Below are 111,317 nucleotides of genomic sequence, written 5' to 3'. Positions count from 1 at the left end.
GCGTCCAGCAGACGGCAGTAGGCCTTGGCCACCTCGGTGAACTTCTGCCCGGAGAACGAGTTCACCGTGAACATCAGCCCGCTGACCTCCTGGGGCAGCCGGCCGAGGTCGACGACGATCACCTCGTCGTCGCCGCCGCCCTCGCCGGTGAGGTTGTCGCCGGAGTGCTTGATCGCGCCGTTGAGGATGGAGAGCTTGCCGAAGTAGCAGCTGTCGATGTGGTTGCGCTGCGGGCCGTAGGCGATGACGGAGGCGTCCAGGTCGATGTCCTTGCCGCGGAACGCGGGCTCCCAGCCGAGGCCCATCTTGACCTGCGTGAGCAGCGGGCGGCCGCCCTTGACGAGGGAGACCGTCTGGTTCTTCTGGAGGCTGACGCGCCCCTTGTCCAGGTTGATCTTCCCGGTGCCGGGCGCCGGCGGGGGCGGGGCCTGCGGCATCGGCGGGGCGGCGGGGACCGCGGGGGCGGCGGGCGTCGTGGCGGGCGCCGGCGGCGCCTGTGCGGCGGCCGGGGCCGCCGGTTCCTCCACCGTCACGCCGAAGTCGGTCGCGATGCCGGCCAGGCCGTCGGCGTATCCCTGACCGACGGCGCGGGCCTTCCAGGCGCCGTTGCGCAGGTAGATCTCGACGACGACCAGCGCCGTCTCCGTGCCCAGCCGCGGGGGAGTGAAGGTGGCGAGGACGCCGCCGTCGTCCGCGCTGCGGATCGTGGCCGTCGGTTCGATGCCCTGGAACGTCTGCCCCGCGGCGTCGGGGCTCGCGGTGACCACGATCTTCTCGATGCCGGGCGGGACGGCGGCGGTGTCGACGACGATGGCGTCGGGGGAGGTGCCGCCGCCCGAGCGGTAGGTCACCCCCGGGCCTGCGGGCTGGTTGTAGAAGATGAAGTCGTCGTCGGAGCGCACCTTGCCGTCGGCGGTGAGCAGCAGGCCCGAAACGTCGAGCCGCACCGGGGCGGCGACGTCCACCGCCACGCGCGCGGTGGGGAGAGGGATGTTCGAGCCGGGGGTCATAGCTGTCATATCCCGTGAACGACCGAGGCCACTTTGCCGTTCCCTTACCTGAGCACTCCTCCCGCGGACGCCCCCGAGGTGCCCCCGAAACGCCCCCGGTGCGTCCGCCGGCGGCCTCGCGCTCTCGCCGTCAGTACGGCCAGATCGGCGGGTCGCTGACGAAGTGGCCGCCGAGATATGCGTGCGCGATGTTCTCCGGGTCCAGCTCGCCCTGTTCGGCGATCAGTTTCTCGGCGTACGGCTCGGAGTCGTCCTGCGGCTCGTAGCCGAGCGCCCGCGCGGTGCCGAGGTCCCACCACAGCCGGGTGTTGGCCGAGGATCCGTGTACGACGGTGTGGCCGACGTTCTCGGCGGTCAGGGCCGCGTGGAAGAGGCGGGCGCCGTCGGCCGGGCTCATCCACACCGAGAGCATGCGCACGCTCGTCGGTTCGGCGAAGCAGGAGCCGATGCGCACCGACACGCTCTCCAGGCCGTGCTTGTCCCAGTAGAGCTGGGCGAGGTCCTCGCCGAAGGACTTGGACAGGCCGTAGAAGGTGTCCGGGCGGTGCGGGGTGTCGACGGGGATCAGGGGGTCGTCGCCCCGGGGGCGCGGGGTGAAGCCGACCGCGTGGTTGGAGGAGGCGAAGACGATCCGCTGCACGCCTTCCTCGCGGGCGGCCTCGTACAGGTGGTACGTGCCTTCGATGTTCGCCTTGAGGATCTTCTCGAAGGGGGCTTCCAGCGAGATGCCCGCGAGGTGGATGATCGCGTCGACGCCTCGTACGGCCTCGCGGACCGCGTCCTTGTCGGCCAGGTCGGCGACGATCGACCCGGGCTCGCCGTCGACCGGGCGCAGGTCGAGCAGGCGCAGTCGGTAGCCGTAGGCGGGCAGCAGGTCCCGCATCAGGGTGCCGAGGCCGCCGGCGGCGCCGGTGAGCAGGACGGTGCGGGGAGCGGGCATCCTCGGGTCTCCTTGGCGTCTGCGGGCCTCATCTATGGACGAGATTCACATGCGTGGACACGCTAGGGATCTCTCGCGCTTGGCGTCAAGTGTGCCGCGGACCAGGCGGTTGAGCCTTTCGCGGGGGAGTGCCGGGCTTGACCCGGCAGGAAAGGGCTTCATAGGCTGAGCGTGTTCAGAAATGTGGACATCGGTCAGAGGAACGCACGTGTCGTCCCAGGGAGTGCCGTGACGCCAGCCCCGCTCGCCGCCCGTCTCCGCGCCGCCGGCGGACCGCTGTTCTTCCCCGTCACCGCGTACGGCCCCGACGGCTCGCTCGACCTCGACGTCTACCGTGCGCACGTCCGCCAGGGCGTCGAGGCCGGCGCCGCCGCCGTTTTCGCGTGCTGCGGGACCGGGGAGTTCCACGCGCTGACGCCGGAGGAGTTCGAGGCCGCGGTGCGGGCGGCCGTCGACGAGACCGCCGGCCGGGTCCCCGTCGTCGCGGGCACCGGCTACGGGACCGCGCTCGCCGCGCACTACGCCCGCCGGGCGCGGGCGGCCGGCGCGGACGGCCTGCTGGCGCTGCCGCCCTACCTCGTCGTCGCGGCCCAGGAGGGCCTGCTGCGCCACTATCGCGAGCTGGCGGCGGCGACCGACCTGCCGGTGATCGTCTACCAGCGCGACAACGCCGTCTTCACCCCGCGGACGGTCGTCGAACTCGCCCGCACCGAGGGCGTCGTCGGCCTCAAGGACGGCCTCGGCGACCTCGGCCTCATGCAGCGGATCATCAGCGCCGTGCGCACCGAGGCGCCCGGCGACTTCCTCTACTTCAACGGGCTGCCGACCGCGGAGCAGACCCAGCTCGCCTACCGCTCCCTGGGCGTCGACCTCTACTCCTCGGCCGTGTTCTGCTTCGCGCCCGAGATCGCCGTGGCCTTCCACCGGGCGCTCGCCGACGGCGACGACAGCACCGTCCGCCGGCTGCTCGACGGGTTCTACCGGCCCTTCGTCGAACTGCGCGCCCAGGCCCACGGGTACGCCGTCTCCCTGGTCAAGGCCGGAGTGCGGCTGCGCGGCCTCGAGGTCGGGGAGGTCCGCCCGCCGCTGCACGAGCCGGGCGAGGACCACGTCGAACAGCTCGCCCAGGTGATCGAGCGCGGCTACGCGCTGCTGGAGGAGGAGACCGAGTGAAGGCGTCGACGTTCGTCTATCCCTGGGACGTCATCGGCGACCCCGGGGCGCCCGGCCGGATCGCCGGGCTCGGCGTGGCACAGGTGACCCTCGCCTCCGCCTACCACTCCACCCGCGCCCTCACCCCGCGCCACCCCCGGCACCGCGTCGTCACCGCCGAGCACGCGGCCGTGCTGTATCCGCCCGGCGACCGCTGGACGGGCCGCGCCCTGCGCCCGTACCCGGCCGGCGACTGGGCTCCCGGCGACGCCTTCGGAGAGGCCGCCCGGGCGCTCGCGGACGCCGGCCTCGACGTCCACGCCTGGGTGGTGCTGGCGCACAACTCCCGGCTGGGCGCCGAGCATCCGGACACCTCGGTCGTCAACGCCTACGGCGACCGTTACCCCTGGGCGCCCTGCATCGCCCAGCCCGACACGCGCGCGTTCCTTGTCGACCTCGCCGCCGAGGCGGCCGTGCGCCCCGGCGCGAACGGCGTCGAACTGGAGTCCCTCGGCTGGTACGGCCTCCAGCATCTGCACGCCCACGACAAGACCGGCGGCGTCGGGCTCGGGGACGCCGGCCAGTACCTGATGGCGCTGTGCTTCTGCCCCTTCTGCCGGGCCGGTTACGCCGAACAGGGGCTGGACGCCGACGCGCTGGCCGCCGTCGTACGGGACGCGCTGGAGCCGGTGTGGCGCGGCGAGGCGGACGACGCGCAGGACTGGGCGGGCGTCGAGAAGCTGCTCGGCGAGGAGACGGCGGCCGCCACGCGCGCGTGGCGCGACGACAGGGCCCGCACCCTCCAGGAGGCGGCGGTGAGCGCGGTGCGGGCGGCCGCGCCCGACGGCTTCCAGGTCCTGCTGCACGCCGACCCCGTGACCCATCACGTCGGCGCCAACCCGGGCGTCGACCCGGCGCACATCCTGTCCGTGGCGGACGGCGTGGTGGTGCCCTGTGCGGGCGGGCCCGGCCTGCTGACGCCGTTCGCCGGGCACCGCCGTCAGGGCACGGTCCTCGCCGCCAACCTCGCGGTCGTCTCCGGCATGGGCGGCAGTCCGGGCACGCTCGCGGCCGACGCGGCGCGGGCGGAGGAGTTCGGGGCGACGGAGATCCGGCTGTATCACGCGGGACTCGCGTCGGACGGGGACCTGGCGTCCGTTCGGGCGGCGCTGGCGGCCCGCTGAGCGCCGCCGCGGAACAGCGGCACCACGGTCGCCAGCCGCACCAGCCCGAGCGCGACCAGCAGCGGCTGGTACGGCAGCAGTTCCACCAGGGCGGCCCCCAGCGCGAGGCCGATCGCGTTCGGTGCGTACATCAGGGTGCCGGCCGTGGCGGCGACCCGGCCCAGCAGCGCGTCGGGGGTCTCCCGCTGGACGGCCGTCAGCGCGGCGATCAGCACGCACGGCAGCCCCGCCCCGATCGCCGCCGCGCAGCCCAGGGCCACCGCGTCCGACGGCACCGCCCGCACCGCGACCGCGACAGCCGTCAGGGCGATCCCGCACGCGGCGAACCGGCGTTCCCCGAACCGCCGCAGCGCGGGCCCCGACAGCAGGCCCACCGCCGCCGACCCGGCCCCCTGCACGGCGTAGAGCGCGCCGGCGTACGCGGGCGGGCGCCCGAGCCCCTCGACCACGGCGTACAGCAGCGCGCCGTTGAGGCCCGCGCACAGCATCGTCGTGCCGCCCGCCACCACCAGGGGGCGCAGCAGCGGGTGCCCCCACAGGAAGCGGACGCCCTCGGCCGTCCCGCCCCGCAGGCCGCGCCCGCCCGTCCGCGGGGGCCCCTCGGGGACCCGCACGCACGCGTAGAGCCCGGCCGCGCACACGAAACTGGCCGCGTCGAGCAGGGCCACGGCGGGACCGCCGTATGCCGCGTAGATCCCCGCACCCGCCAGCGGGGCCACCAGCTTCATGCCCTCCGTCGTCGTGGTGCGCAGCCCGTTGAAGTGGCCGAGCAGCCCCGCGGGGACGACGGCGGCGACGAGCGCGGACTCGGCCGCGTCGGCCACGACGGCGGCGGCCCCGTACCCGAGCAGCACCGCGAACAGCAGCCACAGCCGTCCGGGGACGCCGGCGACGAGGAGCACCGGCAGCACGGCCGCCGGGCCCAGGTTCGCGGCGAGGAGCAGCGGCCGCCGGCGGACCCGGTCGACGAGGGTGCCGAGCAGCGGGCCGGCCAGGGTCGGCGCCCAGAGGGCCAGCACGGACAGGGCCGCCAGTCCGTTCGAACCGGTGAGGTCCTTGACCCACACGCCGGCCGCCAGCCACAGCGCGGAGGTGCCGAAGCCGGACACCACAGAAGCCGTCAGAAAGATCGCCGCGCCGCGGTCCCGCAGGACGCCCACCACGGACCAGTTCTTCGTCATGCCTGGTCATCGTGGGCCTAAGGCGTCCGGCGGCGCATCGGGCAGGTGCCCTATCCGCGGCCTGTCCGTGGCCTGCCCGGGGCCTGTCCGCGGCCCGCCCCGGGAGCCCCGGGACGGGCCGTCGACCGCGGCGGCCGGGAAACGCGCGCCGAGCCCGATGAGTTCTCGCGGCGCGGCCGGTCCACCCCGTATGACCGACACCGCCATCACCTTCGACCTCGGCCCGCAGGCCGCCGTCGTGGCACGCCTCGCCGAGGCGGTCCGCGACGACCGGCTCGACGACGGGACGCCCTGCCCCGGCTTCGCCGTCCGGAACCTGCTGGGACACCTGGCCGGCCTCGCCGTGGCCTTCCGCGACGCCGCCCGCAAGGACCTCGGCCCCACCACCGACACCCCGCCGGACGCCGCCGTGCCCGATGTGGGCCCCGGCTGGCGCGAAGAACTGGCCAAGGCGCTCGACGCCCTCGCCGAGGCCTGGCGCGACCCGGCCGCCTGGACCGGCATGACCCGGGCCGGCGGCGTGGACCTGCCCGGCGCGGTCGCGGCCGCCGTCGCCGCCGACGAACTGGTGATCCACGGCTGGGACCTGGCCCGGGCCACCGGCCAGGCCTACGAGCCCGACCCCGCGGCGCTCGCGGCGGCGCACGCCTTCCTCGCCGGCGCGGTCGACCCCGCCACCGGGAGCGGGGTCTTCGGACCCGTCGTCCCCGTCCCGGCCGAAGCACCCCTGCTCGACCGGGCGCTGGGACTCAGCGGACGCGATCGGGGAGGGCCGGGCCGGGCGTAGACGCGGACATCAGGTTGCCGTAGACGGACGTAGTCGTGGGGCGTCGGGCGAGGGCGAAACGTACGCTCGCGACCATGCCCCTCAGCCTCACCGTCCTCGGCACCGCCTCTCCGCACCCGGCTCCGGGCCGCCCCTGCTCCGGCTACCTGCTGCGCGGAGCGGGGGCGGAGGTATGGGTGGACGCCGGGCCGGGCACGTTCGCCGAGTTGCAGCGGCACACGGATCCCGAGCGGCTCACAGCGATCTGGATCTCCCATCTGCACGCCGACCACAGCGCCGATCTCCTCGCCGCCGCCTACGCGTTCGCCTTCGGCGGGATGACCCCGCCGGCCCCGATCCCGGTGTACGCGCCGCTCGACTGCGCCCGGCGCGTCGCGGGCTTCCTCGGCCGGTCGGACGTGCGGTTCCTCAGCGACGTCCTCGACTTCCGGGCCCTGTTCGACGGGCACACCGTGCGGCACTGGAACCTGCGGCTCACCTCGCGCGCGATGGCCCACGGCACCGAGGCGTACGGACTGCGCGTCGAGTGCCAGGGGAGCGTCCTCGCGTACTCCGGGGACACCGGCCCGTGCGGGGCGCTCACCGAACTCGCCGGCGGCGCGGACCTGTTCCTGTGCGAGGCGGACATCGACGGTCATCGCGAAGGCGAACAGGACGAGCAGGTCCATCTCACGCCGGAGGACGCCGGGGACGCGGCCCGCAAGGCGGGGGTGCGCGAGCTGTACATCACCCATGTCGGACCCACGCTCACCCGCAAGGCGGCGACCGACCGGGCGGCCGTCGCGTTCGGCGGACCGGCCCGTACCGCGCGTGAGGGCGAGACCATCCCGCTCTAGGACGCGAAACACGCCCCGGCTCCTTCCCTTCCGACACTTCCTTGTCAGAAGCATTGACGAAACACAGAGGCGCTTCTACCTTCAACGCGTCGTACTTCGTACGTCATATATGAGACGCGATACGCGAGATCAGATACGCGACACCGAGAGGCGCGCATGACCTCTGTGCCCACGCCGATCCCGTCCCGCACGCAGTACGTGCTGGAGGAGATCAAACGCCGCATCCTCACCGGGCGTCTGACGCCTGGTCAGGCCCTGGTCGAAACCGAGCTCGCCGCACAGTTCGGGGTCTCCAAGACCCCGGTGCGCGAGGCCCTCAAGACCCTGGCCGGCACCGGACTGGTCGTCATGAGCCAGTACAAGGGCGTCACGGTGCGCATGGTCGACGCGGACATGGCGCGCGAGGTGTACGACGTCCGTCTGCTCCTCGAACCCGAGGCGCTCAGGCGGGCCGTGCACCGGGGCGCCTCCCTGGACGCCGCGCGCTCCGCGCTGACCATGGCGGACGAGGCGGCCGACACCGCTGAACGGTCTCTCGCCAACCGGGAGTTCCACCGCGCCCTGTATCTGCCGTGCGGGAATCCGCTGCTCGGCCGGATGCTCGACGAGGTCCGCGACCAGGCAGCCCTGGTCTCCGCCGTCGCCTGGGCCGCCTCGCCCTCCTGGGAGCGGGAGGCAGGCGAGCACCGCGAGATCCTCCGGCTCGCCCTGGCCGGCGACGCCGACGGCGCGGCCCGCGCCCTGCACGCCCACATCGCCTCCTTCGTGCACCGGGCGTTCCCCGAGACCGCCGGGACGGACCGGTCACCCGAACAGGAAGGCCGGGAATGAGCAGCGTGGCGTTCGAGACGCAGCGTGCGGCCCTCGCCGACGTGGTGGCCATCCCGGTGACCCCGTTCGCCGAGGACGGCTCCGTCGACCGGGATGCCCACCGGGCCCTGGTGCGCAGACTGCTCGACGGCGGGATCACCACCCTCACCCCGAACGGCAACACCGGTGAGTTCTACGCCCTCGCCCCCGAGGAGCGCCGGCTGGTCCTCGAGCTGACCGCGGACGAGGCGGGCGGACGGGCGGTGATCCTGGCCGGCGTCGGCCACGACGTGCCGACCGCCGTGGCCACCGCCCGGCACGCCCGGGAACTGGGCGCGCAGATGGTGATGGTCCACCAGCCGGTCCACCCCTACGTCTCGCAGAGCGGCTGGGTCGACTACCACCGGGAGATCGCGCAGGCGGTGCCGGAGCTGGGCGTCGTCCCCTACATCCGCAACGCGCAGCTGCACGGCGAACGCCTCGCCGAGCTCGCCGACTCCTGCCCGAACGTCATCGGCGTCAAGTACGCCGTACCGGACGCCTCACGGTTCGCCGCGTTCGCGCGGGACGCCGGCCTCGAACGGTTCGTCTGGGTCGCCGGGCTCGCCGAGCCGTACGCGCCCTCCTACTTCTCCGCCGGCGCCACCGGTTTCACCTCCGGGCTGGTGAACGTCGTCCCGGCCGTCTCGCTGAACATGATCGAGGCCCTCCGCTCGGGCGACTACCCGGCCGCGATGAAGGTGTGGGAGCAGATCAGACGTTTCGAGGAACTGCGGGCCGCCAACGGCTCCGCCGACAACGTCACCGTCGTCAAGGAGGCCCTCGCCTCCCTCGGCCTGTGCCGCCGCGAGGTCCGTCCGCCGAGCAGGCGGCTGCCCGAGGGCGAGCGCGCCGAGGTGGCCGCCATCGCCGCCGGATGGTCCATATGAGGGCGCCCGAGGAACTGCGCAGCCACCAGTGGTACGGGACCGGCGGTCTGCGGTCCTTCAGCCACCGGGCCCGCACCCGCCAGCTCGGCTACCTCCCCGAGGAGCACCTCGGCAAGCCGGTCATCGCGATCCTCAACACCTGGTCCGACATCAACCCCTGCCATGTGCACCTGCGCGACCGCGCGCAGGCCGTGAAGCGCGGGGTGTGGCAGGCGGGCGGCTTCCCCCTGGAGTTCCCGGTCTCCACCCTCTCCGAGACCTTCCAGAAGCCGACCCCGATGCTCTACCGCAACCTGCTCGCGATGGAGACCGAGGAGCTGCTGCGGTCCTACCCGGTGGACGGGGCGGTGCTGATGGGCGGCTGCGACAAGTCCACGCCCGCGCTGCTCATGGGGGCGGCCTCGGTCGACCTGCCGACCGCGTTCGTGCCGGCGGGCCCCATGCTCCCGGGACACTGGCGCAACGAGGTCCTCGGCTCCGGCACCGACATGTGGAAGTACTGGGACGACATGCGGGCCGGCCTCATCGGCGACTGCGAGATGGCCGAACTGGAGAGCGGCCTGGCGCGCTCGCCCGGCCACTGCATGACGATGGGCACGGCGTCCACGCTGACCGCCGCGGCCGAGGCGCTGGGCGTCACGGTGCCGGGCGCGTCGAGCATCCCGGCCGTGGACTCCGGGCACGACCGGATGGCGGCCATGACCGGCCTGCGCATCGTCGAACTGGTCCACAGGGACCGCCGGTTGAGTCACATCCTCACCGCGGAGGCCTTCGAGGACGCGGTGACGACCGTCCTCGGTCTCGGCGGTTCCACCAACGCCGTCATCCATCTCATCGCGATGGCAGGCCGCGCGGGCGTCCGGCTCACCCTCGACGACTTCGACCGCATCGCCCGCACGGTGCCGGTGCTCGCCGACGTGCGCCCCGGCGGCCGGAAGTACCTCATGGAGGACTTCCACTTCGCCGGCGGCCTGCCCGGATTCCTCTCCCGCATCACCGACCTGCTGCACCTGGACCGGCCGACGGTCTCCCACGACACCCTGCGCGAGCAGCTGGCCGGCGCGAAGGTGCACGACGACGACGTCATCCGGCTCCGGCACGACCCGGTCGCCGCCGAGGGCGGGGTCGCCGTGCTGCGCGGCAACCTCTGTCCGGACGGCGCGGTCATCAAGCACATCGCCGCCGAGGAGCACCTGCTCAAGCACACGGGGCCGGCCGTCGTCTTCGACGACTACCGGACGATGCAGCGGACGATCGACGACCCCTCCCTCGGCATCACCGCCGACAGCGTGCTGGTGCTGCGCAACTCCGGACCCAAGGGCGGCCCCGGCATGCCCGAGTACGGCATGCTGCCCATCCCCGACCACCTGCTGAAGCAGGGCGTGCGGGACATGGTGCGGATCTCCGACGCCCGGATGAGCGGCACCAGTTACGGGGCGTGCGTGCTGCACGTCGCGCCCGAGTCGTACGTCGGCGGTCCGCTGGCCCTGGTGCGCAGCGGGGACCCGATCACCCTCGACGTCGAGGCGCGCACCCTTCATCTCCATGTGGACGACGCGGAGCTGGAGCGGCGCAGGGCGGACTGGACGCCGCCGCCCGCCCGTGACGAGCGCGGATACGGAGCGCTCTACAACGAGCAGATCACGCAGGCCGACACCGGCTGCGACTTCGAGTTCCTCGCCCGTCCGGGCCGGGTCGCCGACCCGTACGCGGGCTGAACCACCGCACCACGGATCACGCATCACGGCTCACCGCACCACGGATCACGCACCACGGATCACCGCACCACGCGAGAACAGCAGGACGGCGCACACGTCTGCACAGGGAGAAAGCGCTTCCCGGAGCGTCGCGCCTCGCGCCTCGCGCTCTGCACGTCACACGCGCACATCGCACTTCGTACGTCGCACCTCGCACCTCGCACTTTGTACGTCGCACGACGTACGCACGACGCACCGAGAACGGAGAACAGTGATGGCCCAAGCCGCAGCCGTGGCGAAACGGCCCGCGCCGCCCCGGCGGCGCCGTGCCTCCGCCACGCCCCGCAGGCTGCCGTACCTGCTGATCGCGCCGGCGGCGCTGCTGATGCTGGGCTTCATCGCCTACCCGGTCGTCAGCGTCTTCTACTACAGCCTGCAGAACTACAACCCCACCAAACCGTGGCGCAACGGCTTCGCGGGCTTCGACAACTTCGTCCACGCCTTCACCGACGACCCGCAGTTCTGGGACACGCTGACCTTCAGCGCCCAGTGGGTGTTCGTCGAGGTCGGGCTGCAGCTGCTGTTCGGTCTGGCACTGGCGCTGATCGTCAACCAGACCTTCGTGGGACGCTCGCTCGGCCGCGCGCTGGTCTTCTCCCCGTGGGCCGTCTCCGGCGTGCTGACCTCCGCGATCTGGGTTCTCCTCTACAACTCCCAGACGGGCATCACCCGTTACCTGGCCGACATGGGCGTCGGCGAGTACGGCACCAGCTGGCTCTCGGACACCTCCACCGTCTTCCCGGCGGCGATCGTCGCCGACCTGTGGCGCGGCGTCCCGTTCTTCGCGATCCTCATCCTCGCCGACCTGCAGTCCGTGTCGAAGGACCTGTACGAGGCCGCCGAGGTCGACGGCGCGAGCCGGATCAAGCAGTTCTGGCACATCACCCTGCCCCACCTGAAGGACGCCATCGTCCTGTCCACGCTGCTGCGCGCGGTGTGGGAGTTCAACAACGTCGACCTGCTCTACACGCTCACCGGCGGCGGCCCGGCGGGGGAGACCACGACCCTTCCGCTCTACATCGCCAACACCAGCGTCGACGCCCACAACTTCGGCTATGCGTCCGCGCTCACCACGGTCGCGTTCGTGATCCTGCTCTTCTGCTCGATGGTCTATCTGCGGCTCAGCAAGTTCGGAGGAGGCGACAAGTGATCACCAAGGAGGCCCCCGAGGTCGTGCCCGCCCCCGCGCGCGAGCCCGCCGCACCCGACCACAGCCCGGCCCGGCGCAAGCGTGCCTGGGACGAGGCCCCCCGCTGGCAGATCTACGTCCCGCTGGGGATCTACCTCGTCTTCACCCTGGTCCCCTTCTACTGGATCCTGCTCTTCGCGCTCCGCCCGGCCGGGTCCACCTCGCTGGTGCCCTGGCCGATGACCTTCGACCACTTCGAGAAGGTCTGGAACGAGCGTGACTTCGCCGTCTACTTCCAGAACAGCGTGCTCACCGGTGTGGCGACCCTGCTGCTCACCACCGGCGTCGCCCTGGCCGGCGGCTACGCCCTCGCCCGCTTCGACTTCAAGATCAAACGCGGCTTCATGCTCGCCCTGCTGTGCACCCAGTTCGTGCCCGGTGCGCTGCTGCTCGTCCCGCTCTTCCAGATCTTCGCCGAGCTGAAGATGATCAACTCCCTGGGCAGCGTCATCATCGCCGAGACGGTCTTCCAGCTGCCCCTGTCGATCATCCTGATCAGCGGCTTCATCCGGAACGTGCCGTACTCCCTGGAGGAGGCGGCCTGGGTCGACGGCTGCAACCGGCTCACCGCCTTCCGGATCGTCGTCCTGCCCCTGCTGCGGCCCGGACTGATCGCCGTCGGCTCCTTCGCCTTCGTGCACGCCTGGAACCACTTCCTGTTCGCCCTGATGTTCCTCTCCGACCAGACCAAGCAGACGATCCCCGTCGGCCTCAACACCCTGATGAGCGCGGACAGCGTCGACCTGGGCGCGCTGGCCGCGGGCGGCATCATCGCCGCCGTCCCCGTGGTGATCGTCTTCGCCTTCATCCAGAAGTGGCTGATCACCGGGTTCAGCGCAGGGGCGGTGAAGGGATGAGGACGCGTCAGGCCGCCGCGACCGCAGTGGCGCGGGGGACACTCCGTGCCCCCGCGCGGACCGGGGCACGGGACGGCTCCCGCCCCCCGGACGGCCCGCGCGCGGACCTCCTCGCCGTCCACGGCGCGCACGACGGCGCAGGCGAGCGCCACCTCGCGGCGGACGCCGGCCGGACGCCTACCCTGCACGGAAAGATCGACAGCGCCGCGACAGCCGACCGTACGGCGGCACGCGGCGCGGGCGCAGGGAGGATTCCATGAGCACCGCTGTACCGATCGTCCTGGCGGGCGCGCGCGGCCACGGCCGCTGGCACCTGGACAACATCCGCAGGCTCCAGGACAAGGGCATCGTCCGCCTCGCCGGTGTCTGCGAACTGACCCCGCTGAGCCCGGCCGAGATCCCCGAGGGCCTCGGCGCGCCCGAGCAGTCCGCGGACTTCGGCGCGCTGCTCGACGCCACCGGAGCCCGGATCGCCGTGGTCTGCACCCCGATCCAGACCCACGCCGACCTCGCGCTGACCGCGGCCCGCAAGGGTGTGCACCTGCTCCTGGAGAAGCCGCCGGCGCCGTCGTACGCGGAGTTCCGCCGGATGGCCGACGGGATCGCCGAGGCCGGCGTGGTCTGCCAGGTCGGCTTCCAGTCGCTGGGCTCGCACGCCGTGCCCGCGATCCGCGACCTGATCCGCGACGGTGTGATCGGTGAGCTCGTGGGGGTCGGCGGCGCCGGCGCCTGGGCCCGCGCCGAGTCCTACTACCGGCGCGCCCCCTGGGCGGGCAGGCGACGGCTGAACGGCGTGGACGTCGTCGACGGGGCTCTCACCAACCCCCTCGCGCACGCCGTCGCCACCGCCCTCGCGCTGGCCGGAGCCACCCGCGCCGAGGACGTCGCCGGCATCGAGACCGAGCTGGCGCACGCCAACGCCATCGAGTCCGACGACACCTCCTGCGTCCGCGTCACCACGGTGGACGGCCTGCGGATCGTCGTCGCGGCCACGCTGTGCGCCGAGGACCCCGACGACCCGTACGTGGTCGTCCACGGCAGCCGCGGCCGGATCACGTACTGGTACAAGCAGGACCGCGTTCTGCTCCAGCGGGCCGGCCACGGCCCCGAGGAGTTCGAGTACGGCAGCACGGACCTGCTGGAGAACCTGGTCGAGCATCTCGCCGACGGGACGCGACTGCTGGTCCCGCCGGCCGTCACCGAGTCGTTCATGCGGGTCGTCGAGGCGATCCGGGTCGCGCCCGACCCGGTGCAGCTGCCCGACGACGCCTGGCGTCGGCTGCCCGACGAGGACCGACGGGTCGTCCCCGGCGTCGACGGCCTCGTCGCGGCCGCCGCAGACACCCTCGCCCTCTACTCCGAACTGGGCGCCCCCTGGGCGTTCACGACCGAGCATCCGAAAGAGGTGAGCCCCTGATGACCGCACAGGCACCCGACGCGCCGGTCGTCCTGCGTGTCGCCGGCCGCCCGGTCGGCCGTTACGTCACGCGGCCCGAGCTGCCCGCCCGGCTCTCCCCGCGCCCCTATCTGCACCCCGTCAGCACCCTGGCCGGCGCGACGGTCACCGAGCTCAGCCCCGCCGACCACCTCCACCACCTCGGCGTCGGTGTAGCCGTACCCGACGTCGAGGGGCACAACTTCTGGGGCGGCCGCACCTATGTCCGCGACCGGGGCCCGACCGAGCTGGACGACCACGGCGCGCAGCGGCACGGGTCCTTCCAGCTGCGCGATCCCGACGGCTTCGTGGAGGAGCTGCGCTGGGTGGCGTCGGGCCGGGAGCTGCTGCGCGAGCGCCGCACGGTCGCGGCGACCGAACTGACCGCCTCCGCCTGGGCGCTGGACTTCACCTTCTCCCTCACCAACGTCTTCGGCGCCCCGCTGTCCATCGGCAGTCCGGCGACGAACGGGCGCCCCGGCGCGGCCTACGGCGGCTTCTTCTGGCGGGCCCGCAAGGAGGACCGGGCGCCCGACGTCTTCACTGCGGGCGCGCGGGGCGAGGCGGCCGTGCACGGCGCCCGCGCCGACTGGCTCGCCCTGGCCGGCGACGGCTGGACGCTCGTCTTCGCGGGCGCCACCGACGCCACCCGGCGCGACCCGTGGTTCGTCCGCACCGCCGAGTATCCGGGTGTGGGCTCCTCGCTGGCCTTCGCCGAACGGCTGCCCGTCCCGCCCGGGGGGACGGTCGTACGCCGGATCGTGACCGTCGTCGCCGACGGCCGTCCGGGCCGGGACGAGGCCGCGGCCCTGGTCCGCAAGGCGGTCAGCCAGTGACGGGGGAGCGGCACGAGACGTACACGAACCCGGTCCTGAACGCCGACTGGTCCGACCCGGACGTCGTGCGCGTCGGCGACGACTTCTACCTCACCGCCTCCAGCTTCGGCCGCTCTCCCGGACTGCCGTTGCTGCACTCGCGGGACCTGGTCGGCTGGCGGCTGGTGGGTCACGCCCTGGAACGCCTGGAGCCGGTGGGCGAGTTCAGGACGCCGCGGCACGACTGCGGGGTGTGGGCGCCCTCGTTACGGCATCACGACGACCGCTTCTGGATCTTCTGGGGTGACCCCGACCGGGGGGTGTTCCAGGTCAACGCGCCCGACGTCCGCGGGCCCTGGACCCGTCCGCACCTCGTCAAGGCGGGCAGGGGCCTGATCGACCCGTGCCCCCTGTGGGACGACGAGAGCGGTGAGGCGTATCTGGTGCACGCCTGGGCGAAGTCCCGCGCGGGTGTCAAGAACCGGCTCACCGGCCACCGCATGCACCCCGACGGGACGTCCCTCCTCGACGAGGGCAAGGTGATCGTCGACGGCGACGGCATCCCCGGCTGGTTCACCCTCGAAGGCCCGAAGCTCTACCGGCACGACGGCTGGTTCTGGATCCTCGCCCCGGCCGGCGGGGTGGAGACCGGCTGGCAGGGCGCTCTGCGGTCCCGGGACTTCTTCGGCCCGTACGAGGAGCGGATCGTCCTCGAACAGAAGGACACCGAGGTCAACGGTCCGCACCAGGGCGGCTGGGTGCGCACGGCGTCCGGCGAGGACTGGTTCCTGCACTTCCAGCAGCGCGGCGCGTACGGCCGGGTCGTGCACCTCCAGCCGATGCGGTGGGACCGGGACGGCTGGCCGGTGATCGGCGACGAGGGCGCCCCCGTCCTGACGCACCGGCGGCCCGGCCTGCCCGCGCAGCCGCCCGCCGAGCCCGCCGCGGACGACGACTTCCCCGGCGGGCGCTTCGGCCGCCAGTGGTCGTGGACGGCCAACCCCGAGGACGGCTGGGCCACCCGGCACTCGGCCGACGGACTGCGTCTGACCTGCGTGCGGACACCGGACGCGCACGATCTGCGCACCCTGGCGAACGTCCTCACCCAGCGGCTGCCCGGCGTCCCGTCCGCCGTCGAGGTGGAGCTGCGGCTGCACAGCGAGGAACCGGGAGCGCGCGCCGGACTGGCGGTCCTCGGCGACGCGTTCGGCTGGATCGGGCTCCAGCGGGACGACGACGGCACGGTCCGGCTCGTCCACCGGTTCGCCGAGCCGGTCGCCGAGCGGGAGCGGGACGCGTCCCGGCCCCGGCTCGCCCCTGACGGGCGGGCACGGCTGCGGATCGAGATCGGCGCGGGCGCGCGATGCCGTTTCGCGTACGACGTCGGCGACGGCCCGTGTCCTTCCGGTCCCGTCTTCGCCGCTGCCCCCTGGCGCTGGGTCGGCGCTCTGCTCGGCCTCTTCGCCGCCGCGCCGGCCGGCTCCGGGCATGCCGGCGCCGCCGTGTTCAGCGAGTTCCGCATCAGACCGCTCTGACCCCGTTCCGCTCTGACCCACTTCCGCTGTGAGCCTGTTGGGAGCCGCAATGACGCACTTCCCTAGCAAGCGCTTGCCACGACCGGCGGCGGTCCAGGCCGCCTTCGCCGCCGCACCGAGGACCGCCGTCGCACCGGGGACCGCCCCTGAGCCCGGGACCGCCGCCGCAGAAGGCCGCGCGGACCGGGGACGCGGTCCTGCTCGGGTTCTCGTGCCGGCAGGACACGTCGACGACCCACGGCTCGAGCGGACGACGCCCGGCCAGATGTGCGAGCTGGACGCGTCGCCGAGGACCGCCACGAGCGGGTTCTCGTGGCGGGACGCCCGGTTCGCGGAGTACCGCAACCACGGGCCGAGGGCGACTGTCACCGCCGACCGCCCCCAGCTGGGCGACGCCGACGCGAAGGCGTACACCGTCACGGCCTGCCTCGAGGGCGCGGACGGCTGGGCGCCGCACCGCCGCACCACCCACTGACCCCCCACAACTTCATATCTCCGCAGGGATCCAGAGAAGAAGAGAGCCGACCACATGACAAGCAGCATCCGCAGAAGCAGGCGCGCCGCCCTGGCCCTCGCCGTCGCAACCGTGCTCGCGCTGACCGCCACCGCCTGCGGCGACGACGGCAGCGGCGCGGCGGGGGACAAGGGAGGCGACGGCTCCGGCAAGGGGGAGATCACCTTCTGGGACAACAACGGCGGTGTCCGCACCGACGTCTGGAAGGAGATCATCGCCGACTTCGAGAAGGCGAACCCGGACATCAAGGTCAAGTACGTCGGTGTGCCGGCCGACAGCGTCCAGTCCAAGTACGACACCGCCATCCAGGGCGGCGGACTGCCCGACGTCGGAGGGGTGGGCGCCGCGATGCTCGCCGAGGTCGCGGCGCAGGGCGCCCTCGAACCGCTCGACAGCCGGCTCGAGGAGAGCGGCCTCGGCGGCAAGCTCAACGCGAAGTTCCTGGACAGCGTCAAGGCCGCCGGCATCGACGGCAAGACGTACTCCGTGCCGACCTCCGCCAACAACGGCACCCTCTGGTACCGCACGGACCTCTTCCAGAAGGCGGGCCTGGACGCGCCGACCACCTGGTCGAAGTTCTACGAGGCCGCCGACAAGCTGACCGACAAGGACAAGAACGCCTTCGGCTACACCATCCGCGGCGGTTCCGGCTCGATCTCCCCGGCCCTCGACGCGGCCTACGGACAGAGCGGCATCACCGAGTTCTGGAGCGGCGACAAGACCACGGTCAACGATCCGAAGAACGTGGCCGCGCTGGAGAAGTACGTCGGTCTGTACAAGAAGGACACCCCGGCCGCCGACGTCAACAACGACTTCACCAAGATGGTCGCCCAGTGGGACTCCGGCACCATCGGCATGCTGAGCCACAACCTGGGCTCGTACAAGGACCACCAGAAGGCGCTGGCCGGCAAGTTCAAGGGCGTGCCCGCTCCGACGATGGACAACGGCAACCGGGTGCAGGTCTCCAACCCGGTGGACGGGCTCGGCCTGTTCAAGTCGAGCAAGAACAAGACCGCCGCCTGGAAGTTCATCGAGTTCGCCGCCTCGCACGCCTCCAACAGCAAGTGGAACAAGTCGGCGGGCTCGATCCCGGCGAACCTGGAGGCCGCGCAGGACAGCTGGGTCCAGGAGTCCGAGCCGACGAAGCTGGCCGCCGAGGCGCTGACGGGCACCACCACGAAGATCGTGCAGCTGCCCTACTACCTGCCCGACTGGAACACCATCTCGAAGGCCGACAACGAGCCGAACTTCCAGAAGGTGCTGCTCGGCAAGATGACCGCGAAGCAGTTCCTGGACACGCTCGCCGACCAGCTGAACACCGCCCAGGCCGACTGGAAGAAGAACCACAAGTAACCGCCAGGGCGATTGTCGTCACGGGGGACTGCCGGCCCGTCCCGGCAGGCCGCGCGGTTCCCCCGTGCTTCCCACGCGAAAGGTGCACGTAGGTGTCGCTCACCCGCAGACAGGTCACCGCCGCGGCGCTCGCCGCCGTTCCGCTCGGCGCCACGGCCGCCGGTCCCGCCCACGCCGGCGCCCGCCGGCCCCGCACGCTCTACATCGCCGGCGACTCCACCGCCGCCCAGAAGTACTCCGACGCAGCACCCGAGACCGGGTGGGGCATGGCACTGCCCTTCTTCCTGCACTCCGGCCTGCCCGTCGCCAACCACGCGGTGAACGGCCGCAGTTCCAAGAGCTTCATCGACGAGGGCAGGCTCGACGCCGTCCTCGCCGCGATCCGGCCGGGTGACCTGCTGCTCGTCCAGTTCGCGCACAACGACGAGAAGACGACCGACCCCACCCGCTACACCGAGCCCTGGACGACGTACCAGGAGTGCCTGCGGCACTACCTCGCCGGCGCCCGGGCGAAGGGGGCCCGCCCGGTCCTCGCCACGCCCGTGGAGCGGCGCCGGTTCGACGCCGCGGGCAAGGCCCAGCCGACGCACGGGGAGTACCCCGCCGCCATGCGCGCCCTCGCCGCGCGGGAACGGGTCGCGCTGCTCGACGTCCAGGCGCTGTCGCTGGCGCTCTGGCAGCAGCTGGGCGTCGAGGAGACGAAGACGTACTTCAACTGGACCGCGACCGAGCAGGACAACACGCATTTCAATCCGCCCGGGGCGATCGCCGTGGCGCGGCTCGTCGTACGGGAGCTGCTGCGCACGCGGGTTCTGGCCCCGCGCGACGTGGTCCGGCTGAACGAGCGGATCCCCCCGTCCTGGATCACCTGGCCCGACCCGCTGACGTAGCACCACCCGCCGGCGTGGCCCGATTCGCCGGCCCGACCCGTCGGCGCGGGCCGTCCCGCCGCCGCAACAGAAGGAGACCCGCACAGTGCGTACACAGAGATGTCATGGACGTGTCATTGCTGTCCTGGGGGGCTGCACCGCGCTGGTGCTGTCCGTGACCGGCACGGCGTCCGCCCAGGGCCAGCACCACACCCGCGCCCGGCAGGCCGCCCCCGACCTCGGCCGGCAGGTGCTGCCCGCGAACGACGGCTGGGCCTCGTCCGGCACCGGCACGACGGGCGGCTCGGCCGCCGACGCCGCCCACGTCCACACCGTCACCACCTGGGCCGAGTTCAAGGCCGCCCTCGCCGCCGGGGGCGACACGCCGAAGATCATCAAGGTGAAGGGCGTCATCGACGCCGTCGCCGAGGGGTGCGACGCCTTCGCCGCGCCCGGATACGACTTCGCCGCCTACCTCGCGAAGTACTCGCCCGAGGCCTGGGGACTGGACACCGACCTCGCAGCCGAGCCCGACGGAAGTCCCGAGGGGCTGCGGCGGGTGTCCGCCGCCAACCAGGACAAGGCCATCAAGGTGAACGTCCCCTCCAACACGACCATCGTCGGCATCGGCCGGGGCGCCGGGTTCAAGGGCGTCAGCCTGCAGATCAGGGCCGTCGACAACGTGATCCTGCGCAACCTGTCCCTGGAGTCGCCCATCGACTGCTTCCCCCAGTGGGACCCGACCGACGGGGCCAAGGGCAACTGGAACTCCGAGTACGACACCGCCGTGGTCTACGGCGCCACGCACGTCTGGCTCGACCACAACACGTTCACCGACGGCGCCCACCCGGACAGCGCCGCCCCGACCTACTTCGGCATGCTCTACCAGCAGCACGACGGCGAACTCGACATCGTGCGCGGCGCCGACTACGTCACGGCCTCCTGGAACGTCTTCAGCGACCACGACAAGACGATCCTCATCGGCAACAGCGACAGCGAGTCCACCGCCGCCGGCGACCGGGGGCACCTGCGGACGACGTTCCACCACAACCTGTTCGCGAACCTGGTCGAGCGCGCGCCCCGCGTCCGCTTCGGGCAGGTCGACTCCTACAACAACCACTTCGTCGCGAACGGCGACTACTCCTACAGCTTCGGCATCGGCAAGGAGTCCAGGCTCGTCGCCGAGCACAACGCGTTCACCCTGCCGCAGGGGGTCGGCGCGGCCAAGGTGCTCAAGCGGTGGAACGTCTCGCCGCTGACCGCCGCTGACAACTACGTCAACGGCGTGAAGACCGACCTGATCGCCGTCCACAACGCCCAGATCCCCGCCGAGACCCTCGAGTCCGGCGCCGGCTGGACGCCCACCCTGCGCACCAGGGTCGACCCGGCGAAGGCCGTCCCCCGCATCGTCGACTGCGGCGCGGGCGCGGGACGCCTCGGCTGACCTCGTACGACCCGTCAGACGGCCGGGGCGGCGGCGCCCTTCGTCGCCCCGGCCGCATCGGCAGACCTCCCGCAGAGCCTCCCGCTGAGCCCTCCCCGCAGAGCCGCACCGTCAAGGAGCACCCGCATGCACCCCGTTTCGAGAAGACGGTTCCTCGCCGTGAGCGCCGCGAGCGCGGGAACGGCCGCCGCCCTGGCACTGGGCGCCCCGTCCGCGCAGGCCGCCCCGGCCGCCCGCGCCTCGGCGGGCGGCCGCCGCCCGTTCGGCCGCCACGGCTCCCCGGCCGCCCGCCGCACCCCGCAGACCCTCTACGTCGACCCCTTCGGCCGGGGCGACTTCACGGCCGTGCGGGACGCCGTCACCGCCGCCGCGGGCAGCGGCTGGACCCTCGTCCTCGCACCCGGCGTCTACCGGGAGACCGTGGTCCTCGATCCCACCCGTACCGAGGCCACCTGGATCGGCGCCGGTGAGGACCCCCGGGACGTCGTGATCGTCTACGACAACGCGGCCGGCACCCCCAAGCCCGGCGGCGGCACCTACGGCACCACCGGCTCGGCCACCGTCACCCTGCAGGCCGCCGGCTTCACCGCCCACCGGATCACCTTCGCCAACGACTGGCTGCGCGCCGAGCACCCCGGCATCACCGGCACCCAGGCCGTCGCCGTCAAGGTCCAGGGCGACCGGTCCGCCTTCCACCACTGCCGCTTCCTCGGGCACCAGGACACCCTGTACACCGACTCGATGTCCCTGACCGCCTTCGCCCGGCAGTACTTCGCGCACTGCTACGTCGAAGGAGACGTCGACTTCGTCTTCGGCCGCGCCACCGCCGTCCACGAGCGGTGCCACTTCCGCACCCTGAACCGCACCGACCTGGCCGGCGCGCCCTACGGCTTCGTCTTCGCCCCCTCCACGGCGGGCGCCAACCCGCTCGGCCAGCTGGTCAGCCGCAGCCGGATCAGCAGCGAGGCTCCCGACGCCTTCTACAAACTGGCCCGCCCCTGGGTGCCCAGCTCCGACACCACCGCCCGCCCCATGCTCACCGTCCGCGACACCCGGATGGACGCCGGCATCGACGCGCCCGCGCCCTACACGAACATGTCGGCCGCCTTCCCCTGGCAGAGCCAGCGGTTCGCCGAGTACCGCAACACCGGGCCGGGGGCACGGATCACCGTCCCCGAGAACCGCCCGCAGCTCACCCGCGACCAGGCCCGGTCCGCGACCCGTGAGGCCTACCTCGGCGACTGGGAGCCCTGGAAGGGTGAGTGCTGAGATGCTGCCCCGCCGCACGCTCCTCGCCGCCGCCACCGGCGCCGCCCTGCTCGCCGGGGCGCCCGCCGCCCACGCGCACTCCCGCCGCGTCCTGCACGTCCGCCCCGGCGACAGCGTCCAGGCGGCCGTGGACGCCGTCTCCGGCCCCGGCTGGACGATCGTCGTCCACCCGGGAACGTACCGGGAGGTCGTCGCCGTCCCGGCGGACAAGGCGGAGCTGACCCTGCGCGGCGCCGGCCGCGACCCGCGGTCCGCCGTCATCGTGTTCGACAACGCCAACGGCACGCCCAGGCCGGACGGTTCGGGCACCTACGGCACCGCGGGCTCCGCCACCTTCACCTCCGCCGCGCCCGGCCTCATCGTGCGCGACCTCACCCTCGCCAACGACTGGCTGCGCGCCGACCACCCGGAGACCACCGGCACCCAGGCCGTCGCCGCCTATGTCACCGGCGACCGCTCGCACTTCGAGAACGTCCGGTTCCTCGCCCACCAGGACACCCTCTTCGCGGACACCACCGCGCTCGACGCCTTCGACCGGCAGTACTACCGCCACTGCCACATCGAGGGCGACGTCGACTTCGTCTTCGGGCGGGCCCGGGCCGTCTTCGACGCCTGCCGCTTCCACACCCTGCGGCGGGACGTGTCCTTCACCCCCAAGGGCATGGTCTTCGCCCCCGCCACCGCGCGGGCCGACCCCTACGGCTTCCTCGCCGTGCGCGGCCGGATCACGTCCGCAGCGGAGGACGCCGCGTACAAGATCGCCCGGCCCTGGGTGCCGTCCTACGAGACGACCGCCTGGCCCTCGCTGGTCGTCCGGGACACCTGGATCGGCCCCGGCATCGACGCGGTGACGCCCTACGTCAACATGCGCGAGGCCTACCCCTGGCAGACCATGCGCTTCCGCGAGTACGCCAACTCCGGTCCGGGAGCGGTGGCCTCGGTGCCGGAGAACCGGCCGCAGCTGACCCCGGCGGAGGCCGCCCTGCACACCCCGCGGACGTACCTGGGCGACTGGAGGCCCTACGGGCGGCGGTGACCCCGGCGGCGACGCGCCGGCGGGCCGGGTACCGCGAGCGTCGGGGCGCTTGACCCGTTTTTTGCCCGGCGGGGCTCGCGCTCACCCGCGTGACGCGCGTAGAAAGCGTGTCATGCATAAGCCACAGCGCATCGCGGCCATCGCCGCGGCCTGCGCCGTCGCCGGCGCCGCCCTCTTCGGCGCCGGCGCGGCCACGGCCGGCCAGTCCACGGCCAACTCCACGCACGAGCCCTACAACATCGGGCTCCTGGTGAAGGACATCGACACCTACTACGGCACCGCCCCGGACGCGAACGGCGTGTACCAGGCTTCGCCTGCCAGCCCGTACGCCAAGGACCTCGCGAGCATCGACAAGGCCGCGCGGAAGTACATCGACCAGGCCGCCCGCAAGGCATTCAGGAAGGGCGAGAAGCCCGCGGTCGTCTTCGACGTCGACGACACCCTGCTGCTCAGCCTCGACTACGAGAAGCGGTACAACTACACGTACAACTCCGCCACTTGGGCGGCGTACGTGAACAAGGCCGACCGCCCGGCGGTCTTCGGCAGCCCCGAACTGGTGCGGTACGCCGAGAAGAAGGGCGTCGAGGTCTTCTACAACTCGGGCCTCTCCGAGGCCCAGCGCGCCGCCGCGGTCGAGAACCTGAAGAAGGTCGGCGCCGACGTCAACCTCGACACCGCGCACATGTTCCTCAAGAACGCCGCCGCCCCGCCGTCCTACCTGAGCGCCTGCGCCACCCCGGGCGCCTGGACCTGCACGACGGTCCAGTACAAGTCGGGCACCCGCAAGCACATCGAGGACGACCTCGGGTACGAGATCATCGCCAACTTCGGCGATCAGTACTCCGACCTCGACGGCGGCTACGCCGACCGCAGGTACAAGCTGCCGAACCCGACGTACTTCGTCGGCTGACGTCCTGTGCGGGGGCGGGACCGTCCCGCCCCCGCACGGCCTGCTCAGTCCTTCTCGTCGTCGTGGGAGGCGAAGTCGCCGCCCACGACGCTCTGCCGGCCGCCGTCCGAGCGGCCGGACATCGCGTAGGCGTCGGCCTTCGCGTCACGGCCGCCGCGGTCGTGGTTGTACTGCCCGGCGAACACCCACTCGCCCTTGGGGACGGTACGGCCCGGTTTGAGCACCCAGGTGTAGACGAGGAAGCCGTCGTGTTCGGCCGAGGTGAACTCGAAGTCGCCCTCGGGCAGCGAGCGCCAGGCGCCCGTCGACGAGACCCCGCCGGTCTGCGCGACCTTCAGCTGCACGGTGAGCGCGGTGAGCGCCTCGGACGTCTTCAGCGTGACGTTGCTCTGCGCCCAGAAGTCGTTGCTGTGCAGGTCGAGCGAGCCGTCCGACCACAGCGGGCCCTCCGCCTCGTCGGTCGTGGCCGGCAGCAGGGAGGCCGCGGGCGCGGAGGGCTTGGCCGCGGGGCTCTTCGGCGGGGAGACGCCCGGCCCGGCCGGCGTCCTGCCGCCGCCCGGGGTCCGAGTCGGCCGGGGAGAGACCGGAGGGCGGCTGGTGGCGCCCGGCGACTCGACCGGCGGCGAGGAGACGGAGACGGCCGGCTGCGCCGGGGCGCCGCCCTTCACCGCGGACGCCACCGCGTAACCGCCGACCGCGAGCAGGCCCGCGACCGCGGCCGTCGCGCCCACGATCCGCGCCCAGCTCCACAACGGCGGGCGGGTCGCCCGATGGGCGGAGCGGACCTGCGCCTGCCCCTGCCCGGCCATCCCACGCTCGACCCGGGCCAGGATGCGCGCCCGGTCGGGCTCGTGCGCCTCGGCCGCCGCGTGCAGCCGGGTGCGCAGTTCGCCGTGCACGTCCCGCTGCGTCGTCATCGGTCCCTCCCTGCGGCCTGACGGTCGCGTGCCATCGCAGGCACCCTCACCGGAGCCCCTTTGCCGCCCAGCAGCTTCTGCAGCTCGGCCATCCCCTTGGACGTCTGGCTCTTCACCGTACCCACGGAGACGCCCAGTGCGAGCGCGGTGTCCTTCTCCGACAGATCGAAGGCGTGCCGCAGCACCACGCAGGCGCGTTTGCGGAACGGCAGTCTACGCAGCGCCGACTGCACGTCCACGACGCCGGCGACGTCGGGATTCTCTGTCTTCTCCTCGCGCTGCGACCAGAACAGCGCGATCCTGCGGCGCTCGCGGACTGCGCTGCGGATGCGGGTGCGGGCGAGGTTGGCGACCACCCCGCGCGCGTAGGCGACCGGATGGTCCGCGGCGCGCACCCGGTGCCAGCGGTTCCACAGAGCGAGCAGCGCGTCCGCCGCCAGGTCGTCGGCGGCGTCCGCCTCGCCGGTCAGCAGGCAGGCCAGGCGGGACAGTTCGGCGTAGTGGCGGTCGAAGAAGGCGTGGAACTCCACGGAGGCGGCGTCGTCGACGACTGTGCCCACGGGTTACCTCTTCTCGGTGCGACCGGTGCTGTGCGTGCCATGTGAATGACATGGGAATGTCCCGGGGAGGCGGTCGGGACGAGATCGGGAAGCGTAGCAGTGCGCGATCACCCCGTCCGGTCGGGGGTTCGAACACCGCATGGCAGGCCGAACGTGTCCGGAACCCGATTCCGTAACACGGCGAAAACCTGAAGAGGGTTCAACGGGGGAACAATCCAGCCAGCATCCGCACCGAGATCGTTCCGGCCCCGAGGAGTGGCAGCCATGTCCGAGACGCAGCAGAAGGCCGACCGGCCCACCCGTGAGAGACCGGCGGTGAACAGCGTCGACCGGTTCTTCCGGATCTCCGAACGAGGGTCCACGTTCAGCCGGGAGATACGCGGCGGGACCGCCACGTTCTTCACGATGGCCTACATACTTGTCCTGAATCCCATCATCCTGGGCAGCGCCGAGGACAAGTTCGGACACCGCCTCGACAGCGTCCAACTCACCACCGCCACCGCCCTGGTGGCCGCGGTGATGACCATCGTCATGGGCGTCGGCGGCAACCTTCCCCTCGCGCTCGCCGCGGGGCTCGGCCTGAACGCGGTCGTCGCCTTCCAGATCGCCCCGCTGATGAGCTGGGACGACGCGATGGGCCTCATCGTTCTCGAAGGCCTGCTGATCTGCGTGCTGGTGGCGACCGGACTGCGTGAGGCCGTCATGCACGCCATCCCGCAACCGCTCAAGCAGGCGATCAGCGTCGGCATCGGCCTGTTCATCGCCTTCATCGGCTTCGTCGACGCCGGCTTCGTCAGCCGCATCCCCGACGCCGCGCACACCTCCGTCCCCGTCCAGCTCGGCGGCACCGGCACGCTGGGCGGCTGGCCCGTCCTCGTCTTCTGCCTCGGCGTGCTGCTGACCGTGGGGCTGCTCGCCCGCAAGGTCAAGGGCGCGATCCTGATCAGCATCGTGGCGATGACGCTGCTCGCGATCGTCATCGACTCGCTCGCCGACATCAAGTCCTGGGGACTGACCACGCCCGCGTGGCCGGACGACGTCGTCGGCGCCCCGGACTTCGGGCTGATCGGTCACTTCAGCCTGTTCGGCGCGTTCGGTCGGACCGGTGCCGTCACCGTCGTCCTGCTGGTCTTCACGCTGCTGCTGTCCGACTTCTTCGACACCATGGGCACGGTCGTCGGCATCAGCGCCGAGGCCGGACTGCTGAACGACAAGGGCGAGGTGCCCAACCTGGGCCGCGTGCTGCTCATCGACGGCGCGGCGGCGGTCGCGGGCGGCGCGGCCTCGTCGTCCTCCGCGACCTCCTACATCGAGTCGGCGGCCGGCGTGGGCGAGGGGGCGCGCACCGGGTTCTCCAACCTCGTCACCGGCGCGCTCTTCGCCCTCGCGCTGTTCCTGACGCCGGTCCTCACCATCGTCCCGCTCCAGGCGGCCGCCCCGGCCCTCGTCGCCGTCGGCTTCCTGATGATGACCCAGGTCAAGAGCATCGACTGGGACAGGTACGAGATCGCGATCCCGGCCTTCCTGACCATCGCCGTGATGCCCTTCACCTACTCGATCACCAACGGCATCGGCGCCGGCTTCGTCGCGTACGTCGTGATCAAGACCGTGCTCGGCAAGGCGAAGGAGGTGCACTGGCTGCTCTGGGGCGCCTCGGCGCTGTTCCTGGTGTACTTCGCGATCGACCCGATCGAGCAGGTCCTCGGCGTCAAGTGAGGTGAGCGGACGCGGCGGTGACGGGGGCGGCCGCTCTGCGGGCCGCCCCGTCACCGCGGGCTACTTCCGCAGCGCCGCCTGCATCATGGCCTTCGCGACGGGCGCGGCCAGGCCGTTGCCGCTGACCTCGGAGCGCGCCGCGTCCGACTGCTCGACCACGACGGCCACGGCGACCTGCTCGCCGGACGAGTCGGACTTCCCGTACGAGGTGAACCAGGCGTACGGGGCCTTGCTGTTGTTCTCGCCGTTCTGGGCGGTGCCCGTCTTGCCGCCGACGGTGACGCCGTCGATGAGCGCGTTGGTTCCGGTGCCCTTCTCGACGACCGTCTGCATCGCCGACCGCAGCTGGGCGGCGGTCGAGGCACTGACCACCTGGGTGGTGGTCGCCGTGTCGTCGTAGTCCTGGAGGACGTCGCCGCCGCCGTTCGTGATCTGCTCGACCATGTGCGGCGAGACCAGCTTGCCGCCGTCGGCCAGGGCCGCCGACACCATCGCCATCTGCAGCGGGGTCGCCGTCACGTCGAACTGGCCGATGCCGGTCAGCGCGGTCGAGGAGGCGTCCATGCCGGACGGGTACACGCTTGCGTAGGCCCGCACCGGCACGTCCTGGCTGTCGTCGTCGAAGCCGAACCTGTCGGCCATCGCCTTCAGCTTGTCCTGACCGAGCTGGACGGCCATGTGCGCGAACACGTTGTTGCAGGAGTACTGCAGCGCCACCCGGATCGAGGCGTCCTCGCAGGGCGCCGACCTGTTCTCGTTCGCCAGGTCCGTCCGTGTGCCCGGCAGGGTGTACGGGTCGGCGCTGTCGGTCTTCTCGTCCACGGACGTGTACAGCCCGTCCTCCAGCGCGGCGGCCGCCACCACCAGCTTGAACGTCGAGCCGGGCGCCAGGGGCTGCCGCAGCGCCCGGTTGACGAGGGGCTTGTCGGGGTCCGCGGTCAGCTTCTTCCAGGCCGTGCCGGCGGTGTCGGCGTCGGTCAGCGACGAGGGGTCGTACGACGGCGTCGAGACGACCGCGAGGATCCGGCCCGTCGACGGGTCGATCGCGACGGCCGCGCCCTTCTTGCCGCCGAGCGCGTCGTACCCCGCCTTCTGCACCGCCGGGTCGATCGTGGTGAGCACGTCGCCCGGCTCCGCCCGCTGGTTGGTGACCGTGTCCAGGACCGTCTTCAGCCGGGGGTCGGTGCCGTTCAGCAGGTCCGCGTACACGCCCTCCAGCTGCGTCGGGGCGTAGCTCTGCGAGGCGTAGCCGGTCACCGCCGCGTACAGCTCGCCGTTCGTGTACGTGCGCTTGTATCTGAGGTCGCTGTCCGAGGTGACGGCCGAGCCGGTGATCGCCTTCCCGGCCACGATGATGTTCCCGAGCGGCTCCGCGTACGTCTGGATCGCGTTGCGCCGGTTGTGCGTGTCGTCCGCGAGCGCCCGGCCCTCGTAGAACTGCACCCAGGTCGCCCGCAGCAGCAGGGCGAACACCAGCAGCAGCGCGAAGACCGAGGCGCGTCTGATCGTCTTGTTCATGGCGATGGGAAGACGAACGGGACGGGGGGCGGCGTTCCCTCCTTCCCGGTTTCTCATCGCCTGTTCATCTGCGCCCGGCTCAGTTCTCCAGCCGCAGGACGATCTCCTCGATCTCCGCCTTCCGCGCGGGGGCGTACCCGGTGGCGCGGGCGGTGGGCACGAAACCGCACTTGACGAGGACCCGGAGGGAACCGGCGTTGTCGGCCGCCGCCCGAGCGAACAGCGGGCGCTCGGGGACCTCGGCGAGCAGGGCCGTCAGCGCTTCCGTGGCGATGCCCCGGCCCCAGTACGCACGGTCCACCCAGTACGTCACCTCGCGCTCGCCCGGCTCCCCGTACACGGCCGCGCTGCCGACCACGTCCCCGTCCACCAGGATCGTGCGCACCACGGCGGACGAGGCGCGGATCCTGCTCCAGCGGTCGTCGAAGGCGTCCCGGTCGGCCGGGTCCTCCGGGGTGAACGCGGCCATCACGAGGGACTCGGGGTCGTTCGTCTGCCGGAAGAACACCGGCAGATCGCTGTCGTGGACGCGGCGCAGAGCGATCGGCATACCGCAGAGCGTAGGGCCTGTCCGCCATGGGCGCGGAGCGCCGGGCGGCGCCTTCGCGCCCCGGCCTCAGAGCCGCCGGGTGGCCAGGGTCAGCCGGTCGCGGGCGTCGAACAGGGCGTCCTTCACCAGCTGCTCGTGCGCCGGCGTGAGCCGCGCCACCGGCACCGAGCAGCTGATCGCGTCCCGGGCCGGCGTGCGGTAGGGGATCGCCACGCCGAAGCAGCGCAGGCCGAGCGTGTTCTCCTCGCGGTCCACCGCGAAGCCCTGCTCGCGAACCTGGTGCAGCTCCTCGATGAGCTTCTCTCGGTCCGTGATCGTGTGCTCGGTGAGCGCCGGGAGCGTCTCCGGGAGCAGCTTGCGGACCTGCTCGTCGGTGTAGGTGCTCAGCAGCGCCTTGCCGAGCGAGGTGGAGTGCGCGGGCAGCCGGCGGCCGACGCGGGTGAACGGGCGCAGGTAGTGCTGCGACTGGCGGGTGGCGAGGTAGACGACGTTCGTGCCGTCCAGCCGGGCCAGGTGGATGGTCTCGGTGGTGTCGTCCGAGAGTCGGTCCAGGGTCGGCCGGGCGGACGCGACCACCTCGTCGCCGTCGATGTACGAGGTGCCCACGAGCAGTGCCCGCACGCCGATGCCGTACCGCGTGCCCGTCGCGTCCGTCTCCACCCAGCCCAGCTCCACGAGCGTGCGCAGCAGCATGTACAGACTCGACTTGGGATATCCGACGGCCTCCTGGACCGATGCGAGGGAGTGCATCCCGGGGCGACCGGCGAAGTATTCCAGCAGCTCAACCGTCCTTACCGCGGACTTGACCTGCGCTCCGCCCCCCGTCTCGACAGCCGACATCGCCCTTGACCCCTTCGTTCGACGGGAAATACGCTCCGACAGCATATTCATCATCAGAGACAGCGTTCAGCATATCGAACGCCCCTGGTGGGTGAGCCCGTACCAACGTGGAGGGACCCTCGGTGGCAGCAGCACCAGTCTGGAGTGTCGACCCCCGAACCGGGAAGCAGCGTGAACAGGTTGCGGTGGAGGCCACAGCCCAGGAGGTCGACGCCGTCGTCCGTGCCGCCCACGACACGCGCGGCTCGCTCGCGGACCGTAGCGTCCGCGCGGCCTTCCTGCGCTCCGCCGCCGACCGTCTCCAGGCCGCCAGGGACACCCTCGTCGAGGTGGCCGACGCCGAGACCGCGCTCGGTCCGGTCCGGCTGACCGGCGAGCTCGCCCGCACCTGCTACCAGCTGCGCGCGTTCGCCGGCATCGTCGACGAGGGCGCCTTCCTCGACGTCGTCGTCGACCACCCCGACGACACCGCCACCCCGCCCGTCCCCGACCTGCGCCGCTACAAGGTGCCGCTCGGCGTGGTGGCCGTGTACGCGGCGTCGAACTTCCCCTTCGCCTTCTCCGTCGTCGGCGGCGACACGGCCAGCGCGCTGGCAGCCGGCAACCCGGTGGTCGTCAAGGCCCACCCCGACCACCCGGGGCTGTCCGAGCTGGTCGCCAAGGTGGTGCGCACGGCCGCCGCCGAGCACGGCATCCCGGCGGACGTGCTCGGCCTCGTGCACGGCTTCGACGCCGGTCTCGAGCTGATCGGGCACCCGTCGGTCGCCGCCGCCGGCTTCACCGGCTCGATCCGGGGCGGCCGGGCCCTGTTCGACGCGGCGGCCGCCCGGCCGACGCCGATCCCCTTCCACGGCGAGCTGGGGTCGCTGAACCCCGTCGTGGTGACCGAGGCGGCCGCCGCCGAGCGCGCCGAGGCCATCGGGACCGGTCTGGCCGGGTCCATGACGCTGGGCGTCGGCCAGTTCTGCGTCAAGCCCGGCCTGGTCCTGGTGCCGTCCGGCGCGGCAGGCGACGGGCTGCTCAAGTCCCTGACCGACGCCGTGAGCGACACCGAGGCGGGCGTGCTGCTCGACCACCGGATGCGGGACAACTTCGTCGCGGGGGTCGCCGAGCGCGCCGGGCTGCCCGACGTGGAGTCGCCGGTCACGCCGGGCGCGGGCGGGGAGCACACCGTCAGCGCGGGGTTCCTCACCGTGCCCGCCGCCCGGCTCACCGCCGACGGCGCGCACGACCTGCTGCTCGAGGAGTGCTTCGGGCCGGTCACCGTGGTCGCCCGCTACGAGGACGACGACGAGGTCAGGGCCGTGCTGTCGCGTCTGCCGGGCAACCTCACGGCGACCGTCCAGCTGTCCGAGGGCGAGGCGGCCGGCGAGGGCCGCGGCGGGGAGATCCTCGCCGAGCTGACACCGCTCGCCGGGCGCGTGCTGGTGAACGGCTGGCCGACCGGCGTCGCCGTCGCGCCGGCGCAGCACCACGGAGGGCCCTACCCGGCCACCACGTCCACCTCCACCTCGGTGGGCGGCACGGCGATCGAACGGTGGCTGCGGCCGGTCGTCTACCAGAACACCCCTGCCGCGCTGCTGCCCGTGGAGCTGCGCGACGAGAACGAGCTGGGCCTTCCGCGCCGGTTCAACGGGCGTCTGGAGCGATAGCGCGTGGCGCCCCGCGGGGACGTCCGATAATCAGACCATGGACTTCTCGCTCCCCGAACTGCCCTTTCCCCTCCGTACCTACGGACCCGACGGGCACTGGTTCCACGAGGACGGGGTGCTCACCGGGTGGGCCGGAGCGCGGCAGGACCGGTTCGTGACGCCCACCGGGGAGGCGTTGGACCCCGCGGCGGACGCCCCCCGGCTGCTGGGGGCCCCGGAGGGCGACTTCCAGCTGATCGCACGGGTCACCGTGGGATTCACCGGGGCCTTCGACGCGGGGGCGCTGTACGTCCAGGTCGGCGAGCGGGACTGGGCCAAGCTCTGCCTGGAGTACTCCCCGGACGTGGCGACCGTCTGCACGGTGGTCACCCGGGGGCACTCCGACGACGCCAACGCCTTCACCGTGGAAGGGAGTTCGGTCTGGCTGCGGGTGAGCCGGACCGGCCGGGCCTTCGCCTTCCACGCCTCCCGGGACGGCCGCCGCTGGACCTTCGTCCGCCTGTTCACCCTGGGCGACGAGGAGCGGACCGGCGCGGCCCTGGTCGGCTTCATGACGCAGGCGCCGATCGGGGAGGGATGCGTGGTGACGTACGACCACCTCGCGTTCCGGCACGAGTGGCCGAAGGATCTCAGGGACGGCAGCTGACCGGCACGGAACCGGCGGGACGGCCCGCACGTCCTCCCGGGCATGATCGGAGATCGCGTCACCGCTGACCGGGTGATCCGTGCGGCCGTGCCCGCCGAGACGGAGGCGGTCGCCGCCCTGCACGCGCGCGCCCGGGCGACGTACTACCCCGACGGCGTACCCCAGGACGGCACGGACTGGCTCGCGAACTGGCGCACGGCCGTCGAGCGGCGGGACGGGCGCGTGCTCTGCGTCCTGGAGCAGGGGCGGATCGTCGCCCTGGCCTCGTTCCGCACGCCGCAGGACGCGCCCGCGGGCACGGTGCGGCTGTTCCAGTTCCATGTCGACCCCGGCCACTGGCGTGCGGGGATCGGCACGGCCCTGCACGCGGCCTGCGTCGAGCGGTGGCGGGCGGACGGCCTGAGCGCGGCCGTGCTCGACGTGCACGTCGACAACCGGCGGGCGCAGGCCTTCTACGCACGGCAGGGCTGGGTCCCGGACCCGGAGCGCCCGCCCGCGGAGGGGGATCACCACCTGTGGCTCGCCTACCGGGTGCCCGACGGCTCCTGATCGGCTGCTGCCGACCGGCCGGGGAATGAAGCCGGCTGCTTGAACGTTCATTCACCTGGCGGAGGGAAGCTCCGTGGCAGCCGCACGACCTGGAGAGAGCCGAGACATGCGCGTCGAGATCTGGAGCGACATCGCCTGCCCGTGGTGCTATGTGGGCAAGGCCCGCTTCGAGAAGGCGCTCAAGGCCTTCCCGCACCGCGACCAGGTCGAGGTGATCCACCGTTCCTTCGAGCTGGACCCGGGCCGCGCCAAGGACGACGTCCAGCCGGTGCTCGCCATGCTCGGCAAGAAGTACGGGATGAGCCAGGCCCAGGCGCAGGCGGGCGAGGAGAACCTGGGCGCCCAGGCCGCCGCCGAGGGCCTCGCCTACCGCACCCGGGACCGCGACCACGGCAACACCTTCGACATGCACCGTCTCCTGCACTTCGCCAAGGAGCAGGGACGCCAGGACGAGCTGATCCAGATCCTCTACCGGGCGAACTTCGCCGAGGAGCGGTCCGTCTTCACCGAGGGCGACGAGCGCCTCGTGGAGCTGGCGGTCGAGGCCGGTCTGGACGCCGAGGCCGCTCGCGCCGTCCTCGCCGACCGGGCCGCGTACGCCGACGAGGTCCGCGCCGACGAGCGCGAGGCCGCCGAGCTCGGCGCGAACGGCGTGCCGTTCTTCGTCCTCGACCGTGCCTACGGCGTCTCCGGCGCCCAGCCCGCGGAGGTCTTCGCCCAGGCCCTGACCCGGGCGTGGGAGAGCCGCTCCCCGCTGAAGCTGATCGAGGACGACGGTGCGCAGGCCTGCGGACCGGACGGCTGCGAGGTCCCCCAGCGGTGAAACCGCAGGTCAACGCCTATCCATAAGCGTTCCTTAGCGGCATCGCGTAAAAATCGGCGATGGACGGGGAGGTCCGTGGGGCCCAGAGTGGACCCATGGAGACCTTCGAGAGCCTCGTCGGCGCCGAGTTCACACCGAAGACCACCTACCTGAACACCGCGAGCAACGGCCTGCTGCCCGCCCGCACCGTCGCCGCCGTGCACGCGGCGGCGCTGCTGCGGGCCGAGGGAAGGCCGCTGAGCCCGCTGTTCGAGGACGTGCAGGCGTGCCGGGCCGCGTTCGCCCGGCTGGCCGGCGTGCCCGTCACCCGGGTGGCTCTGGGCGCCTCGGTCGCCGCGCACACCGGAGTGATCGCCGCCTCGCTCCCCGCGGGGGCGGAGGTGCTCACCGCCGAGGGCGACTTCACCTCCGTGCTGAATGCGTTCCACGTCCGCGGCGACCTCAAGGTCCGCGCCGTGCCGCTGGAGCGGATCGCCGAGTCCGTCCGCCCCGGCACGGCGCTGGTCGCCGTCAGCGCCGCCCAGTCCGCCGACGGACGGATCGCCGACCTGACCGCCCTGCGGGAGGCGGCCCTGGCGCACGGGGCGCGCACCTACGTCGACTTCTCACAGGCCGCGGGCTGGCTGCCGACGGACGCCGACGCCCACGACTTCTCCGCCGCGGTCTCCTTCAAGTGGCTGCTCGGCCCGCACGGCGCGGCCTTCCTCGTGGTCCCGGAGGACTTCGGCGGCCTGTCGCCGATCCTCGCGGGCTGGGTGGCCGGCGAGCAGCCCTGGGACAGCTGTTACGGCCCGGTGGCCGAACTCGCCCGTTCCGCGCGGCGGTTCGACCTGACGCCCGCCCTGTCCACCTACGCCGGGCTGCGCCGTTCCCTCGAACTGCTGGAGGAAATCGGCGTGGCCGCGATCGGCGCCCACAACCGCTCCCTCGCCGACCGCTTCCGCGCCGGACTGGCCGCCCTCGGCCGCGAGCCCGTTCCCGCGCCCGGGTCAGCGATCGTCTCCGTGCCCGGACTCGGCCACCGTCAGCCCGAGCTGGCCGCCGCCGGCATCCAGGTCTCGGACCGGGCCGGCCACCTGCGCACCGCCTTCCACCTGTACAACACACCCGCCGACGTCGACCGTCTGCTGGACGTCCTGTCGGACTGACGCCCGGCGGACGGCAGCCCGACGGGCCCAGGACTCCCTCACCCCGGTCGGGCGGGTGTCCCGGGCCGCGTCGGGCTGCCGTCCGCCGGCGGACGCTCCGGCGCTCACGTCACGGGCGTGAAGTCCCGGGCTCCGATGAAGTCCGGCCGGCGGATCGGCGCCGCGAACGGCTCCACGGCCGTGTTCTCCACACTGTTGAACACGATGAACACGTTGCTGCGCGGGAAGGGCGTGATGTTGTCGCCGGACCCGTGCATGGCGTTGCAGTCGAACCAGGTCGCCGAACCCGCCTTGCCCGTGAACAACTTGATGCCGTAGTCGCCGGCCATCGCGGTGAGCGCCTCGTCCGAGGGCGTGCCCGCGTCCTGCATCTGCAGCGACTTCTTGTAGTTGTCCTTCGGTGTCGCCCCGGCGCAGCCGAGGAACGTGCGGTGCGAACCCGGCATGATCATCAGGCCGCCGTTGGTGTCGAAGTTCTCGGTCAGCGCGATCGAGACGGACACCGTCCGCATGTTCGGCAGGCCGTCCTCGGCGTGCCAGGTCTCGAAGTCGGAGTGCCAGTAGAAGCCCCCGGCCCCGAAGCCCGGCTTGACGTTGATCCGCGACTGGTGGACGTACACGTCCGACCCCAGGATCTGCCGGGCCCGCCCGACGACCCGCTCGTCACGGACCAGCGCGGCGAAGACCTGGCTGAGCCTGTGCACCTCGAAGACGGACCGGATCTCCTGCGAACGCGGCTCGACGATCGACCGCTCGTCCGCCCGGACCTCCGGGTCGGCGACGAGGCGCTCGAGCTCCCGCCGGTACACGGCGACCTCGTCGTCGCCGATCAGCTGGTCGACGGCGAGGAAGCCGTCGCGCTCGTAGGCGTGCAGATCGGCGGCCGGGATGGGGCCGGGGGCGTCGGGGGAGCCCCAGACGACGGGGTCCCGACGGGGGACGGACACCTCGGCGGCGCCACGGGTGGGGTAGAGATCGGTGAGCGTGGTCACGATGCCTGCACCTCCTCGGGCTCGGTCAGCAGGGGGTAGACGCCGTTCTCGTCGTGGTCCTCCCGTCCGGTCACCGGCGGATTGAACACGCAGAGGCAGCGGAAGTCCTCCTTGACGCGCAGCGTGTGCCGCTCGTGCCCGTCGAGGAGGTACATGGTCCCGGGCGTGACGGTGTGCGTCAGCCCGCTCTCGTGGTCGGTCAGCTCGGCCTGGCCCTCGACGCAGACCACGGCCTCGATGTGGTTCGCGTAGTGCATCGACGTCTCGGTGCCCGCGTACAGAATCGTTTCGTGCAGCGAGAATCCGACCCGTTCCCGGGCCAGGACGATGCGCTTGCTCTCCCAGGTGCCGGACGCCGCCCGCACATGCCGGTCGGTGCCCTCGATGTCCTTGAACGAACGGACGATCACGGTGTCGCGATGCCTCCTAGATAGGTGACGGATGGCCGGCCGCGGCAGCGGCCGGTGCGCGGGCCGGGGCGCGCCCGGCCCGCGCGGGAGCCTCAGACGGTCTCCCGCACGGCCCGGGCGACGATGCTCAGGCCCTCGTCCAGCTCCTCCGGGGTGATGGTCAGCGCGGGCAGCAGCTTGACGACCTCGCTCTCCGGGCCGGACGTCTCGATCAGCAGCCCGAGTTCGAAGGCGCGCTGCGCGACGCGGCCGGCCCGCGCCTTCTCGTGGAACTCCAGGCCCCACACCAGACCGCGGCCCCGGTACTCCTTGACGTCGGCGAGGTTCTCCTCGGTGATGGAGATCAGCCCCTGCTCGACCTGCTCGCCGCGCGTCCGGGTCTGCTTCTCCATGGCCGACCCGTCGGCCCAGTACGTCTCGAGCGCGGCGGTGGCGGTGACGAAGGCGGGGTTGTTGCCGCGGAAGGTGCCGTTGTGCTCGCCCGGCTCCCACACGTCGAGCTCGGGCCTGAACAGGCAGAGCGACATGGGCAGTCCGTAGCCGCTGATGGACTTGGACACGGTGACGATGTCCGGGACGATGCCGGCCTCCTCGAAGGAGAAGAAGGCCCCGGTGCGCCCGCACCCCATCTGGATGTCGTCGACGATCAGCAGCATGTCCTGCCGCTCGCACAGCTCCTTGAGCGCCCGCAGCCACTCGGGACGCGCGGCGTTGATGCCGCCCTCGCCCTGCACGGTCTCGACGATCACGGCGGCGGGCTTGTTGAGGCCGGAGCCCTGGTCCTCGAGCAGCCGCTCGAACCAGAGGAAGTCCGGTACCTGACCGTCGAAGTAGTTGTCGAACGGCATGGGCGTTCCGTGCACCAGCGGGACGCCGGCGCCGGCCCGCTTGAAGGCGTTGCCGGTGACGGCCAGCGACCCGAGGGACATCCCGTGGAAGGCGTTGGTGAAGGACACGATGGCCTCGCGCCCCTTCACCTTGCGCGCCAGCTTCAGCGCGGACTCCACGGCGTTGGTGCCGGTCGGGCCCGGGAACATGACCTTGTAGGGCAGGTCGCGCGGGCGCAGCACCAGGTCCTGGAAGGTCTGCAGGAACGTCCGCTTGGCGACGGTCGACATGTCGAGCCCGTGCGTGACGCCGTCCCGCATCAGGTAGTCGATCAGCGCCCGTTTCAGCACGGGGTTGTTGTGGCCGTAGTTGAGCGATCCGGCGCCGGCGAAGAAGTCCAGGTACCGATGGCCGTCCTCGTCGTACATACGGCTGCCCTGCGCGCGGTCGAAGACGACGGGCCAGCCGCGGCAGTAGCTGCGCACCTCGGACTCGAGGGTCTCGAAGACGCTGAGGTCGGGCTGGGTGAGGGTCACGGCGAAAACACTCCTCGGTGTGGGGTCGGCAGGAGAGCGGTGCGGGGCGTGGGGGGACGTGGGAGCGGTACGGGTGTGCGGGGAGGCGGGGGGAGCGTGGGCGGATCAGAAGGAGAGCGGGCCGATCCGGTACAGCACCTCGGGGTCGTGCGGGCCGTCGGGGAACAGCCCGGAGCCGAAGAGCACTTCGCGGGTGACGCCCGCCCCGTGCCGCTCGGCGTACGAGGCGAACAGCCGCTCGGAGGCGGTGTTGCCCGGAGTGACGGTCGTCTCGACGGCGGTGAGCGGGCGCTCCGCGGCGATCCGCGCGGTCAGTCCGTCGAGCAGCGCGGCGGCGAGTCCGCGGCCTCGGTGTGCGGAGTCGACGGCCACCTGCCAGACCAGCAGGGTGTGCGGGTCCTCCGGCCGTACGTAGCCGGTGACGAACCCGACCGGCTCGCCGTTCTCCGCACGCGCCACCGCCGAGGTGGCGGCGAAGTCGCGACACCACAGGAGGTAGCTGTAGGAGGAGTTCAGATCGAGCGTTCCGGATTCCTTGGCGAGACGCCAGAGGGCGGCTCCGTCAGCCACCGACGGGCGGTCGATACGCAGGTCTGCTTGTGTGGCAGTCATGCGGATTGAACTTACCGAGCGAAATTCGATAACGCATGGAGAGGCCGTGGTGATTCCGTGATGCCACAGAGACTGAAGGGTTTTTTGTCCCGTTTTACACCGCGCAAAAGGTGCATATTGTTGAGCTTGTGCAATGCGTCACGCAGTTCCGGAACGCTCGGAGTGCTGCGAAATTGCTGCGTTTAGGTGCGGGGAAGCGGGGCAGAAGAGCCCGGGAAACCTATCGCCGTAAGCCGCTCGTAAAACAACGGGAATGAATTCCCGAATTGCCTTCCGTTCAGACTCCGGTCGCCCCGTCGATACGCTCGCGGAGAATGTCGGCGTGGCCGTTGCGGCGCGCGTACTCCTCGATCAGGTGGAGGAGCACCCAGCGCAGGCTGACCTCGATCCCGGTCATCGGGCCGTCCACGACCCGGCCGGTGTCCTCCAGCGACCGCCCGGCGATCAGCTCGCGCCCGCGGGCGATCTCTCGGGATCGGGCGGCCGCCGGGAAGAGTGCGGTGCGCGTCGGCGGTCGTTCCGCCGGCATGCCCCCCCGCATCCGGCGGCGTCGGCCGGTTCCGGCTGCCCCCGGTCGCTGCGGCGGCCGGGTCAGCCGCGGTCGCCGTCCACGGCCCGGCGGGCCGCGTCCAGGTCGACGGTCAGGCCCCTCTCCGCGAGCGCGGCGCCCAGCGCGGCCAGGGACTCGCGCACCGCGTCCAGGGTCGCGTCCGGCCCGTAGTGGTTGACCCGGATCATCTCGCCGGCCAGCGCGCCCCCGCCCGCGGCCAGCGGCAGCGCGGGGTCGCTCGCCAGTGCCCGGGCCACCAGCTCCGACGCCGGCACGCCCACCGGCGCCCGCAGGGTGGTGGCGACCGGCGCGGCCTCCGCCGCGTCGTGCACGAACGGCTCGAGCCCGCCGCCCAGCGCCAGCGCCCCCGCCCGGGCCGCCGCCGCGGCGGACGCGTGCCGGGCCGTCACCGTCTCCAGCCCCTCCGTCTCGATCCGCTCCACGCACGCCTCGAGGGCCAGCATCTCCAGCTGCGCCGGCGCGTGCAGCAGGGTCTTGCGGCCGCCGTCGATCCACCGGTGCTTCCAGTCCAGCAGGGACAGGTACGAGCGGCGCGGGGCTGTCGGGTTGGCGGACATCCGCGCCCACGCCCGCTCGCTCACCGAGACCGCCGAGACGCCCGCCGGGCCGCCCATCGCCTTCTGGGCGCCGATCACGCACAGGTCCACGCCCCACGCGTCGGGCAGCACCGGCTCCGCGCCGATGGAGGCGACCGCGTCCAGGGAGAAGAGCGCGCCGTGCTCCCGCACGGCCTCGCCGATCTCCGCGACCGGGTTGGTGTTGCCGGTCGCCGCCTCCGCGTGCACCAGGGAGACGAAGTCGATCTCCGGGTGTTCGGCGAACGCCTCGCGGACCTGGGCCGCCGTCGCCGCCGTGTGGAAGGGGACCGCCAGGTCGATCACGGTCGCGCCGCAGTCCCGCAGCCAGTCGCCGAAGGTCTGACCGTACGGGCCGGTGATCACGTTGAGGGCCGTGGTGCCCGGACCCGCGGCGCCCCGGATCGCGCCCTCCAGGGGCAGCAGCGCCTCGCCCTGCGTGACCACGACGTCCTGCCGGGTGTCCAGCAGCCGGGCCACCCGCGCCTCGATCGAGGCGAAATGTGCGGCGCTCAGCGGTGCGAGGTCCAGGAACGGGTGTGTCACGACGGTGCTCTCTTCACTGACGGGGTAGGGGTGACGAGAGTAGCCGGGACGCTCTCCCCCCACTCCATTGGCGACTTCGCAGGCCCAGCGGCCTTGTGACCATTGGATTGGTTTGAGAGTCTCAAACTTCTCCTTATAATCGGAACTCAAAGTTCCCCGAAATCCCTTACAGGAAGGCCCGCCGTGATCACCCTCTCCGGGCGCCGGACCCGCATCCTGGCCGCTGCCACCGCGACGGCCGGGCTCGTGCTCGTGGCCGCCTGCACGTCGAGCGACGACGGCGGCAGCGGCTCCAAGACCGCCGCCGGCGGGGTCGAGCTCGTCAAGGCGGGCCAGCTCACCACCTGCACCCACCTGCCGTACCCGCCCTTCCAGTCGGAGATCGACGGCAAGGTGCAGGGCTTCGACGTCTCCCTGATCGACCTGGTCGCCAAGAACCTCGGCGTGAAGCAGGCGATCGTCGACACGCCCTTCGAGAACTTCAAGACGGGCGCCTTCCTCAACTCCGGCCAGTGCGACCTCGCCGCGGCCGGCATGACCATCACCGACGAGCGCAAGAAGAACGTCGACTTCTCCGACCCCTACTTCGAGGCCACGCAGGCCGTCCTCGTCGACAAGGGCGCCGGCGTCTCCTCGCTCGCCGAGGTGAAGGCCAAGGGCCTCAAGCTGGGCGCGCAGGCGCAGACCACCGGTGAGGACTACGCCGAGAAGCAGGGCCTCGACCCGGTCTCCTTCGAGTCCTCCGACGCCGTCCTCAACGGGCTGCGCACCGGTCAGGTCAAGGCCGTCGTCATCGACTACCCGGTGGTCCAGGGCTGGCTGAAGGACAAGGCCAACGCCGGCGCCTTCACGGTCGTCGACAACCTCAACACCGGTGAGCAGTACGGCTTCACGGTGAAGAAGGGCAACGCGAAGCTGGTCGCCGCGATCAACAAGGCGCTGGCGGACGCGAAGGCCGACGGCACGTACAAGACGCTGTACGAGAAGTGGATCGGCCCGTACGACGCGTCCGCGGCCTCCCCGTCGGCGTCATGACCGCCGCGGACGTACCGCTCCAGCCGAAGCGGAAGGGGCTGACCCGGCGGCAGAGGCGCCGGCTGTCCAGGGGCCTGCAGTACGCCGTGTTCGTCGCCGCCGTGATCGTCTTCGCGGTGACGGCCGACTGGGGGCGGCTGAAGAACCAGTTCGCCCAGTGGGACATCGCGAAGGAGATGTTCCCCGACGTCATCACGCTGGCGCTGAAGAACACCGTCCTGTACACGCTGTCGGGCTTCCTGCTGGGGCTGGTGCTCGGCCTGGTCATCGCGCTGATGCGGCTGTCCTCGGTCGGCCCGTACCGCTGGGTGGCCGGCGTGTACATCGAGATCTTCCGCGGCCTGCCGGCCCTGCTGATCTTCGTGTTCATCGGCGTGGCCGTGCCGCTGGCCTTCCCCGGCACGGAGATCGTCGGCGGCACGTACGGCAAGGCGGCCCTCGCGCTCGGCCTGGTGGGAGCCGCGTACATGGCGGAGACGTTCCGCGCGGGCATCCAGGCGGTGCCCAAGGGGCAGACGGAGGCGGCGCGTTCGCTGGGCTTCTCGCCGGCCCGCGCGATGATCTCCATCGTCATCCCGCAGGCGTTCCGGATCATCCTGCCGCCGCTCACCAACGAGCTGATCATCCTCTTCAAGGACTCCTCCCTGGTCCTGCTCCTCGGCGTGACCCTCCAGGAGCGCGAACTGTCCAAGTTCGGCCGGGACCTGGCCAGCGACACCGCCAACTCCACGCCCATCCTGGTCGCCGGCCTGTGCTACCTGCTGGTGACCGTCCCGCTCGGCTTCGTCGTGCGCCGCATGGAGGCCAAGGCCCAGGAGGCCGTGAAATGAGCCGACCCGAGATCGAAGTGCGCGGCCTGCACAAGGCGTTCGGCGACAACGAGGTGCTGCGGGGAATCGACCTGGAGATCGGCCGCGGCGAGGTCGTCTGCGTGATCGGCCCCTCCGGCTCCGGCAAGTCGACGCTGCTGCGCTGCGTGAACCTGCTGGAGGAGCCCACCGGGGGCCAGGTCTTCGTCGGCGGCACGGAGCTCACCGACCCCGACGTCGACATCGACGCCGTGCGACGCCGTATCGGCATGGTCTTCCAGCAGTTCAACCTGTTCCCGCACCTGTCGGTGACCGAGAACCTGACGCTGCCGCAGCGCCGGGTGCTCGGCCGCGGCAAGGCGGAGGCCGCGAAGGTGGCCGCCCAGAACCTGGACCGGGTGGGCCTGTCGGAGAAGGCGCACGCCTATCCCTCCTCCCTCTCCGGCGGCCAGCAGCAGCGCGTCGCGATCGCCCGCGCCCTCGCCATGGGCCCCGACGTGATGCTCTTCGACGAACCGACGTCGGCGCTGGACCCGGAACTGGTCGGCGACGTCCTGGCCGTCATGCGCATGCTGGCGGACGAGGGCATGACGATGATGGTCGTCACCCACGAGATGACCTTCGCCCGCGAGGTCGCCGACCGGGTCGTCTTCATGGACGGCGGAGTGATCGTCGAGGACGGGGCCCCGGCCCAGGTCATCGGCGCTCCGCGGCACGAGCGCACCCGCCACTTCCTCTCGCGTCTCCTCGACCCGGCGATGGCCGAGGTGGAGGAGGAGACGTCCGACCAGGTGGGCGGGAGCACCGGCTAGTGCCGTGACCTAGGGTGCACGCATGAGCGATCATCCGGTGCTGCACGTGAAGGGCAGGGTCCTGGCCGGGCCCGAAGACGTCCGCGACGAGCTGTGGGTCGTCGGCGGCCGGATCTCCTACAGCCGTCCCGCGGCGGCCCGTGAGGTCCGCACCGTCGAGGGCTGGGCGCTGCCCGGTCTCGTCGACGCGCACTGCCACGTGGGCCTCGGCGGGCACGGGCCGGTCGAGCCGGACGTCGCGGAGAAGCAGGCGCTGACCGACCGCGAGGCGGGCGCCCTGCTGCTGAGGGACGCCGGCTCGCCCTCGGACACCCGCTGGATCGACGACCGCGACGACCTCCCGAAGATCATCCGGGCGGGCCGGCACATCGCCCGCACCCGCCGCTATCTGCGCGGCTACGCCCACGAGATCGAGCCCGAGGACCTCGTCGCGTACGTCGCCCGGGAGGCCCGGCGCGGCGACGGCTGGGTCAAGCTGGTCGGCGACTGGATCGACCGCGAGGCCGGCGACCTGGCCCCCAGCTGGCCGCGGGCCGCGGCCGAGGCGGCCATCGCCGAGGCCCACCGGCTGGGCGCGCGGGTCACGGCGCACTGCTTCGCCGAGAACTCGCTGCGCGATCTGGTCGAGTCCGGCATCGACTGCATCGAGCACGCGACGGGTCTGACGGACGACCTCGTCCCGCTGTTCGCCGAGCGGGGCGTGGCGATCGTCCCGACCCTGGTCAACATCGCCACCTTCCCGGAGCTCGCGGCCGGCGGGGAGGCCAAGTTCCCGCGCTGGTCGGCCCACATCCGCAGGCTCCACGCGCGCCGGTACGACACCGTCCGCTCCGCCTACGACGCCGGCATCCCGGTCTTCGTCGGCACGGACGCCGGCGGCTCACTGCCGCACGGCCTGGTGGCGGCGGAGGTCGCGGAGCTGGTGACCGCGGGCATCCCCCCGCTGCAGGCGCTCTCGGCGACGACGTGGGGCGCACGCGCCTGGCTCGGGCGCCCCGGCCTGGACGAGGGCGCGCCGGCGGACCTGGTGGTGTACGGGACGGACCCGCGCGCGGACGTGCGCGTGCTGGCGGCGCCCCACAGGGTCGTGCTGAACGGGAAGATCGTGGGCTGAAGGCGCAGCACATACGCCACCGGGCCCGACCGAACCGGGCGGGACGGGCGAGACAGGCGGGACGGAGGGCAGCACCCGCGTCCCCCCTCGCGATGCCCCCGTGTTCCGTGCCTCGCGTGGCGTCAGTCGCGCGTCAGCGCCAGGGCCTGGTCCAGGGCCTGGAGGAAACGGTTCACCGTCACCCGGTCCCGTACCGCCAGCCGCAGCCACTCCTCGTCCAGCCCGGGGAAGGTGTCCCCGCGCCGGACCGCGTACCCCAGGACCCGCAGCTGACGGCGGACCGCGGCCGCCCGCGGCAGCCGGACGAGCACGAAGGGACCCTGGGCCGGCCCCGCCACCCTCAGTCCGTCCGAGGCGAACTCCTCGAGTCCGGCGACGAGATGGGCCCGGTCCGCGGCGATGCGGTGCGCGGCGTGCGCGGCCTCCGCCAGCGCCTGCGGTTCCACGCACGCCTGCGCGGCGGCCAGCGCCGGCGTGGACACCGGCCACAGCGGCTGCGCCCGCTCCAGCGCGGCTGTCGTCTCCGGCGCCGCGAGGACGTAACCGATCCGCAGCCCCGCGAGCCCCCAGGTCTTGGTGAGGCTGCGCAGCACCACCAGGCCCGGCACGTCCGTCCGTCCGGCGAGAGCCTCCCGTTCGCCCGGCACCGCGTCCATGAACGCCTCGTCGACCACGAGCGTCCGTCCGTCCCGCGCCAGCCGCCGGAGCGTGTCCGCGGGGTGCAGCACCGAGGTGGGGTTCGTCGGATTGCCCACCACCACGAGGTCGGCGTCGTCGGGAACGGCCGCCGGGTCCAGCCGGAAGCCGTCCCGCGCGCTCAGCAGCACCCGGCCCACCTGGTGCCCGGCGTCGCGCAGTGCCGCCTCCGGCTCGGTGAACTGCGGATGCACGACCACCGGCCGCCGTACCCGCAGGGCCCGTGCCAGCAGCACGAAGGCCTCGGCCGCGCCCGCCGTCAGCAGCACCCGCTCCACGGGCAGCCCGTGCCGCGCCGCCACGGCCGCCCGCGCGGCACGTCCGTCGGGATACGCGGCGAGGCCGCCCAGGGACGCGGCGACGCGCTCGCGCAGCCAGCGCGGAGGAGTGTCCGCGCGGACGTTCACGGCGAGGTCGACCAGGGCCGCGCCGTCGTCCCGCGTCTCGGCGTCGCCGTGATGGCGCAGGTCGTGGGCGCCGTCAGATCGCCCGGTCGGGCCGTCGGCGTGCTCGTCGGCTTGTCCGTCGGCGTGTCCGTCAGTGTGCATGGGAGTGCGCGTTTCCCTGTCCGTGAGGGTGATGCCCGGGTGGGGGATGTCCGTGCGGGTGGCGCTCGCCGCGGCGACCGGCGGCGGGCGGACAGCGGCCGTGGCCGCCGGGAGGGGCGGGTACGGGCGTCGTGCGGCGGTGCCGGGGGCGGCGGGGCCGTCGCGGTCACCGCTGACGCCGGGACGGGCGGCGGTCCCCGGCCCGCCGGCGTCGTCCGCGGGCGCGTGGGCGGTTCCGGGCGGCGTGGCCGGCGGTGCCGACGGGTCCGTCCGGCGCGCGACGGCGCACGTCGCCCTCGCGGGGGTTCCGGCCGACCTGCGCTTGGGCACCACGAGCTCACCGCCTCCGGCCAGCGCGGCCGCCTCCGCCACCGACGCGGTGCCCAGGGCGGCGAGCGGCGCGTCGGAGGGGTGGGGCACCGCCACACCGGCCAGCTCCCGCGCGGAGTACGTCACCACGGGCACGCCGAGCCGCCGGGCGGCCTCCACGAGGCCCGGTTCGCCGGCCCTGACGTCCACGGTGGCGAGCTCGGCGAGATCGCGCACGGACCGTCCCGCCTCCCCCAACGCGCTCTCCACCAGCTCGAGCACCTCGGCGGCGGGAACGCCCGTGGACGCCCCGACCCCGACGACGAGGGACGCCGCAGGGTCCCCGCCCACGGCGCCGGACGTCATGGGGGAGTGCCCCGGGCCGGCGGCGGCGTCGGTCATGCGGGCACGTCCTCTCTCCGCCGGCTGTGCGGTTCCGGCGGGCTCAACGGGTTCAACGGGTTCAGGGTGCAGCGGGTTCAGCGTTCAGCGGGTTCGGCGTTCACGGCGGCTTCGGCGGTGGTCTCTGCGGCTCCGGCGGGTTCGCAGTCCCCGGAACCTCATCCGGTCTTCGCGCCGTCGGGCCGTGGCGCGGATGTGCGCGATCGGGGGTCGATCGGATAGCAAGGGGGCATGGCGGTCTTCGTCGCGCTCGGCGCGTTCCTCATGACGCTGGCCGGCGGCTGGACGGCACAGCGCGTGACCGACCGCCGCCACCTCGTGCTGGGCCTGGCCGGCGGCCTGATGCTGGGCGTGGTCGGCCTGGACCTGCTGCCGGAGGCCCTCGACGCGGCCGGCGCCGAGGTCTTCGGCGTTCCGGCCGCACTGCTGCTCTTCGTGGCCGGGTTCCTGCTGGCCCATCTGGTGGAACGGCTGCTCGCGGCGCGCCAGGCCGCGCACGGCGCGGAGGAGGCGAACCTGCGCGCGCCCGAGGTGGGCCTCACGGCCGCCGCCGCGATGGTCGGCCACAGCGCGATGGACGGCGTGGCGATCGGCGCGGCCTTCCAGGTGGACGGCGGCATGGGGGCCGCCGTGGCGCTCGCGGTCATCGCCCACGACTTCGCGGACGGCTTCAACACGTACACGATCACGAGCCTCTACGGGAACGCCCGCCGCAAGGCCCAGGCCATGCTGGTCGCGGACGCGGCGGCCCCGATCGCGGGCGCGGCCTCGACGTCCTTCGTCACCATCCCGGAGCAGGTGCTCGGCGGCTATCTCGGGTTCTTCGGCGGCGCGCTGCTGTACCTGGCGGCCGCCGAGATCCTCCCCGAGGCCCACCACGAGCACCCGGCCCGCTCGACCGTGCTGTGCACGATCGCGGGCGCGGCCTTCATCTGGCTGGTGGTCGGCCTGGCGTCCTGAGAGCCCGTGCACGCGCGCGGGGAGGGCTCCGGTCACGGCCCGCGGTGCCGGCCCCCGGGCGGCCCGCACGGCCGGCCCTGCGCTCATGACGTCCGGCACCTCTCCACGAACCGGCGCACCACGCCCGGCTCGGACGCCCAGTGCGTGTGCAGATAGCTCGCGTGCACACCCCGCTCCACGAACCCCTCGAGCCGCCGCTGCGGGGTCCGCAACCCCCACGCGGGGGTCGCGCCCGCGCCGGGCTCCACGACGGTCCGGTGGAACTCGTGGCCCCGCATCCGGGTCCCGGTCACGGCCAGCGCGCTGTCGCTCACGGCGACCGCGTCCCGGTATCCGAGCGTGAGGCGTCCGCTCATCCGCGCCGTCGCGTCGAGCACCCCGCACATGGGCTGCCCGTCCAGCTCGCGGCACAGATAGAGCAGCCCCGCGCACTCGGCGGCGACGGGCGCCCCCTGGTCCACGAGGGCCGCCACCGCCTTGCGCAGCGGCTCGTTCGCGGACAGCTCGGCCGCGTACACCTCGGGGAACCCGCCCCCGACGACCAGCCCGGCGGTTCCTTCTGGCAGTTGTTCCTCCCGCAGCGGATCGAAGGGGACGACGTCGGCGCCGGCGGCGGTGAGCAGCTCGGCGTGCTCGGCGTAGGAGAAGGTGAACGCGGAGCCGCCCGCGACGGCGACCACGGGCCGCGCCGGGCCGCCGGGCCGCGGCCGGCGGACGTCGGACCGCGGGTCCCGGACATCGAGGGCCGGTGCGCCGTGGGCCGGTGCGTCGGCCTGGGCGTCGATTGCCGGTGCGTCGAGAGTCGGTGCGGGCACGGCACGCAGGGCGTCGGCCGCGTCCCACTGCGCGCAGAACAGGTCTCCCGCACCGCGCGCCAGCGCGAGCAGCGCCTCGAGGTCGCACCCCTGCGCCACCTGCGCCGCCATGGCCGCGACGGAGTCCACCGCCTCGGACCGCCGTTCGGCGACCGGCACCAGCCCGAGGTGCCGGGACGGCGTGTCGACCCGCGGCGCCCGCCGCACCACGCCCAGCACCGGAGTCCCGGCCGACTCCAGCGCGTCCCGCAGCAGTTCCTCGTGCCGGTCGGAGGCGACCTTGTTGAGGATCACGCCCCCGACCCGCACCTGCGGGTCCCAGGACACGAACCCGTGCACCAGCGCCGCCACCGACCGGGACTGCGACGAGGCGTCGACCACGAGCACCACCGGCGCCCGCAGCAGCTTCGCCACCTGGGCGGTGGAGGCCAGTTCGCCCTCTCCCGCGGCCCCGTCGTACATCCCCATCACGCCCTCGACGATCGCCAGGTCGCAGCCGCGCGCACCGTGCGCGAACAGCGGGCCGACCAGCTCCGGCCCGCACAGGTACGCGTCGAGGTTGCGGCCCACCCGCCCGGTCGCCAGCGAGTGGTACCCGGGGTCGATGTAGTCCGGTCCCACCTTGTGCGGGGACACGGCGAGCCCGCGCGCGGCGAACGCGGCCATCAGCCCCGTCGCGACGGTCGTCTTGCCGCTGCCCGAGGAGGGCGCGGCGATGACGAGCCGGGGCACGGAGCACGAGGCCGGGGACGCCGGTGGCGGGGGCGCGGACGGCGTCGCGGCGGGGGGAGTCAGCACGGCGTCACCACTCGATGCCCCTCTGCCCCTTCTGCCCCGCGTCCATCGGGTGCTTGACCTTGGACATGTCGGTGACCAGGTCGGCGAAGTCCACGAGCTTCCCGGGCGCGTTGCGGCCGGTGATGACGACGTGCTGCGTCCCGGGCCTCTCCCGCAGCACCGAGATCACCTCGTCGACGTCGATCCACCCCCAGTGCAGCGGGTAGGCGAACTCGTCGAGCACGTACAGCTTGTACGCCTCGGCGGCGAGGTCCCGCTTGACCTGCTCCCAGCCCTCGCGGGCCTTCTCCTCGTTGCTGGAGTTGTCCCCCTGGAGGTCGCGCTGCACCCACGACCAGCCCTCGCCCATCTTGTGCCAGTCGACGGAGCCGCCCTGCCCGGACGCCCCCAGCACCCGCAGCGCGTTCTCCTCGCCGACCTTCCACTTCGCCGACTTGACGAACTGGAACACCCCGATCGGCCACCCCTGGTTCCAGGCCCGCAGTGCGAGCCCGAAGGCGGCGGTCGACTTCCCCTTGCCGACGCCCGTGTGCACCATGACGAGCGCCCGGTTGCGGCGCTGACGCGTCGTCAGTCCGTCGTCCGGCACGACACTCGGCTGTCCCTGCGGCATTAAGCGGCCCTCCTCGAAGTCCCCTGCACGTTCTTCACCAGTCCCGCGATGGAGTCCGCCCGCAGCTCGTCCAGCGTGACGGCGGTTCCCCCCAGCTCCGCGGCGAGCTCCCCGGCGAGCCCGAGCCGTACCGGCCCCGACTCGCAGTCCACGACCACGCTCGCCACGCCCTCGGCGGCGAACAGCCGGGCCGCCCGCCCGGCCGTCGCGACCGGCTCCGGGCCCCCGGTCGCCCGTCCGTCCGTCACCACGACGACCAGCGCCCGCCGTGCCGGATCCCGCAGCCGCTCCACGCGCAGCACGTCGTGCGCCCGCAGCAGCCCGGCGGCCAGCGGCGTGCGCCCGCCGGTGGGCAGCGACTCCAGGCGCACGGCGGCCGCGTCCACCGACGAGGTGGGCGGCAGCGCGACGTCCGCGCCCGCACCCCGGAAGGTGACGAGTCCGACCTTGTCCCGCCGCTGGTACGCGTCGAGCAGCAGCGAGAGCACCGCGCCCTTGACCGCGCCCATCCGCTGCCGGGCCGCCATCGATCCCGAGGCGTCCACCACGAACAGCACGAGGTTCCCCTCGCGCCCCTCCCGGACCGCCTGCCGCAGATCGTCGCGCCGCACCACCAGCCCCGGCCCGGACCGTCCCCGGGCCCGCTGGTGCGGGGCGGCCGCGTGCACCGTCGCCGCCAGATGCAGCTTGGTCAGGGCGCCCCGGGGGCGCCGCGCGCCCGTGGTCCGGCCGTGCTCGGTGCGTGCCCGCGACCGCCGCCCGGCGGCGCCCTCGCCGATGCCGGGCACGCTCAGCGTCTTCGTGCGGAAGGGCTCGGCGGCCCGCACGGGGGACTGCTCCCCGGAGCCCGGGCCGCCCGGCTGCGGCGGCGCGTCGCCCTGCGGCGGCACGGCGGCGTCGCCCGCCGTGTCGTGGGCCGTGTCGCCGGACTGCGGAGGCAGGCCGCCCCCGCCGTCGGGGCCGCCCTCGGGACCGCCGTCGGGGCCGCCCTCGGGGCCCTCCGGACCGGGGTCGGGGTCCTCCTCGTCCGAGCCGCCGAACTCCTCCAGCGTCTCGTCGAGCTTGTCCTCGTCGAGGCCGGGCGCGTCGAAGGGGTTGCGCCGCCTGCGGTGCGGCAGCGCGAGCAGCGCCGCCTGCCGTACGTCCTCCGCGAGCACGTCGGTCCGTCCGGCCCACGCGGCCAGCGCCGTCGCCGTGCGCGCCATGACGATGTCGGCGCGCATGCCGTCCACCTCGAACGCGGCACAGGTCGCCGCGATCTGCCGCAGCGCCGCGTCGCCCAGCCGCACCGAGGGCAGCAGTTCGCGCGCGGCCGCGATCCGGCCGCGCACGGCGGCCTCCTCGTCGGCCCAGCGCGCGGCGAACGCCTCGGGGTCGTCGTCGTGCGCGAGCCGCCGCCGCACCACCTCCACCCGCTGGTCGGGCTCGCGCGAGGCCGCCACCTCCACCGTCAGCCCGAACCGGTCGAGCAACTGCGGCCGCAGCTCGCCCTCCTCGGGGTTCATGGTGCCGACGAGCAGGAACCGTGCCGCGTGCCGTACGGAGACGCCCTCGCGCTCGACGTACGAGGCGCCCATCGCGGCCGCGTCCAGCAGCAGGTCGACCAGATGGTCGTGGAGGAGGTTGACCTCGTCGACGTAGAGGATGCCCCGGTGCGCGTCGGCGAGGAGCCCCGGCTCGAAGGCCTTCACGCCCTCCGCCAGCGCCCGTTCGATGTCCAGCGCGCCCACCAGCCGGTCCTCGGAGGCGCCGACCGGCAGCTCCACCATCCGCGCCGGGCGCGTCTCGGACGCCCCCGGCTCGTGCGGTCCGTCCGGGCAGCCGGGGTCGGGCGAGGCCGGGTCGCAGGAGAACCGGCAGCCGGTCACCGCCTCCAGGGCCGGCATGAGCGCCGACAGCGCCCTTACCGCCGTCGACTTGGCCGTGCCCTTCTCGCCGCGCACCAGCACACCGCCCACCGCCGGCGACACGGCGTTCAGCAGCAGCGCGAGCCGCAGGTCGTCCTGGCCGACGACGGCCGTGAACGGGAAAGGAGTACTCACTTCTCGTTGCCTTCCAACTCGCCCTCCGGCGCGGGACGGACGTCCCGCGGCCGTTCGCTGGTGCCGCGCCGGGCCCGGGGGCCGGACTCCCCGGTGAACGGGACGCCGCCGGCCGACGGCGAAGGCCCGGCGATCGTGCGGGTGCCCGACCGGGTGCCGGACCGGGCGCTCATGCGGGCGCTCCTGGGGGAACGAACGGCAGCCCCCGCGGCGCGCCCGACTCGATCAGCCGCCAGAGCGCGTCGGTGTCCGCGTGCTCCTCGATCAGGTCGCCGAGCCGGTCCAGCTGCTCCTCGCGCAGTGCGGCGAACGAGGTGTCGGGAGCGGGCACGAAACGCCGGCCCGCGGCCGCGGCCACCTCGCGCAGGAAGGCACGCCGGAACCCGTCCGACTCCAGTGAGCCGTGCCAGTGCGTGCCCCACACCTGCCCGACCCGGCAGCCGTCCAGGGGGTTTCCGCGGTCGTCGCGCAGGAACGCCTCGCCGCCGTCCACGGTGGCCACCCCGTGATGGATCTCGTACCCCTCGACGGACTCGCCGAGGGCTTCGCCCACCGGGCGGGTGAGGGTCTTCTCCGGGGCGAACCGCACCCGCACGGGGAGCAGTCCGAGCCCGTCGACCCGGCCGAGCCGGCTCTCGACGTCGTCCTCGATCCGCGCGCCGAGGATCTGGTAGCCCCCGCAGACGCCGAGGACGGGCCGCTGCTCGGCGGCCCTGCGCACCAGCGCGTCGGCCAGCCCGCGCTCGCGCAGCCACTGGAGCGCCCGCACGGTGCCCCGGGTCCCCGGCACGACGACCAGGTCGGCGTCGGCCAGTTCCTCGGGCCGGTCGACGAACCGCACGACGACGCCGGGCTCGGCGGCCAGCGCGTCCACGTCGGTGAAGTTGGACATCAGCGGGACCGCGCAGACGGCGACCCGCAGCACGTCCTCGCCGACCGGCGGGGCGGTGTTCGACTCCCGCACGGTTCCCCGCAGCGAGACCCGCAGCCCGTCCTCCTCGTCGATCCCGAGCCCGTGCCGGAACGGCAGCACCCCGTACGTCCGCCGCCCGGTGAGCCCGTGCAGCATGTCCAGACCCGGCTCCAGCAGGGAGACGTCCCCCCGGAACTTGTTGACGAGGAACCCGGCGACCAGTTCCTGGTCCTCGGGCGACAGCAGGGCCACGGTGCCGAAGAACGACGCGAAGACCCCGCCGCGGTCGATGTCGCCGACGACGAGCACGGGCAGCCGCGCGCTGCGCGCGATCCCCATGTTCACGATGTCGGTCCGCCGCAGGTTGATCTCGGCGGGACTGCCCGCCCCCTCACAGATCACCGCGTCATACGTGCCCCGCAACTCGGCGAGACAGTCGACAACGGTGCCGAGGAGTCTTTGCTGCCGCCCTCCGTGATAGCCGCGGGCGCTCATCTCGCCCACCGGCCGGCCCAACAGCACGACCTGGCTGCTGCGTTCCCCGCCCGGCTTGAGCAGCACCGGGTTCATCAGCGCGGTCGGCTCCACCCGGCAGGCCTGCGCCTGCATGGCCTGCGCCCGTCCGATCTCGGCGCCCTCCCGCGTCACGAACGAGTTGAGGGACATGTTCTGCGCCTTGAACGGGGCGACCTTGACGCCCTGTCGCACCAGCCACCGGCAGATCCCCGCGGTGACGACGCTCTTGCCGGCGTCGGAGGTCGTGCCGGCGACGAGGAGCCCTCCGCTCATGACTGACGTCCCTTCGCGACCAGGCGCGCGGCGACGGTGACGCCGAGCGCGAGCAGACCGACGCGGCGGGAGAGCCGCGCGGCGCGTTCGATGTCGTGCACGGCGACGGCCCGTCCGGCCGCCCCGTTGAGCACCGGCCGGTGCTCGACCCGCCCGCCGTAGGACAGGGTCCCGCCCAGCCGCAGGCCGAGCGCGCCCGCAAAAGACGCCTCCACGGGGCCCGCGTTGGGGCTCGGGTGACGGTGGGCGTCGGCACGCCACGCGCGCAGCGCGCCGCGCGGGTCGTCCCCCGCCGCGGCGGCCAGCACGGCCGTCAGCCGCGCCCCCGGCCACCCGGCGAGGTCGTCGAGCCGGGCGGCGGCCCAGCCGAAGCGCAGGTACCTCGGCGAGCGGTGACCGACCATCGCGTCAAGGGTGTTGACGGCCCGGAACCCGGCCAGTCCCGGCACGCCGCCCACGGCGCCCCACACCAGCGCCCCGACGACGGCGTCGGAGGTGTTCTCGGCGACGGACTCCACGACGGCCCGGGCGATCCCGTCGGCGTCCAGCGCCTGCGGATCCCGCCCGCACAGATGCGGCAGCCGTTCGCGGGCCGCCTCGACGTCCCCCGCCTCCAGGGCCCGCCCGATCGCGCGGGCCTCGCGGACGAGCGAACTGCCCCCGACGACGGCCCAGGTGGCGGCGGCGGTCAGGGCGACGGAGGCGGCGGGGGAGCGGCGCACACCCCGCGAGGCGGCGGCCCCCAGGGCGACGGCGCCGCCCGCGCACACCACGGTGTGCAGGGCGCCCCATGCCCGGTGGTCCCGCCACAGCAGCCGTTCGACGGCGCCCGCGGCCCGCCCGAACACGGCGACCGGATGCCCGCGGCGGGGGTCGCCGAGGAGCAGGTCGCCGAGCAGGCCGGCGGCGGCGCCGTACGCGTGGACGCGCTCGGCACCCATCGGGTCAGCCGGCTGTGGGGGCGGGGATCGGCTCGGTGGTGACGCTCGGTCGGCAGCCGCACATGGCAGAGGTCCTCACTCAGGGTGTCCGCGCCCTGGTTCGACGAGACCGGCGGCGAGAGTTCCTGGCTCCCGGGGGGTTTCCTCCCCGGTGACAGTGGCGGGACCGCGCCGGACTCGCACCGGCTTCCTCTTCTGCCGCCGTACATGGCCCGGGCAGTCCACCACGGGCCCGGAAGGGCCGTCAACTTGCTGTTGACCTGCGGGGGGAGGATGTGCAGAACCCCACACGGCGGGGCCTGCGGGGTCCGGGAACGGGGCGCGGAGCGCGCGGACGGGAACGGGGTGCGCGGACGGGGATGCGCGGACGAGGGTGCGCGGACGGAGGTACGCGAACGGGGTGCGGGACGGCGATCCGTCCCGCACCCCGCAGAGGTCCACGACCGTCGACCGTCGAGGACGGTCCGTCGGACGTTCGCCGCGACGCGTCAGACCACGATCAGCGAGATGCCGTAGGCCACCGCCGCCGCGCAGGCGGCGAAGCACGCGTACGCGCCCGTCACCGCGAGGGCGGCCGAACCGCCCTCGGCCGTCGCGCGTTCCCTGCGCGACAGGCCCATGACTCCGAGGGTGAACAGGGCGACGAGGCCCACGGTGACCACGAGGCTGACGCCGAACACGGAGCCCAGGGCTGCCCAGTCGATCTTCATGCCGGTTCTCTTCCTTCGTTCCGGTGGCGCGGGCTCAGACGGCCGCGGCCGGGGGAGCGGCGGGGGCGGTCGGCGCGGCAGGCGCCGGGATGGTCGCCGTCAGGTCCGTCGTGACGTCCTCGGCCGGCGTGCCCGTGGGCGGCGGCGCGACCATGGCGATGGCCGTGGTGATCACACCGGCCGGCTCCTCGGACTCGTTGACGTTCGACGCGTCGACGACCTCACGCCGGGAGATCTTCCAGATGGCCGCGCTGGAGGCGATCAGGAAGACGGCGACCACCGCCGTGCCCCAGTCGCCGAGCCCGGTGACCGACTCGGCGAGCGCGCCGACCAGGGCCGCGGCCGGCAGGGTCAGACCCCAGGCGACGAACATGCGGGTCGCCGTCGACCACCGGACCACGCCGCCCTTGCGGCCCAGCCCCGCGCCCATCACCGCACCGGAGACCGAATGCGTGGTGGAGAGCGAGAAGCCGAGGTGCGAGGAGGCCAGGATGACGGTCGCGGCACTGGTCTGGGCCGCGAAACCCTGCTGCGGCTGGAGGTCGGTCAGCCCCTTGCCCATCGTGCGGATGATGCGCCAGCCGCCGAGGTAGGTGCCGAGTGCGATGGCCAGACCGGCCGAGAGGATGACCCAGGTGGGCGGGTCGGAGTCGGGGGCCACGGCGCCGCCGGCGACCAGCGCCAGGGTGATGATGCCCATCGTCTTCTGGGCGTCGTTGGTGCCGTGGGCGAGGGAGACCAGACCGGCCGAGGCGATCTGGCCCGCGCGATAGCCCTTGTCCGCCGCCTTGCCGTCGGCCTTGCGGCCCAGCGTGTAGGACAGGCGGGTGGCGAGCATCGCCGCGACGCCCGCGACGATCGGGGCGGCGACCGCCGGCAGCAGCACCTTGGTGACCAGCACGTCGCCGTGCACCGCGCCCGTGCCGGCCGAGGCGATGGTGGCGCCGATCAGACCGCCCATGAGGGCGTGCGAGGAGCTGGAGGGCAGACCCACCAGCCAGGTCAGCAGATTCCAGAGGATCGCGCCGACCAGGGCGGCGAAGATGACCTCGGGACGGATGCCGGTCTCGTCGACGAGACCTTTGGAGATCGTGTTGGCGACCTCCACCGAGAGGAAGGCTCCCACAAGGTTCAGCACGGCGGACATGGCCACCGCGACCTTGGGCTTGAGTGCACCGGTCGAGATGGTCGTGGCCATCGCGTTGGCGGTGTCGTGAAAACCGTTCGTGAAATCAAACGCAAGTGCGGTTACCACCACAATCGCGAGGATCAGCGAGAAGTTTTCCATTTACCCAGGCAATCGTTCGAAGTCATTGGCTGATTGACCGTAGGCAACCTGGGTGAACGGAAGATGAACTGAGGCGGGCGTCACGGTGTCCGGATGACGCGGTTGCGGTATCGCTCGCGCGCGGGGCGCCGGCCCCCGGGAGCGCCTGGCAGGATCGCGGCATGGCTGAGCATCGAGGCGAGCGTCCGGACGTCCGGCGGCGGGGGCGGCAGGCCTCCCCCGAGGAGGCGCGGGCCTGGGCGGAGCTGGTGGCGGCCGCCCGCCGAACGGTCGCCGAAGGGCTGGTCGTCGGCACCTCGGGCAACGTCTCGGTGCGCGTCGGCGACACCGTGCTCGTGACCCCGTCCGGCGTGCCCTACGACCGGCTCGCCCCGCACGACGTCACGGGTGTCGACCTCACCGGCCGGCAGGTCCTCGGGGCCCTCGTCCCCACCAGCGAACTGCCCATGCACCTGGCCGTCTACCGGGCCACCGACGCCGGGGCGATCGTGCACACCCACGCCGTGCACGCCACGGCGGTCTCCACCCTCGTCGACGAGCTCCCCCTCGTCCACTACATGGCCGCCGCGCTCGGCGGACCCGTGCGCGTCGCGCCCTACGCCGCGTACGGCACCGACGAGCTGGCCGCGCACACGCTCCGGGCCCTGGAGGGACGGTCCGGCTGCCTGCTGCGCAACCACGGCACCCTGACCCACGGCACCGGCCTCGACCAGGCGTACGACCGCACGGCCCAGCTGGAGTGGATGTGCCGCCTGTGGCTGACCGCCTCCTCGGTGCCCGGCCGCACGCCCGCACTCCTGACGGAGGAACAGGTCGCGCAGGTGGGGGAGCGCCTGCGGGGTTACGGACAGCCGGGCTGACGGCCCGCGCGCTCCCGCACGCGTCACCCCGGCCGCCCGCACCGCTGGCCGGTCCGCGCCTCGGCCGGGACACTGGGCTCGTGCGCACTGCCACCGCGACGGCCGCCGCCGTCACCGCAGCCCTGGCCGCCGGCGCCGCCGGTGTCGCCGCCGGCCGGTTCGCCAGCGACGCCGCGTTGAAGGCGCCGCCCGGCCGGCCCCTGCCCACCGAACCCCGGCTCACCGTGCACGGCACGGCCGCCGGACAGGTCACCCTCACGCGCGACCTCGCGGCCCTGCGCCCCGGCGCCTACGGCCTCTCCGGCAACGGCTCCCACGCCGTCGTCGGCCCGGTCCTGCCGGACGCGCCGCACTCCGCCGACACCGTCGTACGCCGGCTGGAACGCGTCACCCACGGCTCCCTGGACGCCGGCGACGCGGTCTGGCTCACCCCGAACCTGCACGTCGGCGACCCCGGCACCGCCCTCGGCCTCGACCACGCCGACGTCGACGTGCCCGGCGAACTGGGCAACCTGCCCGCCTGGTTCGTGCCCGGAGCCCGCAGCACCTGGGTGATCGCCGTGCACGGTCTGGGGACCACCCGGGAACACGCCCTCAACCTCATCGGCTTCCTGCACGGCGCCCGCCTCCCCGTGCTCGCCCTCGCCTACCGCGGCGACCTCGGCGCGCCCCGTTCCCCGGACGGCCTCAACCACCTGGGCGCGACCGAGTGGCGGGACCTGGACGCGGCGATGCGGTACGCCGTGCGCTACGGCGCCCGGAGCGTCGTCCTGCTCGGCTGGTCCACGGGCGCCGCCATGGCCCTGCGCGCCGCCGCCCACTCCGGTCTGCGCGACCTGGTCTCGGGACTCGTGCTGGACTCACCGGTCCTCGACTGGCGGACCACGGTGCGCGCCCTCGCCGCCGCCCGGCACACGCCGGCCGCCCTCCTGCCGCTCGCCGTCCGCGCCGCCGAGGGCCGCACCGGCATGGCGGGCGGCCCCGGCGGCGCGGACGGCCGCCCGGCGCGGCTGCGGGTCCCGACCCTGGTCTTCCACGGACCCGACGACACCGTCGCCCCCTGGGCCGACAGCCGCCGGCTCGCCGACCGCCGCCCCGACCTGGTCGCCCTGCACACCGTCCCGCACGCCCCGCACGGCGCCATGTGGAACCCGGACCCCCGCGCCTACGAGGAGACCCTCCGCCGTTTCCTGACCCCGCTGATGTGACCCGCCCACCCGGCGTCCCCTCCGCCGGCGCCCCGGGGCCCGCCCGCCCCGCCCGCGTCCCCGGTGCGCGCTCGGAGCCTCGGCGACGACCGCGCGGACGCCCTCCGGCGAGGCGCTGGGCAAGCCGGCGGACGCCGAGGAGGCCACCGCGCGCCCGTCCGGCGCGGACACCCCGAGGGACGCCTGGTCCGACCCCGCCCGCATCGCGGCACGCCGGGTGCCGCACCCGGGCCCTCGCCGCGAGTTCGGTCCCGTCCGGTCTGTGACGGGAGCGGCGCAGGACGCCGCCGAAGCGGTGCGCCGGCGCGGTCGCGGCGGGGGCCGGCCGGGGCGGGACCGCTCGTTCCGTTCAACCCCGTACCACTGGCCTGAAGGCGTCCCGCGGGCTCCCGCGGCACCCCGTGCGCAGGGCGGTCCGCGGGCCCGCCGAGCCATTCCGTTTGGGTTTTCGGACCGTCAACCGGAAGACTGCACCCGTGACGTCCCGTATCCCGCGCGACTCCAGGCTTCGACTCGTCCGCCCGCGACCCCTGGCCGCCGCCCCCTCAGCTGTGAACGAGCGGCGCCCGCGCCGCCCCGCACCCCGCCCGCCGGAGGGCACTCCGGCGCCCGCGGAGCTGGCCAGAATGGCGCGCTCCGGACTGGCCGCCGCGGCCCGTGTGGCCCGTTGGGCCGACAACGCCCTCGGCCCGGGCCGCGACGCGGCGACGGCAGACGGCAAGGCCACTCTCTCGGAGACGACCGCCGAACGGGCGGCTTCCGATCTGGGTCTGACGACCGATCGGATCCGCGCCGACTGGGACACCGCCCGCCTTGCGGGCCTCGTCGAGGTGCACGGGGACAGCGCACGCCCCGGCTGGCGGCTGCGCGCCTGGGACCGCGACGACAGCGCCGTCCTGCGCGGCTGGGTCGCCCTGTTCGACGCCTGGTCGCTCGCCTCGCCGGAACCCGAGGAGCAGGAGCCCGCCGCCGTCGCCGAGGTCGTCTCGGCCATGCCGCAGGTGCTCTCCTTCCTCCAGCTGTCCGCCGGGCCCGTCCCCGTGGAACAGCTCCTGGACCTGCTGCGCCAGCGCGTCACCGAACTGCGCACCGAGCGCTGCGAGGTGCCCTACGGCGCCGGGTCCGAACCCGCCGCCCCGCTCGCCCCGGTCCCCGTCGACGCCGACCCGGCGGAGCCCGCCCAGGACGCCGAGCTCGCCCCCCTCCTCGACTGGGCGCTGCACGCCCTCGCCGCGGTGGGAGCGCTCACCTGCGGCGGCGGGCAGGCCACCCTGACGCCGCTGGGCAGCTGGGCGGTCTGGGTCAAGCTGGAGCAGATCTGCGTCGCCGCGCAGAGCCCCGCCGGCAACATCGAGCAGTCGGCCGAGGGCATGCTCCGCGGCTGCGCCCAGCTCCGGCCGAACGCGGCCCGCGCCGAGTACCGCGCCTGGCTCGCCGCCCGGACCGTCGGCAGCGCCGTCAGCGAACTGCTGCTGGCCGCCCGCGGCGACGACGCCCTGCTGCGCGGCCTCGCCTTCGAGGCCCTGCGCGTGGTCGGCGCCCCCGCCGAGCCGGACGTCCGCGCGGTCGTCGAGGAGCCGGCCCTGCGGCCGTACGCCCTGCTGTGGCTCGCCGAGCACGACGGCGTCGACCCGGAGGACGCCCACGAGGTGCTCACCCGGGAGGAGGCCACCTGGCTGTGGGTCGACACCGCCGCGGCCGTCGCCGACCACGGGGAGGCGCCCATGCTGGTGCGCCATCTGGAGTCCGCGCTGCAGCCGACCGTGCCCGCGCTGCTGACCGAGGTACGGGCCGTCGGGCACCCGCGCACCGTGCAGGTGCTGGTGGCGCTGGCCGCCGCGCACCCCGATCCGGCGCTGGCCAAGGCGGTCCGCCGGGCCGCCTTCCAGGTGCACACCGGCGGCAGCTGACCGCGGGACGGGCGGCCGCGGGGGCGCCGGCCGACCGCGCGCGGCGGCTCGCCGGCGCTCAGCCCTGCGTCTCGGGCGCGTACGTGCCGAAGCTCCAGACGTTGCCCTCGAGGTCGCGGGCCATGTAGTCGCGCGATCCGTAGTCCTGGTCGGTCGGGGGCATCAGGATCTCCGCGCCGTGTTCCGCGGCCCGCCGGTGGTGGGCGTCCACGTCGTCCACCACGACGTAGACGCCGGCCGGGCCCGCTTCCCCCATCGCCGCGTCGAAGACGCCGCCGCGGCCCTTCGAGCCGAGCATCACCGCGCCGTTGCCCTGCACCAGCTCGGCGTGCAGGACCGTGCCGTCCTCGCCCTCGTACACGGACAGTTCGGTGAAGCCCAGGGCCTGTGTGAGCTGCCGGATCGCGGCCTTCGCGTCGGCGTACAACACCGTCGGGAAGACGCTCGGGCGCCCGCCGTTCGTGCCTGCCATGCCGATCACTCCCTTGTGCCCGGTGCCGGATTCGTCCCCGCCGCCCAGTCTGGCAGCCACCACCGACAACGCCCCGCGGCGACGCCTCCCGCGAAGATCGAACACCTGAACGCAGAAAAAGTGCTTGCACGGTCCCGTTAGACTGGCCCCATGGCCATTCTCCTCGCGCATTAGACGGCGGGAACGTCCTCAGCCGCCCATCCCGCCAACGACCCCGCACTGGAGTCTGTCCGTGATCTCCGCCTCCGGCATCGAGCTGCGCGCCGGCGCCCGCATCCTCATCGAGAACGCCTCCTTCCGCGTGGCCAAGGGCGACCGCATCGGTCTGGTCGGGCGCAACGGCGCCGGCAAGACGACGCTGACCAAGGTCCTGGCCGGCGAGGGCATCCCGGCGGGCGGCACCGTCACCCGTTCCGGAGAGGTCGGCTACCTCCCGCAGGACCCCCGCACGGGCGACCTCGACGTCCTCGCCCGCGACCGCATCCTCTCCGCGCGCGGGCTCGACGTCCTGATCCGCAAGATGCGCGAGAACGAACAGCGGATCGCCAACGGCTCGGGCGCCACCCGCGACAAGGCGATGCGCCAGTACGAGCGCCAGGAGACGGAGTTCCTCACCAAGGGCGGATACGCCGCCGAGGCCGAGGCCGCCACCATCGCCGCCGCGCTGAACCTGCCCGACCGGGTGCTCGGCCAGCCCCTGCACACGCTCTCCGGCGGTCAGCGCCGCCGCGTGGAGCTGGCGCGCATCCTGTTCTCCGACGCGGACACGCTGCTGCTCGACGAGCCGACCAACCACCTCGACGCCGACTCGATCGTCTGGCTGCGCGACTACCTCAAGACCTACCGCGGCGGCTTCATCGTCATCAGCCACGACGTCGACCTGGTCGAGACGGTCGTCAACAAGGTGTTCTACCTGGACGCCAACCGCTCCCAGATCGACGTCTACAACATGGGCTGGCGGCTCTACCAGCAGCAGCGCGAGTCCGACGAGAAGCGCCGCAAGCGGGAGCGGCAGAACGCCGAGAAGAAGGCCGCCGCACTGCACTCGCAGGCCGACAAGATGCGCGCCAAGGCCACCAAGACGGTCGCCGCGCAGAACATGGCCCGCCGCGCCGACAAGCTGCTCTCCGGTCTGGAGGCGGTGCGCGCCTCCGACAAGGTCGCCAAGCTCCGCTTCCCCGAGCCGGCGCCCTGCGGCAAGACGCCCCTGATGGCCGAGGGCCTGTCGAAGTCCTACGGCTCGCTGGAGATCTTCACCGACGTCGACCTGGCCATCGACAAGGGCTCGCGCGTCGTCATCCTCGGTCTGAACGGCGCCGGCAAGACCACCCTGCTGCGGCTGCTCGGCGGCGCCGAGAAGCCCGACACGGGCCAGGTGGTCGCCGGTCACGGCCTCAAGCTCGGCTACTACGCGCAGGAGCACGAGACGCTCGACCCGCAGCGCACGGTCCTGGAGAACATGCGCTCCGCCGCCCCCGACCTGGACCTGGTCGACGTCCGCAAGACGCTCGGCTCGTTCCTGTTCTCCGGCGACGACGTCGACAAGCCCGCAGGCGTGCTCTCCGGCGGTGAGAAGACCCGGTTGGCCCTCGCGACCCTGGTCGTCTCCTCCGCCAACGTGCTGCTGCTCGACGAGCCCACCAACAACCTCGACCCGGCCAGCCGCGAGGAGATCCTCGGGGCGCTGCGCACCTACAAGGGCGCGGTCGTCCTCGTCACCCACGACGAGGGCGCGGTGGAGGCGCTGCAGCCCGAGCGGATCATCCTGCTGCCCGACGGCGTCGAGGACCTGTGGGGCGCCGACTACGCGGACCTGGTCGCCCTGGCCTGACGGGCGACCGACGACCGCCGATCGAGGATCCCCGACCAGCGACCGACGGCGGAAAACACCGGGCCGTCGGGTGATCCCGCCCGGTGGATCATCCGTCTGGATCATTCGGCCTACCGGTGATCCATCATCTGTGTGAGATCTCCTCGTATCGAGGTGTGTCCTACATCCATTTCACGGCCGATCCCTCCACGGACGAGGGGTCGGCCGTCGTGCGTCTCTGACCTGCTCTTTCGCGGACCAACCCGTTCGGCCGTACGAACGCCGTCGGCTGGAATCACAGGTTCCGTTTGTGGGCACGCGCTCCCGTCGTCAAAACCCTGTCGCACGGACCTTGCCGAATGGGTGGCCATCGGGCCGCTGAGGGGTGATCATGAGGAGACCAGAGCGCACTTCCCATGAGGAGGCACGGGTGGCCGAGACTCTGAAGAAGGGCAGCCGGGTGACCGGCGCCGCGCGCGACAAGCTCGCGGCAGACCTGAAGAGAAAGTACGACTCCGGTGCGAGCATCCGGGCGCTGGCCGAGGAGACCGGCCGCTCGTATGGCTTCGTGCACCGGATGCTCAGTGAGTCGGGCGTCACGCTCCGTGGGCGTGGCGGGGCGACTCGAGGCAAGAAGGCCGCCTCGTCCTGACCGGGGGCGGCACATAGGCTTCGACGGTGGTCACCCGGCCGGCGTCCTTCCGGGTCCTGTGAGGGGCCCGGGAGAATCTCAGACCGGCCGGGTGGTTACTGTGCAGTCACTTAGCTGACCGCTAGCTGACCGCACCCATCGGAGGCGCCTCATGGCCACGCCCGACCAGGAACTCGTTCCCCTGCTCGACCAGGACGGCGTACGGCTCACCGTCGACGACTCGCTCGCCACGGTGACGCTGGCCAACCCGGCCAAGCGCAACGCGCAGAGCCCCGCCATGTGGCGGGCGCTCACGGAGGCCGGGCGACTGCTGCCGGGCTCCGTCCGCGTGGTCGTGCTGCGCGGCGAGGGCCAGTCCTTCTCCGCCGGGCTCGACCGGCAGATGTTCACGCCCGAGGGGATCGAGGGCGAGCTGTCCTTCATCGAACTCGCGCGCAGTGGGGACGCCGAACTCGACGCCGCCATCGCCGGGTTCCAGGAGGGCTTCACCTGGTGGCGGCGCAACGACGTCGTGTCCATCGCCGCCGTCCAGGGCCACGCCATCGGAGCGGGCTTCCAGCTGGCCCTCGCCTGTGACCTGCGCGTCGTCGCCGACGACGTGCAGTTCGCCATGCGCGAGACCAGCCTCGGCCTGGTGCCGGACCTGACGGGCACGCACCCCCTCGTCTCCCTCGTCGGGTACGGCCGGGCGGTCGAGATCTGCCTGACCGGCCGCTTCGTGCACGCCGAGGAGGCGGTGAGCACCGGGCTCGCCAACATCGCCGTTCCCGTGCAGGACCTCGACGCCACGGTCCGCGAACTGGCCACGGCGATCCTCTCCGCGCCCCGCGAGGCCGTCATCGAGACCAAGGCGCTGCTGCGCGGCGCCGGCGAGCGCACGTACGACGCCCAGCGAGCCGCCGAACGCGCCGCCCAGGCCCGCCGTCTGCGCGACATGGCCGGCCTCGGGGAGTGAACACCGGCTGAGGCCGCCGTTCCGGCGCTCCGTGCGAACCGTCGCCCCGTCCGGCCGGCGTCTGCCGGGGCGGACGGGCGCCGGCCGGCCGCCCTCAGCCGACCGCCGTCACCAGCACGGTGACCGTCGGACGGTCCGGCAGGGCCGCCGACACCGCGGCGCGCACCGCGAGGGCCACGTCCAGCGTGCGGTGGGCCGCGGCCGTCGTGATCTCCAGCTGGACGTGGCGCCGCGGCAGGGCCGCCGTCGTGTCGTGGCGCTCCTCGAGCCGGACCGCCCGCCCGAGGACGCCGCTCGTGCCGGTCACTCCCGGCACCGCGAGGGCAGCCGCTGCCGCGAGCGCCTCGTCGTCTGCCGGAACGCCCGGCAGGGGCGGCCGACCGGGCTCCTCCCCGGTCCCCGTGCTCCCGCGCGACCCCACGGCCGGCGGCGCGCCCGCGCCCGCCCGGACATCCGGTTCCGCGCCCGCCCGGACATCCGGTTCCGTGCCCGTCTCCGTGACGGCCTCCACATCCGCCTTCACGTCCACCTCCGCTTCCGTGCCGAGCAGCTCCGTCACCCGCAGGTCGACCTCCGTGACCACCAGACCGAGATGCTGCGCGGCAGTCGCCGCCAGGGCGCTCCGCAACCGTGTCGTCGTCGTCGGCAGAGGCTCGGACGCCGACGCCGCGCACTCCGCGGTCACCCGCAGGGGCCCCGGCGGCAGCGCGCTCGGCGGAGCCGGCACGGCGGCGGACTCGAACGGCCCGTCCGGATCGGCGAGCCCCAGCCGCAGCACTCCCAGCCGAACCCCCGCGACGTCCCGCGCCGCCCGGCGCAGCACCGCCTCCGCGGCCGCCTCGGTGAGCCATGCGCCGTCCCGCGGCCCGCCGAGGGGAAGCAGCCTGCCGAGGCCCAGCCGGCGCCGCACCGCGCCCGTCCATCCGTCCGCCGTCATTGCTCCAGCCTGCCGCATCCCCGGGGCGAGGTCGGGCAACCGCGCTTACCGTGGTCAAAAGGGACGACGAAACGAACCGGACGTAAGGACGTACGGCGATGAGCGAGCCAACGGAGCAGATCCGTACGCAGACCCCCGACGGCGGGACCGAGCCGCTGCAGACCCGCAAGGCGGCCCGGCGCGGCGGCGGGGCCCCGGCGACCCGTGGGCGGACCACGATCGCCGACGGAGTCGTGGAGAAGATCGCCGGCCTCGCGGCCCGGGACGTCCTCGGCGTCCACACCATGGGCAGCGGCATCAGCCGTACCTTCGGCGCCGTGCGCGACCGGGTGCCCGGCGGCTCCAAGTCGGTCTCCCGCGGTGTCAAGGCCGAGGTCGGCGAGGTGCAGACGGCGCTCGACCTCGAGATCGTCGTCGACTACGGCGTGGCCATCGCCGACGTCTCCCAGGCCGTGCGGGAGAACGTGATCGCGGCGGTGGAGCGGATGACGGGCCTGGAGGTCGTCGAGGTCAACATCGCCGTGAGCGACGTCAAACTGCCCGACGAAGAGGACGAGGAGCCGGAGCCCCGGATCCAGTGAGACGCAGACGGACCGGGTGACCGGCCCGCCGAGGGGAGAGCACCTTGAGCATGGCCGTGGTCGGCATGATCGCCGGCATGGCACTGGGCTTCGCCGGGTACTTCGGCGGGTTCGGGGCCTTTCTGCTGGTGGCGGCGCTGGGCGCCGTCGGGTTCGTCGTCGGCCGGTTCCTGGAAGGGGACCTGGAACTCGGCGACTTCTTCCGCACCCGCGACGACCGGCGCCGGTGAGCGCTGTGACCGGGGGAAGCGAAGCCGGCGACACGTTCGGCGCACGCCGCGCCGCCGCCGTCCCTCCGGGCGGACGCGGCGCGACCCGTATCGCCGACCGGGTCGTGGCGAAGATCGCCGCCCAGGCCGCGCGGGAGGCGGTGGGCCCGCTGCCGCCCGGGGCCGGCCGTCCGCACGCCACCGTCGTCGTGCGCCCGCACGCGCACTCCGGCTCGGGCGGCGCAGGCCCCGTCGACGCCGCGCACGTCCATGTGCACCTCGAACTCGACTATCCGAGCGACCTCGGCGCCCGCTGCCGCGCCGTGCGTCGGCATGTCACCGAGCGGGTAGGCGCATTGGCGGGAATGACGGTTCCCGAGGTCGCCGTCCAGGTCGAACGGCTCCACCTGGCGCCCGACCCCGACTCGGTGCACGGGAGGACGCGATGAGCGAGCCCGGAGGCTTGCAGCAGGGCGGAGCGCCCGTCCTGGAGAAGGACGCCGAGGACGCCGCCCCACCAGGCCAGGGGGCCGGCCCCGACGACGGGCGCCCCGCCGACCACCGGTTCTGGTCGGCGCGCCGCGTCCCCGCCGCCGTCGTCGCGGTCCTGCTGGCCGCGGTCGCGGGCGTGTTCCTCTACGACGTGGTCGCCGTCCGTGCCCACCGGCCCGCCATGGCCTGGCGGCGCGAACTCGCCCACCAGCTCGCCGAACGCCCCCTCGACGACCCGTGGGTGCTCGTCGGCGCCGGCGTCGCGGCCGCGCTCGGCCTGTGGCTGATCCTCCTGGCCGTCACGCCGGGGATCCGGCAGATGCTGCCGATGCGCCGCCCCCGCCCCGACGTGCGCGCCGGCCTCCACCGGGCCACCGCCGCCCTGGTGCTGCGCGACCGGGCCATGGAGGTCGCCGGCGTGCGGTCGGCGCGGGCACACGCGGGCCGCCGCAGAGCCGAGGTGTCCGTCGTCTCCCACTTCCGTGATCTGGACGACGTCCGAGCCGACCTGGAATCCGTCCTCGCCGAAGCGGTCAGCGGCCTGGGACTGGTCCGGCCGCTCGCGCTCTCGGTCCATGTGCGCCGGGCCGGGAAGAAGGGGTGAGGGCGATGGCCGGGACCGTCAACCGTGTGCTCCTCGCCCTCGTCGGACTGGTGCTCCTCGCCGTCGGCGGCGCGGTGCTGGCCGTGGGGCTCGGCGCGCCCCCGCCCTCCTGGTGGCTGCACGACGGCCCGCACGACGCGCTGCTCAGCGTCGCCGAACGCACCCGCTGGCGCGGCGAGGCGTGGTGGTGGCCGACGGTCATCGCCGTCCTGGCCGTTCTCGTCCTGCTCGCGCTGTGGTGGCTGAGCGCGGTCCTGCACCGCCGGCGGCTCGCCGAGGTCCTCGTCGACACCGGGGACGGCGCGGGAGCGCTGCTGCGGGGCCACGCCCTGGAAGGGGTGCTGACGGGCGAGGCGTCCCGGCTGGACGGGGTCGGCCGGGCACACGTCCGGCTGACCGGGCGGAGCGAGGCTCCCGAGGCCCGGGTGAATCTGCTGCTGGAGCCGCACGCGGAGCCCGTGACCGTCCTGGACGACCTCAGCGCCCGCGCGCTGGCGCATGCGCGGGACTCGGCGGCGTTGCGGGCACTGCCGGCCGAGGTCCGTCTGACGGCAGCCAAACACAAGTCGGAGCGGGTCACCTGACCCACGCCACGACCACCGCCCCACCCACCCCTGATCGCCCGCCCTGGGCCGGCGACCTGCGTGGGCCGGCCGGCCCACGCAAGCCGGCGCCGTGTGGCGCTCCGCCCGCCCACGCGCGCCGATGCCTGCGGCGCTTCGCCTGCCCCGGGCCGTGACCCGGGTGAGGGCCGGCCGGCCCACGCAAGCCGGCGCCGTGTGGCGCTCCGCCGGACCTCCTGCGCCGTTGACGGGCGGTGTTTCGCCCGGCCGCCCGTGCCGGCGATCTGCGGCGCTTCGCCCGCCCCTGGGCCCGTGACCCGGACGGGCCCGCCCAAGCGCGCCGATGACCTGCGGCGCCCCGCCCACCTCCCCTGCCCGTCGACGGACCGTGTGCCCTGCGGACGTGGGGGCCGTGACAGGCGGGGACGGTTCGCCCGGGGCCTGCTCGACCGGGTGGCGGTGTGGCGGTGGGCTTCCTCGGGCCCGGCTTGCCCGTTCCGGGCGGGCCCGTGGGCCGTCGGTGGGCGTGGGTGTGCGGGCGGGCCGTGGGCCCCGACCCGGTGGGTGCGGTGGTGCCCGCCGGTCAGAATCCGTGTCGCATGCCGCCGTCGACGGGCACCATGATCCCGGTGAGGTAGGAGGCGGCCGGTGACAGCAGGAACGCGGCCGTCCGGCCGAACTCCTCCGGCAGGCCGTAGCGCCGCAGCGGAATCCGCGACTCGTTCGCGGCCCGGGTCGCTTCGGGGTCGGCCGACAGTCCGTCCAGCTCCCGCACCCGGTCGGTGTCGATGCGCGCCGGCAGCAGGCCCACCACCCGGATCCCGCGCGGCCCCAGCTCGTCGGCGAGCGACTTGGCGAACCCGGCGAGCCCGGGCCGCAGGCCGTTGGAGATGGTCAGCCCGGGAATCGGCTCGTGCACCGAGCCCGACAGCACGAACCCGACGACCCCGCCCGCCTCCAGCTCGGCGGCGGCCGCCCGGGCCAGCCGGACCGCGCCGAGGAACACCGACTCGAAGGCGCTCTGCCACTGCTCGTCCGTGTTGTCGGCGACGAACCCGGGCGGCGGGCCGCCCACGCTCACCAGCACCCCGTCGAACCCGCCGAAGGCGTCCCGTGCCGCCGCGATCAGCCGGGCCGCCGCGCCGGGGTCGGCGTTGTCCACGGCGACGCCGAGGGCGTTCGGCCCCAGTTCGGCCGCCGCTTCGGCGACGCGCTTCTCGTCCCGTCCGGTGAGGACGACCTTCGCGCCGTCCGCGACGAGCTCGCGCGCGGCGGCGTTGCCGAGTCCGCGGGTGGCTCCGGTGACGACGTACACCCGGTCCTTCAGTCCAAGATCCATGGCTCCTATCCTGCCTCCTCGCCGTCGAACAGGGCGAGGGCGGTGTTGACCAGGCCGATGTGACTGAACGCCTGCGGAAAGTTGCCGAGGTGCCGGCCGGCGACCGGGTCGTACTCCTCCGCCAGCAGCCCCACGTCGTTGGCCAGGCCCACGAGCCGTTCGAACAGCTCCCGCGCCTCCTTCGTGCGGCCCGTCAGGTGCAGGGCGTCGGCGAGCCAGAACGAGCAGGCCAGAAAGGCGCCCTCGTCACCCGGCAGACCGTCGACGGTCGCGCCCTCGGTGCTGTAGCGGCGCAGCAGGCCGTCGTGTCCGAGCTCCGCGCGGATCGCGTCGACCGTGCCGACCACCCGCGGGTCGTCCGGCGGCAGGAAGCCGACGCGCGGGACGAGCAGCAGGGCGGCGTCGAGGTCGGCCGAGCCGTAGTACTGGGTGAACGTGTTGCGCCGAGGGTCGTAGCCCTTCTCGCACACCTCTCGGTGCACCTCGTCGCGCAGGGCCCGCCAGCCGTCGAGGTCGCCGCTGAGCTCCGGGTACGCCTCCAGCGCGCGGACGGCCCGGTCGGCGGCGACCCACACCATGACCTTGGAGTGCACGAACTGCCGCCGGCCGCCGCGCACCTCCCACAGCCCCTCGTCGGGCTGCCGCCAGTTGTCGCTCAGCCAGTTCATCAGCGCGCACTGCAGGGACCACATGTGCGGCCGGGGCGACATGCCGGAGGTCCGGGCCAGCGACAGGGAGTCCATCACCTCGCCGTAGACGTCCAGCTGGAGCTGCTGCACGGCGCCGTTGCCGATGCGCACGGGCGTGGAGCCCTCGTAGCCGGCGAGCCAGGGCAGCTCGCACTCGGGCAGCCGCCGCTCGCCGGACAGCCCGTACATGATCTGCAGGTCCGCGGGGTCACCCGCGACGGCGCGCAGCAGCCAGTTGCGCCATGCCTCGGCCTCCTCGTCGTACCCGGCCGCGAGGAGCGCGCCGAGCGTGAGGGTCGAATCGCGCAGCCAGCAGAAGCGGTAGTCCCAGTTGCGCACGCCGCCCGGTTCCTCGGGCAGGGAGGTGGTGAGCGCCGCCACGATGCCGCCGGTCGGCTGGAAGGTGAGGGCCTTGAGCGTGATCAGGGAGCGGACCACGGCGTCCCGGTGGGGGCCGGTGTAGCGGCAGCGGGCGGACCAGCGCCGCCAGTCGTCGACGCTGGTGGCGAGCGCCTCGTACGGATCGACGAGCGTCGGGCGGGACTCGTGCGAGGGGTGCCAGGTGAGCACGAAGGCGACCGACTCGCCCTCGGCGAGGGTGAACTCGGAGTGCGTGGTGAAGTCCTCGCCCCAGGTGCGCACGCCCGGTTCGCTGCGGAACCACACCGCGTCGGGTCCGGCGACCGCCACGTGGTGCCCGTCGGCGCGGCGCATCCACGGCACGACCCAGCCGTAGTCGAAGCGCAGCCGCAGCGTGCTGTGGACGGTGACCCGGCCGCGCAGCCCCTCGACGACGCGCACCACGTCGGGGGCCTGATCGCGCTGCGGCATCAGGTCGGTGACCCGGATCGCGCCGTCGGCGGTCTCCCACTCGGTGTCCAGGACGAGCGTGTCGGGCCGGTAGCCGCGCCGGGTGCAGGCGTCCGTCACGCCCTGTGGGGCGATGCGCCAGTGGCCGTTCTCCTCGCTGCCGAGGAGGCGGGCGAAGCAGGCCCCGGAGTCGAAGCGGGGCAGGCACAGCCAGTCGACGGAACCGTCCATGCCGACCAGGGCGGCGGTCTGCTCGTCGCCGATGAGGGCGTAGTCCTCGATGCGGGGGTGCACGCCTTGCGGTTTCCCGGCGGACCGGTGGCACAATCAGGGGTGCGGCCGGCTGAGTGACGTCGGGTGCGCCGGGGCCGCCGTCGACGAGAAGACGACGCCCCGGTCGGACGGCGCCCGGTTCAGGACCCACAGGCCGATCAATGTGGCCAGGGCGAAGACGACGGCGATCAGCGCGGCGAGCACGAGCCGCCGCCGGCGTTCGCGCCGCAGCCAGTCGCCGCGGGCGGTGCGATAGGCGTCCGGAGCCGGCCGCACGCCGTCGGCCAGCGCCTCCAGCGCCTCCCGCAGCTCCCGCTCGGTGCGGTCCGTGTCGTTCATCGCCGGGCCTCCATCGCCTGGGTGAGCGCGGCGAGGCCGCGTGAGGTGTGGGTTTTGACGGACCCGCAGGAGATGCCCATCGCGGCGGCGATCTCGCTCTCCTTGAGCCCGAGCCAGTGCCGCAGCACGAGCGCCTCGCGCTGGCGGGCCGGCAGCTGCTGGAGCGCGTCGATCAGCACGCGCTGGTCGTCCCGCAGCAGCGCCGCGCTCTCCGCGGAGGCGACGGTCTCCTCCGGCAGCTCCGGGGGGCTCTCCACATGGCGGCGGGCGACCTGCAGATGCCGTATCCGCATCCGGGTCAGATTGCAGACGGTGGAGCGCAGATAGGCCTCGGCCGCCTCGACGTCCCGCAGCCGCCGCCACTTCCGGTAGATCTGGTAGTAGGCCTCGGCGACCACGTTCTCCGGGTCGTCGGCGCCGAGCAGCACGGCCAGGCGCAGCATCGAGGAGTAGTGCAGCTCGAAGAGCCGGGCGAGGGCGGCCTCGCGCTCCAGGTCGGCCGGATCGCCCGGCACGGGGGCGAGCGGCTGCGCGAGCGGCTGCGCGAGCGGCTGCGCGGACGGCTGCGCGGACGGCTGCGCGAGCGGCTGCGCGAGCGGCTGCGCGGACGGCTCCTGCACGGGGATCGGGTGTCTGCGTCTCACGGGTGGTTCGCTCCCGTCTCGGGACGCCGCCTGGGGATCAGGCGGGAGGGCAGGTCGGTGGTGTCGGCGCCGCGGGGGACGCGGAGGCGTTCGAGGAGCGCGGTGCCGGCGGTGGCGACGCCCAGGTTGAGCAGCAGGGCCGCCAGTCCGGCGTAGACCTCCATCGGTCCGAACCCCAGGCTGACGGTGGCGGAGAAGCCCTCGCGCACCACGAGGCAGGTCCCGGCCGCCATGCCGGCCGCCCAGCCGGCGAGCAGCGCCCGCGGGTGCAGTCGGCCGGTGAACAGCCCGACGGCGACGGCGGGGAAGACCTGCAGCATCCAGACCCCGCCCAGCAGCTGAAGGTTCACGGCGTCCTGGTCGCGCAGCCCGAACACGAAGGCCACCGCGCCCGCCTTCGCGGTCAGCGAGACGGCCTTGGCGATCCGCACCTGCCGCTTGGGCGTGGCCGTCGGATGGACGTACTCGACGTACACGTTGCGGACGAAGCTCGTGGCGGCCGCGATCGACATCACGGCGGCCGGGACCAGCGCCCCCACGGTGATCGCGGCGAACACCAGACCGGCCAGCGCGGCGGGCATCAGCCGGTCGACGAGCATCGGCACGGCGGCCTCCGCGCCCCCTGCCGGAGCCCGCACGCCCGCCGCCGCGGCCGCGACGCCGAGCAGCCCGAAGAGGGCGAGCAGACCCGTCCAGACGGGCAGCGCCGCGGCGACCTTGCGCAGGGTGCGCGGGCCGTCGGCGGCGAACCCGGCGGTGAGCACGTGCGGGTACATCAGCAGAGCCAGCGCGGAGCCGAGCGCGAGCGTCGCGTACGCGGGCTGCTGTGCGTCGGTCAGGACCAGCGAGGAGTGCGCCACGTCGGGTGCGCCCGCGCGCCGGGCGGCGCCCTCGAAGACGGCGCCCGGTCCGCCGAGCCGCTGCAGCACCAGCCAGCACACGGCGGTCAGCGACACGAACACGGCGACCGCCTTCAGCGCGGAGATGACCGCGGGCGCCCGCAGCCCGTGCCGGTAGGTGGCCACCGCGAGCCCCGCGAACAGCGCCACCATCACCAGGTCTCCGGCCGCGCCGCGCGGGTACACGCCGCCGGCCGTCAGCACCGCCCGTATCCCGAGCAGTTGCAGCGCCAGGTAGGGCATCGTCGCGAGGATCCCGGTCAGCGCCACCACGAGGGCCAGCGGCGAGGACCCGTAGCGCCCGCGCACGAAGTCGGCGGCCGTGACGTAGCCCTTGCTTCGGGCCACGCTCCACAGCCGGCTCAGCAGGACGAAGGCGAGCGGGCAGACGATCACGGTGTACGGCACGGCGAAGAACGCGGACGCGCCGTTGCCGTACGCCAGTCCGGGTACGGCGGTGAAGGTGTAGGCGGTGAAGATCGTGCCGCCGAGCAGCAGCCAGGTCCAGACGGGGCCGAGCGAGCGGTCGGCGAGCGCCCAGCCCTCCAGGGAGGGCAGCCGGTCGCTGGGGCGCAGCCTGCGCGCGGTCGCGGCGAGCAGCGACGCCCCGCCGATCACGGCGAGGAACGTCGTGGTCATGGCGCCGTCGGCCATGGGTCACCGTCCTTGGTGTGCCTGTCCCTCACCGGTTCAGTTGCGCTGACGGCCGGTTCGGTTGACCGGGAAGCGGCAGAAAACAAACGGGGATTTCGCTGTCAACCGCTTCCGGCGGGCGGGCAACTCTTGCACAGACCGACAGCGAGCGGGGGAGCCGCCCGTCGCTGATCTCCTGGCGCCCCGTGTCACGAGGCGCGCCGCACTGCCCAGGCGAGGAGCCGCCATGTCTGTGTCCACCCTGCCCGAAACCGGTCTGCCGGGGCCGGAAAAGTCGCGTATGTCACTGAGATCCGCCCTGCTGTGGGCGGCCGTGGCGCTGCTCGGCGCCGTCGCCTGGGGCGTCGTCGCCCTCGCCCGGGGGGAGCGGATCTCGGCGGTCTGGCTGGTGGTCGCGGCCCTCGGCTCGTACGCCATCGCCTACCGCTTCTACTCCCGCTTCATCGCCCGCCGGGTGCTGCGCCCCGACGACCGCCGGGCCACCCCCGCCGAACGCCTCGAGGACGGCGTCGACTTCCAGCCCACCGACCGCCGGGTCCTGCTCGGCCACCACTTCGCCGCGATCGCCGGCGCGGGCCCCCTGGTCGGACCCGTGCTCGCGGCGCAGATGGGCTATCTGCCCGGCACCCTGTGGATCGTCGCCGGAGTGATCTTCGCGGGCGCCGTGCAGGACATGGTCGTGCTGTTCCTCTCCATGCGCCGGGACGGCACCTCGCTCGGGCAGATGGCCCGCGACGAGATCGGCCGCGCGGGCGGAGCGGCGGCCCTCCTGGCCGTCTTCGCCATCATGATCATTCTGCTCGGCGTGCTGGCGCTGGTCGTGGTCAACGCGCTCGCCCACTCGCCCTGGGGGACCTTCTCCGTCGCCATGACCGTGCCCATCGCCCTGTTCATGGGCTTCTGGCTGCACCGCTTCCGGCCGGGCCGGGTCGTGGAGACCAGCCTCATCGGCGTGGCGCTGCTGCTGCTCGCGATCGTCGGCGGCGGCTGGGTGCAGAACTCCTCGCTGGCCGACGCCTTCACGCTCAGTCCGACGACTCTCGTCTTCTGCCTCATCGGCTACGGCTTCGTCGCCTCCGTGCTGCCGGTGTGGATGCTGCTCGCCCCGCGCGACTACCTCTCCACCTTCATGAAGATCGGCACGATCGCGCTGCTGGCGGTCGGCGTGGTCGTGGCCGCGCCCGTGCTCAGGACGGACGCGGTCAGCGACTTCGCCTCCTCGGGCACGGGCCCCGTCTTCTCGGGGTCGCTGTTCCCGTTCCTCTTCATCACCATCGCCTGCGGTGCGCTGTCCGGCTTCCACGCCCTCGTCTCGTCCGGGACGACGCCCAAGCTGATCCAGAAGGAGTCCCAGGTCCGGCTCATCGGCTACGGCGCGATGCTGATGGAGTCGTTCGTCGCGATCATGGCGCTGATCGCCGCGGCCACCCTGGAACCGGGTCTGTACTACGCGATGAACGCGCCGGCCGGCCTGCTGGGCGCGACGGCCGAGTCGGCGTCCCACGCGGTGGCGGGACTCGGCTTCACCATCAGCCCCGACCAGCTCGCCTCCGCCGCCAGGGCCGTCGAGGAGCAGACGCTGATCGCCCGCTCGGGCGGCGCCCCCACGCTGGCCGTCGGCATGTCGGAGATCTTCTCCGGCGTCTTCGGCGGCGCCGCGATGAAGGCGTTCTGGTACCACTTCGCCATCATGTTCGAGGCGCTGTTCATCCTGACCACGGTGGACGCGGGCACGCGCGTCGGCCGCTTCATGCTCCAGGACATGCTCGGCAACGTGTGGAAGCCGGTCGGCCGGGTCAACTGGAAGCCCGGCATCTGGCTCTGCAGCGGTCTGGTCGTCGCCGCGTGGGGCTACTTCCTGTACACCGGCGCCACGGACCCGCTCGGCGGGATCAACCAGCTCTTCCCGCTCTTCGGCATCGCCAACCAGCTGCTGGCCGCCATCGCCCTGACCGTGTGCACGACGGTGCTGATCACGTCCGGGCGACTGCGCTGGGCCTGGGTGACGGGCGTGCCGCTGGCCTGGGTCGTGGCGATCACCTTCACCGCCGGCTGGCAGAAGATCTTCTCCGACGACCCGAGGGTCGGCTTCTTCGCCCAGCGCGCCCGCTACGCCGACGCCCTCGACGCCGGGCAGGTGCTGGCCCCCGCGAAGTCGACGGCCGACATGCACACGGTGGTCGCCAACTCCACGGTGGACGGCGTGCTGATCGCCGTGTTCCTGCTGCTGGTCGCCGTGGTGATCGTGAACGCCGCGGTGGTGTGCGTACGGGCCGTGCGGTCGCAGGACCCGCTGCCGACGACCGAGGCGCCGTTCGTCGAGTCCCGGATCGACGTGCCGGCGACGGTGGGATCGTGAGCCTCGCCGTGCGCCCGTCCCGGGCGGTGCCCTGGCTCCTGAGGGCGGCCTCGGGCTGGGCGCGGGCCGTGCGCTGGTACCTGCGCGAGCTGACCGGCGAGGCGGAGTACGACCGCTACTGCGAGCGTCGCCGACGCCACCACCCGCTCGCGCCGGTCCCGACGCCGCGCGAGTACCAGGTGCTGCGCAGTCTGCACCGCGAGGAGCATCCGCAGAGCCGCTGCTGCTGACGGACCGACCGGCCGTGCGGGCCGGCGCGGCGGGCGTGCGCCGGCCCGGGCCGGCGGCGCCCGCTACACCGTCGCCGGCTCGGCCGGCTCCGTCTCCCGGGCGGCCGTCGCCGCCCGCTCGCGCGCCTCGCGGCGGACCAGGATCAGCCAGCCGACGGGGACGCCCGCGGCGAACAGCCACCACTGGATCGTGTAGGCGAAGTTCAGCGCCGCGTCCTCACTGCCGGGCCGGCCCAGCAGCTCGGGGCTGTCGCCCTTGGGAGCGGGCGCCGTCAGCGCGATGTAGCCGCCGAGCACCTGTGCACCGAGCCGCCGGGACTCCTGCTCGCTGTTGATCAGCATGATCTGCCGGTCCGGCAGCCCCTTGAGGTCCTTGATGCCGCTCGCAGCCGTCGTCTCGTCGGGCATCAGCCGCCCGGTGACGGTGACCTTTCCGCCGGGCGGCGCGGGGATCTCGGGGAAGACGGTCTGGCTCGGGCCGTCCGCGGGGATCCAGCCCCGGTTGACCAGCAGCACCTTGCCGTCCGTCAGGACGAGCGGGGTGAGGACGTGGAAGCCGACCGTGTCGTCGGCGTTGACCCGGCGCCGGACGACGACCTCGTGCGCGGTGTCGAAGACCCCGGCGGCGCTCACGCTGCGGTACCGCTCGCCGCGGGTGACGACGTGCCCGACGGCCGTCAGCTTCTCGACGGGCACCGCGTCGGCGGCCAGCGCGTCGGAGACGAGCTGGTTGCGCGCGGTGCGCTCCTCGTAGCGGTGCATCTGCCAGAAGCCCAGCCGGATCATCGTGGGGATGAGGAGGAGGGAGACCAGCGTGAGGATCACCCACTGCCGGGACAACAGGAAGCGGTACACCCCACGACCGTACAACTCGGTCGTGGGGCGCATGCGGCCGGGTGCCGCGGGACGTCTTCCCGGGCCGGCTCCGAGGAGCGGCCGGGAACGGGCTCAGACCTTGTCGACGATCCCCACCCGGCCCTCCGCGCGGGCGCAGTGCGCGCCGCAGTACCAGTGACCCTCCACCTCGACGCCCTGGCCGATGATCTGCACCCTGCAGTGCTCGCAGATGGGGGCCATGCGATGGATCGCACAGGAGAAGCAGTCGAAGACGTGGACCGCGCCCTGCGCGTGCACCTCAAAGGTCATTCCGTAGTCATTGCCGCAAACTTCGCATCTCGCCATGGGCCACAGGGTGAGCCGTCGCCCCCGCGCGGGCGAGCGGGCGGCGGGCGAGTCGCGCGGCAATCACCCGTACGCACCGGTCGGCGCCGCCGCGTTCGCGCAGAGGTCCGCGCAGACGTCCGCGCGGGTCACCCGTCGGCGGGTTCCACGTCCCGCAGGAGCTGCCCGAACGCGGCCTCGTCCACCACGGGCGTCCCGAACTGGCGCGCCTTCACCGCCTTCGACGTGCCCGAGTCGGGGTCGTTGGTGACCAGCAGGCTGGTCAGCCGGGACAGGCTCGTGGCGACATGAAGCCCCGCCTCGGCGGCACGGTCCTCCAGCAGCTCGCGTTCGACCGAGGTGTCTCCCGAGAAGGCGACCCGCATGCCCTGCTTGAGCCTTTTGCCGTCCTCGTACCGGCCAGGGTTCGGATACGGGCAGGCCGGCCTCTTGCGGGACGGCCTCCAACTGCTGGGCCGGTAGCCGCCGTAGCCGCCGCCCGGGCCGCTCGCCTGCCGCCCGATCAGGGACGCCGGACGGTCGGCCCATTCCGTCAGCGGACGGCACTCGAGCAGCGGCAGCCGGACTCCGCCCTCCGCCGCGGCCCGCAGGCTCGGCCGGAAGGCCTCCGCCAGCACGCGTGCGTCGTCCAGCGCGTGGTGCGCCCGCTGCTGCACGACGCCGAAGTGGGCCGCGAGCGACTCCAGTTTGTGGTTGGGCAGCGGCAGCCCCAGCTCCTTGGACAGCGCGATGGTGCACAGTCGCTGCCGCACCGGGGCCTCACGCTCCGCGCGCGCGTACTCCCGAGCGATCATCTGCCAGTCGAAGACCGCGTTGTGCGCGACGAGCACCCGGCCGTCGAGCCGGGCGGCGAACTCCTCCGCCACCTCGTGGAAGAGAGGAGCGCCCTCCAGCACGTCGCTCGTCAGACCGTGTATCCACACCGGGCCCGGGTCGCGTTGCGGGTTGACCAGGGTGTACCAGTGGTCCTCGACCTCACCGCGCGCGTCCAGCCGGTAGACGGCCGCGGAGATGATCCGGTCGTCCCGCGCCAGGCCGGTGGTCTCCACGTCAACGACCGCGTATCCCCGGGGATACGCGGTCGGCCACTCCGTGGGGGAGGACGCTGTCGTCGTGTGGTCTTCGAGCATGGTCACTGAGGATACGGGCCCGCACCGACACCCCGCCGCCCCCGCCCCACGGCGCAGGGCGCGGGAAGTCCGCCGGACCGCACGGCAGTTCGTGGTGCGTACGCGTGCGTGTCCCCGGCCCCTGGCCGACGGCGGCGCAACTGCGGCCGCGCGGCGCGAAGTTCCGCGACTCCGTCCGACGTCGTGCCCTCCGCCACCGGCCCCCGGCCCCGGCCCCCGTCCTCCGTCCCACGCCCCGCCCTCGGCCCGAGTCCGACGTCCGTCCTCGTGCCCGTCCGCGGGCCTCTGCCGCTCACTCCGCCGGTCCGCTCACTCCGTCCGGTCCGTCCGGTCAGTCCGGTCCCGTCCGCGCGCGGCCGGGCGTCGCAGCGCGGCCCGCGGCCTTCGAGGTGTCATCCTCCGTCCTGTGACGGAACCCACCCACGCCGAGGCCCACGACGGCTCGCTCGGATCCCGGCTCAACTGGCTGCGCGCCGCGGTCCTCGGCGCCAACGACGGCATCGTCTCCACCGCGGGTCTCGTCGTCGGCGTGGCCGGCGCGACCGACCACCGCTCGGCCCTGCTGACGGCCGGGCTCGCCGGGCTGCTCGCCGGGTCGATGTCCATGGCGGCGGGCGAGTACGTCTCCGTGTCGACCCAGCGGGACTCCGAGAAGGCCGCGCTCGCGATGGAGCGGCGGGAGCTGCGCGAGCAGCCCGAGGCCGAACTGGAGGAGTTGACGGGACTGCTGGAGGAACGGGGCCTGTCCCGGGACGTCGCCCGGGAGGCGGCCGTCCAGCTCACGGAACGGGACGCCCTGCGGGCGCACGCGCGCGTGGAGCTCGGCATCGACCCCGACGACCTCACCGACCCCTGGCATGCGGCCTGGGCGAGCTTCCTCGCCTTCACGGCGGGCGCCCTGCTGCCGCTCCTGGCCGTCGTGCTGCCCCCGGCCGACTGGCGTGTTCCGGTGACCGTCGTGTCCGTCCTGGTGGCCCTGACGGCCACGGGCTGGTCCGCCGCCCGGCTGGGCGCGGCGGCCCCCGGGCGGGCGGTGGTGCGCAACGTCGGCGGCGGGGCCCTGGCGATGGGGGTGACGTACGTGGTCGGTTCGCTGCTGGGGGCCACGGGGGTGTGAGGCGGACGGGGAGCGAGGGGCGGGGGCACGGGGTGGCGGGGGCGTGAAGGAGGCGTGGAGCCGGTGGAGATCCGTCGTCGCGGGTCGGCGCGGCTCGGCGGGGGTTGGCGGGGATCGCCAATAAGCAAGCGCATACCCCTGGAAATACTTGTCGGTAACACCGTCTAGCCGCAGCCCACCAGCGGTTCTACGGTGCCTGCATGCCGAACCTGCCCGATGTCGTGCTGTGGTCGATACCCGCCTTCGTGCTGCTCACCGTGATCGAGGTCATCAGCGTCCGCGTCCATCCCGACGAGGACGCCGCCGGGTACGAGACGAAGGATGCCGCGACCAGCGTCGGCATGGGGCTCGGGAGCCTCGTCTTCGACTTCGTCTGGAAGATCCCGATCGTCGCGATCTACACCGCGGTCTACGAGCTGACCCCGCTGCGCGTGCCCGTCCTGTGGTGGACGCTCCCGCTGATGCTGCTGGCGCAGGACTTCTTCTACTACTGGTCCCACCGCGGCCACCACGTCATCAGGGTCCTGTGGGCCTGCCACGTGGTGCACCACTCCAGCGAGAAGTTCAACCTCACCACCGCCCTGCGCCAGCCCTGGACCACGCTGACCGTCTGGCCGTTCTACGTTCCGCTCATCGCCGCCGGCGTCCACCCGGCCGCGCTGGCCTTCTGCTCCTCGGCGAACCTGGTCTACCAGTTCTGGATCCACACCGAGCGGATCGACCGCATGCCCCGGTGGTTTGAGTTCGTGTTCAACACGCCGTCCCACCACCGCGTCCACCACGCCTCCCAGGGCGGCTACCTGGACCGCAACTTCGGCGGCATCCTGATCGTGTGGGACCGGCTGTTCGGCTCCTTCGTGCCCGAGACCGACCGGCCCGTGTACGGGTTGACCAAGAACATCAACACGTTCAACCCGATCAAGGTGGCGACCCACGAGTACGTCGCGATCGCCAGGGACGTCAGGGCCGCTGCGGGCTGGCGCGAACGGGCGGGGCGGGTCTTCGGCGGGCCGGGCTGGCAGCCGGCGCCCCGGCCGGCCCCCACCGGGCCGACTGCGGCCGACCCGGCTGCGCCCGACCCCTCCGTGCCCGTGCCCCCGCCGTCGGCGGCACCGGTCGGGGAGACCACGGCCGCGTGATCCGCTCCCGCGTCCCGTCGGCCCCGTCCGCCGAGTCCGCCGAGGCACCCCTGTCCGTGAAGTCCGCCCTGTGCGCCCTGTTCGTGCTCGCGGCCGCCGTGGACCTGCTCAGCCTCGCCGTCGGCTTCGAGCCCGGACACACCGTCGCCAAGCCCCTCCTGATGCCCCTCCTCGCCGGCTGGGCGGCCCGGTGCGGCGCGCCCCGGCTCCTCGTGGCCGCCCTGCTGTGCGGCTGGGGCGGCGACACCCTGCTGCTGTTCGACGCCGACGCCGCCTTCCTCGCCGGCATGGCGTCCTTCGCCGCCGGGCACGTCTGCTACCTCGTGCTGTTCATCCGCGCCGGCCGCTCCCGCGCGGGCGCCCTGCTGCTCGTCCCCTGCTATGCCGTCGCCCTGATCACGACGGTCCTGCTGCTCCTGCCCGGTCTGCCCGCGGAGCTGCGCCTGCCCGTCGCCGTCTACAGCACCCTGCTCACGGCCATGGCCTGCACCGCCGCCGCCCGGCTCGGCCCGGTCGCGGGTGCCGGCGGCGCGCTCTTCCTGCTCTCCGACACGCTCATCGCCACCGGCGTCGCGGACTGGCCGCAGCCGCCGCGCCCCGACCTGTGGATCATGCTCACCTATCTCGCCGCCCAGGTCCTGCTGGTCCGCGGCTCCCTCGGCGAGCGGCGGCCGACGGGGGAGAGGGCCGACAGCCGGCAGGCGCTCGCCGGCCCCGGATGAGGGGCCCCGCGGCTCGGAGCCCCCTGCCCGGCCGAAGCGGGCCGGAGTTCAGAGCCAGCGGGCCGGATCGGCTCCCCAACGGCCCGGCGGGCGCGCCCAGTCGGTGGGCCCGCCGGCGAAGCGCACCGGCGGGAGGGCGTACCGCAGCGGCCCGAGCGGACTGTCGGTGCGGGCGAGCCACGGCGTCGGGTCGAGACGGCCGTCCCCGGTTCGCCGCACGTCCCGCTCCGGTTCGGCCTCCACGCCGGCCCGGCCGCCCGCCGTCAGCCACGCCGCCGTCCGGGCCAGCGCCAGCCGGACGAGGCGGGCGCCGCCGTCTGCCGACCGCTCGGTCAGCGCCCGCAGCACCCCGGCCGCCAGCAGGTAGCCGGTCCCATGGTCCAGGGCCTGCGCCGGCAGCGCTCCGGGCTGCTCGGCCGAGCCCTCGAGGGCCGCGATGCCGGTGGCCGCCTGCACCAGGCTGTCGAAGCCCCGCCGGCCGCCCCAGGGCCCGTACGCGCCCCACGCCGACACCTGGGCGACGACCACTCCGGGCCGGCGTTCGGCCAGCGCCTCGGGGGACAGCCCGAACCGGTCGAGCGCGCCCGGCCGGTACCCGGTGACGACGACGTCCGCGGTCGCGAGCAGCTCCTCGAAGGTCCGCCGGTCCGTGGCAAGGTCCAGCAGGGCGGAGCGCTTGCCGAAGCCCGTGTCGGCGTGCTGGTCCGGCAGCTCGGGCAGACCGGGCGCGTCCAGGCGCAGCACGTCCGCGCCGAGCAGGGCGAGCGTGCGGGTGGCGACCGGCCCGGCGAGGACGCGGGTGAGGTCCAGTACGCGCACTCCGGCGGCCGGCAGCAGGGGACCGCCGTCCACCGGCGCGAGCGCACGCGCGCGTGCCCCGTCCAGCGTGCGCCGCTCGACCAGGGGCCGTTCGGCGATCGCGGCCGCCTGCTCGTGGGCCGCCCACTGCTCCGGTGTGCGCAGCGCGAAGGCCAGTCCGCCGGCCGCGTGCACGGCGTCCTCCACGTCCTGTGCCCGGCGTCCCGCGAGAACGGCCTCGACGGCGGCGGGGCCGCCGTCGTCGCGGTAGCCGTCCGCGGGCAGGCCGAGCGCGCGTAGCAGGCGCTCGCGGTGGTGCGGGTAGTTGGCGTGGGTGCGCACCCAGCCGTCGGCGGTCCGCCAGAACCGGGACAGCGGGGCGAAGAGCACCGGAGCCCGGTCGTCGACCAATGTCTGCCGTTCGCTGACGAACGCCGCGGCCACCGCTCCGTCGTCCACCCGCACCTCGGGCGCCTCGGGCAGGCCGGCCCGTCGCGCGCCCAGCTCGGCCGCGGCCAGCGCACACGCGCCGACGCAGGCGCGCGCCAGCTGCCGCACGGGCAGCCGCGACGGCAGGCCGCCTTCCCGGACGACCGTCGTCACGCGCGCGAGGAGAGCGGGATCGCCGCCCAGTTCCGACCATGCGAACTCGATGTCATTCATGACTGCATGATGCATTATTGATGCAATCAATATATGCGCGATGCGTCGCCCGCAAGGCCGTCGCGCATGCGAGAGGGCCGGGCGGATGACCGCCCGGCCCTGGGACCCCGTGCGCCACGGTTCGCGGCGGCGGAGCGATTACTTCACGGCGCGCAGCGCGTTCACGACGCCGTGGCCGAAGAAGCCGTTGAGGCGCTTGCCGCCCACGCACGTCGCGTCCACGACGCCGTTGCCGTCACCGTCGTACGGCTCGGTCGGGCAGGCCGTGCTGTCCGCCTGGAGTTTGAGCAGCGCCTGCAGCTGGGCGGGGCTCGCGTACGGATGCGTCGACTTCAGCAGCGCGGCCACGCCGGCCACGTGCGGCGACGCCATCGAGGTGCCCTGCAGGTAGCCGTACGTGTTGTTCGGCAGCGTCGACAGGATGCGTCCGTTGGCAGACGGCGTGTCCGGGATCTGGTACTTGTCCCCGCCCGGAGCCGCCACGTCGATCGCGCCCAGGCCGTAGCTCGAGTAGTACGACTTGGTGCCCTTGACGCCCGTGGCGCTCACGGTGACGACGCCCGGCAGCTGGGTCGGCACGTCGAAGCACTCGTGCGGGTCGATCGTGCGCGACACCGGAGTGCCGTCGTCGGGGCTGGACGCGTCCACGATGGCGTCGGAGTCGAGGTCGTGGTTGGAGTTGCCCGCCGAGGCCACGTTGAGCGTGCCCTTCTTCTGGGCGTACAGCTGGGCCCTGTTGACCGCGTCGACGATGGCGCGCTGGTCCGGGTCGTCCATGCAGTTGTACAGCCACGGGTCGACGTAGTAGCTGTTGTTCGTGACCTCGACGCCGTGGTCGGCGGCGAACACGAACGCGCAGACGACGTTCTCCGGGTAGAAGAGGCCGTCCTTGGGGTCGCTCACCTTGATGCTCGCGACCTTGACGCCCGGAGCCACACCGGCGACGCCGACGCCGTTGCGGGCGGCCGCGATCTCACCCGCGACATGCGTGCCGTGGTAGTCGTCGGCCGGGTTGTAGGGGCGCCACGCGCCGGGGGTGGTGTCCGCGACGCCGCCGACGCAGTTCGCCGACTGGGACGCGGAGAAGTTCGCGGTGAGGTCCGGGTGGGTGTCGTCGACGCCGGTGTCGATCACGGCGACCGTGACCCTCCTGCTGCCCGGGTTGATCTCGGCGGCCTTGTCGGCGCCTATCGCGCGCAGGTCCCACTGGTCCGCCTCGAGCGGCTCGCTCTGACCCGCCGTGCCGGACGCCTTCGCGACCTTCGCCGCCTCCGCCTTCGACAGGACCTGCACCGTGCCCTCGCCGGTGGTCCCGGCAGGGCTCAGCGGAGTCGTCCGGGTGGCGCCGGCCGACTGCACGCCCCGCACCGCGCGTATCCGCGGACCGAAGTCGGGGTTCGCCGAGTGGACGACGAGGACGCCGATCTTGTCGTAGGACGCCACGACGGTGCCGCCGACCGAGGCGATCGCCTTCTTCACCGACCCGATCGTGCGGTGGTCCGCCCTCGTGTTGACGACGTACGCCAGGGCCGGGGCGTCGGTCGCCCGGGTGGCGGACGTCGCGACCGGAGCCGCGGAGGCCGCCGTCGGCAGGAAACCGAGGGAGGCGGTCAGCGACAGCACGACGGGCACCGCGAGTGCGAGGCGGCGTCTGGAAGGCAGATGAGCCATGGGGTCTCCACATCATCCGGAAAGGGGCCCGACCGAGCGCAGATCCTGCTCGGCAGGTACATGACGGGTGGTGCAGAGCCGAAGCTATCCAACTGACTCGCCGGCCAGCAACGACCTCGGGCGACGACTTCCGGAAGGGCCCGCCGCCGCTGCCCGCGCGGACGTCGCGGAACGCGGGCGACAAGTACCCGATCGAGTTGAACCGCCCCTAGCGCGCCGCCGTGCCCTTGGTCAGGGAGCCCGTGCACGATCGAGCCCCGCCCGACCCGCCCGTCCGCAATGCGAGGAGACTCCGTGGCCACCGAGACACCGCCCCCCTCGAAGACCCCCACCCGGCTCCCCACCACCGAGGAGTTCGTCGCGGTGCAGGAGAGCGCGGAGTTCGGTGAACTGCGCGGCGCCTACCGCGGCTTCGCCTTCCCGCTGACCGTCGCCTTCATCGCCTGGTACCTGCTGTACGTCCTGCTCTCCAACTACGCGGGCGGCTTCATGGGCACCAAGCTCTTCGGCAACTTCAACGTGGCGATGACCCTCGGCCTCGCCCAGTTCCTCACCACGTTCCTCATCGCCTGGTGGTACGCACGGACCGCCGCCGCCAAGTTCGACCCCAAGGCCGACGCGATCAAGTCCCGGATGGAGAGCGGCGAATGAGTCCCGCACAGCACACCCTGCTCGCCGCCGGCGAGGCCAGTGAGCACCGCACGCTGATCATCGTCCTGTTCTCGGTGTTCGTCGCCGCGACCCTCGTCATCACCGTCTGGGCCGGCCGCCAGACCAAGGACGCCGCCGACTTCTACGCCGGCGGCCGCCAGTTCACCGGCTTCCAGAACGGCCTCGCCGTCTCAGGCGACTACATGTCCGCCGCGTCCTTCCTCGGCATCGCCGGCGCCATCGCCCTCTTCGGCTACGACGGCTTCCTGTACTCCATCGGCTTCCTGGTGGCCTGGCTGGTCGCCCTCCTGCTGGTGGCGGAACCGCTGCGCAACTCCGGCCGCTACACCATGGGCGACGTCCTCGCGTACCGCATGCGCCAGCGCCCCGTCCGCACCGCCGCCGGCGCCTCCACCATCGTGGTCTCGATCTTCTACCTGCTCGCCCAGATGGCGGGCGCGGGCGTCCTGGTCTCGCTCCTGCTGGGCATCACCAGCGACGCCGGCAAGATCGCCATCGTCGCCCTCGTCGGCGTGCTGATGATCGTCTACGTCACCATCGGCGGCATGAAGGGCACCACCTGGGTGCAGATGGTCAAGGCCGTCCTGCTCATCGCCGGCGCCCTGCTGCTCACCTTCCTGGTGCTGCTCAAGTTCGACTTCAACGTCTCCGACCTGCTGGGCTCGGCCGCCGACAACAGCGGCAAGGGCGCGGCCTTCCTGGAGCCGGGCCTGAAGTACGGGGCCACCGGCACCACCAAGCTGGACTTCATCTCGCTCGGCATCGCCCTCGTGCTCGGCACCGCGGGCCTGCCGCACATCCTGATCCGCTTCTACACGGTGCCCACCGCCAAGGCCGCCCGGAAGTCGGTCCTCTGGGCCATCGGCCTGATCGGTGCCTTCTACCTGATGACCCTCGCCCTCGGCTTCGGCGCCGCCGCGCTCATCAAGCCGGAGGAGATCATCGCCTCCAACAAGGCGGGCAACACGGCGGCGCCGCTCCTGGCGCTGCATCTGGGCGGCGTCGACTCCAACTGGGGCGCCATCCTGCTGGCCACCATCTCGGCGGTCGCCTTCGCCACCATCCTCGCGGTGGTCGCCGGCCTCACCCTGGCGTCGTCCTCCTCCTTCGCCCACGACATCTACGCCAACGTCATCAAGAAGGGCCAGGCCTCCGAGAAGCAGGAGATCAACGCGGCCCGCTACGCCACCGTCGGCATCGGCGCGGTCTCCATCCTGCTCGGCGCCCTCGCCCGCGACCTGAACGTCGCCGGTCTGGTCGCCCTCGCCTTCGCCGTCGCCGCCTCCGCCAACCTCCCGACGATCCTCTACAGCCTCTTCTGGAAGCGGTTCACCACGTCGGGGGCCCTGTGGTCGATCTACGGCGGCCTGGTCACCGCCGTCGGCCTGGTGCTGTTCTCGCCGGTCGTCTCCGGCAAGCCCAGCTCGATGTTCCCCGACGTCGACTTCCACTGGTTCCCGCTGGAGAACCCCGGCCTCATCTCGATCCCGGTCGGCTTCCTGCTGGGCATCGTCGGCACCCTCGTGTCGAAGGAGAAGCCCGACGACGCCAAGTACGCCGAGCTGGAGGTCCGCTCCCTGACCGGCACCGGGGCCCACTGAGGCGACCGGAGCCGTGGCCGGGGCGCGGGGCGCCCCACTAGTCACGCTCCCCCGCGGCCGCGTCGTAGATCCCTACGACGCGGCCGCGTCCCACCTCGTGGGATCGGGCCCTGTCACCGTCGGCGGCGTCACGTAGGCTCGCAGGTGACGGAAGAGGCATGCGAACCACCACGAGGGAGGGGGCCCACGTGCTCATCGACACCTACGGCCGAGTGGCCACCGACCTGAGGGTCTCGCTGACCGACCGGTGCAACCTGCGCTGTACGTACTGCATGCCCGAGGAGGGTCTGCAGTGGCTGGCCAAGCCCGACCTCCTCACGGACGACGAGATCGTCCGCCTGATCGACGTCGCGGTCACCGCGCTGGGCATCGAGGAGGTCCGCTTCACCGGCGGCGAGCCCCAGCTGCGCCCGGGGCTCGTGGGCATCGTCGAGCGGGTCGCCGCGATGGAGCCGCGCCCCCGGACGTCCCTCACGACGAACGGCATCGGCCTGCGCCGGACCGCCGCGGCTCTCAAGGCGGCCGGCCTGGACCGGGTCAACGTCTCCCTCGACACGCTGCGCCCCGACGTCTTCAAGACCCTCACCCGCCGGGACCGTCACAAGGACGTCCTCGAGGGCTTGGAGGCCGCCCGTGAGGCGGGCCTGACCCCGGTCAAGGTCAACTCGGTCCTGATGCCGGGCCTCAACGAGGACGAAGCGCCCGACCTCCTCGCCTGGGCCGTGGAGAACGACTACGAGCAGCGCTTCATCGAGCAGATGCCGCTGGACGCCCAGCACGGCTGGAAGCGCGAGGGCATGGTGACGGCCGGGGACATCCTGGCCTCCCTCGGCACCCGTTTCGCCCTCACCCCCGAGGGCGAGCAGGAACGCGGCTCGGCCCCGGCCGAACGCTGGCTGGTGGACGGCGGCCCGCACCGGGTGGGCGTCATCGCCTCCGTCACCCGACCCTTCTGCGCCGCCTGCGACCGCACCCGCCTCACGGCCGACGGCCAGGTCCGCACGTGTCTCTTCGCCCGCGAGGAGACGGACCTGCGAGCGGCCCTGCGCTCCGGCGCCCCCGACGAGGAGATAGCCCGCATCTGGCGTCTGGCGATGTGGGGCAAGAAGGCGGGCTCCGGTCTGGACGACCCGAGCTTCCTGCAGCCGGACCGGCCGATGTCGGCGATCGGCGGCTAGGCGGGCGGCGGTCCGGCGACCGGAGGGTGCGGGGACCCCGGCTCAGCCGGCCTGGCCCCCGGACCCCTCCCCGGACCCCTCCGGGGGCTCCCACTCGGCCAGCGCGACCACGTCCTTGAGGAAGCCCCGGACCCCGAGGAACTGCGACAGGTGCTCGCGGTGCTCCTCGCACGCGAGCCACGTCTTGCGCCGCTCCGGCGTATGGATCTTCGGGTTGTTCCAGGCCAGCACCCACACCGCGTCGACACGGCAGCCCTTGGCAGAACAGATGGGGGTCTCGTCACTCACGAAGTCGTCTCACCACACGCGCGCAAAGGCGACGCCGAGCAGCCACGGGGGGAGCTGCCCGGCGTCGGTCCGTCGCTCCGACGGGGGATGCGGAGCGCGTACGAAGTATGTCACGGCAGACCACCCCCACGGCACTGGAACAACATGATTGATCTGAGCTTTTCCTGAGCTTGGCGCACAGCCCGCTCATGGCCCTTTCACGGCTGTCGCTCAGCCTGTCCGGGCGCCGGTTCCTCCCGGACGGGTTCCGTGAACCCCTCCCCTTCGGGGGCGGATCGCGTGGAGCCGTCGCCGGCACGAGGGGGCGTGATCATGGTCCGTACGGGGGTGCCGACGAACGTCGAGGGGAGCGACGGCGCGTTCTCCCGGCCTGCGTTGGCCACCACCACCGCGATGTAGGGCAGCACCAGGCCCAGGACCAGCGCCACCACGGCCACATGCCGTTCCACGTTCCACAGCGTCGCCGCCAGGATCACCGCCACCGTGCGGACGGACATCGAGATGATGTAGCGCCGCTGCCGGCCCCGCACGTCGTCCTGGAGTCCCTGACGTGCGCCGGTGATCCGGAACACCTGGGCGTTCTGGCCGCCACCCTGCTTCCGCATGACATTCCCCGTCCGCCCACGTCGTCCTTCCCCCGGCCTCCACGTTACGCCGAGGCTGCGCACTCCTGGAGACCGGGGCGTCTGCGGCCCGGGCGAACCCCGCTGCGTCGTCCCGCGTACGGCCGTACCCGACATGCGTCGTATGCGGAGCGGCCCGAGACTTGAGGCCACTGCTCACGTAGAGCCGGAAAAGGAGGCAGCCATGGGCTGGTTGTGGGCGATCATCGTCGGATTCGTGCTGGGCCTGATCGCGAAGGCGATCATCCCGGGCAAGCAGCACAGCCCGCTCTGGCTGACCACGATCTTCGGCATGCTGGGCGCGATCGTCGGCAACGCGATCGCCCGTGCGGCAGGCGTCGAGTCCACGCCCGGCATCGACTGGAGCCGGCACGCGTTCCAGCTGATCGCCGCCATCATCATCGTCGCCCTCGGCGACATGCTCTACATGGCGACGCTGGGCAAGAGGAAGCACGGGGCCTGAGCGGGAGGAAGGACGAAGGACGAAGGGGCGGCCTCCCGTGGGAAGCCGCCCCTCAGTCCGTTCCGCCGCCCGGGCGGTCAGCCGGTGACCTCCACAGCGGCCAGGTTCTTCTTGCCGCGCCGCAGCACCAGCCACCGCCCGTGGATGAGCTCCTCCGCCGCGGGCACCGCGTCCTCGGCCGTGACCTTGACGTTGTTCACGTAGGCCCCGCCCTCCTTCACGGTCCGCCGCGCCGCCGACTTGCTGGCCACCAGGCCGACCTCGGCGAACAGGTCCACGACCGGTCCGAGCTCGGCGACCTGGATGTGCGGCACCTCGGAGAGGGCCGCGGCCAGCGTCCCCGCGTCGAGGTCGCCCAGCTCGCCCTGCCCGAAGAGGGCCCTGGACGCGGCGACCACCGCGGCCGTCTGGTCGGCTCCGTGGACCAGCGTCGTCAGCTCCTCGGCCAGCGCGCGCTGTGCGGCCCGGGCCTGCGGCCGCTCCTCGGTCTGCCGCTCCAGCTCCTCGATCTCCGTACGGGACCGGAAACTGAAGATGCGCAGGAACTTCGAGACGTCCCGGTCGTCCGCGTTCAGCCAGAACTGGTAGAACGCGTACGGCGTCGTCATCTCGGGGTCCAGCCAGACCGTGCCGGACTCCGTCTTGCCGAACTTGGTGCCGTCCGCCTTGGTGATCAACGGGGTGCCCAGGGCGTGCACCACCGCGTCGGGCTCGACCCGGTGGATCAGGTCGGTGCCCGAGGTGAGGTTGCCCCACTGGTCGCTGCCGCCGGTCTGCAGCGTGCACCCGTACCGCCGGTACAGCTCCAGGAAGTCCATGCCCTGCAGGATCTGGTAGCTGAACTCGGTGTAGCTGATGCCCGCGTCGGAGTTGAGCCGCCGGGAGACGGCCTCCTTGGCGATCATCTTGTTCACCCGGAAGTGCTTGCCGACGTCGCGCAGGAACTCGATGGCCGACATGCCCTGGGTCCAGTCCAGGTTGTTGACCATGACGGCCGCGTTCGGGCCCTCGAAGTCGAGCAGCGGCGCGATCTGCGCGCGCAGCCGCTCCACCCACTGGGCGACCACGTCGGGCGCGTTCAGCGTGCGTTCCGCGTTCGGCTTCGGGTCGCCGATCAGACCCGTGGCGCCCCCGACCAGGCCCAGCGGACGGTTGCCCGCCTGCTGGATGCGGCGCATCGTCAGGATCTGCACGAGGTTGCCGAGGTGCAGGCTGGGCGCGGTCGGGTCGAAGCCGCAATAGAACGTGACAGGACCGTCCGCGAACGCCTTGCGCAATGCGTCCTCGTCCGTGGAGAGGGCGATCAGCCCCCGCCACGTCAGTTCGTCGACGATGTCCGTCACGGTCTCGGTCTCCTTGATGATCTTCGCGCAGTCGAGTGACTGCCGGCTACGAGGTTATACGCCCTGACTGACAGAGCTCATATTGAAGTCCGGCACCCTCAGGGCGGGCATCGCAGCCCTAGTGAACCAGTCGCTCCACTCCCTGGGCAGCGTCTTTTCCGTGCGTCCCGCCTCCGTCGCCCGGCCCAGCAGGTCGACCGGAGACTCGTTGAACCGGAAGTTGTTCACCTCGCCGACGACCTCGCCGTCCTCGACGAGGTACACGCCGTCCCGGGTCAGACCGGTCAGCAGCAGGGTCGCCGGGTCGACCTCGCGGATGTACCAGAGACAGGTCAGCAGCAGGCCCCGGCCGGTGGCGGCGGCCATCTCGTCCAGCGAGCGGTCCTCACCGCCGTCCAGGATCAGGTTCTCGGCCCCCGGCGCCACCGGCAGCCCGGTCAGCGCCGCGCTGTGCCGGGTGGTCGTCAGGTTCTTCAGCTCGCCCCCGCCGATCCACTCGGTGGACCGCAGCGGCAGCCCGTTGTCGAACACTGACTGGTCGCCGCCGGAGCTGTGCGCGATCACGAACGGCGCGGACTCGAGGCCCGGCGCGTCCGGGTCGCTGCGCAGCGTCAGCGGCAGGTCGGTCAGCCGGTCGCCGAGCCGGGTGCCGCCGCCGGGCTTGGAGAACACGGTCCGCCCCTCGGTCGCGTCCCGGCCGGACGCCGACCACAGCTGGTAGATCATCAGGTCGGCCACGGCGGTCGGCGGCAGCAGCGTCTCGTACCGGCCGGCCGGCAGCTCGATCCGCCGCTCCGCCCAGCCGAGCCGTACGGCGAGCTCGGCGTCGAGCGCCGCCGGGTCGACGTCCTTGAAGTCGCGGGTCGATCGTCCGGCCCACGCCGAACGCGTGCGGTCCGGGGACTTGGCGTTCAGCTCGAGCGTCCCGTTCGGCTGGTCGTGCCGCAGCCGCAGACCCGTCGAGGTGCCCACGTACGTCGAGACCAGCTCGTGGTTGGCGAACCCGTACAGCTCGCGGCCCCCCGCACGCGCGCGGGCGAACGCCTCGCCCAGCGCCGGCGCGAAGTCGGCGAACACCGCGGACGAGGTCTCCACGGGCGCGTCCGTGAACTCGGGGGACTGCGCCACGCCCGTGACCAGCGGCTGGGCGTCCTCGGCGGGGTGCGCGCCGCGCGCCGCGGCCTCGGCGGCCCGCACGAGGGGCTCCAGCTCGTCCCCGGTCACCGCGGCGCGGGAGACGACCCCGGAGGCGGTGCCCTCCTTGCCGTCGACCGTCGCGATCACGGTGAGCGTGCGCCCGCGCGTGACGCCGTTGGTCGTCAGCGCGTTCCCCGCCCAGCGCAGGTTCGCCGTCGACTGCTCGTCGGCGATGACGACACAGCCGTCGGCCCGCGACAGCCCGAGGGCGCGCTCGACGACCTCGTGCGGCTTGGTGCTACGGGCGCTCATCGACCGGCCTCCTGCGTGGTGTTCAGAATGTTGACGCCCTTGAACAGGGCCGACGGGCAGCCGTGCGACACCGCCGCCACCTGGCCCGGCTGGGCCTTGCCGCAGTTGAAGGCGCCGCCGAGGACGTACGTCTGCGGACCGCCCACCGCCGCCATCGAGCCCCAGAAGTCGGTGGTCGTCGCCTGGTAGGCCACGTCCCGCAGCTGCCCGGTGATCCGCCCGTTCTCGATCCGGAAGAACCGCTGCCCGGTGAACTGGAAGTTGTAGCGCTGCATGTCGATGGACCAGGAGCGGTCGCCGACGACGTAGATGCCCCGGTCGACGCTGCCGATGAGGTCCTCCGTGGACATCCCCGCCGGGTCCGGCCGCAGCGACACGTTGGCCATGCGCTGCACCGGCACATGGCCGGGGGAGTCGGCGAACGCGCAGCCGTTGGACCGCTCGAACCCGGTGAGCTTCGCGATCCGCCGGTCCAGCTGGTAGCCGACGAGCGTGCCGTCCTTCACCAGATCCCAGGACTGGCTCTCGACGCCCTCGTCGTCGTACCCGACGGTCGCCAGGCCGTGCTCGGCTGTGCGGTCGCCCGTGACGTTCATCAGCTCGGAGCCGTAGCGCAGCTTGCCGAGCTGGTCGAAGGTGGCGAAGGAGGTGCCGGCGTAGGCGGCCTCGTAGCCGAGGGCGCGGTCCAGCTCGGTGGCGTGCCCGATGGACTCGTGGATGGTCAGCCACAGGTTGGACGGGTCGACGACCAGGTCGTACAGCCCCGGGTCCACGCTCGGCGCGCGCATCTTCTCGGCGAGCAACTCCGGGATCCGGGCCAGCTCGTCGTCCCAGTCCCAGCCGGTGCCGGTCAGGTACTCCCAGCCGCGTCCGACGGGCGGCGCGACCGTGCGCATCGAGTCGAACTCGCCGCTGGACTCGTCGACCGACACCGCGTTCACCGCCGGGTGCAGCCGCACGCGCTGCTGGGTGGTCACCGTCCCGGCCGTGTCGGCGTAGAACTTGTTCTCATGGACGGTCAGCAGCGAGGCGTCCACGTGGTTGATGCCGTTCGCCGCCAGCAGCCGCGTGCTCCAGTCCGCGAGCAGCGCCGCCTTCTCCTCGTCCGGCACGGTGAACGGGTCGATCTCGTAGGACGAGATCCACGTCCTGTCCGCGTGCACCGGCTCGTCGGCCAGTTCCACCCGCTCGTCCGAGCCGGCGGCCTTGATCACCTGCGCGGACAGCTTGGCCATCGCCACCGCCTGCGAGGCGACCCTGGCCGCCGCGTCCATCGTCAGATCCACGCCGGACGCGAACCCCCACGTGCCGCCGTGCACCACCCGCACCGCGTACCCGAGGTCGGTCGTGTCCGAGGACCCGGCGGGCTTGGCGTCCCGCAGCCGCCAGGACGCGCTGCGCACCCGCTCGAACCGGAAGTCCGCGTGCTCCGCGCCCAGCGCACGCGCGCGTGCGAGCGCGGCGTCGGCGAGGGCGCGCAGGGGTAGGGCCGTGAAGCTTTCATCGATGGTATGGGGCACCTAGGTCTCTCCCTGGTGTCGTCGCGGGTGATGACCTCGATCATGTCGCGCCCGGCGGCCCCCGGACCACACCTTTCCGGGCCGCTTGCGCAAACTTTCTGTAGGGACCCCACAGTCAGCCCCGTGAGCCACTGTCGGTGCCCGAATGTCGTCGCGAGGAGGCAGACCGATAGGTTTCGGGGGAAGCCGCCTGCCACCCAGAGTTCGGGCGGGTGCGTCAGACCCCTATCGAAAGGGTGATCCGTTGAGCCGCTCGGTTCTCGTCACCGGAGGAAACCGGGGCATCGGCCTCGCCATCGCCCGCGCGTTCGTCGACGCCGGCGACAAGGTCGCCATCACGTACCGCACGGGCGAGCCGCCGTCCGCCCTGACGGAACTGGGCTGCCTCGCCGTCAAGTGCGACATCACCGACTCCGAACAGGTGGAGCAGGCCTACAAGGAGATCGAGGCCGAGCACGGCCCCGTCGAGGTCCTGATCGCCAACGCCGGCGTCACCAAGGACCAGCTGCTGATGCGCATGTCCGAGGAGGACTTCACCTCGGTCGTCGACACCAACCTGACCGGCGCCTTCCGCGTGGTCAAGCGCGCCAACCGCGGCATGCTGCGCGCCAAGAAGGGCCGCGTCGTGCTCATCTCCTCCGTGGTCGGGCTGTACGGCTCGCCGGGGCAGGCGAACTACGCCGCCTCCAAGGCCGCCCTGGTCGGCTTCGCCCGCTCCCTCGCCCGTGAGCTGGGATCCCGCAACATCACTTTCAACGTCGTCGCGCCCGGCTTCGTCGACACCGACATGACCAAGGTGCTCACCGACGAGCAGCGCGCGGGCATCGTCTCGCAGGTCCCGCTCGGCCGGTACGCGCAGCCGCAGGAGATCGCCGCGGCGGTGCGGTTCCTCGCCTCGGACGACGCCTCGTACATCACTGGAGCCGTCATCCCCGTTGACGGCGGACTGGGAATGGGTCACTGATCACCATGAGTGGAATTCTCGAGGGCAAGCGCGTCCTGATCACCGGAGTGCTGATGGAGTCCTCCATCGCCTTCCACACGGCCAAGCTGGCCCAGGAGCAGGGCGCCGAGATCATCCTGACCGCGTTCCCGCGGCCCACGCTGACCGAGCGCATCGCCAGGAAGCTGCCGAAGCCGACCAAGGTCATCGAGCTCGACGTCACCAACGACGAGCACCTCGGCCGTCTCGCCGACATCGTGGGCGAGGAGCTCGGCGGCCTCGACGGCGTCGTGCACTCCATCGGCTTCGCCCCGCAGGACGCCCTCGGCGGCAACTTCCTCAACACGCCGTTCGAGTCCGTCGCCACGGCCATGCACGTCTCGGCGTACTCCCTGAAGTCGCTCACCATGGCCTGCCTGCCGCTGATGCAGAACGGCGGCTCGGTCGTCGGCCTCACCTTCGACGCGTCCTTCGCGTGGCCCCAGTACGACTGGATGGGCCCGGCCAAGGCCGCCCTGGAGGCCACCAGCCGTTACATGGCGCGCGACCTGGGCAAGCAGAACATCCGCTGCAACCTGGTCTCGGCCGGCCCGATCGGCTCGATGGCCGCCAAGTCCATCCCGGGCTTCGCCGAGCTGGCCGCCGTCTGGGACGACCGCTCGCCGCTGGAGTGGGACCTCAAGGACCCCGAGCCGGCCGGCCGCGGCGTCGTCGCCCTGCTGAGCGACTGGTTCCCCAAGACCACCGGCGAGATCGTCCACGTGGACGGCGGCCTGCACGCGATCGGAGCCTGATCCCGGGCCTTCGGCCGGCTTCCCGGCGCCCCGCTCCGCGCATCACGCGCGGGCGCGGGGCGTCACTCGTTCGGCGTACCTGTCCGGGCGGCGGGCGACCACGGCCGGGCACGCTGGAGTGCGCGCCCCGTACGACGCGCGGTTCCCTCCCCAGCTCGGCCGAGGAGGTATCCCTTGTGCGCCTGTCCCGCAGCCTGGCCCCAGCGACCGTCGTCGCCCTGTGTCTCGTGTTCTCGCTGCCGTACGACGCGTCGCCGCACGCACGCGTGAAGGCGCCCGAGGCGGCCGTGCCGGAGCCGTTCGGCGCGGAGTGCCTCGTCGGCGTCCACGGCTCCCGCGTCGTCGCCCACTGCCACAACCCCTACGCCGACATCGACCGGGTCCGTCTGCACATCGAGTGCGACCGCTGGTGGGACCTCGACACCGACGGCGCGCCCGCCGACGCGGGCCCCGCCCGTACCGTACGGCTGACCGGACGCTGCTGGAAGGAGGTCCGCTCGGCCTGGGTCAGCCACCAGCGGGTGTGACCCACGGGCGGCCCGGTCAGCCGGCCGGCGAGGTGAACCGGCCGGGCCGGCACCCCATCGGATGGCCCGCCGCCTCGACGGCGGCCGTCTCCGCCTCGCCCGCGCGGATCGCGTCCACCAGCCGCGTGTGGTCCATGTACGTCTCCGGCGTGAGCTCGGCGCCCACGTCCTCCCGCAGCCAGTCGCGCAGCACCTCGCCGAGGTCCGCGTACATCGCCGTCATGACGTCGTTGTGGGAGGCCGCCACGACGGCCAGGTGGAAGGTCGCGTCGGCCGCCACGAACGTCTCCGCGTCGCCGGACTCCCACGCCTCCTCGCGCCGCCGCAACAGCGCGTCCAGCTGCTTGAGGTCCTTCTCGGTGCGCCGTACGGCCGCCAGCTTCGCCGCGCTCGACTCCAGCGCTGCGCGCAGTTCGGCGATGTGCCCGGGATCGGCGTCGGCGAAGCGGCGGTGCATCACGCCCGCCAGCTCGCTGGTCGCCACGACGTACGTGCCCGAACCCTGCCGGATGTCCAGCAGCCCGTTGTGCGCCAGCGCCCGGACGGCCTCACGGACCGTGTTACGGGCGACGCCCAGCTGCTCGACCAGCTCCGGTTCGGTGGGGATGCGCTCGCCGACCGGCCACTCGCCCGAGGTGATCTGGGAGCGCAGCGCGGCGATGACCTGCTCGGACAGCGCCGAGCGGCGGGGATGGCTCAGGGGCATGGCACACCTTCGCACGGCCGGGGCGGTCGAGGGACGCCCGGGGATGGACAACCAATCATCCTATGATTCTATGATGGGTGGCATGGTGAGCGAGCAGACACGGCCCACGACCGCACCGGCCACCCGTGGGCAGCCCTCGGACGAGCCGTCGGGCGCCGCCACGCACGCGTGGCGGACCCGGCTGCTCGTGATCGGCATCGTGCTGGCCGCCGTCAATCTTCGCCCCGCCATCACCAGCCTCGGCGCGCTCCTCGAAGAGGTCCGCGACGGGCTCGGCATGAGCAGCAGCGTCGCCGGAGTGCTCACCTCCGTGCCCCCGCTCTGCTTCGCCGCCTTCGGTGTCATGGCACCCCGCCTCGCCCGCCGCTTCGGGGCCGGCGCGGTCGTGTGCGCGGGCATGGCCGCCATCACCGCCGGACTGCTCGTGCGCCCCTACGTCGGCGGCACCGCCGGCTTCCTCGCCGGCAGCGCTCTCGCCCTCATGGGCATAGCCGTCAGCAACGTCCTGATGCCGGTCGTCGTCAAGCGCCGCTTCCCGGACCGGGTCGGCTCCATGACCGGCCTGTACTCGATGGCCCTCGCCCTGGGCACCGCCGTCGCGGCCGCCGTGACGGTGCCCATGACCGGGGCGCTCGGCGGCAGTTGGCAGACCGGCCTCGCGGTGTGGGCGGGCCTGGCGGCGGCCGCCGTCGTCCCGTGGCTGCCGCTGGTGCGCGACCGTGACGGTGACCGTGAGCGCGATCGCGCCTTCGGTCACGGGCGTGGCACGCTCCCGGCCGGGCCCACGACGGCCGGATCGCCCGCCCGGGAAGCACAGCAGCCGCCGTCGGGCGGCCGCTCGTCCACGCCCGCCCGGTCCGCCCGCCCGGCCGCCGCCCCGCTGCGCGTCACCCGCAGCCGCACCGCCTGGGCTCTCGCCGTCTTCTTCGGCCTCCAGGCCACCGCCGCCTACATCACCATGGGCTGGATGCCGCAGATCTTCCGGGACGCGGGCGTGCCGGCGAGCACCGCCGGGCTGCTTCTCGCCGTCACGATGGCGATGGGCGTGCCGCTGGCCTTCGTCATACCGCGCGTAGCCACCCGGCTGCCGCACCAGGGCCCGATCGTGATCGCGCTCGGCGCCTGCGGTCTCGTCGGGTACGCCGGCCTGTACCTGGCCCCGGCCGGCGGCGCCTGGGCCTGGGCCCTGCTGCTGGGCATCGCCAACTGCGCCTTCCCGCTGGCGCTCACCATGGTCGGGATGCGCGCCAGGACCGGCGCCGGAGTGGCCCAGCTCTCCGGCTTCGCCCAGAGCACCGGCTACCTGATCTCCATCCCGGGTCCGCTGCTGGTCGGGGTGCTGTACCAGCACAGCGGCGGCTGGGGCGTGCCCCTCGCGCTCATGGCGGCGCTGATGATCCCGCAGACCGTCGTCGGCGTCCTGGCGGGCCGCGACCGCACAGTGGAGGACGAGGCCGCCCGCTGACCCGGCGGCGTCGGGCTCCGCGGACCCCCGACGCCGGCGCCGGGGCCGGCGGGTGCGAGACTTGCCGCATGCCAGTGCTCGACCCGAACCCGCGCGACGGCCAGAAGAAGATGCTCCTCGTCTTCGGCTCGTTCCTCGCCATCTTCGTGATCATCGCCGTCATCGCGACCATCGCCTCCCCCTGACCCCGGGCCTGTGACGCCGGGCGCCCGGCCCGCCGCACCGCCGGGGGTGGGGTTAACCCCCCTGTCCCCTAGGGGGTGAGGGTCAGGGTCAAGTGGGTGGGTCACCGGATGGGTTGACGCCGTCGGCTTCCGTACCTTCGAACTGTGACCGCGACGCGGATCACCGGCCACGGCCTGCGGACGACTCGAAGACAGCGGAGGCACCCATGCCGGCCCCCACGCACCCCCGGTCCCACCCGGCCGCCCCGGGCGGCGCCGGCAATCTGCTGCCCTGGTGGGCGCTGGCCCTCCCGACGCTGGCCTTCATCACCCTGCTGGTGCTGATACTGAATCCCGCCGACGCCCACGCTGCCGGCGGCGACCCGGCGATCACCCATCTCGTCGAGCGCGTCCAGCAGCTCGTCGCCCGCTAGGGCGGCCCTGGGCCGCTGGTGGGGCCGCATGTCAACTCCCTGCGCCCCGTGGCCTGTTTCGTGCGAAGCTGGGAGTCATGAGCGTCGCAGAACCCCGCAGGATCGTCCTCTTCCGCCATGCGAAAGCCGACTGGCCGCAGGTGATCGACCACGAGCGTCCGCTCGCTGAACGGGGCCGGAAGGACGCCGCCGTCGCCGGACGCAGGCTGACGGACACCGGCATCCCCATCGATCTGGCCCTGTGCTCCACCGCGGTCCGCACCCGCGAGACGTGGAAGCTCGCCGTCCAGGAGTTCCCGCACCGGCCGAAAACCGTCTACGAGGAGCGCATCTACGAAGCCTCCCCCGGCGAGCTGATCGCCCTGCTCAACGAAACCCCCGACGACGTGCACAACCTCGTCCTGGTCGGCCACAACCCCGGAATCCAGGGGCTCGCCGACGTCCTGTCCGGCCAGGCCGACGGCGACGCGGGGGAGCGCATGCACAGCCGTGGCTTCCCGGCGGCGGCCTTCGCCGTCGTCTCCTTCGACGGCTCCTGGAAGTCGCTGGAGCCGGGCGTCGCCACACTCCTCGACTACTGGGCCCCCTCCGAGTGACCACCCGGCACAGAGGAGGGCCCGGCGCCGTCGCGGCGCCGGGCCCTCCGTGCACACGTCCCCGCCCGTCGCGCGCCGGCACGGGCGGGCGCTCGGCCGATCGGGTTCCGAACGGATGTGCCCTCGTGAGGGCCGGGCTACTTCTCGTCGTGCGTCTCGGCGGCCTCGACCTCTTCGCGGGTGATGCCGAGCAGATACAGGACGGTGTCCAGGAACGGCACGTTCACCGCCGTGTGCGCCGCCTCCCGCACCACCGGCTTCGCGTTGAAGGCGACCCCCAGCCCGGCCGCGTTCAGCATGTCCAGATCGTTGGCGCCGTCGCCGATCGCCACGGTCTGCGAGAGAGGCACACCCGCCTCGGCGGCGAACCGGCGCAGCAGCCGGGCCTTGCCCGCGCGGTCCACGATCTCGCCGGTCACCCGGCCGGTCAGCTTCCCGTCGACGATCTCCAGCGTGTTGGCCTGGGCGAAGTCCAGCCCGAGCCGGTCCTGCAGATCGTCCGTGACCTGGGTGAAACCGCCGGAGACGACCCCCACCTGGTAGCCGAGCCGCTTCAGTGTCCGGATCAGCGTCCGCGCGCCCGGGGTCAGCCGCACCTCGGCGCGCACCTTGTCCACGACCGAGACGTCCAGCCCCTCCAGCAGCGCCACGCGCGCGTGCAGCGACTGCTCGAAGTCGAGCTCACCGCGCATCGCCGCCGCCGTCACCGCGGCGACCTCGTCCTCGCAGCCGGCGTGCGCGGCGAAGAGCTCGATCACCTCGTCCTGGATGAGCGTGGAGTCGACGTCCATGACGACGAGCCGCTGGGCCCGCCGGTACAGACCGGCGTCCACCACGGCCACGTCCACGCCGAGCGCCGCCGCGTCCGTGACCAGGGCGGTGCGCAGCGGCCCGGCCGCGACGCCGGAGACGGCGAACTCGACGGCGGTGACCGGGTACTTGGCGAGTCGGAAGATACGGTCGATGTTGCCGCCGGCCTTCGTGATCTTCGCGGCGATCGACGCCGTGGCCTCCGCGGTGAGCGGGTGCCCGAGCACGGTGACCAGCGACCGGCCGACGCCGCGCGGACGGTTGTCGCCGGTGCCGGAGATGATCTCGGCCTGCATCTTCATCGACTCGGCCCAACTGTGCACCGTCGACCTGAGGTCCCCCTCCAGGCCGGCCGGCGGCTCGGTCACGAGCGCGCACAGCACCATCCGGCCTCGCGTGACGACCTGCTCGATGTCGACCACGTCGACGGAGTAGGCGGCGAGGGTGTCGAAGAGGCCGGCTGTGATGCCCGGCCTGTCCTTGCCGAAGATCTTGACAAGGAGCGTGGGCACGTCAGAGGACGAAGTCTGCAAAGCGCTCATGGTGCACCCACCGTATCCGGCACCCAGTGCCGCCCGCCGCTCAGGTCCGCCTGACGGACATGAACAGTTCGCGCCCCCCGGACGACACCCGCCTCGCCGAACGGCGACGATTCCCCCGCCCCGCCCGGGTCCGCCCGCCCGGGTCCGCCCCGCCCCGCCCGGGTCCGCCCGCCCGGGTCCGCCTGCCCCGCCCGGGTCCCCCGCCCCAGTCCGCCCGCCCCGGTCCGCCTGCCCCGCCCGGTCCGGCTGCCCCGACCCCGGCTTCCCCGGTCCGGCTCCTGGCCCGGCCCCCGGTCCGCTCAGTTTCCTGGCTGGTGGACAGCACACCGGAGATAGCGCCGACGGTCGGCGAGGCGTTGGTGCGGGCCTTCGCCCGCGGCCGCCCGGCCCCGGGCCCGGCCTCCCGGCCCGGCTTCCCCGGCCCGGTCTCCCGGCCGACCGTTCCGGCCCGGCCCCCCGGCTGGTCCCCGGCCCGGCCTGCTGGACTGGCCTCTCTCCTGCCCCCGGCCCGGCTTCCCCGTCCCAGCCCCATGGCTCGGCCTTCGGTCCGGCTCCCCCCGCCCTGCCCCTGGCCCGGCTTCCCGGCCCGCCCGTTCTGGCTCGGCCTCCTGGCCCGCGCCCCCCATCAGAGGCTCGGCCTCCTGGCCCGCGCCCCCCATCAGAGGCTCGGCCTCCTGGCCCGCGCCCCCCGTCAGAGGCTCGGCCTCCTGGCCCGCGCCCCCCGTCAGAGGCTCGGCCTCCCGGCCCGCGCCCCCCGTCAGAGGCCCGGCCTCCCGGCCCGGCCTCCCGGTCCGGCCCCCAAGGCCGTGCCCGCCGTCGGCGCCCGTGGACGGCCCCTTCCTCATCGCGGTCACCGTGGAGTCTTCGGCCCCCGGGGCCCCCGGGGCGGCGGAGGAGGCGGGGGAGGCGGGGGGCCCTCCTCCGGTCCCGTCGGCGGGTGCTCGCCCGGGCGCGGACCCGGGCGTGGGCCGGCCGGCCGTCGGGGTGAGCGGGGCAGGGGCCCCATGGGGCGGACGACGGTCGGTGCGCCGTAGACGTCGTCCGGCCCCTGCGGCGGTCCGTCCCGCCGCGAGGCGTCGTACGGCCTCGACGGCTCGGCCCCGCTCTGCCCGGCGGCCCCCGGCCGTGCGTCCTGCGGCCCGCTCGGCTCCTGCGGGTCCCTCAGCTCCTTCGGCACGCGCAGGTAGGGATTGGTCGCCGGGTTGGGCGGCCGGTACGACACGCTCGGCGCGTACGGTCCGGCCGGGTCGCCGACGTCCCCCTCGGACCCGGGGGCCGGCCGCGTTCCGTCCGGCCCGTGCGCCGTCGCAGTCAGGCGCCCCGCGTCACCCCGTGCCGACTCGGTCGCCCACCGCCCGGCGGCCCCGGTGAAGCGGGCCAGCAACGCGCCGACGGCGCCCGCCCCCGCACCCCACGCGCCTCCCATCAGCAGTGCGGTGCCGGGCCGCCCGTGCAGCTGGACACCGGCTCCGAACGCGTCGAACCCGAGCACGGAGAGCGAGGCGTTCACGGACACCCCGGTCAGCCGGACGAGCAGGAGCAACGCCAGGGCCGTCACGACCCCCAGCGGCAGGGCGCAGCGCGCGGCGAATCCGCCGACGCCGGCCTCCCCCGACCCCGCCACACGCGCCCCGCCCACTGCCCCGGCTCCCGCCCCGCCCACCGCCCCTGCCACGCCCACCGCCCCCGTCGGCGGCGTCCGCACAGCGGTCAGCACCCCCGCCAGCAGCATCATCAGTGCCGTCGCCACTCCCAGGAGCCACACCCGTCCGTCCAGCTCCGCGAGCCGGCTCAGGGTCACCGGCTGCTCGGTGCCGGCGTGCAGGAGGTCGTCCAGAGGGTGCGGGAGCACGTTCGTCAGCGCGCCCGTGGCCCGGCCGTCCCACGGGACGAACAGGCCGAGCGGAACGCCCAGCCAGACCCCGTTCGGCGCGCCGAGCAGCGCCGCTCCCGCGATCCGCCGGGGATGGTCGTCGCCGACGGCCGCGTACGCCGCCGCGGCGAACCCGGCCGCCACGGCCACCAGCAGCACGGTGACGACGGCCGAAGCCGCCGGACGCACCACCCGGTGCACCGGCTCCCAGTCCCGCGGCAACGGCGTCCGGCGCGAGGCCAGCACAGCGATCAACAGGATGCCGAGCGACCAGCCGAGGCCGCCGAGCAGCGTGGGCGCGGTGTCGACGCGGAAGCCGACCGCGGCCCGCGCGTCGACCAGATCGCCGAGCCGGTCGGGCAGCAGACCCCCGATGTCCCCGAGCCCCGGAACCTCGAGACCGCCCCCGCCGCCCGCGCCGCTCCCGGGAAGGTCGTCCAGGCCCAGTGAGCCCCCGTCGAGCGTGACGACGTCGTGCCCCGCCCAGGCGAGCCCGCCGAGCATCGCCACGAAGAGCGCGACCACCGCGCCCACGCGCGCGAGGAGTTCGGCCCAGGCGATCACAACTCCGGCCGTGCGCAGGGACCGCAGGAAGACCCACGACAGCAGCAGGGCGCCCACCAGGCTCACCCCCAATGGCGTGATCTCGATGGCCGTGGCGGTCTGCGCGCCGGTCAGGCCGAAGGCGGACACATCACCCGACGGCGTCACCGAGCCGCCGGCGCCCAGGACCACCACCGCGGCCGTCATCGGGCCCAACGACCCGGCGGAGTCCGCCTCCAGCAGGTGCAGCCCGAGCGCCGCCGTGCCCGCCATCCCGATCAACGCCCAGCTCACCGCGGAGATCGCGGCCAACAGCACGTCCAGCCATGGCACACCCCCCGCGTCGGTCGTTTTCCCACGGCCGTCGACATACGTGCCGGCACCCATTGCAGACCCCCCGATCCGCAGCGCGGGGCGGCGAAGATCGCCGCTTCCGTCCCCCTCGCGTGCGTTTACCACTCTCCGGCCCGTTTTCAACCCCGTCAACGTCAACGGCCGATGCGCCCGCGCACGCTCTTCACAAGGCCCGGCTTTCGGTCAGGGGGCCGCTACTGAAATAGTTCCCCCCGATGTTCGACATCCCTAGACTCCCCGTTGATGGGGCTACTCGGGGGACAACTCAGTGGGGCTGGAGTGCCGGAACTCGTACTGGAATTGAACGGACGCACCTGGACGCTCGATCCGTCCAGGTCCTACACCCTCGGACGGGATCCGCAGGGGGACATCGTCCTGGAGGACGCCAGGGTCTCCTGGCGTCACGCCACGGTCAGCTTCAACGGCCGTAGTTGGGTCGTCGAGGACCATGGCAGCACCAACGGCACGTTCGCGCAGGGGCAGCGGATCAACCGGCTGGAAGTCGGTCCCGGCTCGGCGCTGCATCTGGGCAACGCGACCGACGGGCCGCGGCTGAGCCTCTCGGGAGCGCAGACGCCCGCCGCGCAGCCCCAGCAGCCGTACGCGGCGCAGGCCGCGAACCCGGGCTGGGCGCAGCAGGCCGCGCCGCAGCCGCAGGCCGGCCAGGCGGGCTGGCCACCGCCGCAGCCTGCGGCGCACGTGCCGCAGCAGCAGGGCGCGGGCGAGCCGTACGCGCAGAGCGTGCCCGGTGGAGGCGCGGGGGCGCCGCCGGTCTACGGCGACCGCAGCCCGACCACGTTCCACCAGTTCTCCCTCGGCCGTGTGATGCGCATCGGCCGTGCGCTGGAGAACGAACTGGTCGTCTCCGACCTGCAGGTCTCGCGACACCACGCCGAGTTCCACTCGACGCCCGACGGCCGGATGGAGATCCGCGACCTCGGCTCGCACAACGGCACCTACGTCAACGGCCAGCCGATCCCGAAGGGCGGCTCGGTCCAGCTCGGCCCGACCGACGTCGTCGGCGTCGGCCATTCGACGTTCCGCATCGTCGGCGACCGGCTCGAGGAGTTCGTCGACACCGGTGAGGTCTCCTTCTCCGCCCGCCACCTGACCGTCACGGTCGACGGCGGCAAGCAGATCCTGAAGGACGTCTCGTTCGGCGTCCCGGAGAAGTCGCTGATCGCGGTCATCGGACCGTCCGGTTCCGGCAAGTCGACGCTGCTCAAGGCGCTGACCGGCTATCGGCCCGCCAACCAGGGCGACGTCCTCTACGACAACCGCAACCTCTACAAGCAGTTCGCCGAGCTGCGCCAGCGCATCGGTCTGGTCCCGCAGGACGACATCCTGCACAAGGAGCTGACCGTCAAGAAGGCCCTCAAGTACGCGGCCAAGCTCCGCTTCCCGGCCGACACCACGCCCGCCGAGCGCGAGTCCCGCATCGACGAGGTGCTGCGCGAGCTGAAGCTGGACATCCACAAGGAGAAGAAGGTCACCTCCCTCTCCGGCGGCCAGCGCAAGCGCGTCTCGGTGGCCCTGGAGCTGCTCACCAAGCCGTCCCTGATCTTCCTGGACGAGCCGACCTCCGGCCTCGACCCGGGCATGGACCGCGACGTCATGCAGCTGCTGCGCGGCCTCGCCGACGACGGCCGCACGGTCCTCGTCGTCACGCACTCGGTGGCCGAGCTCGCGATCTGCGACAAGCTGCTCGTGATGGCGCCGGGCGGCGCGGTCGCCTACTTCGGCCCGCCCGAGGAGGCGCTGAACTTCTTCGGCTACGACACCTGGGCCGACGTCTTCTCCGCCTTCGAGAACTACCGCGACTACGACTGGGCGGGCCGCTGGAAGGGCTCGCAGCACTACCAGATGTACGCCGCGGACATCGACGCCATCGCGCCGCAGTCCGTACAGATGCCGCCGATGCAGGCGATGAAGCCGCCGAAGCCGCAGGGGTGGATGTCCCAGTTCGTCACCCTGGTGCGCCGCTACGCCTCGGTGATCGCCTCCGACAAGGGCTTCCTGGCCCTGACGGTGATCCTGCCGGCCGTCCTCGGCGCGGTGAGCCTGCTCATCGACTCCGGCAACAGCCTGCTGCCCAACCCGGTGAACCCGAAGACGGGCCGGATCATCCCCAACGGCACGGCCACCACCGTCCTGCTGATCCTGGCGGTCGGCGCCTGCTTCGCGGGCGCGGCCAACTCGGTCCGAGAACTCATCAAGGAACGGGTCATCTACGAGCGGGAACGCGCCACCGGCCTGTCCCGCTCCGCGTACCTGATGTCCAAGGTGTTCGTGCTCGGCGTGGTCACCCTGCTCCAGGGCCTGATGGTCGGCGTCATCGGCTTCGCGAGCCGGGAGATCCCCAAGGAGGGCCTGGTCCTCGGCACGGCCACCATGTTCGAGCTCTCCATCCCGATCATGGCGCTGGGCTTCACGTCGATGATGTTCGGGCTGGTCATCTCTTCTCTGGTGAAGACGGCCGAGAAGACCATGCCGCTGCTGGTGATGTTCGCGATCATCCAGGTCGTCTTCACCGGCTGCCTGTTCGCCCTGAACGGCGCGGTCGGGGTCAACGAGTTCTCGTACCTGATGCCCTCGCGCTGGGCCGTCGCCGCCGCGGGCGCGACCCTGGACTTCAACAAGATCAGCCCGCCCAAGGACGGCGGCGGGACGGACCCGCTGTGGGAGCACACCGTCGGCGCCTGGAGCCTGGACATGATCGCGCTGATCGTCCTCGGTGTGATCTGCGGGTTCTTCGTGGCCCGCTTCCTGCGCCGCCACGAGCCCGAGGTCATGCGCAAGTAGTTCTCCGCACCGGTTCGGTGCGCGCGCACGCCGAAGGGCGGCGTCCCTGCGTGGGGGCGCCGCCCTTCGGCGTGTGGGGGGTCTCAGTACGCGCTGTCGACGTTGTCCATCGAGCCGTACTTGTCGGCCGCGTAGTTCGCGGCGGCGGTGATGTTGGCGACCGGGTCGTAGATGTTCCACGACGTGCCGGCGACGTGGTACGCCTTGAAGGTCGGCGGGATCACCTGGAGCAGCCCCTTGGACGGGATGCCGTTGATGGCGTTGATGTCCCAGTTGTTGATGGCGTTCGGGTTGCCGGAGGACTCCCGGATGATGTTGCGGTGCAGGCCCTCGTAGGAGCCCGGTATGCCCTTGGCCTTCATGATGTCCAGGGAGTGCTTGATCCAGCCGTCGAGGTTGTTGGCGTACCGCTTGACGGACGCCTTCTTGATGACGGCGCGCTTGGCGGACCGGCTCGCGGCCTCCTTGGCCTTGTGGGCGGCGGCGGCCTTGCGCTTGGCGGCCGCGGCGGCGGCGGCCTTCTTCTTGGCGGCGGCGGCCTTCGCCGCGGCCTTCTTCTTGGCTGCCTCGGCCGCGGCGGCCTTCTTCTTGGCCGCAGCTATCGCGTCGACCTTCACGCTCTTGGCGGCCAGCTGGTCGGTCACGTCGGCCTTGACGTCCTGCACGGGCTTGGAGCTGTAGGCGACCCGGGCCGAGGAGACGGCGTCCGTAGTGGTCGTCTGCGCGTCGGCCGGCACCACGGAGAAGGCGAGGGCGGCTGCACCGAGCGTGGCGGCACCGGCGATCGCGATCTTGTGAGTGTTCTTGGGCATGCGGAAGGACCTCTTCGAATAGCGCGGAGGTCGCTCTCTTCGTCCGACGGCCGGACAGCGGGTGCTTGAGGCACGAGCACCGCGGGGCGAACCCGCGGCGCTGAGCGACGAGAGCAATTCTTAGCGGCCGCAAAATGCCCAGGCAAAGGTGTGACGTACGATCCTCGATAGTGGAGCAGGGAAGGGCAAATCGGGACAGACAGAGTCATCTGCCCCGTTCATCGCCTACCCCTTTGTCTCCTAATGGCCCTAGTACGTGATGTGGGCCCTATGTGCGGGCTCACATGGCGCACAGATCATTCTCACAGCTCGTTGCCGAAGCAATGCTCTGCGTCAGCGCCCCGGGCCACTGCTTCGCGTCAGTGCTCCGTGCCGGTGCGCGGGACTGGTGCTCCGCCTCGGTCCCGCGGGCCGCTGCTCTCCGGGGGCAGGACGAGGTGCACGTCCCCGAACTCGTGCCACAGGTAGCGCCCGCGCAGCGCCGCGTCGTAGCCGCAGCCCAGCGCCGAGGGCCCCGCCACCGCCTCCAGCATCAGCAGATGCGACGCCTGCGGCTCGTGCAGCCCGGTCAGCAGACCGTCCACCGCCCGCACCCCGCGTTCGTGGGTGACGACCAGATCCGTCCACCCCGCACGCGCGCGGACCACCCCGTCCGCCCCGGCCGCCGACTCCAGCGCACGCACGGCGGTCGTCCCCACCGCGATCACCCGCCCGCCCCCGGCCCGCACGGCGTTGACCAGCCGCGCCGACGTCCGAGGCACCGCGAACCGCTCCGGATACGGCGGCTCGTGCGCCTCCGCCGACGACACCCCGGTGTGCAGGACGACCGGCGCGAACTGCACGCCCCGGCTCACCAGCTCCGTCGCCAGGCCCGCGGTGAAGGGCCGCGCCGCACTCGGCATCTCCGCACTGCCCGCCCCGTCCGCGCAGGGCAGCGCGAACACCGTCTGGTAGGCGGACAGCGGCTGGTCCCGCTCCGTGTAGGCGTAACGGACGGGGCGCCCGTGCTCCCGCAGCAGCCCGGGCACCGACGACCCCCCGGGCGACACCCGCGCCCACCACAACCGCCCTCCGCCCGGACGCAGCGGCTCCTCCAGCGTCAGCCGCACACCCCCCGGCACCCGGACCACCGCCCCCGCGGGACCGCCCGCACGCGCGCGTGTCGTGCCGGCCCCGTCCGGATCCCGCAGCTCCACGGCCCACCGGCCGTCGTCCCCGCGCGTGGAGAAATGCACCACCACGCGCGCGTGCCCGATCCGCCCGTCCACGGCCGCCGCCAGCGTCGGGGAGGTGTTCACCACGAGCAGGTCCCCGGCCCGCAGCACACCCGGCAGCTCCCGGAACACGTGATGCGTGACCTCCGTCCCCCGAGACACCAGCAGCCGTACGTCGTCCCGGCCGCGCCCCGGCCCCCGCTGCTCGGCCGGCACCCGCGCCGACAGCTCCTCGGGCACCCGCTCCCATCCCCGCACGTCCGCGTACCGGACGGCCCCGGCCGCCGGCGTCATCGCCGTCCGCCCAGCAGCGCCGACGCGTCGTACCGTCCGTCCGCGGGCCGCTCGTCCAGCAGCCGTACGAAGGCGGGCGCCACCCCGGCGGGATCCGGACGGGGATCCCCGTCGTCCGGGACGGCCGCCGCGTACAGGTCCGTCGCCATGCCCCCGGGATCGACCGCCCACACCGCGATACCCGGCTCCTCCACCCCGAGCACCGCCGCGAGCCGGTCCAGGGCCGCCTTGGACGCCCCGTACCCGCCCCACGACTCGTACGCCTCGGCCGCCGCGTCCGAGCTGACGGTGATCACCGCGCCGGCCGGCGCCGCCCGCAGCAGCGGCAGCGCCTCCTGCACCAGCCCCAGCGCCGCCACCACGTTCACCTCCAGAGCGCGCCGCAGCCCGTCCAGAGGCAGTGCCTCCAGCCGCACCAGCGGCTCGGCCCCCAGTGCACTCGCGTTGTTCATCAGCAGGTCGCAGCCGCCGAGCCGCCGCGCGGCCGCCACCAGCTCTCCGCGGTGCCCCGGGTCCGTGACGTCCCCCGTGAGCGCCTCGACCCGCGTCCCGTACGACGCCACGGCCGCTGCCGTCTCCTTCAGCACCTCCGCGGTCCTGGCGTCCAGCACCAGATCCCAGCCGCGCGCGGCCAGCGCCTCCGCCAGCGCCCGGCCCAGACCCTTCGACGCCCCCGTGATGATCGCTACCGGCATGGCAACCGTCCCCTCGTCGGACCGCCTCACCCGGCGGTGGGCCCCACCGTAGGAACAGGCCGGCCGCCCCCGCGTCGGACGCGGGACGCAGACGGGCGGGTCCCTTCGACGTACGCCCGCACACCCGGACTCCGGACCTGGGCCGCCGGTCCGAGGACCTCGGTCCTAGGTCTCCCGCCCCGGACCGCGGCCGTCACAGGTCCGATCCGCGCTGCCGGACCCCGCCGGTACCGTGAGGACATGAGTCAAGGCCCCCGCTCCGGCCTCGCCGCCGTGAGCTCCGCGCTGCTGGCCATGAGCAGGCACCTCGAGGTGCGCGACGTCCTCAAGACGATCGTGGCCTCCGCCCGCGAGCTGCTCGACGCGCAGTACGCGGCCCTCGGCGTCCCCGACGACCACGGAGGCTTCGCCCAGTTCGTCGTCGACGGCGTCAGCGACGAGCAGTGGAAGGCCATCGGACCGCTGCCCCGCCAGCACGGCATCCTGGCGGCCATGCTGCGCGAGGCGCGTCCCGAGCGCCTCGCCGACGTCCGCAAGGACCCGCGCTTCGAGGGCTGGCCCGCCGCGCACCCCGACATGTCCGACTTCCTGGGCCTGCCCGTCCGCGACGGCGACGAGGTCATCGGCGCCCTGTTCCTGGCCAACAAGAACTGTCCGAAGCCCGACGGCGGCTGCGGCTTCACCCGGGACGACGAGGAGCTGCTCTCGATCCTCGCCCAGCACGCCGCGATCGCCCTGACCAACGCCCGCCTCTACGAGCGCAGCCGCGAACTGACCATCGCCGAGGAGCGCTCCCGGCTGGCCCACGAGCTGCACGACGCGGTCAGCCAGAAGCTCTTCTCCCTGCGTCTGACGGCCCAGGCCGCCGCGGCCCTCGTCGACCGCGACCCCGCGCGCGCGAAGGGGGAGCTGCACCAGGTCGCCGCGCTCGCCGCCGAGGCCGCCGACGAGCTGCGCGCCGCCGTGGTGGAACTGCGCCCGGCCGCCCTCGACGAGGACGGCCTCGTCGCCACCCTGCGCACTCACATCCAGGTCCTCGACCGCGCCCACTCCGCGCGCGTGACGTTCGCCGGACACGGCGTCCGCGCCCTGCCCGCAGCCCAGGAGGAGGCCCTCCTGCGGGTCGCCCAGGAGGCCCTGCACAACGCCCTGCGCCACTCCGGCGCGGAACACGTCGCCGTCACCCTCGGCAAGCGCGGCCCGGACACGGTCCTGCGCGTCACCGACGACGGCGGCGGCTTCGACCCGACGACGGTCCGCCGGGCCGGCCGCCATCTCGGGCTGGTGTCCATGCGCGACCGGGCGAGCGGCGTCGGCGGCACGCTCACGGTGGTGTCGGCGCCCGGCGAGGGCACCACGATCGAGATGGAGGCTCCCGGTGGCTGACGCAATCAAGGTGCTGCTCGTCGACGACCACCAGGTCGTCCGCCGGGGTCTGCGCACCTTCCTCGAGGTGCAGGACGACATAGAGGTCGTCGGCGAGGCCGCCGACGGCGCGGACGGGGTCGCCCTCGCCGAGGAGCTGCGACCCGACGTCGTCCTGATGGACGTCAAGATGCCCGGGATGGACGGCGTCGAGGCGCTGCGCAGGCTCCGCGATCTCGACAACCCCGCGCGCGTGCTCATCGTCACCAGCTTCACCGAACGGCGCACGGTGGTCCCGGCCCTGCGCGCGGGCGCCGCCGGGTACGTCTACAAGGACGTGGACCCCGAGGCGCTGGCCGGGGCCATCCGCTCGGTGCACGCCGGGCACATCCTGCTCCAGCCAGAGGTGGCCGACGCACTCCTCACCCAGGAGGAGAGCGGCTCGGGCCAGGGAAGGAGCGGCTCGCTCACCGAACGCGAACGCGAGGTGCTCGGCCTGATCGCGGACGGCCGCTCCAACCGGGAGATCGCCCGCGCACTGGTGCTCTCCGAGAAGACCGTCAAGACCCACGTCTCCAACATCCTGATGAAGCTCGACCTGGCGGACCGCACCCAGGCCGCGCTGTGGGCGGTGCGCCACGGAGTGGCCGGCTGAGGCCGCGCCCGGCAGGGCGAATCGGAGGGTCGACTTCCGATCCGAGATTCATACCGTCGTGGGAATGTCCCCCGGATGGCGCATCCCCGGGGTGGGTCCCGCCGTTCTCCAGTGCGTGCCGCGGCGACTGCCGTGGCGATCGCTAGGAGGGCTCAGAAGTGAAGAACCTGAAGAAGGCAGCGGCCGTGACGATGGTGGCCGGCGGGCTGATGGCCGCCGGCGCCGGCATGGCCTCCGCCGCCGACGGCGCCACCGCCCTCGGCGAGGCCAAGGGCTCGCCCGGCGTCGTCTCGGGCAACCTCGTCCAGGCCCCGGTGCAGGTCCCGGTCAACGTGGTCGGCAACAGCGTCAACGTCGTCGGCGTGCTGAACCCGGCGTTCGGCAACCTGGGCCTCAACCACTGAGACCCCTGCCGGTCCCGCAGTGACCTCCGGCCTTCCCCCGGCGCCCACCGGGTGAAGGCCGGTCTGTTTGTCGCCCCAATCATCCGAACGAGGTGTCTTCCCGGCCCGCCCCGCACCGTCACGGGAGCTGCCGCGTTGGGCAGCGCACGACCCGCGGCCGGGTCGGACACGCAACCGCAGGAGGAACGCTTTTCATGAACATCGCCAAGCAGGCCGCCGTCGCCCTCACCGTCGCCGGTATCGCCGCGGGAGCCTCGGCCGGTGCCGCCTTCGCCGACGCGGGTGCCGAGGGCGCGGCCGTGAAGTCGCCGGGCGTCATCTCCGGCAACCTGGTCCAGGTCCCGGTGCACGTCCCGATCAACCTCTGCGGCAACACGATCAACGTGATCGGCGCACTGAACCCGGCGTTCGGCAACACCTGCTTCAACGACTGAGTTCACCACCGCACCACACAGGGGCCCCCACGTCGACGACGTGCGGGCCCCTCCGCACACCCCACCCAGGCCGACGCCCAAATCAGCCCGTCCGGCGTTTGAGGACAGGGCCGGTCCAGGGCCGAAGAGGGGCGCGGGGCGCAGCCCCGGAACCTGGCAGCAACTTGCGCCATCGGCGGGTGCCGCATCACCGTGGCGGTGCCTGGTTCAGCCCGTCCGGCGCTTGAGGACAGGGCCGGTCCGGGGCGGAAGGGGGGGTCGGGGCGCAGCCTCGGAACCTGGCGGCAACTTGCGCCACCGGCGGGTGCCGCATCACCGTGGCGGTGCCTGGTTCAGCCCGTCCGGCGTTTGAGGACAGGGCCGGTCCGGGGCGGAAGGGGGGGTCGGGGCGCAGCCTCGGAACCTGGCGGCAACTTGCGCCACCGGCGGGTGCCGCATCACCGTGGCG

Annotated in this window: 107 protein-coding genes, 1 pseudogene and 1 riboswitch (1 of these 109 running past the window's edge); of the genes and pseudogenes, 62 read left to right on the top strand and 46 right to left on the bottom strand. The window is 73.0% G+C overall.

What is annotated here, in order from left to right; all coding sequences use genetic code 11:
• Together ACH4ZA_RS27410 and ACH4ZA_RS27405 are read right to left on the bottom strand one after the other, a co-directional pair.
• Nucleotides 1-1,010, bottom strand: the 5' portion of a protein-coding gene (locus ACH4ZA_RS27410) for a TerD family protein (RefSeq protein WP_319278979.1). Its footprint begins 178 nt before the window's first position; the window shows 1,010 of its 1,188 coding nt (coding positions 1-1,010); it begins with the start codon at nt 1,008-1,010; its stop codon lies beyond the left edge, outside the window.
• Between the two features lie 130 nt (nt 1,011-1,140).
• Nucleotides 1,141-1,950 carry an NAD(P)-dependent oxidoreductase gene (locus ACH4ZA_RS27405; RefSeq protein WP_319278981.1) on the bottom strand — a complete coding sequence of 270 codons (810 nt, stop codon included), beginning with the start codon at nt 1,948-1,950 and terminating at the stop codon, nt 1,141-1,143.
• Nucleotides 1,951-2,178: 228 nt separating this feature from the next.
• Between ACH4ZA_RS27405 and ACH4ZA_RS27400 the strand changes: the two genes are divergently transcribed.
• On the top strand, nt 2,179-3,123 hold the full coding sequence (locus tag ACH4ZA_RS27400) for a 5-dehydro-4-deoxyglucarate dehydratase (protein WP_398432100.1): 945 nt from the start codon (nt 2,179-2,181) through the stop codon (nt 3,121-3,123).
• A complete protein-coding gene (locus tag ACH4ZA_RS27395; protein ID WP_398432099.1) occupies nt 3,120-4,286 on the top strand; it encodes a hypothetical protein in 1,167 nt (388 codons plus the stop codon). Before ACH4ZA_RS27400 ends, ACH4ZA_RS27395 begins: the two co-directional genes overlap by 4 nt.
• On the opposite strand, the gene ACH4ZA_RS27390 is transcribed toward ACH4ZA_RS27395, so the two are convergent.
• The gene (locus ACH4ZA_RS27390; protein ID WP_398432098.1) at nt 4,223-5,467 is read right to left on the bottom strand and encodes an MFS transporter; all 1,245 of its coding nucleotides are present in this window, start codon (nt 5,465-5,467) and stop codon (nt 4,223-4,225) included. The genes ACH4ZA_RS27395 and ACH4ZA_RS27390 overlap by 64 nt on opposite strands.
• A 190-nt stretch (nt 5,468-5,657) precedes the next feature.
• On the opposite strand from ACH4ZA_RS27390, the gene ACH4ZA_RS27385 reads away from it, so the two are divergent.
• From ACH4ZA_RS27385 to ACH4ZA_RS27305, 17 genes are all read left to right on the top strand, one after another.
• Nucleotides 5,658-6,254, top strand: coding sequence for a TIGR03086 family metal-binding protein (locus ACH4ZA_RS27385; protein WP_319278987.1), 597 nt, complete (start codon nt 5,658-5,660; stop codon nt 6,252-6,254).
• A 74-nt stretch (nt 6,255-6,328) separates the two neighbouring features.
• The gene (locus tag ACH4ZA_RS27380; protein ID WP_319278989.1) at nt 6,329-7,090 is read left to right on the top strand and encodes an MBL fold metallo-hydrolase; all 762 of its coding nucleotides are present in this window, start codon (nt 6,329-6,331) and stop codon (nt 7,088-7,090) included.
• Between the two features lie 156 nt (nt 7,091-7,246).
• Nucleotides 7,247-7,921, top strand: a complete 675-nt coding sequence (locus tag ACH4ZA_RS27375; RefSeq protein ID WP_319278990.1) for a GntR family transcriptional regulator — start codon at nt 7,247-7,249, stop codon at nt 7,919-7,921.
• Nucleotides 7,918-8,829, top strand: a complete 912-nt coding sequence (locus ACH4ZA_RS27370; protein WP_398432097.1) for a dihydrodipicolinate synthase family protein — start codon at nt 7,918-7,920, stop codon at nt 8,827-8,829. The genes ACH4ZA_RS27375 and ACH4ZA_RS27370 overlap by 4 nt, the downstream gene beginning before the upstream one ends.
• Entirely contained in the window at nt 8,817-10,547 is a 1,731-nt protein-coding gene (gene araD / locus ACH4ZA_RS27365; protein ID WP_398432096.1) for an L-arabinonate dehydratase, read from the top strand. The genes ACH4ZA_RS27370 and araD overlap by 13 nt, the downstream gene beginning before the upstream one ends.
• A gap of 253 nt (nt 10,548-10,800) precedes the next feature.
• A complete protein-coding gene (locus ACH4ZA_RS27360) occupies nt 10,801-11,736 on the top strand; it encodes a sugar ABC transporter permease (RefSeq protein WP_319278995.1) in 936 nt (311 codons plus the stop codon).
• Entirely contained in the window at nt 11,733-12,632 is a 900-nt protein-coding gene (locus ACH4ZA_RS27355; protein WP_319278997.1) for a carbohydrate ABC transporter permease, read from the top strand. The genes ACH4ZA_RS27360 and ACH4ZA_RS27355 overlap by 4 nt, the downstream gene beginning before the upstream one ends.
• Before the next feature lie 256 nt (nt 12,633-12,888).
• A complete protein-coding gene (locus tag ACH4ZA_RS27350; RefSeq protein ID WP_319278998.1) occupies nt 12,889-14,049 on the top strand; it encodes a Gfo/Idh/MocA family oxidoreductase in 1,161 nt (386 codons plus the stop codon).
• Nucleotides 14,049-14,903 (top strand): PmoA family protein, encoded by an 855-nt coding sequence (locus tag ACH4ZA_RS27345; protein WP_319278999.1) that lies wholly within the window; start codon nt 14,049-14,051, stop codon nt 14,901-14,903. The genes ACH4ZA_RS27350 and ACH4ZA_RS27345 overlap by 1 nt, the downstream gene beginning before the upstream one ends.
• Nucleotides 14,900-16,417, top strand: coding sequence for a family 43 glycosylhydrolase (locus ACH4ZA_RS27340; RefSeq protein ID WP_398432095.1), 1,518 nt, complete (start codon nt 14,900-14,902; stop codon nt 16,415-16,417). Before ACH4ZA_RS27345 ends, ACH4ZA_RS27340 begins: the two co-directional genes overlap by 4 nt.
• Before the next feature lie 211 nt (nt 16,418-16,628).
• Nucleotides 16,629-16,892, top strand: coding sequence for a hypothetical protein (locus tag ACH4ZA_RS27335; protein ID WP_398432094.1), 264 nt, complete (start codon nt 16,629-16,631; stop codon nt 16,890-16,892).
• Nucleotides 16,893-16,946: 54 nt separating this feature from the next.
• Nucleotides 16,947-18,284, top strand: coding sequence for a sugar ABC transporter substrate-binding protein (locus tag ACH4ZA_RS27330; protein ID WP_319279003.1), 1,338 nt, complete (start codon nt 16,947-16,949; stop codon nt 18,282-18,284).
• 92 nt (nt 18,285-18,376) lie between these two features.
• A complete protein-coding gene (locus ACH4ZA_RS27325) occupies nt 18,377-19,174 on the top strand; it encodes a rhamnogalacturonan acetylesterase (protein ID WP_398432093.1) in 798 nt (265 codons plus the stop codon).
• An 85-nt stretch (nt 19,175-19,259) separates the two neighbouring features.
• Nucleotides 19,260-20,597 (top strand): pectate lyase, encoded by a 1,338-nt coding sequence (locus tag ACH4ZA_RS27320; RefSeq protein WP_319279005.1) that lies wholly within the window; start codon nt 19,260-19,262, stop codon nt 20,595-20,597.
• A gap of 126 nt (nt 20,598-20,723) precedes the next feature.
• The gene (locus ACH4ZA_RS27315; RefSeq protein ID WP_319279006.1) at nt 20,724-21,866 is read left to right on the top strand and encodes a pectinesterase family protein; all 1,143 of its coding nucleotides are present in this window, start codon (nt 20,724-20,726) and stop codon (nt 21,864-21,866) included.
• A gap of 4 nt (nt 21,867-21,870) precedes the next feature.
• Nucleotides 21,871-22,902: a pectinesterase family protein gene (locus tag ACH4ZA_RS27310; protein ID WP_319279037.1), complete on the top strand. Its 1,032-nt coding sequence runs from the start codon at nt 21,871-21,873 to the stop codon at nt 22,900-22,902.
• 112 nt (nt 22,903-23,014) lie between these two features.
• Nucleotides 23,015-23,812: an HAD family acid phosphatase gene (locus ACH4ZA_RS27305; protein WP_398432092.1), complete on the top strand. Its 798-nt coding sequence runs from the start codon at nt 23,015-23,017 to the stop codon at nt 23,810-23,812.
• 44 nt (nt 23,813-23,856) lie between these two features.
• Here the strand turns inward: ACH4ZA_RS27305 and ACH4ZA_RS27300 are convergent, their stop codons facing one another.
• Together ACH4ZA_RS27300 and ACH4ZA_RS27295 are read right to left on the bottom strand one after the other, a co-directional pair.
• Complete coding sequence (locus ACH4ZA_RS27300) at nt 23,857-24,729, bottom strand: hypothetical protein (RefSeq protein WP_319279008.1); 873 nt, start codon at nt 24,727-24,729, stop codon at nt 23,857-23,859.
• Entirely contained in the window at nt 24,726-25,289 is a 564-nt protein-coding gene (locus ACH4ZA_RS27295; protein ID WP_398432091.1) for a SigE family RNA polymerase sigma factor, read from the bottom strand. Before ACH4ZA_RS27295 ends, ACH4ZA_RS27300 begins: the two co-directional genes overlap by 4 nt.
• 264 nt (nt 25,290-25,553) lie before the next feature.
• Here ACH4ZA_RS27295 and ACH4ZA_RS27290 point away from each other — a divergent pair, with 264 nt between their 5' ends.
• Entirely contained in the window at nt 25,554-27,005 is a 1,452-nt protein-coding gene (locus ACH4ZA_RS27290) for an NCS2 family permease (protein WP_398432090.1), read from the top strand.
• A 60-nt stretch (nt 27,006-27,065) separates the two neighbouring features.
• Here the strand turns inward: ACH4ZA_RS27290 and ACH4ZA_RS27285 are convergent, their stop codons facing one another.
• The 3 genes from ACH4ZA_RS27285 to ACH4ZA_RS27275 form a co-directional block, all read right to left on the bottom strand.
• Nucleotides 27,066-28,523, bottom strand: coding sequence for a peptidoglycan D,D-transpeptidase FtsI family protein (locus ACH4ZA_RS27285; RefSeq protein WP_398432089.1), 1,458 nt, complete (start codon nt 28,521-28,523; stop codon nt 27,066-27,068).
• A gap of 79 nt (nt 28,524-28,602) precedes the next feature.
• A complete protein-coding gene (locus ACH4ZA_RS27280) occupies nt 28,603-29,073 on the bottom strand; it encodes a GNAT family N-acetyltransferase (RefSeq protein ID WP_319279012.1) in 471 nt (156 codons plus the stop codon).
• A gap of 66 nt (nt 29,074-29,139) precedes the next feature.
• Complete coding sequence (locus ACH4ZA_RS27275) at nt 29,140-29,913, bottom strand: IclR family transcriptional regulator (protein ID WP_107444662.1); 774 nt, start codon at nt 29,911-29,913, stop codon at nt 29,140-29,142.
• Between the two features lie 122 nt (nt 29,914-30,035).
• Here ACH4ZA_RS27275 and ACH4ZA_RS27270 point away from each other — a divergent pair, with 122 nt between their 5' ends.
• The 5 genes from ACH4ZA_RS27270 (at nt 30,036) to ACH4ZA_RS27250 (ending at nt 34,731) form a co-directional block, all read left to right on the top strand.
• Nucleotides 30,036-31,565 (top strand): aldehyde dehydrogenase (NADP(+)), encoded by a 1,530-nt coding sequence (locus ACH4ZA_RS27270; protein WP_398432088.1) that lies wholly within the window; start codon nt 30,036-30,038, stop codon nt 31,563-31,565.
• Between the two features lie 37 nt (nt 31,566-31,602).
• Nucleotides 31,603-32,211 carry a DUF1349 domain-containing protein gene (locus ACH4ZA_RS27265; protein WP_319279015.1) on the top strand — a complete coding sequence of 203 codons (609 nt, stop codon included), beginning with the start codon at nt 31,603-31,605 and terminating at the stop codon, nt 32,209-32,211.
• A gap of 42 nt (nt 32,212-32,253) precedes the next feature.
• Nucleotides 32,254-32,760, top strand: coding sequence for a GNAT family N-acetyltransferase (locus ACH4ZA_RS27260; protein WP_319279017.1), 507 nt, complete (start codon nt 32,254-32,256; stop codon nt 32,758-32,760).
• A 106-nt stretch (nt 32,761-32,866) separates the two neighbouring features.
• On the top strand, nt 32,867-33,583 hold the full coding sequence (locus ACH4ZA_RS27255; RefSeq protein WP_398432087.1) for a DsbA family oxidoreductase: 717 nt from the start codon (nt 32,867-32,869) through the stop codon (nt 33,581-33,583).
• Between the two features lie 95 nt (nt 33,584-33,678).
• Nucleotides 33,679-34,731 carry an aminotransferase class V-fold PLP-dependent enzyme gene (locus tag ACH4ZA_RS27250; RefSeq protein WP_398432086.1) on the top strand — a complete coding sequence of 351 codons (1,053 nt, stop codon included), beginning with the start codon at nt 33,679-33,681 and terminating at the stop codon, nt 34,729-34,731.
• A gap of 104 nt (nt 34,732-34,835) precedes the next feature.
• Here ACH4ZA_RS27250 and thpD read toward each other — a convergent pair whose 3' ends face one another.
• From thpD to ACH4ZA_RS27220, 6 genes and pseudogenes are all read right to left on the bottom strand, one after another.
• Nucleotides 34,836-35,723, bottom strand: a complete 888-nt coding sequence (thpD, locus tag ACH4ZA_RS27245; RefSeq protein ID WP_398432085.1) for an ectoine hydroxylase — start codon at nt 35,721-35,723, stop codon at nt 34,836-34,838.
• Entirely contained in the window at nt 35,720-36,133 is a 414-nt protein-coding gene (locus tag ACH4ZA_RS27240; RefSeq protein ID WP_319279021.1) for an ectoine synthase, read from the bottom strand. The genes thpD and ACH4ZA_RS27240 overlap by 4 nt, the downstream gene beginning before the upstream one ends.
• 92 nt (nt 36,134-36,225) lie before the next feature.
• Nucleotides 36,226-37,497, bottom strand: coding sequence for a diaminobutyrate--2-oxoglutarate transaminase (gene ectB / locus ACH4ZA_RS27235; RefSeq protein ID WP_319279023.1), 1,272 nt, complete (start codon nt 37,495-37,497; stop codon nt 36,226-36,228).
• Between the two features lie 105 nt (nt 37,498-37,602).
• A complete protein-coding gene (gene ectA, locus ACH4ZA_RS27230) occupies nt 37,603-38,109 on the bottom strand; it encodes a diaminobutyrate acetyltransferase (RefSeq protein WP_398432084.1) in 507 nt (168 codons plus the stop codon).
• A 277-nt stretch (nt 38,110-38,386) separates the two neighbouring features.
• Nucleotides 38,387-38,581 (bottom strand): annotated as a pseudogene (locus tag ACH4ZA_RS27225) (DUF664 domain-containing protein); the annotation flags it as partial.
• A gap of 119 nt (nt 38,582-38,700) precedes the next feature.
• On the bottom strand, nt 38,701-39,801 hold the full coding sequence (locus ACH4ZA_RS27220) for an aminotransferase class V-fold PLP-dependent enzyme (protein WP_398432083.1): 1,101 nt from the start codon (nt 39,799-39,801) through the stop codon (nt 38,701-38,703).
• A 183-nt stretch (nt 39,802-39,984) separates the two neighbouring features.
• Between ACH4ZA_RS27220 and ACH4ZA_RS27215 the strand changes: the two genes are divergently transcribed.
• From ACH4ZA_RS27215 to ACH4ZA_RS27200, 4 genes are read left to right on the top strand one after another with little or no spacing between them, the layout of a single operon-like run.
• Nucleotides 39,985-40,836 carry a transporter substrate-binding domain-containing protein gene (locus ACH4ZA_RS27215; protein ID WP_398432082.1) on the top strand — a complete coding sequence of 284 codons (852 nt, stop codon included), beginning with the start codon at nt 39,985-39,987 and terminating at the stop codon, nt 40,834-40,836.
• Nucleotides 40,833-41,666 carry an amino acid ABC transporter permease gene (locus ACH4ZA_RS27210; protein WP_319282472.1) on the top strand — a complete coding sequence of 278 codons (834 nt, stop codon included), beginning with the start codon at nt 40,833-40,835 and terminating at the stop codon, nt 41,664-41,666. Before ACH4ZA_RS27215 ends, ACH4ZA_RS27210 begins: the two co-directional genes overlap by 4 nt.
• Nucleotides 41,663-42,457 carry an amino acid ABC transporter ATP-binding protein gene (locus ACH4ZA_RS27205; RefSeq protein WP_398432081.1) on the top strand — a complete coding sequence of 265 codons (795 nt, stop codon included), beginning with the start codon at nt 41,663-41,665 and terminating at the stop codon, nt 42,455-42,457. The genes ACH4ZA_RS27210 and ACH4ZA_RS27205 overlap by 4 nt, the downstream gene beginning before the upstream one ends.
• Nucleotides 42,458-42,479: 22 nt before the next feature.
• Entirely contained in the window at nt 42,480-43,571 is a 1,092-nt protein-coding gene (locus ACH4ZA_RS27200; protein WP_319282468.1) for an amidohydrolase family protein, read from the top strand.
• A 122-nt stretch (nt 43,572-43,693) separates the two neighbouring features.
• Here the strand turns inward: ACH4ZA_RS27200 and cobC are convergent, their stop codons facing one another.
• Nucleotides 43,694-45,526, bottom strand: a complete 1,833-nt coding sequence (gene cobC / locus ACH4ZA_RS27195) for an Rv2231c family pyridoxal phosphate-dependent protein CobC (RefSeq protein ID WP_398432080.1) — start codon at nt 45,524-45,526, stop codon at nt 43,694-43,696.
• A 231-nt stretch (nt 45,527-45,757) separates the two neighbouring features.
• Between cobC and ACH4ZA_RS27190 the strand changes: the two genes are divergently transcribed.
• Complete coding sequence (locus ACH4ZA_RS27190; protein WP_398432079.1) at nt 45,758-46,486, top strand: ZIP family metal transporter; 729 nt, start codon at nt 45,758-45,760, stop codon at nt 46,484-46,486.
• Between the two features lie 83 nt (nt 46,487-46,569).
• Here the strand turns inward: ACH4ZA_RS27190 and ACH4ZA_RS27185 are convergent, their stop codons facing one another.
• From ACH4ZA_RS27185 to ACH4ZA_RS27150, 8 genes are all read right to left on the bottom strand, one after another.
• Entirely contained in the window at nt 46,570-48,096 is a 1,527-nt protein-coding gene (locus ACH4ZA_RS27185) for a cobyrinate a,c-diamide synthase (RefSeq protein WP_398432124.1), read from the bottom strand.
• A 7-nt stretch (nt 48,097-48,103) separates the two neighbouring features.
• Nucleotides 48,104-48,712, bottom strand: a complete 609-nt coding sequence (gene cobO / locus ACH4ZA_RS27180; RefSeq protein WP_319282245.1) for a cob(I)yrinic acid a,c-diamide adenosyltransferase — start codon at nt 48,710-48,712, stop codon at nt 48,104-48,106.
• Nucleotides 48,712-50,754 carry a putative cobaltochelatase gene (locus ACH4ZA_RS27175; protein ID WP_319282243.1) on the bottom strand — a complete coding sequence of 681 codons (2,043 nt, stop codon included), beginning with the start codon at nt 50,752-50,754 and terminating at the stop codon, nt 48,712-48,714. Before ACH4ZA_RS27175 ends, cobO begins: the two co-directional genes overlap by 1 nt.
• On the bottom strand, nt 50,751-50,927 hold the full coding sequence (locus ACH4ZA_RS27170) for a hypothetical protein (protein WP_398432078.1): 177 nt from the start codon (nt 50,925-50,927) through the stop codon (nt 50,751-50,753). The genes ACH4ZA_RS27175 and ACH4ZA_RS27170 overlap by 4 nt, the downstream gene beginning before the upstream one ends.
• On the bottom strand, nt 50,924-52,456 hold the full coding sequence (locus ACH4ZA_RS27165; RefSeq protein WP_398432077.1) for a cobyric acid synthase: 1,533 nt from the start codon (nt 52,454-52,456) through the stop codon (nt 50,924-50,926). Before ACH4ZA_RS27165 ends, ACH4ZA_RS27170 begins: the two co-directional genes overlap by 4 nt.
• Nucleotides 52,453-53,397, bottom strand: a complete 945-nt coding sequence (locus ACH4ZA_RS27160; protein ID WP_398432076.1) for a cobalamin biosynthesis protein — start codon at nt 53,395-53,397, stop codon at nt 52,453-52,455. Before ACH4ZA_RS27160 ends, ACH4ZA_RS27165 begins: the two co-directional genes overlap by 4 nt.
• A gap of 119 nt (nt 53,398-53,516) precedes the next feature.
• Nucleotides 53,517-53,592, bottom strand: a riboswitch (cobalamin riboswitch).
• A gap of 293 nt (nt 53,593-53,885) precedes the next feature.
• Complete coding sequence (locus ACH4ZA_RS27155) at nt 53,886-54,107, bottom strand: hypothetical protein (RefSeq protein ID WP_057581292.1); 222 nt, start codon at nt 54,105-54,107, stop codon at nt 53,886-53,888.
• A 34-nt stretch (nt 54,108-54,141) separates the two neighbouring features.
• On the bottom strand, nt 54,142-55,395 hold the full coding sequence (locus ACH4ZA_RS27150; RefSeq protein ID WP_319282234.1) for an inorganic phosphate transporter: 1,254 nt from the start codon (nt 55,393-55,395) through the stop codon (nt 54,142-54,144).
• A 161-nt stretch (nt 55,396-55,556) separates the two neighbouring features.
• Between ACH4ZA_RS27150 and ACH4ZA_RS27145 the strand changes: the two genes are divergently transcribed.
• The 3 genes from ACH4ZA_RS27145 to ACH4ZA_RS27135 all read left to right on the top strand — a co-directional run bounded on the left by ACH4ZA_RS27145 (nt 55,557) and on the right by ACH4ZA_RS27135 (nt 59,373).
• On the top strand, nt 55,557-56,255 hold the full coding sequence (locus tag ACH4ZA_RS27145; protein ID WP_319282232.1) for a class II aldolase/adducin family protein: 699 nt from the start codon (nt 55,557-55,559) through the stop codon (nt 56,253-56,255).
• A gap of 80 nt (nt 56,256-56,335) precedes the next feature.
• Nucleotides 56,336-57,463 (top strand): alpha/beta hydrolase family protein, encoded by a 1,128-nt coding sequence (locus tag ACH4ZA_RS27140; protein ID WP_398432075.1) that lies wholly within the window; start codon nt 56,336-56,338, stop codon nt 57,461-57,463.
• Nucleotides 57,464-57,939: 476 nt separating this feature from the next.
• Nucleotides 57,940-59,373 (top strand): hypothetical protein, encoded by a 1,434-nt coding sequence (locus ACH4ZA_RS27135; protein ID WP_398432074.1) that lies wholly within the window; start codon nt 57,940-57,942, stop codon nt 59,371-59,373.
• 58 nt (nt 59,374-59,431) lie between these two features.
• Here ACH4ZA_RS27135 and ACH4ZA_RS27130 read toward each other — a convergent pair whose 3' ends face one another.
• Entirely contained in the window at nt 59,432-59,845 is a 414-nt protein-coding gene (locus tag ACH4ZA_RS27130; RefSeq protein WP_319281649.1) for a VOC family protein, read from the bottom strand.
• A gap of 232 nt (nt 59,846-60,077) precedes the next feature.
• Between ACH4ZA_RS27130 and ACH4ZA_RS27125 the strand changes: the two genes are divergently transcribed.
• The 3 genes from ACH4ZA_RS27125 (at nt 60,078) to ACH4ZA_RS27115 (ending at nt 63,262) form a co-directional block, all read left to right on the top strand.
• Nucleotides 60,078-61,676, top strand: a complete 1,599-nt coding sequence (locus tag ACH4ZA_RS27125) for an ABC-F family ATP-binding cassette domain-containing protein (RefSeq protein WP_319281648.1) — start codon at nt 60,078-60,080, stop codon at nt 61,674-61,676.
• A 409-nt stretch (nt 61,677-62,085) separates the two neighbouring features.
• Nucleotides 62,086-62,307 (top strand): helix-turn-helix domain-containing protein, encoded by a 222-nt coding sequence (locus tag ACH4ZA_RS27120; protein WP_319281646.1) that lies wholly within the window; start codon nt 62,086-62,088, stop codon nt 62,305-62,307.
• A gap of 151 nt (nt 62,308-62,458) precedes the next feature.
• Nucleotides 62,459-63,262, top strand: coding sequence for an enoyl-CoA hydratase/isomerase family protein (locus tag ACH4ZA_RS27115; RefSeq protein ID WP_398432073.1), 804 nt, complete (start codon nt 62,459-62,461; stop codon nt 63,260-63,262).
• 94 nt (nt 63,263-63,356) lie between these two features.
• Here the strand turns inward: ACH4ZA_RS27115 and ACH4ZA_RS27110 are convergent, their stop codons facing one another.
• On the bottom strand, nt 63,357-64,199 hold the full coding sequence (locus tag ACH4ZA_RS27110) for a nucleopolyhedrovirus P10 family protein (RefSeq protein ID WP_398432072.1): 843 nt from the start codon (nt 64,197-64,199) through the stop codon (nt 63,357-63,359).
• A gap of 98 nt (nt 64,200-64,297) precedes the next feature.
• On the opposite strand from ACH4ZA_RS27110, the gene ACH4ZA_RS27105 reads away from it, so the two are divergent.
• From ACH4ZA_RS27105 to amaP, 5 genes are read left to right on the top strand one after another with little or no spacing between them, the layout of a single operon-like run.
• Entirely contained in the window at nt 64,298-64,780 is a 483-nt protein-coding gene (locus ACH4ZA_RS27105) for an Asp23/Gls24 family envelope stress response protein (protein ID WP_319281640.1), read from the top strand.
• A 44-nt stretch (nt 64,781-64,824) separates the two neighbouring features.
• Entirely contained in the window at nt 64,825-65,010 is a 186-nt protein-coding gene (locus ACH4ZA_RS27100; RefSeq protein ID WP_062649848.1) for a hypothetical protein, read from the top strand.
• Complete coding sequence (locus ACH4ZA_RS27095) at nt 65,007-65,438, top strand: hypothetical protein (protein ID WP_398432070.1); 432 nt, start codon at nt 65,007-65,009, stop codon at nt 65,436-65,438. Before ACH4ZA_RS27100 ends, ACH4ZA_RS27095 begins: the two co-directional genes overlap by 4 nt.
• Nucleotides 65,435-66,085, top strand: a complete 651-nt coding sequence (locus ACH4ZA_RS27090) for a DUF6286 domain-containing protein (RefSeq protein ID WP_319281635.1) — start codon at nt 65,435-65,437, stop codon at nt 66,083-66,085. Before ACH4ZA_RS27095 ends, ACH4ZA_RS27090 begins: the two co-directional genes overlap by 4 nt.
• Before the next feature lie 5 nt (nt 66,086-66,090).
• Nucleotides 66,091-66,669 carry an alkaline shock response membrane anchor protein AmaP gene (gene amaP / locus ACH4ZA_RS27085; RefSeq protein ID WP_319281634.1) on the top strand — a complete coding sequence of 193 codons (579 nt, stop codon included), beginning with the start codon at nt 66,091-66,093 and terminating at the stop codon, nt 66,667-66,669.
• Nucleotides 66,670-67,231: 562 nt separating this feature from the next.
• Here the strand turns inward: amaP and ACH4ZA_RS27080 are convergent.
• From ACH4ZA_RS27080 to ACH4ZA_RS27060, 5 genes are all read right to left on the bottom strand, one after another.
• Nucleotides 67,232-67,987: an SDR family oxidoreductase gene (locus ACH4ZA_RS27080; RefSeq protein ID WP_319281633.1), complete on the bottom strand. Its 756-nt coding sequence runs from the start codon at nt 67,985-67,987 to the stop codon at nt 67,232-67,234.
• A 5-nt stretch (nt 67,988-67,992) separates the two neighbouring features.
• Nucleotides 67,993-69,780 carry a glycoside hydrolase family 15 protein gene (locus ACH4ZA_RS27075; protein ID WP_398432069.1) on the bottom strand — a complete coding sequence of 596 codons (1,788 nt, stop codon included), beginning with the start codon at nt 69,778-69,780 and terminating at the stop codon, nt 67,993-67,995.
• A gap of 33 nt (nt 69,781-69,813) precedes the next feature.
• Nucleotides 69,814-70,098 (bottom strand): hypothetical protein, encoded by a 285-nt coding sequence (locus tag ACH4ZA_RS27070; protein WP_319281630.1) that lies wholly within the window; start codon nt 70,096-70,098, stop codon nt 69,814-69,816.
• Nucleotides 70,095-70,613 carry an RNA polymerase sigma factor gene (locus ACH4ZA_RS27065; protein ID WP_398432123.1) on the bottom strand — a complete coding sequence of 173 codons (519 nt, stop codon included), beginning with the start codon at nt 70,611-70,613 and terminating at the stop codon, nt 70,095-70,097. The genes ACH4ZA_RS27070 and ACH4ZA_RS27065 overlap by 4 nt, the downstream gene beginning before the upstream one ends.
• Before the next feature lie 125 nt (nt 70,614-70,738).
• Nucleotides 70,739-72,295, bottom strand: a complete 1,557-nt coding sequence (locus tag ACH4ZA_RS27060) for a sodium:solute symporter (RefSeq protein ID WP_398432068.1) — start codon at nt 72,293-72,295, stop codon at nt 70,739-70,741.
• A gap of 226 nt (nt 72,296-72,521) precedes the next feature.
• Here ACH4ZA_RS27060 and ACH4ZA_RS27055 point away from each other — a divergent pair, with 226 nt between their 5' ends.
• Entirely contained in the window at nt 72,522-74,654 is a 2,133-nt protein-coding gene (locus tag ACH4ZA_RS27055; RefSeq protein ID WP_398432067.1) for a carbon starvation CstA family protein, read from the top strand.
• A 38-nt stretch (nt 74,655-74,692) separates the two neighbouring features.
• The gene (locus ACH4ZA_RS27050; RefSeq protein ID WP_398432122.1) at nt 74,693-74,884 is read left to right on the top strand and encodes a YbdD/YjiX family protein; all 192 of its coding nucleotides are present in this window, start codon (nt 74,693-74,695) and stop codon (nt 74,882-74,884) included.
• Nucleotides 74,885-74,947: 63 nt separating this feature from the next.
• On the opposite strand, the gene ACH4ZA_RS27045 is transcribed toward ACH4ZA_RS27050, so the two are convergent.
• The 3 genes from ACH4ZA_RS27045 to ACH4ZA_RS27035 all read right to left on the bottom strand — a co-directional run bounded on the left by ACH4ZA_RS27045 (nt 74,948) and on the right by ACH4ZA_RS27035 (nt 77,196).
• Nucleotides 74,948-75,739 (bottom strand): SURF1 family protein, encoded by a 792-nt coding sequence (locus ACH4ZA_RS27045; protein ID WP_398432066.1) that lies wholly within the window; start codon nt 75,737-75,739, stop codon nt 74,948-74,950.
• Between the two features lie 93 nt (nt 75,740-75,832).
• The gene (locus tag ACH4ZA_RS27040; RefSeq protein WP_079041440.1) at nt 75,833-76,066 is read right to left on the bottom strand and encodes a hypothetical protein; all 234 of its coding nucleotides are present in this window, start codon (nt 76,064-76,066) and stop codon (nt 75,833-75,835) included.
• 128 nt (nt 76,067-76,194) lie between these two features.
• Nucleotides 76,195-77,196: a DEDDh family exonuclease gene (locus tag ACH4ZA_RS27035; protein ID WP_319281624.1), complete on the bottom strand. Its 1,002-nt coding sequence runs from the start codon at nt 77,194-77,196 to the stop codon at nt 76,195-76,197.
• 406 nt (nt 77,197-77,602) lie between these two features.
• Between ACH4ZA_RS27035 and ACH4ZA_RS27030 the strand changes: the two genes are divergently transcribed.
• From ACH4ZA_RS27030 to ACH4ZA_RS27020, 3 genes are all read left to right on the top strand, one after another.
• Nucleotides 77,603-78,313, top strand: a complete 711-nt coding sequence (locus tag ACH4ZA_RS27030) for a VIT family protein (protein ID WP_319281622.1) — start codon at nt 77,603-77,605, stop codon at nt 78,311-78,313.
• Between the two features lie 200 nt (nt 78,314-78,513).
• On the top strand, nt 78,514-79,452 hold the full coding sequence (locus ACH4ZA_RS27025; RefSeq protein WP_398432065.1) for a sterol desaturase family protein: 939 nt from the start codon (nt 78,514-78,516) through the stop codon (nt 79,450-79,452).
• 50 nt (nt 79,453-79,502) lie between these two features.
• Nucleotides 79,503-80,174, top strand: a complete 672-nt coding sequence (locus ACH4ZA_RS27020; RefSeq protein WP_398432121.1) for a lysoplasmalogenase — start codon at nt 79,503-79,505, stop codon at nt 80,172-80,174.
• Nucleotides 80,175-80,222: 48 nt separating this feature from the next.
• Here the strand turns inward: ACH4ZA_RS27020 and ACH4ZA_RS27015 are convergent, their stop codons facing one another.
• Together ACH4ZA_RS27015 and ACH4ZA_RS27010 are read right to left on the bottom strand one after the other, a co-directional pair.
• On the bottom strand, nt 80,223-81,635 hold the full coding sequence (locus ACH4ZA_RS27015) for a CoA transferase (RefSeq protein WP_319281618.1): 1,413 nt from the start codon (nt 81,633-81,635) through the stop codon (nt 80,223-80,225).
• 138 nt (nt 81,636-81,773) lie between these two features.
• The gene (locus ACH4ZA_RS27010) at nt 81,774-83,306 is read right to left on the bottom strand and encodes a S8 family serine peptidase (RefSeq protein WP_319281617.1); all 1,533 of its coding nucleotides are present in this window, start codon (nt 83,304-83,306) and stop codon (nt 81,774-81,776) included.
• Nucleotides 83,307-83,600: 294 nt separating this feature from the next.
• On the opposite strand from ACH4ZA_RS27010, the gene ACH4ZA_RS27005 reads away from it, so the two are divergent.
• The 3 genes from ACH4ZA_RS27005 (at nt 83,601) to moaA (ending at nt 86,757) form a co-directional block, all read left to right on the top strand.
• Entirely contained in the window at nt 83,601-83,957 is a 357-nt protein-coding gene (locus tag ACH4ZA_RS27005; protein ID WP_319281615.1) for a DUF485 domain-containing protein, read from the top strand.
• Complete coding sequence (locus tag ACH4ZA_RS27000; RefSeq protein WP_398432064.1) at nt 83,954-85,579, top strand: cation acetate symporter; 1,626 nt, start codon at nt 83,954-83,956, stop codon at nt 85,577-85,579. The genes ACH4ZA_RS27005 and ACH4ZA_RS27000 overlap by 4 nt, the downstream gene beginning before the upstream one ends.
• A gap of 188 nt (nt 85,580-85,767) precedes the next feature.
• Nucleotides 85,768-86,757 carry a GTP 3',8-cyclase MoaA gene (moaA, locus tag ACH4ZA_RS26995; protein WP_398432120.1) on the top strand — a complete coding sequence of 330 codons (990 nt, stop codon included), beginning with the start codon at nt 85,768-85,770 and terminating at the stop codon, nt 86,755-86,757.
• A gap of 42 nt (nt 86,758-86,799) precedes the next feature.
• On the opposite strand, the gene ACH4ZA_RS26990 is transcribed toward moaA, so the two are convergent.
• Both ACH4ZA_RS26990 and ACH4ZA_RS26985 read right to left on the bottom strand, forming a co-directional pair.
• Entirely contained in the window at nt 86,800-87,045 is a 246-nt protein-coding gene (locus ACH4ZA_RS26990; RefSeq protein ID WP_398432063.1) for a hypothetical protein, read from the bottom strand.
• Between the two features lie 197 nt (nt 87,046-87,242).
• On the bottom strand, nt 87,243-87,650 hold the full coding sequence (locus ACH4ZA_RS26985) for a DUF3099 domain-containing protein (protein WP_398432062.1): 408 nt from the start codon (nt 87,648-87,650) through the stop codon (nt 87,243-87,245).
• 202 nt (nt 87,651-87,852) lie between these two features.
• Here ACH4ZA_RS26985 and ACH4ZA_RS26980 point away from each other — a divergent pair, with 202 nt between their 5' ends.
• Nucleotides 87,853-88,131 (top strand): GlsB/YeaQ/YmgE family stress response membrane protein, encoded by a 279-nt coding sequence (locus ACH4ZA_RS26980; protein ID WP_398432061.1) that lies wholly within the window; start codon nt 87,853-87,855, stop codon nt 88,129-88,131.
• Nucleotides 88,132-88,208: 77 nt separating this feature from the next.
• On the opposite strand, the gene tyrS is transcribed toward ACH4ZA_RS26980, so the two are convergent.
• The 3 genes from tyrS to ACH4ZA_RS26965 are packed head-to-tail and all read right to left on the bottom strand — an operon-like array spanning nt 88,209 to nt 92,443.
• Nucleotides 88,209-89,474 carry a tyrosine--tRNA ligase gene (tyrS, locus tag ACH4ZA_RS26975; protein WP_398432060.1) on the bottom strand — a complete coding sequence of 422 codons (1,266 nt, stop codon included), beginning with the start codon at nt 89,472-89,474 and terminating at the stop codon, nt 88,209-88,211.
• Nucleotides 89,475-89,528: 54 nt separating this feature from the next.
• On the bottom strand, nt 89,529-90,923 hold the full coding sequence (locus ACH4ZA_RS26970; protein ID WP_398432059.1) for a metallopeptidase TldD-related protein: 1,395 nt from the start codon (nt 90,921-90,923) through the stop codon (nt 89,529-89,531).
• Entirely contained in the window at nt 90,920-92,443 is a 1,524-nt protein-coding gene (locus ACH4ZA_RS26965) for a TldD/PmbA family protein (protein ID WP_398432058.1), read from the bottom strand. Before ACH4ZA_RS26965 ends, ACH4ZA_RS26970 begins: the two co-directional genes overlap by 4 nt.
• A gap of 244 nt (nt 92,444-92,687) precedes the next feature.
• Here ACH4ZA_RS26965 and fabG point away from each other — a divergent pair, with 244 nt between their 5' ends.
• From fabG to ACH4ZA_RS26950, 3 genes are all read left to right on the top strand, one after another.
• Entirely contained in the window at nt 92,688-93,407 is a 720-nt protein-coding gene (fabG, locus tag ACH4ZA_RS26960; RefSeq protein ID WP_398432057.1) for a 3-oxoacyl-[acyl-carrier-protein] reductase, read from the top strand.
• A 5-nt stretch (nt 93,408-93,412) separates the two neighbouring features.
• Nucleotides 93,413-94,180: an enoyl-ACP reductase FabI gene (gene fabI, locus ACH4ZA_RS26955; RefSeq protein WP_351678858.1), complete on the top strand. Its 768-nt coding sequence runs from the start codon at nt 93,413-93,415 to the stop codon at nt 94,178-94,180.
• 176 nt (nt 94,181-94,356) lie between these two features.
• A complete protein-coding gene (locus ACH4ZA_RS26950) occupies nt 94,357-94,707 on the top strand; it encodes a hypothetical protein (RefSeq protein WP_398432056.1) in 351 nt (116 codons plus the stop codon).
• A gap of 16 nt (nt 94,708-94,723) precedes the next feature.
• On the opposite strand, the gene ACH4ZA_RS26945 is transcribed toward ACH4ZA_RS26950, so the two are convergent.
• Nucleotides 94,724-95,413, bottom strand: a complete 690-nt coding sequence (locus ACH4ZA_RS26945; protein WP_398432055.1) for a FadR/GntR family transcriptional regulator — start codon at nt 95,411-95,413, stop codon at nt 94,724-94,726.
• An 82-nt stretch (nt 95,414-95,495) separates the two neighbouring features.
• Between ACH4ZA_RS26945 and ACH4ZA_RS26940 the strand changes: the two genes are divergently transcribed.
• From ACH4ZA_RS26940 to ACH4ZA_RS26925, 4 genes are all read left to right on the top strand, one after another.
• On the top strand, nt 95,496-96,878 hold the full coding sequence (locus ACH4ZA_RS26940; protein ID WP_398432054.1) for a CynX/NimT family MFS transporter: 1,383 nt from the start codon (nt 95,496-95,498) through the stop codon (nt 96,876-96,878).
• Nucleotides 96,879-96,946: 68 nt separating this feature from the next.
• Nucleotides 96,947-97,063: an SGM_5486 family transporter-associated protein gene (locus ACH4ZA_RS26935; RefSeq protein WP_107444720.1), complete on the top strand. Its 117-nt coding sequence runs from the start codon at nt 96,947-96,949 to the stop codon at nt 97,061-97,063.
• 206 nt (nt 97,064-97,269) lie between these two features.
• Nucleotides 97,270-97,476 carry a hypothetical protein gene (locus tag ACH4ZA_RS26930; protein WP_398432053.1) on the top strand — a complete coding sequence of 69 codons (207 nt, stop codon included), beginning with the start codon at nt 97,270-97,272 and terminating at the stop codon, nt 97,474-97,476.
• Nucleotides 97,477-97,553: 77 nt separating this feature from the next.
• Nucleotides 97,554-98,072 carry a SixA phosphatase family protein gene (locus ACH4ZA_RS26925; protein ID WP_398432052.1) on the top strand — a complete coding sequence of 173 codons (519 nt, stop codon included), beginning with the start codon at nt 97,554-97,556 and terminating at the stop codon, nt 98,070-98,072.
• 137 nt (nt 98,073-98,209) lie between these two features.
• Here the strand turns inward: ACH4ZA_RS26925 and serB are convergent, their stop codons facing one another.
• Nucleotides 98,210-99,424 carry a phosphoserine phosphatase SerB gene (gene serB, locus ACH4ZA_RS26920; RefSeq protein WP_398432051.1) on the bottom strand — a complete coding sequence of 405 codons (1,215 nt, stop codon included), beginning with the start codon at nt 99,422-99,424 and terminating at the stop codon, nt 98,210-98,212.
• Nucleotides 99,425-100,274: 850 nt separating this feature from the next.
• The gene (locus tag ACH4ZA_RS26915; protein WP_398432050.1) at nt 100,275-102,227 is read right to left on the bottom strand and encodes a streptophobe family protein; all 1,953 of its coding nucleotides are present in this window, start codon (nt 102,225-102,227) and stop codon (nt 100,275-100,277) included.
• 246 nt (nt 102,228-102,473) lie between these two features.
• Here ACH4ZA_RS26915 and ACH4ZA_RS26910 point away from each other — a divergent pair, with 246 nt between their 5' ends.
• A complete protein-coding gene (locus ACH4ZA_RS26910; RefSeq protein WP_398432049.1) occupies nt 102,474-104,996 on the top strand; it encodes an FHA domain-containing protein in 2,523 nt (840 codons plus the stop codon).
• A gap of 83 nt (nt 104,997-105,079) precedes the next feature.
• Here the strand turns inward: ACH4ZA_RS26910 and ACH4ZA_RS26905 are convergent, their stop codons facing one another.
• The 3 genes from ACH4ZA_RS26905 to ACH4ZA_RS26895 all read right to left on the bottom strand — a co-directional run bounded on the left by ACH4ZA_RS26905 (nt 105,080) and on the right by ACH4ZA_RS26895 (nt 108,011).
• The gene (locus ACH4ZA_RS26905) at nt 105,080-105,808 is read right to left on the bottom strand and encodes a transglycosylase SLT domain-containing protein (protein ID WP_398432048.1); all 729 of its coding nucleotides are present in this window, start codon (nt 105,806-105,808) and stop codon (nt 105,080-105,082) included.
• Nucleotides 105,809-106,167: 359 nt separating this feature from the next.
• Complete coding sequence (locus ACH4ZA_RS26900) at nt 106,168-107,316, bottom strand: S-adenosylmethionine:tRNA ribosyltransferase-isomerase (protein ID WP_398432047.1); 1,149 nt, start codon at nt 107,314-107,316, stop codon at nt 106,168-106,170.
• Entirely contained in the window at nt 107,313-108,011 is a 699-nt protein-coding gene (locus ACH4ZA_RS26895; protein WP_398432046.1) for an SDR family NAD(P)-dependent oxidoreductase, read from the bottom strand. The genes ACH4ZA_RS26900 and ACH4ZA_RS26895 overlap by 4 nt, the downstream gene beginning before the upstream one ends.
• A 240-nt stretch (nt 108,012-108,251) precedes the next feature.
• On the opposite strand from ACH4ZA_RS26895, the gene ACH4ZA_RS26890 reads away from it, so the two are divergent.
• The 4 genes from ACH4ZA_RS26890 to ACH4ZA_RS26875 all read left to right on the top strand — a co-directional run bounded on the left by ACH4ZA_RS26890 (nt 108,252) and on the right by ACH4ZA_RS26875 (nt 110,869).
• Nucleotides 108,252-109,397 (top strand): GAF domain-containing sensor histidine kinase, encoded by a 1,146-nt coding sequence (locus ACH4ZA_RS26890; RefSeq protein WP_398432044.1) that lies wholly within the window; start codon nt 108,252-108,254, stop codon nt 109,395-109,397.
• Nucleotides 109,390-110,031, top strand: a complete 642-nt coding sequence (locus ACH4ZA_RS26885; protein ID WP_398432043.1) for a response regulator — start codon at nt 109,390-109,392, stop codon at nt 110,029-110,031. The genes ACH4ZA_RS26890 and ACH4ZA_RS26885 overlap by 8 nt, the downstream gene beginning before the upstream one ends.
• A 158-nt stretch (nt 110,032-110,189) precedes the next feature.
• Nucleotides 110,190-110,435 (top strand): chaplin family protein, encoded by a 246-nt coding sequence (locus tag ACH4ZA_RS26880; protein WP_398432042.1) that lies wholly within the window; start codon nt 110,190-110,192, stop codon nt 110,433-110,435.
• Nucleotides 110,436-110,629: 194 nt separating this feature from the next.
• Nucleotides 110,630-110,869: a chaplin gene (locus tag ACH4ZA_RS26875; protein ID WP_398432041.1), complete on the top strand. Its 240-nt coding sequence runs from the start codon at nt 110,630-110,632 to the stop codon at nt 110,867-110,869.
• Nucleotides 110,870-111,317: the final 448 nt, after the last annotated feature.

Source organism: Streptomyces sp. NPDC020597 (genome assembly GCF_044335095.1).
GTDB lineage: Bacteria > Actinomycetota > Actinomycetes > Streptomycetales > Streptomycetaceae > Streptomyces.
This window is presented reverse-complemented; position numbering and strand designations above follow the sequence as displayed.

What these genes read in the sequence shown, in the direction of transcription:
- ACH4ZA_RS27405 (WP_319278981.1), bottom strand. Translation starts at nt 1,950, where the DNA reads ATGCCCGCTCCCCGCACCGTCCTGCTCACCGGCGCCGCCGGCGGCCTC.
- ACH4ZA_RS27390 (WP_398432098.1), bottom strand. Translation starts at nt 5,467, where the DNA reads ATGACGAAGAACTGGTCCGTGGTGGGCGTCCTGCGGGACCGCGGCGCG.
- ACH4ZA_RS27385 (WP_319278987.1), top strand. Translation starts at nt 5,658, where the DNA reads ATGACCGACACCGCCATCACCTTCGACCTCGGCCCGCAGGCCGCCGTC.
- ACH4ZA_RS27380 (WP_319278989.1), top strand. Translation starts at nt 6,329, where the DNA reads ATGCCCCTCAGCCTCACCGTCCTCGGCACCGCCTCTCCGCACCCGGCT.
- ACH4ZA_RS27375 (WP_319278990.1), top strand. Translation starts at nt 7,247, where the DNA reads ATGACCTCTGTGCCCACGCCGATCCCGTCCCGCACGCAGTACGTGCTG.
- ACH4ZA_RS27370 (WP_398432097.1), top strand. Translation starts at nt 7,918, where the DNA reads ATGAGCAGCGTGGCGTTCGAGACGCAGCGTGCGGCCCTCGCCGACGTG.
- araD (WP_398432096.1), top strand. Translation starts at nt 8,817, where the DNA reads ATGGTCCATATGAGGGCGCCCGAGGAACTGCGCAGCCACCAGTGGTAC.
- ACH4ZA_RS27360 (WP_319278995.1), top strand. Translation starts at nt 10,801, where the DNA reads ATGGCCCAAGCCGCAGCCGTGGCGAAACGGCCCGCGCCGCCCCGGCGG.
- ACH4ZA_RS27350 (WP_319278998.1), top strand. Translation starts at nt 12,889, where the DNA reads ATGAGCACCGCTGTACCGATCGTCCTGGCGGGCGCGCGCGGCCACGGC.
- ACH4ZA_RS27345 (WP_319278999.1), top strand. Translation starts at nt 14,049, where the DNA reads ATGACCGCACAGGCACCCGACGCGCCGGTCGTCCTGCGTGTCGCCGGC.
- ACH4ZA_RS27330 (WP_319279003.1), top strand. Translation starts at nt 16,947, where the DNA reads ATGACAAGCAGCATCCGCAGAAGCAGGCGCGCCGCCCTGGCCCTCGCC.
- ACH4ZA_RS27315 (WP_319279006.1), top strand. Translation starts at nt 20,724, where the DNA reads ATGCACCCCGTTTCGAGAAGACGGTTCCTCGCCGTGAGCGCCGCGAGC.
- ACH4ZA_RS27305 (WP_398432092.1), top strand. Translation starts at nt 23,015, where the DNA reads ATGCATAAGCCACAGCGCATCGCGGCCATCGCCGCGGCCTGCGCCGTC.
- ACH4ZA_RS27300 (WP_319279008.1), bottom strand. Translation starts at nt 24,729, where the DNA reads ATGACGACGCAGCGGGACGTGCACGGCGAACTGCGCACCCGGCTGCAC.
- ACH4ZA_RS27290 (WP_398432090.1), top strand. Translation starts at nt 25,554, where the DNA reads ATGTCCGAGACGCAGCAGAAGGCCGACCGGCCCACCCGTGAGAGACCG.
- ACH4ZA_RS27285 (WP_398432089.1), bottom strand. Translation starts at nt 28,523, where the DNA reads ATGAACAAGACGATCAGACGCGCCTCGGTCTTCGCGCTGCTGCTGGTG.
- ACH4ZA_RS27280 (WP_319279012.1), bottom strand. Translation starts at nt 29,073, where the DNA reads ATGCCGATCGCTCTGCGCCGCGTCCACGACAGCGATCTGCCGGTGTTC.
- ACH4ZA_RS27275 (WP_107444662.1), bottom strand. Translation starts at nt 29,913, where the DNA reads ATGTCGGCTGTCGAGACGGGGGGCGGAGCGCAGGTCAAGTCCGCGGTA.
- ACH4ZA_RS27265 (WP_319279015.1), top strand. Translation starts at nt 31,603, where the DNA reads ATGGACTTCTCGCTCCCCGAACTGCCCTTTCCCCTCCGTACCTACGGA.
- ACH4ZA_RS27260 (WP_319279017.1), top strand. Translation starts at nt 32,254, where the DNA reads ATGATCGGAGATCGCGTCACCGCTGACCGGGTGATCCGTGCGGCCGTG.
- ACH4ZA_RS27255 (WP_398432087.1), top strand. Translation starts at nt 32,867, where the DNA reads ATGCGCGTCGAGATCTGGAGCGACATCGCCTGCCCGTGGTGCTATGTG.
- ACH4ZA_RS27250 (WP_398432086.1), top strand. Translation starts at nt 33,679, where the DNA reads ATGGAGACCTTCGAGAGCCTCGTCGGCGCCGAGTTCACACCGAAGACC.
- ectA (WP_398432084.1), bottom strand. Translation starts at nt 38,109, where the DNA reads ATGACTGCCACACAAGCAGACCTGCGTATCGACCGCCCGTCGGTGGCT.
- ACH4ZA_RS27210 (WP_319282472.1), top strand. Translation starts at nt 40,833, where the DNA reads ATGACCGCCGCGGACGTACCGCTCCAGCCGAAGCGGAAGGGGCTGACC.
- ACH4ZA_RS27205 (WP_398432081.1), top strand. Translation starts at nt 41,663, where the DNA reads ATGAGCCGACCCGAGATCGAAGTGCGCGGCCTGCACAAGGCGTTCGGC.
- ACH4ZA_RS27200 (WP_319282468.1), top strand. Translation starts at nt 42,480, where the DNA reads ATGAGCGATCATCCGGTGCTGCACGTGAAGGGCAGGGTCCTGGCCGGG.
- cobC (WP_398432080.1), bottom strand. Translation starts at nt 45,526, where the DNA reads ATGACCGACGCCGCCGCCGGCCCGGGGCACTCCCCCATGACGTCCGGC.
- ACH4ZA_RS27190 (WP_398432079.1), top strand. Translation starts at nt 45,758, where the DNA reads ATGGCGGTCTTCGTCGCGCTCGGCGCGTTCCTCATGACGCTGGCCGGC.
- cobO (WP_319282245.1), bottom strand. Translation starts at nt 48,712, where the DNA reads ATGCCGCAGGGACAGCCGAGTGTCGTGCCGGACGACGGACTGACGACG.
- ACH4ZA_RS27170 (WP_398432078.1), bottom strand. Translation starts at nt 50,927, where the DNA reads ATGAGCGCCCGGTCCGGCACCCGGTCGGGCACCCGCACGATCGCCGGG.
- ACH4ZA_RS27165 (WP_398432077.1), bottom strand. Translation starts at nt 52,456, where the DNA reads ATGAGCGGAGGGCTCCTCGTCGCCGGCACGACCTCCGACGCCGGCAAG.
- ACH4ZA_RS27160 (WP_398432076.1), bottom strand. Translation starts at nt 53,397, where the DNA reads ATGGGTGCCGAGCGCGTCCACGCGTACGGCGCCGCCGCCGGCCTGCTC.
- ACH4ZA_RS27155 (WP_057581292.1), bottom strand. Translation starts at nt 54,107, where the DNA reads ATGAAGATCGACTGGGCAGCCCTGGGCTCCGTGTTCGGCGTCAGCCTC.
- ACH4ZA_RS27150 (WP_319282234.1), bottom strand. Translation starts at nt 55,395, where the DNA reads ATGGAAAACTTCTCGCTGATCCTCGCGATTGTGGTGGTAACCGCACTT.
- ACH4ZA_RS27145 (WP_319282232.1), top strand. Translation starts at nt 55,557, where the DNA reads ATGGCTGAGCATCGAGGCGAGCGTCCGGACGTCCGGCGGCGGGGGCGG.
- ACH4ZA_RS27130 (WP_319281649.1), bottom strand. Translation starts at nt 59,845, where the DNA reads ATGGCAGGCACGAACGGCGGGCGCCCGAGCGTCTTCCCGACGGTGTTG.
- ACH4ZA_RS27115 (WP_398432073.1), top strand. Translation starts at nt 62,459, where the DNA reads ATGGCCACGCCCGACCAGGAACTCGTTCCCCTGCTCGACCAGGACGGC.
- ACH4ZA_RS27110 (WP_398432072.1), bottom strand. Translation starts at nt 64,199, where the DNA reads ATGACGGCGGACGGATGGACGGGCGCGGTGCGGCGCCGGCTGGGCCTC.
- ACH4ZA_RS27105 (WP_319281640.1), top strand. Translation starts at nt 64,298, where the DNA reads ATGAGCGAGCCAACGGAGCAGATCCGTACGCAGACCCCCGACGGCGGG.
- ACH4ZA_RS27090 (WP_319281635.1), top strand. Translation starts at nt 65,435, where the DNA reads ATGAGCGAGCCCGGAGGCTTGCAGCAGGGCGGAGCGCCCGTCCTGGAG.
- amaP (WP_319281634.1), top strand. Translation starts at nt 66,091, where the DNA reads ATGGCCGGGACCGTCAACCGTGTGCTCCTCGCCCTCGTCGGACTGGTG.
- ACH4ZA_RS27080 (WP_319281633.1), bottom strand. Translation starts at nt 67,987, where the DNA reads ATGGATCTTGGACTGAAGGACCGGGTGTACGTCGTCACCGGAGCCACC.
- ACH4ZA_RS27070 (WP_319281630.1), bottom strand. Translation starts at nt 70,098, where the DNA reads ATGAACGACACGGACCGCACCGAGCGGGAGCTGCGGGAGGCGCTGGAG.
- ACH4ZA_RS27060 (WP_398432068.1), bottom strand. Translation starts at nt 72,295, where the DNA reads ATGGCCGACGGCGCCATGACCACGACGTTCCTCGCCGTGATCGGCGGG.
- ACH4ZA_RS27055 (WP_398432067.1), top strand. Translation starts at nt 72,522, where the DNA reads ATGTCTGTGTCCACCCTGCCCGAAACCGGTCTGCCGGGGCCGGAAAAG.
- ACH4ZA_RS27040 (WP_079041440.1), bottom strand. Translation starts at nt 76,066, where the DNA reads ATGGCGAGATGCGAAGTTTGCGGCAATGACTACGGAATGACCTTTGAG.
- ACH4ZA_RS27035 (WP_319281624.1), bottom strand. Translation starts at nt 77,196, where the DNA reads ATGCTCGAAGACCACACGACGACAGCGTCCTCCCCCACGGAGTGGCCG.
- ACH4ZA_RS27025 (WP_398432065.1), top strand. Translation starts at nt 78,514, where the DNA reads ATGCCGAACCTGCCCGATGTCGTGCTGTGGTCGATACCCGCCTTCGTG.
- ACH4ZA_RS27015 (WP_319281618.1), bottom strand. Translation starts at nt 81,635, where the DNA reads ATGAATGACATCGAGTTCGCATGGTCGGAACTGGGCGGCGATCCCGCT.
- ACH4ZA_RS27010 (WP_319281617.1), bottom strand. Translation starts at nt 83,306, where the DNA reads ATGGCTCATCTGCCTTCCAGACGCCGCCTCGCACTCGCGGTGCCCGTC.
- ACH4ZA_RS27000 (WP_398432064.1), top strand. Translation starts at nt 83,954, where the DNA reads ATGAGTCCCGCACAGCACACCCTGCTCGCCGCCGGCGAGGCCAGTGAG.
- ACH4ZA_RS26985 (WP_398432062.1), bottom strand. Translation starts at nt 87,650, where the DNA reads ATGCGGAAGCAGGGTGGCGGCCAGAACGCCCAGGTGTTCCGGATCACC.
- ACH4ZA_RS26980 (WP_398432061.1), top strand. Translation starts at nt 87,853, where the DNA reads ATGGGCTGGTTGTGGGCGATCATCGTCGGATTCGTGCTGGGCCTGATC.
- ACH4ZA_RS26970 (WP_398432059.1), bottom strand. Translation starts at nt 90,923, where the DNA reads ATGAGCGCCCGTAGCACCAAGCCGCACGAGGTCGTCGAGCGCGCCCTC.
- fabI (WP_351678858.1), top strand. Translation starts at nt 93,413, where the DNA reads ATGAGTGGAATTCTCGAGGGCAAGCGCGTCCTGATCACCGGAGTGCTG.
- ACH4ZA_RS26945 (WP_398432055.1), bottom strand. Translation starts at nt 95,413, where the DNA reads ATGCCCCTGAGCCATCCCCGCCGCTCGGCGCTGTCCGAGCAGGTCATC.
- ACH4ZA_RS26940 (WP_398432054.1), top strand. Translation starts at nt 95,496, where the DNA reads ATGGTGAGCGAGCAGACACGGCCCACGACCGCACCGGCCACCCGTGGG.
- ACH4ZA_RS26935 (WP_107444720.1), top strand. Translation starts at nt 96,947, where the DNA reads ATGCCAGTGCTCGACCCGAACCCGCGCGACGGCCAGAAGAAGATGCTC.
- ACH4ZA_RS26930 (WP_398432053.1), top strand. Translation starts at nt 97,270, where the DNA reads ATGCCGGCCCCCACGCACCCCCGGTCCCACCCGGCCGCCCCGGGCGGC.
- ACH4ZA_RS26925 (WP_398432052.1), top strand. Translation starts at nt 97,554, where the DNA reads ATGAGCGTCGCAGAACCCCGCAGGATCGTCCTCTTCCGCCATGCGAAA.
- serB (WP_398432051.1), bottom strand. Translation starts at nt 99,424, where the DNA reads ATGAGCGCTTTGCAGACTTCGTCCTCTGACGTGCCCACGCTCCTTGTC.
- ACH4ZA_RS26915 (WP_398432050.1), bottom strand. Translation starts at nt 102,227, where the DNA reads ATGGGTGCCGGCACGTATGTCGACGGCCGTGGGAAAACGACCGACGCG.
- ACH4ZA_RS26905 (WP_398432048.1), bottom strand. Translation starts at nt 105,808, where the DNA reads ATGCCCAAGAACACTCACAAGATCGCGATCGCCGGTGCCGCCACGCTC.
- ACH4ZA_RS26900 (WP_398432047.1), bottom strand. Translation starts at nt 107,316, where the DNA reads ATGACGCCGGCGGCCGGGGCCGTCCGGTACGCGGACGTGCGGGGATGG.
- ACH4ZA_RS26895 (WP_398432046.1), bottom strand. Translation starts at nt 108,011, where the DNA reads ATGCCGGTAGCGATCATCACGGGGGCGTCGAAGGGTCTGGGCCGGGCG.
- ACH4ZA_RS26890 (WP_398432044.1), top strand. Translation starts at nt 108,252, where the DNA reads ATGAGTCAAGGCCCCCGCTCCGGCCTCGCCGCCGTGAGCTCCGCGCTG.
- ACH4ZA_RS26875 (WP_398432041.1), top strand. Translation starts at nt 110,630, where the DNA reads ATGAACATCGCCAAGCAGGCCGCCGTCGCCCTCACCGTCGCCGGTATC.